This is a genomic window from Streptomyces sp. NPDC006476 (genome assembly GCF_040612015.1).
Lineage (GTDB): Bacteria > Actinomycetota > Actinomycetes > Streptomycetales > Streptomycetaceae > Streptomyces > Streptomyces griseorubiginosus_B.
Genome location: NZ_JBEXPK010000011.1, coordinates 114,620 through 222,448 on the forward strand (window position 1 = coordinate 114,620; position 107,829 = coordinate 222,448).

The following is a 107,829-nucleotide window of genomic DNA, read 5'->3' on the forward strand; positions in this document are numbered from 1 at the left end:
GGACCCCCTCGCCTACGGCCGTACCGCCCGGCGCCCGCTGCCCGCCCCGATCCTCGGCCACTCCGACTATCAGGCCGACCCCGCCTTCGCCGAGGAACGCGCACGTCTCCTGGCCCGGCTCGGCCCACGGCTCCCCGCCCCGAGGGAACGGGAAGAGCGGCGAAACGACACCGCCGCGGAACCTCCCGCCCGCGCGGAGACCACAGCTGCGACCGCACCCGCACCGGCCCCGCACGTCTACATCGCGGCCGTACCCCCACGCACCGCACGGGCCAGCGCCCCCGGACTGCGACAGGCGGCGGCCCTGGCGCTGGTGTCGGCGGTGGCCTTCCTCGTGGCGTGGGCCTGCACCCGCGGGGCCGTCGCGGGGTTCGAGCGGCACGGCGCGCTGGTGCCGTCCGACACCGCTCAGGTCGTCGCCGCCGTCGGCGCCACGGGCCTGGGCATCGGCTCGGCGATCGCCTCCGTGCTCAAGGCGATCGCCCTGCTCACCCGCGCACGGCCAGAGCCCGCCCGCGCACGGCCAGAGCCCGCCCGCGCCCGCCCCGCGGCGCCCCGTGCCCCCGGCGCCGAGGAACCGTCCGCAGCGGATCTCGACGCCGTGGCGGACACCGGCGGGATCGTCTAGGACCGGTCCGGGAGGTCCTCCGGGAAGAGCAGCGTCAGGTCGTCCGTCGACGGCTCCGCGACCTGGGCGACCCGGCCCGCGTGCCGTTCGACCATGGCCTCGAAGGTCTGCCGGGCGGTGCGGCCGTTGCCGAACGCCGCGCCCTTGGGGATCTCGGTGAAGTACCGCAGCAGCGCCTCGGCGGTACCGTCCGCCAGCCGGTACTCGTGCTCCTCGGCCTGCTGCTCCACGATCCGCAGCAGTTCCTCGGGGTTGTAGTCGCTGAAGGTGATGGTCCGCGAGAAACGGGAGGCCACACCCGGGTTGACCGACAGGAAGCGCTCCATCTCGGCCGTGTAGCCCGCGACGATCACCACGACCGCGTCCCGGTGGTCCTCCATCAGTTTCACCAGGGTGTCGATGGCCTCCTTGCCGAAGTCACGGCCGGAGTCCTCGGGGGACAGCGCATAGGCCTCGTCGATGAACAGCACACCGCCGCGGGCCCGGTCGAAGGCCTCCTGGGTGCGGATCGCGGTGGAGCCGATGTGCTCGCCGACCAGGTCGACGCGGGAGACCTCGACGAGATGGCCCTTCTCCAGGACACCGAGGGAGGCGAGGATCTCGCCGTACAGCCGGGCCACGGTGGTCTTGCCGGTGCCGGGGGAGCCGGTGAAGACCAGGTGCCGCTTGACCGAGGCCGCCTTCAGGCCCGCCTGCTGGCGCCGCCGCCCCACCTCGATCATGTCGGTGAGGGCGCGCACCTCGCGCTTGACGCTGTCCAGTCCGACCAGCGCGTCGAGCTCCCCGAGCACGGCCTTCGACGTGCGCACCGGCTGCTCCGGCTCGGCGGCGGCCACCAGGGGCTCCTGCTCGGTGATGCGCTGCCCGGGGATCGAGCCCAGCAGACCGGGGGACTGGCTCACGGTCTCCACGGCGGTCTCATGCGCCACGGGCGGTCGCAGCCCGCCGCCGCTCTCGTCGCTGGTGCAGTCCTCGACGACGGGCCCGCTGCCGGGTGCCGCGTCGGGGCCGGCTTCCGCGAACTCGTAGCCGCCGCGCGCGCACCGCTCCGTGCGGCACTTCCTGAGCGTCGTACGGCAGCCGTCGATCACATGGAAGCCGTAGCCGCCGCTGCCCGTCACCCGGCAGTTGAGGAAGCTGCCCCGGCCCCCTGCCGAGACGTAGAAGCCGGCCTCGGCGGGGGAGTCGACCGTGCAGCGCTCGATCGTGGGATCCGCGCCCTTGGTGACGATCACCCCGGTCTGGGTGGAGTCCACGGTGCAGTTGTTGAGCGTGCCGCCGCTGCCGTGGTCACGGAACCAGGCGCCGGTCGCCGCGTCCCGGATCCGGCAGTCGTCCAGCTGGGCCGTCGCCCCGTCGCTCACGGACACGGCCGTGTTGCGCACCTGGGAGAGGTCGCTGTCGACGACGTCCGCGCGCGAGCCGCGGTCCAGCACGAACAGCGCGTCCGGAACGTCGTGCACCCGGCAGGAGTCCAGCACCGCGGTGGCGCCGTCACTGACCCATACCGCCGGATAGTCGCCCGTGCTGTCGAAGATCTCGCACTGGTTGGCGTCCACGCGCGTGCCCGGGTCCCACACGGACAGTCCGTTGCGCCCGAACTGACGCACCGTCGTACGGGTCAGGGTGAGCACCGACCGGGAGCGCAGGTCGACCGCGTTCTCCGGGATGTCGTGGATCCGGCAGTCCTCCAGCGTGAGCACCGCGTCGGTGTCGAGCGTGACACCGTCCGTCGTGGTGCGGTGCACATCGCAGTCCGTCAGATGCGCGGTGGCGCGGGCGGTGACCTGGACGCCGCTGCCGCGCACCTCGTACACCTCGCAACCCACTGCCTCCAGGGCCGAGTTCTCCCCGGTCGCCGACAGGCCCGAGCCCGAGGCGTGATGGATGCGGCAGCGTTCCAGACGCGGGTGCGCCCCGCCGCGGACCGCGACACCGGACTGGCCGGCGGCCACCACCTCGCACTCCTCGAACACCCCGCTCCCGCCGTCGAGTACGGCGATGCCGACACCGGCGGGGTTGTCGACCGTGCAGCGGCGCACGGTCGGACGCGCGCCGCCGCGCACCTCGATGCCGGCCGCGGAGCGGGTGACGATCCGCACGTCCAGCAGCTCCGGGGTGCCCTCCTCGACCAACAGGGCGGGCGCGGCGGCGTCCTGGCCCTCCACGTGCAGGTCCTGGACCACCGCGGACGCGCGCACGGTCAGCGGCACCCCGTCCATGGGCGCGATCCGCACCGATCCGGGGGAGCCCTCGGGGCCGCGCAGGGTCACCGCCCGCTGCACCACGAGGTTCTCCCGGTAGGTGCCGGGAGCGACGGTGAGGACGTCACCGTCCGCCGCGGCCTCCAGGGCGGCGGCGAGCGACGCGTACTCACCCGTGCGGCGCCGCCACCGCGATGTGCCGGTGTGCGTCACCTGGACCGTGCCCTGTGCCATGGCGTTGCCGTGCCCCCACCTCGTCGTACGCGGGTTTGTGCTGCCGAAGAAGCTCGGCCGGTCCACCGTAGCGTGCGCACGGGTGGTGGGTTGACCAGAGCCGTCAGGCCGTCAGCTGCCGGTGCCGGTCCGGCCCCAGTCGGGACCCGCCTTGTCCCAGGCCTGGTCCCAACGGGCGTAACGGCGGCGGACCATGCGCCAGACGATCATCCGGCGCCCGCCCTCGACGGCTCCTGCGGTCAGCAGGGCGGCGCCGAACCCGGCCAGTACCGCATGGGTCGTGGCCGTCGCGGAGTCCAGTGGGCGGGCCACTATGCGGCCGTGCGCGTCGGTCCATATCCGGAAGTGGTCGCCGTGGTGCGGCGATGTGAGGGCCGCGAGGGCGGCGCCCTGCCGGGCGGTGCCGTCCGGGGCCGTCCAGTCGGCGAGCACGCGGCTGCGCAGGTCCCGGCCCGAGGTGGTCTCGGGGTCGGTGTCCAGCGGGGAGCGGTCCAGCTTGCGCACCACGGTGGCCGTCACCGGATGCCGGGCCGCCTGCTGGTCCTTCGCGACCCGCTGCAGGGCGTCCTGGGCGACACCGCCGACGAGCGAGCCGATCACGGGCGCGGCGACCAGGATCAGCAGCAGGGCGACCAGAGCCACCCACGCCTCGACCAGATCGCTCGTGCGGCGCAGCGGATTGTGCCGCCAACGCCAGAGTCCCCGGATTGCTCGCACCGTCCCGCACCCCCTTCCCGTCCGTGATAACTCCCGGCGGAGGCGTTCACCTTGAGTCCCGGTCAAAGAGAGAGGGAAATCACCTGCGACCGGGGCCTCTCAGGAACTTCTCACGAAGAACCCAACGCCCGGCCCCCCGGCAGGGGTTCCCGCGCCACCCCGTTGTCCGGATCTTTCTCCGTGAGCGGAAGAGCCCGGCCCTCACTCCAGGACCGTGACCGGGTCGCCGACCCGGATCGTGCCGCGGGAGAGGGGCACGAGGTTCTGCCCGAAGGCGAGCTTGCCGTCGATGTGGCGGTGGCGCCCGAGCGAACGCAGAGGCTCCCTGCCGCGTACAGCGGTGTCCTGGTCGGTGGTGGTCACCACGCAGCGCCCGCACAGCTTGGCGACCCGGAAGGCGAGGTCACCGACGGCGATGCGCCGCCAGCCGTCCTCGGCCCAGGCGGGGCTGCCCGACACGACCACGTTCGGCCGGAAACGGTTCATGGGCAACGGTCCCTCGGCCGGGTGGGTGCCTTGCGCGATGAGGGAGTTGAGGGCGTCGAGAGAGGCCTCCGAGGTGAGCAGCAGCGGAAAACCGTCGGCGAAGGTGACGGTCTCACCCGGCAGCGCGTACTCAGGATCCACAGGCCGACGCCTGGCCGGATCGTCCATGTGCACCAGACGCGTACCGGCGCCGAGGTACGCCGTGCACCACGCGTGCGCGGCCGGATCCTCGGCCGGGACGCCCTCGACCTTCTCGCCGAAGATCTCCACCGGGATCGTGCCGGCCGGGCGGGGGACCGGCACGGTCAGTGGATCCGTCCCGGGTGCGGAGACACGGATGCCGCCGCCGGGCAGGAGCTCGGCGGCGGCCAGTGCGAGGCGCGGCTGCTGACGCTGTGTGACGACCTTTCCCCCGTCGTCGACCAGGGTCCAGCGTCGGTCCCCGGCCAGCCCCCAGGGCTCCACGACGGCCTCCCGGACCGCGACGGCCCGGAACGCCTTGACCGGATGGACGTGGATCGACTGCAGCAGCGTGTTCCCCATGCGCCCATCGTGCCAGGCCGCGCGGGCGGCCCGGCAGGAAGGCTCAGTAGCCCCGGTACTGCTGCTGGTTGTTGTACGGGTCCTGGTACGGGGCCGCGGCGGGCCGCGGAGCGGCAGGACGCATCGCCTCGTATCCGGCGCCGCCCGTCATCGGACGCATCGGCTGCGGCTGCTGCTGAGGGCCGGGATAGCCCCTCGGAGCCGTGGCCTGCTGCGGGATGTACGCGGCGGGCGCCTGCTGCAGCGGAGACGGCTGCTGCGCCTGCGGGTAGCCGTAGGAGGGCTGGGAGGGGCCCGCCGGAAGGGCGGGCAGGGCCGACGGCAGCGCGGGCAGGCTGCTGCCGGGCATGTCGTAGGCGGCGGGGACCCGGATCGGCGCGATCTGCGGGGTGCCCCGCTCGGCGACGAGCTTGTCGTAGATCGGGGTGTCCGGGAAGGCGGAGTAGTAGCCACCGCCGTAAGTGGAGCGGGGGGAGGTCATGGCACATAAGTTAAGCCCACGATGTGCTGGTTGGGGAGACCGATAAGAAGGTTGTTTTCCGTGTCCGCAGTGACGCGGGAGCCCCAATGTGAGCGAACGCGGCAAAATGGGACGGCGAACAGGGTTCTGATCCGGTAAAGCCCATGTTCCGGGAGGGTTACCGGCGGGTCGGTCCGATGTCGCGCGGTGCTCCTCATGGGACTTCGCCGTCCTGGGGAATAGGTTGTGCGAAAGGCGGATCGAACGGCCGTCGGAACCGTACTGGCGCGGTGACACGTGATGGGGGCGGACATGTCGATGTCGAAAGGCTCGAACACACCGGTGCCGCAGACGGCGCTGCGGGTGGAACTGGGCTGGCGCTCCGGCCCGGGCGTGCCCGACGCGGACTCCTCGGCGCTGCTGCTCGTGGGAGGCAAGGTCCGCTCCGACGGCGACTTCGTCTTCTACAACCAGCCCGTGCACTCCTCCGGCGCGGTCCGGCACGAGGGCAAGCGGGACGCCGGCGGCCGCATCACCGACACCCTTCTCGTGGACCTCGCGCGCGTGGAGCCCGCGATCGAGACCATCGTGCTCGCCGCCTCCGCGGACGGTGGCACCTTCGGGCAGGTCCCGGGCCTGTACATCGAGGTCCGCGACGCGGCGCGGGACACGGTGGCCGCCCGCTTCGACAGCGACGGCGCCACCGTCGAAACCGCTTTCGTGCTCGGCGAGTTCTATCGCCGCAACGGCGCGTGGAAGTTCCGCGCGGTCGGCCAGGGCTACAGCAGCGGCCTCGAAGGACTCGCGACGGACTTCGGTATCACGGTGGACGAACCCCAGCACGCGGCCCCCGCGCCCGCACCCCTGGTGACCGTGCAGCCGCCCGTCGCCCCGCCCGAGACGATGCCGCCCCCGTCCGGTCCGCCCGTCCCCCTGGCGCCCCCGGTCGGGCCCCCGGCTGTCGTACAGCCTCCGCCCCCGCCCACCGCACCGGTCCGGCTGTCCAAGGTCACGCTGACCAAGGCGGCGCCCGCCGTCTCCCTCGCCAAGCAGGGCGGCACCTCAGGCGCGATGCGGGTGAACCTCAACTGGGAGGTGCGCAAGCAGTTCTCCGGCTGGGGCAGCAAGCGGGGCCGCGCGGTCGCCATGCACGCCGACCTCGACCTGGACCTGTGCGCCCTCTACGAACTCACCGACGGCAGCAAGGGAGTCGTCCAGGCGCTGGGCAACGCCTTCGGCTCGCTGCACCGTCCGCCGTACATCCACCTCGACGGCGACGACCGCACCGGTGCCGTCGAGAGCGGTGAGAACCTCACCGTCAACCTCGACCACAGGCAGGACTTCCGGCGGATCCTCGTCTTCGTGACCATCTACGAGGGCGCGCGCTCCTTCGCCGACCTGCACGCCACGGTCACCCTCCAGCCGCAGTTCGGCGCACCGATCGACTTCTCGCTGGACGAGTGCACGGTCCCCTCCACCGTCTGCGCCCTCGCCCTGATCACCAACACCGGAAGCGACCTGGTCGTCCAGCGTGAGGCCCGCTACCTGGTGCCCGAGCGCGGTGTCAGCCCGCAGCGGACCATCGACCATGCGTACGGCTGGGGCATGAACTGGACCCCGGGCCGCAAGTAGCGGTTCAGCATGATCTAGCGCGGAACCGCGGGCGTTCACGTCCGGGAGGAAGCGCTTGTTGACGCTGCTCTGACCCGCGTGGGTGCTCGGGTCTGCGCTGTTGACCTCAGCTGGGACGTTTCTGGTTGTCGATGTACTCCTTGATGACGGCGAGCGGGGCGTCCCCGCACGAGGCGGCGAGGTAGGACGGCGACCAGAAGTGCTCACCCCACAGGTACTTACGGATATGGGCTGGGAACTCCTGCCGCAGGCGCCGGGCGGAGACACCCTTGAGGGAGCCTACGAGTCGGGAGACGGCGACCTTGGGCGGGTAGTGCACGAGCAGGTGCACGTGATTGCGTTCGCCGTTGAACTCCCGCAGCTGTGCGCCGAAGTCGGTGCACGTCGCGCATGACCTCAAAGTGTGCGTGGAGGGTGTGGACGACGCTGCGGCCCCTGCGGATATCGGGATGTGGCTCCCGGCGTGGTGACAAAGAGCATTGCTACGACCACGCCTGTGAAGATCGTGACGCCGCCAACCGGGTGTCCAAGGGGGCGTTCGAGCACGGCGTGCCGCGTGAGTACGAGCTGCGCAGGCACACCTACGCCGAACTCAAAGCCCGTGGGCCGGGAGCGCAGGCCGCGCAACACGTCATCAAGAAGGTGCGCGACGCGTACACCACACTCCAGGCCAACCTCCGTGCCGGGAACCTCGGAAAGGACGGATCCCAGCGTCGCCACAGGGCCAAGTCCAAGCCGGTCACCTTCCGGCCCCAGGCCGCGCAGCCGTATGACGACCGGTGTTTGAGCTGGCAGTACGACCAGTGGAAGTGTCCATCTGGACCGTGGGCGGCCGGGTCAAGAACGTCTCCTTCGTGCCACAGCGCGCTGAAGATGCTGCAGGTGCACCGGCAGGGCGAATCCGATCTGATCGAGCGCGACGGCGTGTTCTACCTCGTCGCCACCTGTGAGGTGCCCGAGGCCGAGCAGTACGAGCCCGATGGCTTCATCGGCGTGGACCTCGGGATCGAGAACATCGCCACCGCCTCCACCGGCTACCTCGCCGCCGGTCGAGGGGCTCAACCGGTACCGCAGGCGACAGCTCGCCCTGCGGGCCAAGCTCCAGAAGAAGCGCACCAAGAGCGCCAGGCGGCGGCTCAACGCCCGTGCGCGTGGCGGGCCGGGGTGCCCGTGGTCTTCGTCGATCCCGCGTACACGTCGCAGATGTGCGCCGAGTGCGGCCACGTCGACAAACGAAACCGTGTCGACCAGGGGCTTTTCATCTGCCGGGAGTGCGGGGTCGTTGCCCACGCCGACCGGAATGCTTCCCACAACATCGCCACCCGTGGCGAGAGCGTGTGGAATGCGGGGCGTGAGTCACGCGCCCGCGCCACCCCATAGGGGTGTCTGGACGGAGGAGTCCACCCCAGCAGCCAGTTGGGCACTACCTCCAAGCCCGGCCCTTCAGGGCCAGGTCAGGTTGACCCCTTGTCGGGCAGCGCGTCCGGGCGGGTGTAGGTGCGGCCCTTCCAGGCCGCGCCGCGGCCCCGGTAGTGCTGCACCGCCGAGTCGACCGTCATCAGGAGGTAGAGGAACGCGGTGAACGGCAGGAGGGGGGCGAGCCAGGACGGCTGGTCGTAGTAGCGGAGCATCGGAAGGTACGTGCCCGTCATCACCAGCCATGCCAGGCCCCCCACGACGGCCGCCGTGGCGTCCCCCGTCACCAGGCCCGCGATCAGGGACAGCGGCGGCACCAGATACACCAGGAGCAGTCCGAGGACCGTGCCGAGCAGCAGCAGCGGGTTGTGCCGCAGTTGCGCGTAGGCGCTGCGGGAGACCATGCGCCACAGGTCGTGCAGGCGTGGGTAGGGGCGCACGCTGTCGACCTTCTCGGCCAGCCCCAGCCAGATGTGCCCGCCGCCGCCCTTGACGGCACGCGCCAGCGCCACGTCGTCGATGACGGCGTGCCGGATGACGTCCGGGACGCGCGCCCGCTCGGCGGTCTCGGCGCGCAGCAGGACGCAGCCGCCCGCCGCGGCCGCCGTCCGCGCCCCCTTCCTGCCGATCCGGCGGAACGGGTAGAGCTGCGCGAAGAAGTAGACGAACGCCGGCACCACGAGCCGCTCCCACGGGCTCTCCACCCGCAGCCGGGCCATCTGCGAGACCATGTCGAAGCCGCCGGCGCGGGCCGCCGCGACCAACTCCCGCAGACTGTCCGGCCCGTGGGCGATGTCCGCGTCGGTCAGCAGGAGATACTCCGGCCCACGCGCGCGTGCCAGCCCGATCCCGTGCCGTACCGCCCAGAGCTTGCCCGTCCAGCCGGCCGGTGGTTCACCGGGGGAGTCGACGGAGAGGGGCAACCCGCCGTGCTCGCGCGCGAGTTCGCGGGCCAGCTCCCCGGTGCCGTCGGAGCTGCCGTCGTCGACGAGGAAGACCTCGGCCCGCCCCGGATAGTCCTGCGCCAGCAGCGAGGGCAGACTCGAGGGCAGTACGGCGGCCTCGTCGCGCGCGGGGACGACGACGCACACCGACGGCCAGTCGCCGGGGTCGTCCCGGCGTGGCAGTCTGACGTCCGTGCGCCAGAAGTAGCCCTGGCAGAGCAGCAGCCACAGCCAGGCGGCGAGGGAGACGGCGGCGGTCCACGCGATGGCGCTCACCCGCGCAGTCTGCCCCACACCACCGGCCGCCAGGGGCCCATCGTCTATCGTGGCCGGGTGAAGATCGCGCTCATGGACTCCGGAATCGGTCTGCTGGCGGCCACCGCCGCGGTACGGCGTCTGCGCCCCGACGCCGATCTCGTGCTCTCGCTCGACCCCGACGGCATGCCCTGGGGGCCCCGCACGCCCGAGGACCTGACCGAGCGTGCCCTGGCGGTTGCCGAGGCCGCCGCGGCGCACCGGCCCGAGGCGCTGATCGTCGGCTGCAACACCGCCACCGTCCACGCGCTGCCGTCCCTGCGCGCCCGGCTGGAGCCGGAGCTGCCCGTCATCGGCACCGTCCCGGCGATCAAGCCCGCCGCGGCCGGCGGCGGCCCGCTCGCGATCTGGGCGACCCCGGCCACCACCGGCAGCCCCTACCAGCGCAACCTGATCGCCGAGTTCGCCGACGGGGTGACCGTCACCGAGGTGCCCTGCCACGGGCTCGCCGAGGCCGTGGAGCACGCCGATGAGGCGGCCATCGATGCCGCCGTCGGCGCGGCCGCCGCCCTGACCCCCGAGGACGTGACGACCGTCGTCCTCGGCTGCACCCACTACGAACTCGTCGGCGAGCGGATCCGGGCCGCCGTCCAGAGGTCCGGAAACCCGCCCCTCGTCCTGCACGGGTCGGCGGGCGCCGTGGCCGCCCAGGCGCTGCGCCGCCTCGGCGCCCAGCCCCTGCCCGACGGCCCGGCCACCGGCACCCTGACGGTGCTGCTCAGCGGGCGGGAGGGCGCCCTGCCGACCGCCGCCCTCTCCTATGAAGAAGGCCGCATCCTGCAGGCGGTCAGCCCCGCACGGTGACCTCCGGTCACCGTGCGAACGCCCTCGGTGGACTGTGGCCCCGTCGGCGGAGTCACTCTCCGCGACGCGCTACCAGCGCAGCGAAACCTGAGTAACCTCAAGGGTATGAGGGACCACCCCCACAGCGAGAGCGCCCACCCCGACGTCTGGACCGGACGCGCCACCAACCGGGTCCAGTGGCTGCTGGCGCTCGGCGGCGCGGCCTGCATGGCGCTCGGCGTCGAGCTCGCCGTCGACTCCGCCTGGAACTCCGGCATCGCCCCGCTGGTGATGTCCGTGGTGGGCTGCATCGCCGCCGGGCTGCTGGTCATGTTCGGCACCCTCGCCTTCGTGCACGTGGACCTCAAGCTCGACAAGGATTCCCTGGAGGTGCGCTGCGGTCACATCGGCCTGCCGCGCCGCCGCATCCCCCTCGACCATGTGGCCGGCGCCGAGTTCGCCCCGCACGTCACCCCGCGCCAGTGGGGCGGCTGGGGCTACCGCTGGCGGCCGGAGAAGGGCACCGCGGTCGTCGTACGGCGCGGTGAGGGTGTGGTGCTGCGCCTGTGGGACGGCCACACGTTCACCATCACCGTCGACAACGCCGAGACGGCGGTACGCGTCATCCGCGACCGCCTCCGCCCGAGCACACCCGGCACGAGCCTCTGAACCAAGGGCCGGCCGCTCGGATCAGGCCGGCCGCGAGCTGCCGTTCCCCGCGAGAGAGCCGAGCGGCGGCCGCCGGTCCCGGGACGTCGGCGTGGTCAGGATGACAGCCCTCAGGGACCGCCCGGCGTCAGTCGGTCGTCCCGTGGTCGTACGTCCGTCTCCTGCCGCGGTGAGGCGTCGGCCAGCGGGCGGGCGGTGGCCAGGCCCGCCAGCAGGCCCGCGCCCGCCGACACGGCGGTGAAGCTCAGTGCGTTGCCGATGGCGGCGATGGCCGCGAGCGCCGTCAGGGCCGCGGCGGCGGTGAGCACGACGGGCGTCGGGCGCGGAGAGCGCCACAGCGTGTACAGCACCCAGCCGAACGCCGCCGCCAGCAGCACCACCCCGACCACTCCCTGTTCCGCCGCCTGCTGCAGCAGCGCCGAGTGCGGCTTGCCGTCCGGGACCAGCGTGCGGGTGGCGGTCGAGCTCAGCTCACCGAAGCGGCCCGGACCCACGCCTACAGCGGCGTTGCGGCGCACCAGACGCAGGGCGTCCCGCCACAGCTGCACGCGGTGCTCGCTGAGTCCGCCGGCCAGGGACGCGGTAAGCCCGGAGGGCAGCCGGTTCGCGGCGATGGCCCAGGTCGCCCCGCCCGTCACGACCGCCGCCCCGGCGAGGCCCGCCAGCCCCGGACCGCGGCGGGTCATCCGGCCCGCCGCGAGCGAGCACAGCAGTACGGCGACACAGGCCACGAATCCACTGGTCGAGCCGAGCGCCGCGGCGGTCACCGTGATCCCGGCCGCCAGCGCGCCGAGCGCGTACCGCAGCCCGGGCGGCTCGGCGGACCAGGCGGCACAGCACGCACCGCCGGCACAGAGGGTCAGCAGGGCGGCGGTGGCTCCCGCGTGCCCCAGCGGCCCGCCGATCTGCGGCCCCGGCGCGAGCCGCGGCACGGCGAGGGCCAGCCCGAGCCCCGCCAGCGCTCCCGCGCACGGCGCGGCGACCGGCAGCAACGCCCCGCAGATGCGGCCCGCGGAATAGCCGGCGGCCACGGCCAGCACCGCGAGCAGCACGCCCTCGGGGCGCCCCTCGTGCACCGTCGCCGTGATCAGCGACCAGACGGCACAGGCGCCGAGCACCACGACCCCCGTCGCGTCCGAAACGTTTCGTCTGTCGCCGTCCTCCCCAGGACCGACCAAAGACGTCCTCCCCGCTGAACCCACCCCGCCCCCCGGAACCCGACCGAAGCCCCCCGACCTCGTACGACCCAGGCCGTCGAGGCCGTGACCGGCCGGACGACTGTGGCTGGGCTCACCGTAACGGCTGATGGACGTTTTGTGGATGAGTTGGGACGGGTTGTGCAGGAACGATGCAGCGGCTGCCCCGCTCAGCGCCCTGAGCCGTCATCCGGACCGCGCTGTCCCGGCCAAGGTCACCCGCCGTACACTCCCGGAGTGACAGTCACCGCAACCTCCGTGGACGAGTCGGACCAGCTGCGGCCGCAGCCCGCGCCCGCCTCGCGCACGGCGCGCCTCGTACGCCTCGTCCCGGCCTTCGTCGCCGCGCTCTGCGGAGTGCTCCTCTACGTCAGCTTCCCGCCGCGCACCCTGTGGTGGCTGGCCCTGCCCGCCTTCGCCGGCTTCGGCTGGGTCCTGCGCGGCCGCGGCTGGAAGGCGGGCCTCGGCCTCGGCTACCTCTTCGGCCTCGGCTTCCTGCTGCCGCTGCTGGTGTGGACCGGCGTGGAGGTCGGCCCGGTGCCGTGGATCGCCCTCGCCGCGATCGAGGCGATCTTCGTCGCGCTGGTCGGCGCGGGCGTCACGCTTGTGTCGCGGCTGCCCGCGTGGCCGCTGTGGGCGGCCGCGGTGTGGATCGCGGGAGAGGCGGCACGCGCGCGTGTGCCCTTCCACGGCTTCCCCTGGGGCAAGATCGCCTTCGGCCAGGCCGACGGCGTCTTCCTGCCGCTGGCCGCGGTGGGCGGCACCCCCGTGCTGGGCTTCGGGGTCGTCCTGTGCGGCTTCGGGCTGTACGACATCGTGCGTCTGGTCGTCGAGGGGCGACGGACGCGGGAGGTACGGCGATCGGCGGCGGCGGTGGCCCTGCTGAGCGTGGCCGTCCCGGTGGTGGGCGCGGTGGCCGCCCGAGGGCTGGTCAGCGACAAGGCCGAGAACGGTTACGCCACCGTCGCGCTCATCCAGGGCAACGTCCCCCGCTCCGGTCTGGAGTTCAACGAGCAGCGCCGGGCCGTGCTCGACTACCACGCGCGTGAGACGCTGCGACTGGCCGCCGACGTCAAGGCCGGTAAGACCCCCAGGCCCGACTTCGTGCTGTGGCCGGAGAACTCCTCCGACGTCGACCCCTTCGCCAACGCCGACGCCTACACCGTGATCGACAACGCGGCCAAGGCGATCGGCGTGCCCATCTCGGTGGGCGGTGTCGTCGAGCGCGGCGGCAAGCTGTGGAACGAGCAGATCCTGTGGGACCCGAAGAAGGGTCCGACCGACACCTACGACAAGCGGCAGATCCAGCCCTTCGGCGAGTACCTGCCGCTGCGCGGCCTCATCGGCGCCATCAACAGCAACTGGACCTCGATGGTCCGCCAGGACTTCAGCCGGGGCACCAAGCCGGGCGTGTTCACCATGGACCAGGCCAAGGTCGGCCTGGTCACCTGCTACGAGGCCGCCTTCGACTGGGCCGTGCGCTCCGAGGTCACCGACGGCGCGCAGCTGATCTCCGTGCCCAGTAACAACGCCACCTTCGACCGCAGCGAGATGACCTACCAGCAGCTCGCCATGTCCCGCGTGCGCGCCGTCGAACACAGCCGGACCGTCACCGTGCCGGTCACCAGCGGCGTCAGCGCGGTCATCATGCCGGACGGGAAGATCACCCAGAAGACCGGCATGTTCGTCCCGGCCTACCTGGTCCAGAAGGTGCCCCTGCGCTCCTCGGAGACACCGGCCACCAAGCTGGGCATCCTGCCGGAGATCGCCCTGGTGCTGGTCGCCGCGGGCGGCCTCGGCTGGGCGATCGGCGCCGGGCTGCGCGGCCGGCGGGCCGGGGGAGTGTCCTCGGCCAGCTAGGGTCGGGATCATGGCTACCCCCGACTTCATCCGAGATCTGCGGTCCACCATCGGCCATCGGCTGCTGTGGCTGCCCGGTGTCAGCGCCGTCGTCCTCGACGACGAGGGCAGAGTCCTGCTCAACCGCCGCTCCGACAACGGCAAGTGGTCGCTGATCGGCGGCATCCCGGAGCCGGGGGAGCAGCCCGCGGCCTGCGCGGTGCGCGAGGTCCACGAGGAGACGGGGGTGCACTGCGTCGTCGAGCGGGTGCTCGTCGTCCAGGCGCTGAAGGCCACCACGTACGACAACGGGGACGTCTGCCAGTACATGGACATCGCGGTGCGCTGCCGGGCCGTCGGCGGCGAGGCCCGGGTCAACGACGACGAGTCGTTGGAGGTCGGCTGGTTCGAGGTGGACGCCCTCCCACAGCTGAACGAGTTCGCCCTGCACCGGATCAAGCAGGCCCTGGCGGACGCACCCACATGGTTCGACCCCACCACTTCGGGCTGAAGTATGGGGCCTGACCATATGTGGTCGGGCGACCCCGCTGCCTAGGGTCGTGCCATGACCCCGCTCAACGCCGCATCCGCCCCCCACACCCCCTCCCTGGATCTCGGCGGCCGCACCGCCCTGGTCACCGGCGCCGCCGGTGGCATCGGCGGTGCCTGCGTGCTGCGGCTCGCCGCCGCCGGGGCCAAGGTGAGGGCGGTCGACCGGGACGCGGCGGGCCTGGAGATGCTGGCCGAGCGGGCAGCGGGCCTGGCGGGCACGGTCGAACCGCACGTCCTGGACCTCACCGACCTCGACGCCGCCGAACTCGCCGCCGCGGGCACCGACGTCCTCGTCAACAACGCCGGACTGCAGTTGGTCCGCCCCATCGAGGAGTTCCCGCCCGACGTCTTCCACACCGTGCTCACCGTGATGCTGGAAGCGCCCTTCCGGCTCATCCGCGGCGCCCTGCCGCACATGTACGGGCAGGGATGGGGCCGTATCGTCAACATCTCCTCGGTGCACGGGCTGCGCGCCTCCGCCTTCAAGTCGGCCTATGTGGCCGCCAAACACGGCCTGGAGGGCCTGTCGAAGACCGCCGCTCTGGAAGGCGCGGCCCACGGTGTCACCTCGAACTGTGTGAACCCCGGCTATGTGCGCACCCCCCTGGTCGAACGGCAGCTCGCCGACCAGGCGGAGGCGCACGGCATCCCCGAGGAGCGGGTGCTCACGGAGGTGCTGCTGCAGGACAGCGCGGTCAAGCGGCTCGTCGAACCGGAGGAGGTCGCCGAGGCCGTGGCGTATCTGTGCGGTCCGCAGGCGTCCTTCGTCACCGGCACCTCGCTCGTCCTCGACGGCGGCTGGACCGCGCACTGAGCAGGCCGTAGCCGTGCACGGGCGAGTTGTCCACAGGGCTGACGGGGCGAGCACCGGATGGGGAATCCTGTGACCATGGCCCGCGATCACGTGCGGTCCGCCGAGCGCGCCGACGGCGCGGCGCCGGCGGGCGCGCCCACCGAGACGCCGTTCCTGGAGTTGCTGGCCAGGGGCGCGCCCGTCGACGCCTATGAGCAGCCGGTGCTGCTGGCGCGCGCGGAGGGCTGCCCCGACGCGACCGTCGTCGCGCTGGAGCACGCCAAGCTGCTCGCGCTGCGGGTGCGGGCGGAGCTGGAGGGACGGCGCCGCCGCGAGGCGGAGCTGTCGGCGCTGTTCGAGACCGCCCACGACCTCGCGGGCCTGCGCGACCTGGACTCCGTCCTGCGGGCGATCGTGCAGCGCGCCCGCTCACTGCTCGGCACGGACGTCGCCTACCTCAGCCTGAACGACCCCACGCGCGGCGACACCTACATGCGGGTCACGGAGGGCTCGGTCGCCGCCCGATTCCAGCAGCTGCGGCTCGGGATGGGGGAGGGGCTGGGCGGGCTGGTCGCCCAGACGGCCCGCCCCTATGTCACCGACGACTACTTCAAGGACGACCGCTTCCAGCACACCCACGCCATCGACGCCGGCGTACGTGACGAGGGGCTGGTCGCCATCCTCGGTGTCCCGCTGATGCTGGGCCACCACGTCATCGGCGTCCTCTTCGCCGCCGACCGGCGGGCCCGGGTCTTCGAGCGGGAGCAGATCGCCCTGCTCGGCTCCTTCGCCGCCCTCGCCGCGGCCGCCATCGACACCGCCAACCTCCTCACCGAGACCCGCTCGGCCCTCGCCGGACTGGAGCGGGCCAACGAGATCATCCGGGACCGCAGCGGTGTCATCGAGCGCGCCTCCGACGTCCACGACCGGCTCACCGAACTCGTCCTGCGCGGCGGCGGGGTGCACGACGTGGCCGCGGCCGTCTCCCAGGTCCTCGACGGCACCGTCGAGTTCACCGAGGCCGCCGACACACCCCCGGGCCCCCTGGAGACCTCCCGGGCCGAAGGCCACGCCGTACGCCACAAGGACGACTGGATCGCGGCCGTGGCAGCCGGCGGCGAACTCCTCGGAGCGCTCGTCCTGCGCGGCCACCCCGGGCTCGACCCCGTCGACCAACTCACCCTGGAACGCGCGGCGATGGTCACCTCGCTGCTTCTTCTGGCCAGACGCTCCGCCGCCGACGCCGAGCAACGTGTCCGCGGCGAGCTGCTGGACGATCTCCTCGACGCCCGCGACCGCGACCCACGGCTGCTGCGCGAGCGCGCCGCACGCCTGCACGCCGACCTCGACGCCACCCACGTCGTCCTCGCCGCCCGCCTCGACGGCCCCGCCGCCGACGCCGAGCAGGAGGCGGACGCCCGCCGGCGTCTGTGGTCCGCCGCCTCCCACCTCGCCGCCACCCGGCACGGCCTGGCCGCCGCCCGCGACGGCGGCACCGTCCTGCTGCTGCCGCTCCGGACCGGCGACACCGCCACCGCCCTGGCCCGCCGGATCGCCCGCCACCTGGGCACCGCCGTCCATGAGGCGGTCACCGTCGGCGCCTCCGCGCCCGTCCGCGACCTCGCCGCCCGTCCCGACGCGGTGGCCGCCGCCTACAAGGAGGGCCGACGCTGCCTGGAGGCCCTGCGGCTGCTCGGTCGCGCCGGTGACGGGGCCGCCGCCCAGGACTTCGGGTTCCTCGGCCTCCTGCTCGCCGGGGACCGGGACATCGCCGGCTTCGTCGACCGCACCATCGGCCAGGTCGTCACCTACGACGAACGCCGCGGCACCGATCTCGTGCGCACCCTCGACGCCTACTTCACCTGCGGCATGAGCCCGGCCCGCACCAAGGACGAACTCCACGTCCACGTCAACACCGTCGCCCAGCGCCTGGAGCGCGTCGGCCGTCTCCTGGGTGACGACTGGCAGAGCCCCGCCCGCGCCCTGGAGATCCAACTCGCCCTGCGCCTGCACCGGTTGTCGGCGGCGGAGCAGCGCTGAACCCCCGTACGCGGGCGCGTACGGGGGCCGGTCGCGGCAGGGTCACACGGTCCGGGCGTCCGCCGCGGGGGTCCTCGCCGACTCGTCGGCGGCCGAGGAGTCGACGTCGGCGAGATCCCGTCGGCGCGTCTCCTTCGCGAGCCCCACGGCGACGACCGTGAGGACGGCCGCGGCGATGACGTACAGGGCGATCGGGGTCGAGCTGTCGTAGTCGGACAGCAGCGCGGTGGCGATCAGCGGGGCCGGGGCGCCGGCGGCGACCGAGGCGAACTGGGCGCCGATCGAGGCACCGGAGTAGCGCATGCGGGTGGCGAACATCTCGGAGAAGAAGGCGGCCTGGGGCGCGTACATCGCGCCGTGCAGGACCAGGCCCACGGTGACGGCGACGATCAGGTTGCCGAAGCCGCCGGTGTCGATCAGGGAGAAGAAGGGGAACATCCACAGCCCGACGCCGACCGCGCCCAGCAGATACACGGGCCGCCGTCCGACCCGGTCCGACAGCGCGCCCCAGGCCGGGATGACCGCGAAGTGCACGGCGGAGGCGATCAGTACGGCGTTCAGGGCGGTCTGCTTGGAGACGCCTGCCGCGGTGGTGGCGTACACGAGGATGAAGGCGGTGATGACGTAGTAGCTGATGTTCTCCGCCATGCGCGCGCCCATCGCCACCAGCACGTCGCGCCAGTGGTGGCGCAGCACGGACACCAGCGGCAGCTTCTCGGTGGCGCCGTCGCCGACCGCCTTGCGGGCCTCGGCCTGCGCCAACGCCTGTTGGAAGACCGGTGATTCGTCGACAGACAGCCGAATCCACAAACCGACGATCACCAGTACGCCGGAGAGCAGGAACGGGATCCGCCAGCCCCAGGAGCCGAAGGCGGCGTCGGACAGCAGCGCCGTCAGCAGGGAGAGCACGCCGGTCGCGAGCAACTGCCCGGCGGGCGCCCCGGTCTGCGGCCACGAGGCCCAGAACCCGCGCCGCCGTGCGTCCCCGTGCTCCGACACCAGCAGCACCGCCCCGCCCCACTCACCGCCGAGCGCGAAGCCCTGCACGAGCCGCAGGGTGGTCAGCAGCACGGGCGCCGCGGCTCCGACCGTCGCGTGCGTGGGCAGCAGCCCGATCGCGAAGGTCGCCCCGCCCATCATCAGCAGGCTGAGCACCAGGAGCTTCTTGCGGCCGATCCGGTCGCCGTAGTGCCCGAAGACCAGAGCACCGAGGGGACGGGCGGCGAACCCGACGGCGTACGTCAGGAACGACAGCAGCGTGCCGACCAGGGGGTCGGAGTCCGGGAAGAACAGCTTGTTGAAGACGAGCGCGGCGGCGGAACCGTACAGGAAGAAGTCGTACCACTCGATGGTGGTGCCGATGAGGCTGGCGGCGACGATGCGCTTGAGGTTGGCGGGGGTCGGTGGAGCGGATGCTGCGGAGGCCATGTGCGCCACTTCCTCGTGTGCGGTGGGGACGGGTACGTGTCGGCACACGCTAGGAAGACGCAGGTCAGGCGCACATGTGGTGGGGCTACATAGTTTGGGGCCCACCTATCCGCGCAGCCGCTATGTCTGCCGGTGCGAGGGACTTGTCGTGGTACACCGTGTGGCCGTTTCCGGTGCGCCTGCGAAGACCAGGGCCCGGGCCAGGGTGACGGCCCGGGATTTCACGGGGCGCGAGGCGGGAACGGGCGGCCGGAGCATGGTCCCGGGCACACGGCGCCGACGGGCGGCCCGGCGTGCCGGGACCAACCAGAAGGAGACCTGCGATGGCGAGGGTGCTTTTGCAGCAGAAGGTGGGCGTCGTGTTCAGCCGTGGCCCGGTCTTTCGATGAGAAACCCTCGCCAACCGGCCGTGGTCGCTTGCCGGATGCTCGTCAGCCTGCTGCTCGACGACGAATGGATCCAGCCGGTCTCGGCCGATCTGATCTACGACAGCATGGACCCCTACGCCGTCTGCATGGCCTTCCACGTGGCCGGTGACTCGCTGGTGTGCTGGGTGTTCGCCCGGGACCTGCTGATCGGCGGCCGGTCCCGCTTCACGGGGGAGGGGGACATCCGTGTGTGGCCCTCGACGCGCGGCGCGGTGGATGAGGTCTGCGTCCAACTGCGGCCGGGCGGGGAAGCGGAGCGGGTCGTCCTCGTCGCGTCGGCGCGGGCCGTGGAGGCGTTCCTGCACCGGACCCTGCAAGCGGTGCCCGCGGGCACGGAGACAGGCCGCCTCGACCTGGACGACCTCGCCGACCAGCTCCTGAACCGGCCGGGCAGGCCGCACGGGTAGCCCCGGCGGTCCTGACGTCCGTCCGGATCAGCGCGGTCGGGCCGGTGTCATGGGCGCAGGAGGGTGTTGAGCCGGGCGGCCTGACGGGTCAGGTGGTCGCGTTCGGCGAGGTTGGGTGCCTTCCGCGCCGCCTCGGCGTACAGCCGGGCCGCGGTCGCCAGGTCGCCGTCGCGTTCGTGGAGGTGGGCCGCCACCGCCGTGTGGCGGGGCAGCGAGGAGTCCAGCTCCGCGAGCGCGGCCAGACCCGCGCGCGGTCCGTCCGCCTCACCGACGGCGACCGCGCGGTTGAGACGGGCGACGGGGCTGTCGGTCAGGCGTACGAGCTCGTCGTACCACTCGACGATCTGCACCCAGTCGGTCTCCTCGGCGCGGGCCGCGTCCGCGTGCAGGGCCGCCACGGCGGCCTGCGCCTGGAACTCGCCGAGCCGGTCGCGGGCGAGGGCGGCCTGCAGGATCTCGACGCCCTCCGCGATCATCCCGGTGTCCCACCGGCCGCGGTCCTGCTCGGCGAGCGGTACCAGGCTGCCGTCGGGCGCCGTGCGGGCGGCGCGGCGGGCGTGGTGCAGCAGCATCAGGGCGAGCAGCCCCGCCACCTCGGGATGGTCGATGGCGGCCGCGAGCTGCCGGGTGAGCCGGATCGCCTCGGCGGCGAGGTCGACGTCTCCGGAGTAGCCCTCGTTGAAGACCAGGTAGAGGACGCGCAGCACGGTGGCGACATCGCCGGGCTGCTCGAAGCGCACCCCGGAGACGGTGCGCTTGGCCCGGCTGATGCGCTGCGCCATGGTCGCCTCGGGCACCAGATAGGCCTGGGCGATCTGCCGGGTGGTGAGCCCGCCTACGGCGCGCAGGGTGAGCGCGACGGCGGTCGAGGGCGTGAGGGACGGGTGGGCGCACAGGAAGTAGAGCTGGAGCGTGTCGTCGACCGCGGCCGCGGGCCCCGGCGGCGGCTGTTCCTCCAGACGGTCCTCACGCCGTCGGCGCGCGCTGTCCGCCCGGGCCTGGTCGAGGAACTTCCGCCAGGCCACGGTGACCAGCCAGCCCTTCGCGTCCCGCGGCGGGTCGTCCGGCCACACACGGACCGCTTCGAGCAGCGCCTCCTGCACGGCGTCCTCGGCCGCCGCGAAGTCGGCTCCGCGGCGGACGAGGATCGTGAGGACCTTCGGCGTGAGGCTCCGCAGCAGGGCCTCGTCCATGGGCGAGCTCACTCCTGCGCGGGGGCCGTGCTGGTGCAGTGCTCGGCGAAGTCCGTGACGTTGGCGTGCGGGTTCATGAACGGGCGCACCTCCAGCCACTCGTGGATCGGCCTGCCGCCCGCCCCGGGAGCGGCCGACAGCTCCGCGGCCAGCTCGACGGCGCGCTCATGGCTGTCCACGTCGATGATCATCCAGCCGGCGATGAGGTCCTTGGTCTCGGCGAACGGGCCGTCGGTGACCGGCGGGCGCCCCTCACCGCCGTACCGGACCCAGCTCCCCTCGGGGGTGAGCGCCTGGCTGTCGACGAACTCGCCGGACTTCTCCAGCCGGGCCGCGAAGTCGTTCATGTACCGCACGTGCGCCGAGATCTCCTCCGGCGTCCACTGGTCCATCGGCACGTCGTTCACCGGAGCCGGGGCGCCGCGGTAGTGCTTCAGCAGCAGGTACTTGGCCATGGTGTTCTCCTCGGTGCTGGTGCGACCCCTCGTGGCCGCGTTCACCCCTGGGACGGAGCCGGTCGGGCGTTCTCGACATCGCCGCGAGGGATGGTTCGCGCCCGGATCTCGCCGAGCCACTCCGTGCCCAGCCGGCGCCCGTCGGGGAGCTGGTCGTCCCGCTCCCAGCGCCATGTCGTGATCATCGCCAGGACGAGGAGCCGGCAGGCGCGCAGCAGCTCGTGATCGACCCCCGGGTAGTGGTCTCCGACGTCCTCGGGCGCATGGGCGAGGTCGAATTCGACGGGGCCACGGCAGCAGGTCTCGAGGTCGATGAACCGGGGGCCGCTCGCCGTGGTGAGCAGGTTGCCCGGGTGCGGCTCGCCGTGCAGCAGCTGATCGGGGCCGCCGCGCTCGCCGATCACTTCTCTCAGGTTCCGCAAGGTGTCGCCGAGCAGTGCCCGGTCCGCGTCGGTGAGCGCCGGAGTGCGGTCGCGGCTCGCCACCAGGTGTTGGGCCTGTGCGACCCGGTCCGTGAAGTGGGCTACGGGGACGTCGAGTTGGCGCATGCCGGCGTGCAGGCGCCGGAGCGCGTGGGCGTAGTCGGCCGGTGCGATCCGTCGTGGTCCCGCGGGTTCGTAGTAGGTCCACAGCGTGATGACGAAGCCGTCCTGTTGGTGGACGCGCGGCTTCACGCGAGGATCGAGTACGGCTACGGGGCATCCGGCCTCGGCGAGTCGCTGGGCGAGGTCGACCTCGAAGTGCGCGACCTGATCCGCCGCCGGTGCCACCCGGGCCAGGACGTCGCAGGGCAGCAGTCGCAGGGTGAGCTTGTTGGAGTCGTGCAGCACGATCGCGTCGTCGACGCTCAGGCCCAGGGACGAGGCGGTCGCCGTGGCCGCCGCCACGGCGCGCGGGAGCACGGACGGCTGCATCGTCGCCTTGCCTCTCTCCCGTGAGTGCCGCAACTCTCGCACCCTACCAAGGCGCACTCCGCGACCGCGGTCACGGAGTGCGCCTCAGCAGCGGTTCGTCATTCGGTAGGAGCGGTCCGGATGGCGGCGATGTCGAATTGCAGACGCACTTTCTCGCTCACCATGGCACCGCCCTCGGCGAGTTTGGCGTCGTAGGTCAGACCCCATTCGGAGCGATTGATGGTGGTGGTGCCGTCGAATCCGACCCGTTCATAGCCGAACGGGTCGGTCACATGGCCTATGTAGGTGAGTTCCAGCACCACGGGACGCGTCACCTTCTTGATGGTGAGGTCGCCGGTCATGCGGTAGACATCGTTGCCGTCGACCTCGACGGCGGTGCTCCGAAAGCTCATCCGGGGGTAGTTGCGGGCGTCCAGGAAGTCGCGGCCGACCAGGTGCGCGTCGCGTTGCTCCACGCCGGTGTCGACGCTGGCGGTGGACAGCACGATCTCCGCCTGCGAGCGGGCGGGGTCGTGGCCGTCGAAGAAGAGCCTGCTGCGGTACTCGGTGAAGGCTCCGCGCACGGTGGTGACCATGGCGTGCCGGACGGAGAAACCGATCCGGCTGTGCGCCGGATCGATCATCCATTCGCCGGTCAGGGAGGCCAGTGTGGGGGCGGCGGCACCGGCGGTGGGGGAGAACGCCGGCGGCCGGGTGGTGGGGGACGGTGAAGCTGCGGGGGGAGCCGGGCGGCGCAGGGACGCAGCGCGGGTGAACAAGTTCATGATTCACGTAGTTACTTCATGAAAGATATCGCCGCAAGCCTGCTTCACGTCCCGTGGTGGCCCGAACACAACCCACACACGTTCACCACGGAATCGGTTCGCGGTGATAATGCCGGATACGACGATAGGCGATAATGCCGGATTCGCCGATATCCGTCAGGGCTCGCGGTGTTCGTGCGCCGCACGCTCCAATTCCTCCGCCTCCGCCTCCGCCAGCCGTGCCTCCGCCTCCACGTCGATGGACCGGGTCAGCCACCAGTAAAGGGCGCCCGCCACCGGCAACCCGATGAACAGCGAGATGTCCGCACCGCCGAGCGCGTCCGCCACCGGGCCGGTGTAGAGGGTCCCCACGGCGAAGAACGGCACCATGACGCCGAAGCCCACCAGATAGGAGATGATGCCCTGCCAGCCCCAACGGCCATAGATTCCACGCGGGTTGAAGATCTCGGCGATGGCGTAGTGCCCGCGGCGGACGACGTAGTAGTCCATCAGGTTGACCGCGGTCCACGGGATGAACAGATAGAGCACCAGCAGCAGGAAGTTGTTGAAGTTCTCCAGGAAGTTGGAGGTCGCGGCCAGCGCGCCGACCAGGGAGAGTGCCGCGGTCAGTCCGATGGTCACCAGCCGTACGCTCAGCGTCGGGCGCACCCGTTTGATCGAGTCGACGGCGCTGATCAAGGTGAGTGAGCCGCCGTACATGTTCAGCGCGGTGACGGAGACCAGCCCCAGCACGGCGAAGAGCAGCACGATCGCGCCGAAGCCGGTGAAGACCTTGTCGCCCGCCGCGTTGATCGACTTGATCGTGTCGAAGTCCTTGCCGGCCCAGGCGGCGAGCAGCGCGCCGAGCACCATCAGCCAGATGCCGCCGAGAGCGGAACCGAAGTACGTCCAGTAGAAGGTCTTGCGGACGGTGACGTCCGGCGGGAGATAGCGGGAGTAGTCCGAGACGTAGATCGCCCAGCTGATCTGGTAGCCGGCGACCACGCCGAACTGGGCCAGGAACGGCGTCCACTTGAAGGCGCCGAGGTCGAAGGAGCCGGCAGGGTAGTGCAGGGTGACCAGGACGCCGACGGTGAAGATCCCGAAGACGACCAGGAAGGTGTAGGTCAGGAACTGCTCGGCCTTGTGGATGACGTCGTAGCCCACCAGCGCGATCACCAGGGCGACCACGGTGACCACGACCACCCACAGCTTGACCCCGCCGTGCACGGTGGTGTGCATGGCCTCGCCGGCGAGGATGGTGTTGAAGACGTTGAAGCCCGCGTACTGGATGTAGGCGAACAGCCACACCAGCAGGGCGCCGATGTAGCCGAACTGGGGCCGCGACTGGATCATCTGCGGCAGACCCAGCTGGGGGCCCTGGGCCGAGTGGAAGGCCATGAAGAAGGTGCCCAGGACGGTGCCGGTCACGATCGCGATCAGCGACCAGATGAGGTTGCCGCCCTCGGTGATGCTGATCAGGCCCACGGCGAGGGTGGCGATCTGGGCGTTCGACATGAACCACAGCGGGCCCAGGTGCCACAGCTTGCCGTGGCGCTCGTCGAGCGGAACGTAGTCGATGGAGCGGATCTCCAGCCCCGACACCCGCGGTTCCGATGTTGTGGTCACGGCACCTCCAGAGTGTTCCATCCACCCCTGTGGCCGGATTCTTTCCCTGGAATCGTCTGGTCAAAGGTGGCATTGCCGACCCTTGACCAGACAATCCCTCCTGGTCAGACCGCCGGGCTCGGGAAGGTGGGGTACTCCACCCCGGAGACGTGCTGGACGACCCGGATGACCTGGCAGGAGTAGCCGAACTCGTTGTCGTACCAGAGGTAGAGGATGGCGTTGTCACCCTCCACCTTGGTGGCACCCGCGTCGATGATCGAGGCGTGCCGCGAGCCGATGAAGTCGCTGGAGACCGCGTCGGGGGCGGTGGTGAAGTCGATCTGGCGCCTGAGCGGCGAGGTCAGCGACACCTTGCGCAGGTGGTCGAGGACCTCCTCGCGGTCGGTCTCGCGGGCGAGTTGGAGGTTGAGGATCGCGATCGAGACGTCCGGCACCGGAACCCGGATCGAGCTGCCCGTGATCCGCGCCTTCAGATCCGGCAGCGCCTTGGCGACGGCTGAGGCGGCACCGGTCTCGGTGATGACCATGTTCAGCGGCGCCGAGCGGCCACGGCGGTCGGCCTTGTGGTAGTTGTCCAGCAGGTTCTGGTCGTTGGTGAACGAGTGCACGGTCTCCACGTGGCCGCGCAGCACGCCGTACTCGTCGTCCATCGCCTTCAGCGGCGGCACGATCGCGTTGGTGGTGCAGGAGGCGCAGGACAGGATCTGCTCGTCGGGCTTGATCGTGTCGTGGTTGACGCCGTGCACGATGTTCGGGACGTCGCCCTTGCCCGGCGCGGTCAGCACGACCTTGTCGATGCCGGGACGAAGGTGCTGGGACAGGCCCTCGCGGTCGCGCCACTTGCCGGTGTTGTCGATCAGGATCGCGTTGTTGATGCCGTACGCCGTGTAGTCGATCTCGGAGGGGTCGCCTGCGTAGATCACCTTGATCGCGTTGCCGTTGGCGAAGATCGTGCTCGACGCCTCGTCCACGGTGATCGTGCCCTGGAACTGGCCGTGGATGGAGTCCCGGCGCAGCAGCGAGGCCCGCTTGACGAGATCCTCGGGGGCCCGCTCGCCGCCGCCGCGCACGACGATCGCGCGCAGCCTCAGGCCGTTGCCGGAGCCGGCCTTCTCGATCAGCAGGCGGGCCACGAGCCGGCCGATGCGGCCGAAGCCGTAGAGGACGACGTCGCGTCCGACGCCGCCCTCGATCTTGTCGGCGCCGGTGGCCCCGGCGACGGCCTCGGCGGTGAACGCCTCCACCGTCAGGCCCCGGTCGTCGTCCTTGTAGGTCGCGGCCAGCATGCCGATGTCGATCTGCGAGGGGCCGAGGTCGAGCGTCGTCAGCGCCTGCAGGAAGGGCAGGGTCTCGGTGACCGAGAGCTCCTCGCCGGCAATCTGCCGGGCGAAGCGGTGGGTCTTGAGGATGCTCACCACCGACTTGTTCACCAGGGAGCGGCTGTGCAGCAGGACGGTGACGTCCCGCTCGCGGTGCAGCTTCCCGATGATCGGGATCATCGACTCCGCGATCTCCTCGCGGGTCTTCCAGTTGGTGAACGAGTCGTCGTTGACAGTCACAGATTCATCTTTCGAGCTAGGCAGCGCTCATATGTTAAACCCCTCATGTTTCGATACTTCGAACGGGGGTGCCAGGCGGTGAACGAGGAGTGAATCGAGACGATTCGGCTCCCCGTCCGTACCTCACGGTCATGGGGCCTGCCCGCCCCGCCGACCGCCACCGGAACCGATCGAGGGACACCACCACCATGAACGCAACCGCAGCCATCGGCGTGACCGGCCTGGGGGTCATGGGCCGCAACCTGGCGCGCAACTTCGCCCGCCGCGGGTACACCGTCGCCGTCCACAACCGCACGGCCGGCCGCACGCGCGCGCTGATGGAGGTGTACGGCGACGAGGGCTCCTTCGTCCCCGCCGAGACAGCCGAGGAGTTCGTCGCCGCCCTCGAACGCCCCCGCCGTCTGATGATCATGGTGCAGGCGGGCGCCGCCACCGACGCGGTCATCGCGGAGTTCGCCCCGCTCCTGGAGCCCGGCGACATGATCATCGACGGCGGCAACGCCCACTTCGCCGACACCCGCCGCCGCGAGGCCGCCCTGCGCGAGCGCGGCCTGCACTTCGTCGGCGCCGGCGTCTCCGGAGGCGAGGAGGGCGCCCTGGAGGGGCCGTCCGTCATGGTCGGCGGCTCGGCGGAGTCGTACGACGTGCTCGGCCCGATGTTCGAGACCATCAGCGCCAAGGTCGACGGCGAGCCGTGCGCCGCCCACATCGGCAGCGACGGCGCCGGACACTTCGTCAAGATGGTCCACAACGGCATCGAGTACGCCGACATGCAGCTCATCGCCGAGGCGTACGACCTGCTGCGCCAGGTCGCCGGATACACCCCGGCCGAGATCGCGGACGTCTTCCGCCGCTGGAACGCCGGCCGGCTGGGCTCCTACCTGGTCGAGATCACCGCCGAGGTCCTCGCCCACACCGACCCGGAGACCGGCGCCCCCTTCGTCGACGTCGTGGCCGACGCCGCCGGACAGAAGGGCACCGGCCGCTGGACCGTGCAGACCGCCCTCGACCTCGCCTCCCCGGTCACCGCCATCGCCCAGGCCACCTTCGCCCGCGCCGCCTCCGGCCAGAGCGAACTGCGCGCCGCCTACGCGGGCCTGCCCGGCGGCACCCGGCCCCACCTCAGCCGCACCGAGGCCGAACGCTTCGCCTCCCAGGTCGAGCACGCCCTGTACGCGTCCAAGGTCATCGCCTACGACCAGGGCCTGAAGATGATCCAGGACGCGGCCGCCGAGTACGGCTGGAAGATCGACCTCGGCACCGTCGCAAGGATCTGGCGCGGCGGCTGCATCATCCGCGCCTCCTTCCTCGACCGCATCCGCACCGCCTACGCCGCCGACCGCGAACTGGTCAGCCTGCTGGGCGAGATGGAGTTCGCCATGGAGATCACCGACGCGCAGGTGCCCTGGCGGGAGACCGTCGCCTCCGCCGCCCGCCGCGGCATCCCCGTCCCGGCGTTCTCCGCCGCGCTCGCCCACTACGACACCCTGCGCGCCGACCGCCTGCCCGCCGCCCTCCTGCAGGGCCAGCGCGACTACTTCGGCGCCCACACCTACCGGCGCACCGACCGCCCCGGCGCCTTCCACACCCACTGGGCCGCCCCGAACCGCCCGGAGACCCCCGCCTGACCCACACCGGGCGTGGCCCTCGGGCCGAACCGGTCGGTCTCGAGGGCCTGATCCACATCAAGCGCGGACTCGGCACGGCCGCCTGGCGCTCGTCGCCCTGGCGGCCCTGACCGCCCCGCCGCCCACACCACCGACAAGGTGCCTGCCACCGCACGACCAAGAAGGACCGGACCGACCCGGCGACCGGACGCGTGTGGAACGGGTCGGGATTCACAGCCGGGGCGCGACCCCGAACCGCGGGCCGAGAGCCGGCTCGTCGCCGCCCGCCAGCTCCGTCACCCGGCGGTGCACCTGCGTCAGATCGTCCAGCAGATAGCGTGTCTCGTCCTTGGGCAGCCGCGCGGTGCGGGCGATCTCCTCCAGGTGGACGGGCATGCCGCCGTGCCGCCGCTGGGCCGCGACGAGGGCCTGGAAGACCTGCTCGTGACGGTCGCTGTTGTCGATCATCGGATTGCTTCCTGTGGGGGTTCGTCCGGCCCTACGGGTAACCACCCCGCCCAAGGTCATCACACGCCGGTCACTTGATCCTTGACGCCCCCACGCACCCGACCTAGCCTCCCCTGGTCACGTCTGGACACGTCTGGACAGGTAGGTCGACCATGGCAGACCCCTCGGATTTCCCCGACAACAAATCCACGGCCGGCCGCCTCCAGGTGGAGACGCACGGCCTCGACGTCATCGGCGACGCCGAACGCAAGGGCACCCCGCGCACCCTGTTCTGGCCCTGGTTCGGCGCCAACGTCTCGATTCTGGGCCTGAGTTACGGCGCCTTCGCGCTCGGCTTCGGAATCTCCTTCTGGCAGGCGCTGATCGCCGGCGTGATCGGCATCGTCTTCTCCTTCCTGCTGTGCGGCTTCATCGCCGTCGCAGGAAAACGCGGCTCCGCACCGACGATGGTGCTCGGCCGGGCCGCCTACGGGGTGCGCGGCAACCGGCTGCCCTCGGTCATCTCCTGGGTGCTCACCGTCGGCTGGGAGACCGTGCTGTGCGCGCTCGCCACCATGGCCACCGCCACCGTCTTCGGGCGGCTCGGCTGGGGCGGCGGCACCGGGACCAAGGTGGTCGCCCTGGTCCTCGTCGGCGCACTGACCGTGGTCGGCGGAGTGATGGGCTTCGACCTGATCATGCGACTGCAGACCCTGATCACCGTCGTCACCGGTGCGCTCACCGTCGTCTACATCGGGCTGGTCGCCGACCACATCCACTGGAACACCGTCAGCGCGATCCCGGCGGGTTCCGCCCAGGAGTTCATCGGCGCGCTGGTGTTCATGATGACCGGCTTCGGACTGGGCTGGGTCAACGCGGCCGCCGACTACTCCCGCTATCTGCCACGCCGTTCCTCCAGCCGGGGCGTGATCGGCTGGACCACCTTCGGGGCCTCCCTGGCACCCCTGCTCCTGCTGGTCTTCGGCCTGCTGCTGGCCGGCTCGTCCACCAAGCTGAACACGGCCGTCGCCGCCGACCCCATCGGCGCGCTCACCACCATCCTGCCCACCTGGTTCCTGGTCCCCTTCGCCGTGGTCGCCGTGCTCGGACTGGTCGGCGGCGCTGTCCTCGACATCTACTCCTCCGGCCTCGCCCTGCTCTCGGCGGGCATCCGGATCCCCCGCTATCTGGCCGCCTTCGTCGACGGCGTCCTGATGATCGCGGGCTCCGTCTACATCGTCTTCTTCGCCGACGACTTCCTCGGCCAGTTCATGGGCTTCCTCACCACGCTGGGTGTCCCCATCGCCGCCTGGTGCGGCATCATGCTCGCCGACCTGCTGCTGCGCCGGCGCGACTACGACGAGGGCGACCTCTACCGGCCCTCGGGCCGCTACGGCGACGTACAACCCGTTCCGCTGCTGCTGACCGTCATCGCCACGGCCCTCGGCTGGGGCCTGGTCACCAACGCGGCTGCGAGCTGGCTCACCTGGCAGGGCTATCTGCTCGACCCCTTCGGCCTCGGCGGCAAGTCCGGCGCCTGGGCCTACGCCAACCTCGGCGTCCTCGCCGCGCTCGCCCTCGGCTTCCTCGGCACACTCGCCCTCGGCCGCGCCCGCGTCCACGCCCAGGAGGCACTGGCGCCGAGCCCCACGGACGCGGGGGCCGCCGTATGAGCGGCGGCCTGCTCGCCGTCATCGACATGCAACGCGTCTTCGCCGAACCGGACAGCCCCTGGGCCGCGCCGCGCTACGCCGAGGCCGCGGCGGGCGTACGACGCCTGCTGCCGGCCTTCGGCGACCGGGTCACCTTCACCCGCTTCCTGGCCCCCGCGAAACCCGAGGGCGCCTGGCGGTCCTACTACGACCGCTGGCCGTTCGCGCTCCAGCCGCCGGATGCCCAACTCTGGTCCCTGACCGAGGACTTCGCCCCCCACTCCCGCCACACCCTGGACGCCACGACCTTCGGCAAGTGGGGCCCGGACCTCGCCCGCCACCTAGGTTCGGCGGGCCGCCTCGTTCTGACCGGCGTCAGCACCGACTGCTGCGTCCTGTCCACCGCCCTCGCCGCCGCCGACGCGGGGGTCGAGGTCGTGGTGGTCACGGACGCGTGCGCGGGAGCGGACGACGCGGCACACGCGCGGGCACTGCAACTCATGGAGTCCTACGGCCCGTTGATCCGCCTGACCACGGTCACCGAACTGCTCGCGGAGGCGGGGTGAGCCGCATGCCGTGACCACGCCCCGGCGTACGTGGAGTGGTTCCTCGAGGCGTTCGGCGCGCGCCGGGACTGCGACGCGTCCGTACTGCCGTTGTCCCAGCGGGACTTGGACGACTTCGGGAGGCCTACGAGCAGGGCACGCTGCTGTGCGGCACCAGCGCCGGCGCCAACTGCTGGGCTGAGGCCTCCCACACCGACTCCTTCGGTCCCCTCACCCACCTCCGGGACGGGCTGGGGCTGCTGTCCGGCTCGGTCTGCCCTCACTACGACGGCGAACCGGGCCGGCGCCCCTCCTTCCGGGCGGCCGTGGCGGACGGCTCGCTGCCGGGCGGATGGACGCTGGACGACGGGGCCGGGCGCTGTTCCTGGACGGCGAGCCGGCGGAAACGGTGTCGGTGGCGCCCGGTGCTCATCTGTACCGGGTGGAGCAGGACGGACGCGGGGGCGTTCATGAGCGGGTCGTCGGCGGGGGTTCGCTGGTGTGAGGGGCTCGGCCCGATTCCGGCGGGGCCTGCTCGGCGATCACATTCCGCCGACTTCCGAGGCCGTCGAGCGCTGGTGGCCGGCCCGTGGATTCTCCCGGTGGCAGGGGAATGGGCTGCTCCGGATCGGGTACGCGACCCGGAGCCGTGCCCGGAGGCGATCTTGTTCCGGGCGTGCCGTACGACCGTCGCTACCAGGGGATCTGCCATGGAGACACCTGCCCACGAGAACAACCCCACACCGGCACGGCAGGCGCTCGACGCGCTGGCCGTGAACACCGACGACACGGTGGCGCTGGACACGCTGGCCGGCAGCGAGGTCCTCGTCCCGGTACCGGACGACGCGAACCAGGACGACGCCACCGACCCCTCGGCCGTTGCGCTGCCCGTCCTGGAGCAGCCGGACGGCGACCCGGTGGTACCCGTGTTCACCTCGGAGGTGGAGATGGCCGAGTTGCTGCCCTTCGTCTCCCGCTACCGCCTGGTCCCGCTGGGCGCCCTCGCCTCCCAGTGGCCGGCCGACGAACTGTCCCTGACGATCGACGCGGGCTCCGAGCACCCGCTGACCCTCACCTCGGAAGGCGTGCGCACCCTGCTCGCGCGACCCTGAGCCCTGAGCCGCGAACGCTCCCGTGCTCGCATGTGGCCGGAGTTTTCGCCCGGCCCTGAGCCGGTGCCGGGGAAGCTTGCGTGCTTGCGTGCGGCCGGAGTTTTCGCCTGGCCCTGAGATCCGAGCCGCAAGCACTCGCGCGGCCGGAGCGTGAACGGCACCGACCCCGTTCAGCCCCGGACGCGTGCGGCAGCCGGGGCCGACGATACGGCTGGTGCGGTGTCGTAGGACGTACGGCGACGGGCCGCGGATGATGGCGGATCGTGGCATGTAACGGCGGCGTGCCGACGGACCGGGACCGCTTCGGTCGGTCTCCTCGTGCGCTGACGAAACTGATCGCCGGTCGCCGCGCGGGCCACAATGTCCGCATGGGATGGATCTCCGGCGTGGCCGGCGGGCTGCTGCTGGCGGTCCTGGTCGGCAGCGTCCTGCGCACCCTCGTGGTGCCGCGCGGCCTGTACTCGATGCTGGTGTACCGGCTGTGGTGGCTGCTGCGCCGCCTGCTGCGGCTCGCCGCGCCCGGCGGGGGATACGACGCCATAGACCGCGCCCAGACCTGGCTCGCGCCCCTGATGCTGATCGGCATGCTCACCACCTGGCTGGGCGGCGCGCTGCTCGCCTTCGGCCTGCTGCTGCACGCCCTGTCCGGGCTGTCCTGGGGCAGTTCCTTCCGTGAGGCCGGCTCCAGCCTGCTCACCCTCGGTTTCGCCAGCGGCGACCGGCTGCGGCTGTCCGCGCTCGACTTCGTCGCGGCGGCCACCGGACCCGTCCTGATCGCCCTGCAGATCGCCTACCTGCCCACGCTGTACGCCGCCTACAACCGCCGCGAGCTGGAAGTGACCCTGCTGCAGTCACGGGCCGGCGAGCCCGCCTGGGGTCCGGAGATCCTGGCCCGGCAGTGGCTGGTCGACACCGAGACCGCGCTGCCGGAGCTGTACCGGGCGTGGGAACGGCTGGCCTCCGACATCGGCGAGAGCCACTCCGCGTACCCGGTGCTGATGGCGTTCCGCTCGCCCCGCCCGTACCGGCACTGGCTGGTCGGCCTGGTCGCCGTGATGGACGCGGCGGCCGTCCAGCTCGCGCTCACCCCGCGCACCGCCCCGCCGGCCGCCCGCCTGGTGCTGCGCGCCGGTTTCACCGCCCTGCGCGACATGGCCCGCGCCCAGCGCCTCCCCTTCGACCCCGACCCCGCCCCGGACGCCCACATCCGGCTGACCTATGTGGAGTTCGAGGCCGCGGCGGCCATGCTGGAGGCGGCGGGTTTCCGCGCCGAACGCCCCACCGAGGAGGCCTGGCCGCACTTCCACGGCTGGCGCGTCAACTACGAGGCCATCGCCTACGAGCTGTGCCGCCGCTGCGACGCCGTACCCGCGCTGTGGACCGGGCCGCGCGACTTCGACTCGACGCCCGTTCCGCCGCGCCGTCCCGCGGACCGCAGGCCCGGCGAGGGGCGGCCCGAGCTGCCTCCGGCCGGCTGAGCCGGGTGACGGTGTCAGAAGGCGACCGCGGTGGCGAGGCAGAGGAGGCCGAGAACGAACACGGCGGCGAGCAGACCGATCACGGTCGTGCCCCGGCGGTGGCGGCGGCCGACAGCGGGAAGGTGACGCCTGTCAGTTCCTCGGAGACGGTCCACAGCCGGCGGGCGGTCGACGGGTCGCTGGCCGCCGCCGAGCGGCCCACCAGGGTGGGGGCACCGCGCATCTCGCCGAGACCGTCCGGTCCGACGTAGCTCGCACCGGGCAGGTCCTGGACGGCGGCGTAGAGCGTGGGCAGGGCGCCGGCCTTGTTGTCCTGGGCGACGAAGCGGTTGCCGACCCGCATGAAGAGCCGCCGCAGGGCGCTGCCGTCGTGGCTCTGGAGGTTGGTGGCGGCCCAGCCCGGGTGCGCGGCCGTGGCACGTACGGCCGAACCGCTCTCGGTCAGGCGGCGCTGGAGTTCCAGGGTGAACAGCAGGTTGGCCAGCTTGGACTGGCTGTAGGCCTTCATCGGGGCGTACTCGCCGGTGAGGTTGAGGTTGTCGAAGTGGATACGGGGGCTGCCCGGCATCCGGTGGGCGCCGGAGGAGACGGTCACCACCCGGTCGGTGATGTGCGGCAGCAGCAGGTTCGTCAGGGCGAAGTGGCCCAGATGGTTGGTGCCGAACTGCGTCTCGAAGCCGTCCTTCGTGGCGGATTCGGGGATGTTCATGACGCCGGCGTTGTTGACGAGCAGGTCCAGGTCGCCCTGCCAGCCCGCGGCGAATTCGCGCACGGAGGCGAGATCGGCGAGGTCGAGCCGGCGGACCTCCACGCTGCCGTGTACGCCGGCCGCCGCGGCCGCTCCGCGCTGGGGGTCTCGTACTGCGAGCACCACGTGCGCGCCCGCGCCGGCGAGCGCCTCGACGGTGGCGATGCCCAGCCCGCTGTTGGCGCCGGTGACGACGGCGGTGCGGCCGGTCTGGTCGGGGATGTCGGTGACGTTCCACTTGCTGGATGCAGTAGTCATGTCAACGAATGTAGGCGTTGCCAACAATGCTGTCAATGCCAACAATAGTGACGCCGCCAACAATGCTGTCGCCGCCAACAAAGCTGACCATGACAACAATGTAGGCGGAATAAACATGACCGGTACACTGACGCCCATGCACACCCGCACACGCAGCTACCACCACGGAGACCTGCGCGCCGCGCTGCTGACCCGCGCCGAGGAGACGTTGAGGGAGAAGGGGCCCACCGCCCTGTCGCTCCGGGAACTCGCCCGCGACCTGGGCGTCAGCCACGCGGCGCCCAGCCGCCACTTCAAGGACAAGCAGGCACTGCTGGACGCCCTGGCCCAGACCGGCTTCGAGCGGCTGCACGAGACGCTGGAGGCGTCACAGGAGGGTGTGGGGGAGGCGTTCGCGGAGCGCCTCGACGGGATGTTCCGGGCGTACATCGGATTTGCCCTGGACAACCCCGCGCTCCTGGAGCTGATGTACGCACTCAAGCACGCCCCCGAGGCCTCCGCGGAGCTGGTCGAGGCGACCCGGCGCTGGTCGGAACTCCTCGAGCGGGTGATCGACGAAGGGCAGCGCCGCGGTGAGGTCCGCAAGGGGGAACTGGAGCGCGTGGGCGTGCCGATCTTCGCGGCCCTGCACGGCTACGCCGAGCTCGCGGCCACCGGACATCTGCCCCCGGAGGTCCACGAGCACGGCCTGGACGAGGTGATCGCCTTCACCCTGCGCGGCTGCGCCCCGGACGGGGCGTGAGCGGGGCGGGTCTCAGCCCAACATGCGCTGAAGAGCCGCCCGTTGCAGCGGCAGAACCTCGGCGTGCAGGTCGCGGCCCTTGCGGGTGAGGGTGACATACACGCCGCGCCGGTCCTCGACGCACACGGAGCGCTCCAGCAGGCCGTCCTTCTCCAGCCGGGCGATGAGCCGGGACAGCGCGCTCTGGCTGAGATGGACCCGGCCGACCAGGTTCTGCACCCGGCACTGGTCACCCTCCCGGGGTGCCTCGGACGCGAGGAGGTCGAGCACCTCGAAATCGCTCGCGCCCAGGCCGTGCGGGTGCAGCACCCGGTCGATCTCGCACATCGTGCGCGCGTGCACGGACAGGATGTCCCGCCACTTCTCCTCGAGCCCGGCCCCGGCCGTCTTTACTGCCATACCCGCACGGTAACACCGAATGAGCCATTCGTTGAGTGTGCAACCAATGCGGGTGCATGCAGCGCGGCCTTCGTCAGGCGGCCGGGTCCTCGAGCAGCCCGATCAGATTGCCGTCCGTGTCCTTGAGCGAGGCGATCAGCCGGCCGTTGCCGACGTCCCGGACGTCCTGCACGATCTCCGCACCGGCCTCCACCAGCGCGGCCAGCCGGCCACGGATGTCGGTCACGTGCCAGTACGGCACCGGCCCGGTCAGGCCCTGAGCGTGACCGTTGGGGTCCAGGCCGACGTCCTGCCCGGCGTCCTTGAAACCGACGTAGTACGGCTCGTCCGCGTACGGCTCCACCTCCAGCAGGGCGCTGAAGAGGGCCTTCGCCCGGTTGATGTCCTTGACGGGGTAGATGATGGTCTTCAGGCCGGCAGTCATGACGGACTCCTCCCTGTCCGGTGGTCCGACGGGTTTCCGTCGGTGGTTTCACGCTAGGGCGGGGGAGCGGGATGTGGCTTCTCGGATCCTGACCGGTTGCGCCGAGCGTGCTCAGCGCTCCGCCACCAGCAGCCGGTAACCGACGTCGACACTGTCCCGCGCGAGCAGATCCGCATGCCGGGCGTGCCAGCGGCCCGAGGACAGATCGGCGGCTAGCCGCGCCAGCCCGGGCGCCAGCACGTCCTCCCCGGTCTGGGCGAGCAGGGAGATACCGGCCCGTACCCGCGGATCCAGGTAGGCGTGCGGACGACGCCAGAAGGCGGCGCCGAAACCGTCCGTGCAGTCGTACGGGACCGGCACGGGCTCCAGGCGCGCCCCGCCCAGCCAGGCGGTCAGCCGGTCGACGGGAAGGGCCCGGGCGTCGTCGAAGACGGCGACCTCGGGAAGGTACTCGCGCACCAGCCAGAACCGCTCGCGGAAGACCTCCTGGTCCCAGGTCAGCACCACGATCCGACGCCGGGCGACCCGACACAGCTCGGCGACCCCGGCCGCCGGATCACTCCAGTGGTGGACGGTCAGCAACGCCATCACCGTGTCGGCGGCACCGTCCCGCAACGGCAGACGCTCGGCGACCGCGCGCACCGCCGGGGCGGAACCGGGCGGGCGCTGGCCGACCATCACCCGGCTCGGCTCCACCGCGAGCACCGTGCACGCCGGCTCGTAGGAACCGGTACCGGCCCCCACGTTGACCACGTCCGTGGCGTCCCCGAGCGCGGCGTGGATCCGCGCGGCGATCCGCGGATCCGGCCGCCGGGTCAGGCCGTACGTCGTACCGAGCGAGTCGTAGAGGGCCATGGCCCTCAGTATGCGAAGCGACCGGCACACCGAGGGCCCGTTGGCGACGTTACGTCGAGTCCCGCTTCACCAGCTCCGTCGGCAGGATCACCGCCGCCGCGTCCTCACCCCCGATCTGCGCCAGCAGCACCCGCACCATCTCGGCGCTGATGCGGTCGTAGGGCTGACGGATCGTGGTCAGGGCAGGGGTGGCCTCTGTCGCCGCGCTGGAGTCGTCGAAGCCGCCCACGGCGACGTCCTCGGGCACCCGGCGGCCCGCCCGGCGCAGCGCCGCGAGCGCGCCCTGCGCCATCAGGTCCGAGGCCACGAACACGGCGTCCATGTCCGGGGCCTGCGCCAGCAGCCGCTCGGTGCCCGCGTCACCGCTGGCCCGGCTGTAGTCCCCGGAGACGACGAGCCGCTCGTCGATCTCGATGCCCGCCTCCGTCAACACCTCCCGGTAACCGGCGAGACGGTCCACGCCACCGGGCAGATCCAGCGGACCGGTGACCATGCCGATGCGCCGACGCCCCAGGGACAGCAGATGGCGCACCATGTCCCGGGCCCCGTCCCGGTCGTCCGCCGCCACGTAACTCACCTTCGACCCCGGCCCCATGGGCTTGCCGCACTGCACCAGCGGCACCCCCGCCTTGCGCAGCTCCTCCGCGACCGGGTCCCCGGAGTGACTGGAGACCAGCAGCACCCCGTCCACATGCCCGGCGGTGATGTACCGCGTGATACGCCGCCGTTCGTCCTTGGTGCCCGCCAGCATCAGCAGCAACGGGATGTCGTGCGCGGCCAGCGCCTGCGTGCAACCACTCAGCAGGACATTGAAGTTGGGATCCTCGAAGAACCGCTCCTGGGGCTCCGTCAGCAGAAACCCGACCGAGTCCGAACGCCCGGTGATCAGCGACCGGCCGGCTGGTCCGAGTACGGCGACACCGGCGCCTCGTACACCGAGTCCGGTGGCCACAGCGGCGGTTACCGCCTGTCCCACTACTCGTCCTCCGCCTACAAGGTGGAGACTTACCAGTACCTGTCGGGGCTGACCAACGGCAGTTACACGCTGACCGCCTGGGTCCGCTCCAGCGGTGGGCACACCCAGGCGGGCCAGCCGGCGTGGATGAACGCGGTCGCAGCCATCGTGGAGGCGGTCCCCGACCACAAGGGGCTGGGCGTCTTCTACTGGGAGGCCACCTGGACCGCGGTCACCGGCAACGGCTGGGACCCGGCCGACCCCACCTCCGGCAACGGCTGGGAGAACCAGGCGCTGTTCGACTACAACGACAGGGCCACATCGGCCATGAGCTGGTTCAGCCACCGCTGAGCCGACGAGCCGAGGGCCCGGTCGCAGGGGAGCGGCCGGGCCCTCACCCCTCACGCCCGGTACCTGCGCGGGAGGTACTCACCGTGCTCCTCCTCGTCCTCCTCGTCGAGCTCGTCCGTGTACCCGAAGCGCTCACACAGCAGCCGCCCCACCAGGGCACCGCCGTACACGACGAAGCCGACGCCGACCAGCCAGGACTCCACGACCAGGATGGTGCCCATGGGGCCGTAGCTGACCGCGTTGGTGACCAGCAGGGGAGTGAACACGAGGTAGGAGAACCAGCGCAGACCCACCAGGCCCGCCATGGTGGCGAGGGCGCCGGGCAGCAGATGGCGCCACTGCACCTGGCGGTGGAGCAGGAAGTGCGGCCCCCACCAGAAGAACAGCACGCCGATGGCCAGGCTGAGCACGATGCGCGGCGGTCCCTGCAGGACGTTCCGGGTCTGCACCTGCGCGTACACGTACATCATCAGGACGACCAGCCACACCACCTGCTGCCAGAGCCGGTGCCAGGGGCCGGCGTACGGCTTCCAGATCCGTTCGTAGCCGCTCTGCACGCTGGAGGCGAAGGACAGGCCGAACAGGGCCAGCAGCGCGATGCTCCAGGCGCTGGTGGTGCTGATCACCCGCTTGGGCGGGCCGAAGACGCTGGTCAGCGCGTGGGCGGAGCGGCCGGACAGGTCCATGCCGTCCACCAGCCACAGCGCGAACCCGCCGTGTCCCAGCGGGTCCGCCGCCGCGACCACGATCAGCAGCGGCGCGAGCGTGACCAGGGCCAGGGTCGCGAACCCCATGGCCCGGTGCAGCAACTCCAGCTCCTTGCCCCGCCTGTGCAGTTCGGCAAGCCCCAGCCGATGCCACCAGGCGGCCGACCGTGACATGGGGACCACCCCTTCTGGATTCCGGTACGCCTTCACGCGCATGGTCCGGTGGGGACACTGGGGGCGATGTCCAGAGTGGCCCCGAAACCCCGAAGGTAAACCTGATCGGGTGACGCGGTACCCGGTGTGCCGTCGTCCGCATGGCAGCGTGAACCGTCCGACCTCGTCGAGGAGCTTTCCATGGAGCGTGCCACCGAACTCGTCCCGCTGCGGTACGTCGCCATCGGCGGCCGGGGCCCCGAGGACGTCGTCGCCGACGCCCGCGGCCGGGTGCTGACCGGAGTGGAGGACGGCCGCATCCTGCGCGTCGACGGTCTCACCGGGCCGGGGCCGGCCCGTGTGGAGGTGCTCGCCGAGACCGGGGGCCGCCCCCTCGGCCTCGAACTCCTTCCCGACGACGTCCTGTTGGTGTGCGACGCCGAGCTGGGGCTGCTGCGGGTCGATCTGCGCGAGGGCATCGTCCGGATCCTCGCCGACTCGGTGGCGGGGGAGCGGCTGCGGTTCTGCAGCAACGTGGTGGCCCTGTCCGACGGCAGCGTCTGCTTCACCGTCTCCAGCCGCCGCTATCCCCTGGACCAGTGGATCGGCGACATCGTCGAACACACCGGCACCGGCCGGCTGCTGCGCCTGGCGCCCGGCAGTGAGCGCCCCGAAGTGCTGATGGAGGGGCTGCAGTTCGCCAACGGTCTGGCGCTGAGCGCCGACGAGTCCTTCCTGGTCGTGGCCGAGACCGGCGCCCGCCGCCTCACCCGCTACTGGCTCACCGGGCCGCGGGCCGGACACGGTGAGCCCTTCACTGAGAACCTGCCCGGCATGCCCGACAACATCTGGCGCGCCGCCCCCGACGGACCCATCTGGGTCTCCCTGGCCGGCCCGCGGGTCCCCCCGCTCGACCTGCTGCACCGCGCCGCCCCGGCCGTGCGCGGCGCCGCTGCCCGCGTCGCCGTCCACGCCCCCTACCGCCCCACCGGCACCGTCGGCGTCCTCGCGGTCGACGACCGGGGCGGGATCGTCCATCACCTCGCCCGCCGCCGCTCCGGCTACCGCTTCGTCACCAGCGTCTGCGAGGCCGCCGGTCACCTGATCCTGGGCAGCCTGTGGGAGCGGGGCCTCGCGGTCTGCGAGCGACCGGCCCCGAAATGACCTCGGCGCGGCCCGGGCGCTACCCTGTAGCCCGGCCGCGACCCCTCGCGGCGCGGCGGTGGGGCCCGCCGTACCCCAACCGCGGCTGTGGTGCCGCCAACGGTCCCTACTTGCGAAGGAGCGGCGCCCGCACGCCCGGGCCCCGGCGAGTAGGAGACGTACGACATGACTGCCCCGGAAGCCGAGAGCCTGCGCGCCCGCCCCCGTACCCCGCGACCGCCCGCCTGGCGTACCCAGGCGCCCGTCGTCGCGGTGGTCGCGCTCGGCGGCGCGATCGGCGCCACCGGACGGTACGCGCTCTCCCTGTGGTGGCCGACCGGGCCCGGCGGCTTCCCCTGGGCGACCTTCTGGACCAACGTCGTCGGCTGCGCCGTGATCGGCGTGTTCATGGTCGTCATCACCGACGTGTGGGCCGCCCACCGCCTGGTGCGCCCCTTCTTCGGCACCGGCGTGCTCGGCGGCTTCACCACCTTCTCGACCTATGCCGTCGACATCCAGAAACTGGTCGACGCCGGCCATCCCCGCAGCGGGCTGGCCTACCTCGCCGCGACCCTGCTCGCGGCCCTTTCGGCGGTGTGGCTCGCGGTGGCCGCGGCCCGCCGCGTCCTGAAGTGGAGGCAGCCATGACGAGGCTGACCGGCAGCGCCCTGCGCGTGACCGTCTTCATCGGCGAGAACGACACCTGGCACCACAAGCCCCTCTACTCCGAGATCGTGCACCGCGCCCACGCGGCCGGCCTCGCCGGCGCCAGCGTCTTCCGCGGCATCGAGGGCTTCGGCGCCTCCTCGCTGATCCACACCTCGCGGCTGCTGTCGATGAGCGAGGACCTGCCGGTCGCGATCGTCGTCGTGGACACCGAGGAGCGGGTCCGGGCCTTCCTTCCGCAGCTCGACGAACTCGTCGACGAGGGTCTGGTGATCCTCGACGACTGCGAGGTCATCCGGTACGTCGGCCGCACGGACGAACCAGGCAAAACAGTCACGAAGGGTAAGAAGTCGTTGTGAACTGGCTGTTGGTCGTCGCGGGCGCCGTGATCGGCGCTCCGCTGCGGTATCTGACCGACCGGGCGGTCCAGTCGCGGCACGACTCCGTCTTCCCCTGGGGCACCTTCCTGGTGAACGTCTCCGGCTGCTTGATCCTGGGCCTGCTGACCGGTGCGGTGGCCGAGGGGGTCACCGGAAGTCATCTGCAGCTGCTGCTCGGAACGGGCCTGTGCGGGGCCCTGACGACGTACTCGACCTTCTCGTACGAGACCCTGCGCCTGTCCGAGACCGGTGCGGGGCTCTACGCTGCCGCCAACGTCGTCGGGAGTGTGGCGGCGGGCCTCGGCGCGGCATTTGTCGGGGTGGCGCTCGCCCGGGCCCTGTGGGCCGGGTGACGTGACCCCGCGCGCGTAGTAAGACTGTCTACAGCACTGTCGACCAACCTTCTCAGAACTGGATTCCATGAGCGTCATCAACGTCGGTCAGGCCGCCGTCCTCGGAGTCGTCGAAGGGCTGACCGAGTTCCTTCCCGTCTCCTCCACCGGACATCTGAAGATCGCCGAGGGGCTCATGAGCATCCCCGTCGACGATGACGCCGTCGTCGGCTTCTCGGCCGTCATCCAGGTCGGCGCGATCGCGGCCGTGCTCCTGTACTTCTTCAAGGACATCGTGCGGATCTGCGCCGCCTGGGGCCGCGGGCTGGTCCACAAGGAGGAGCGTTACCACCACGACTACAAGTTCGCCTGGTGGGTCATCTACGCGACCATCCCGATCGTGATCGTGGGCCTGGCCGCCAAGCCGCTCATCGAGGGTCCGCTCGCCTCTCTGTGGGTGGTCGCCGCCTCGCTGATCGTCGGCAGTGGTGTGATGTGGGCGGCGGACCAGATGGGCCGGCACAAGCGCGGTGAGGACGACACCACCTTCAAGGACGCGATGCTGGTCGGCGGCTCGCAGATCCTCGCCCTGCTCTTCCCCGGCTTCTCCCGCTCCGGCGCCACCATGTCCACGGCCCTGATCCTGGACCTGGACCGGGTGGCCGCCACCCGGCTCTCCTTCTTCCTCGGCATCCCCGCCCTGACCGGCGCCGGCCTGTACGAGCTCAAGGACGCCCTCGGCACGGGCGTGGGCGCGGCCCCCCTCGCCGTCGGCACGGGCGTCTCCTTCGTCGTCGCCTACGCCTCCATCGCCTGGCTGCTGAAGTATGTCGCCAAGCACTCCTTCAACGCCTTCGTCATCTACCGGATCATCGTCGGCGTGCTGCTGCTCGGACTGCTGGCCACCGGCGGGCTGAGCAGCTGACCGCGGCGGGGCGCGGGGCCGTATTCAGACCCCGCGCCCCGTGAATCTCTCTTTTCGCAGCCCTTGACATCGCCCGTACGTCGCCCGGAGGATCGCACCCGTGAACCTGTCAGACAGCAAGACAGCCAGTCAGGGTCCGCGGCGCGTCAGCGCCATGGAAGCGGTCCTCGGGCATCTGCGTGCCGCCATCGAGAACGGCGACTACGCGGTGGGGGACAAGCTGCCCTCCGAGGCCGAGCTGTGCCGCACCCTCGAGGTCAGCCGGCCCGTGCTGCGCGAGGCCCTCAGGGCGCTGCAGACGATGGGCCTGACCGTCTCCAAGACCGGCAAGGGCACCTTCGTCGTCGCCAGCACCGTCGAGGACCCCACCTTCGGCGACTACGCGGCCAGCGACCTGCTGGAGGTGCGCCGCCACGTGGAGATCCCGGTGGCGGGCTACGCGGCCCAGCGCCGCACGCCCGAGGACCTGGACCACCTGGCGCACCTGCTGGAGCGCATGGAGCGGGAGACCGACACCACCTCGTGGGTCGCCCTCGACACGCTGTTCCACCTCGCCGTCGCCCAGGCCGCCCAGAACCCGGTCTTCCGCCGGGTCATCGAGGAGATCCGCGACGCACTGGCGCGTCAGTCGGCCTTCCTCAACGAACTGGGCGGACGCCGCGAGCAGTCCAACCGCGAGCACCGGGCGATCGTCGAGGCGCTGATGGACGGTTCCGAACTCGACGCGGTGGACGCCATGGCGCACCACCTCGACCGCGTCGAGACGACCCTCACCGACATCGTGCGCCCCGCGCGCACGGACCCATCCACGGAAGGCGGACCCGAGGCGTGAGCGAGCAGTCCCTGCACGAGGGCGTGCAGAAACGTTCTGGCCATGTCGACGCCGGAGACGCGGGCTACAGCAAGTCCCTGAAGTCCCGGCACGTCAACATGATCGCCATCGGCGGCGCCATCGGCACCGGCCTCTTTCTCGGCGCGGGCGGCCGGCTGGCCGACGCCGGACCCTCCCTGTTCATCGCCTACGCGGTCTGCGGCGTCTTCGCCTTCCTCGTCGTCCGCGCCCTCGGCGAACTCGTCCTGTACCGGCCCTCCTCTGGCGCCTTCGTCTCCTACGCCCGAGAGTTCCTCGGCGAGAAGGGCGCCTACACCGCGGGCTGGATGTACTTCCTCAACTGGGCGACCACCGGCATCGCCGACATCACCGCCGTGGCCACCTACACCCACTACTGGGGCATGTTCTCCGACATCCCCCAATGGTTGATCGCATTGATCGCCCTCGCCGTCGTGCTGACCGTCAACCTGATCTCGGTCAAGATCTTCGGTGAGCTGGAGTTCTGGTTCGCGATCGTCAAGGTCAGCGCCCTCGTGGTCTTCATGTGTATCGGCATCTACCTGCTGGTCACCCAGCACCCGGTCGACGGCGCGCACCCCGGCCCGGCCCTGATCACCGACAACGGCGGTGTCTTCCCCAACGGCCTGCTGCCCATGCTGCTGATCATCCAGGGCGTCGTCTTCGCCTACGCCTCCGTCGAGCTGGTCGGCGTCGCCGCCGGTGAGACCGAGAACCCCGAGAAGATCATGCCCAAGGCGATCAACTCGATCATGTGGCGCGTCGGCCTGTTCTACGTCGGCTCGGTCGTCCTGCTGTCGATGCTGCTGCCCTGGAACAAGTACAGCGCCGCCGAGAGCCCCTTCGTGACCGTGCTCTCCAACATCGGCATCCCCGCGGCCGGCGGCGTGATGAACCTCGTCGTCCTCACGGCGGCGATGTCCTCGCTCAACTCCGGCCTGTACTCCACCGGCCGCATCCTGCGCTCCATGGCCATGTCCGGCTCCGCGCCGAAGTTCACCCGCGTGATGAGCCGCAGCCAGGTCCCGTACGGCGGCATCCTGCTCACCAGCGGTATCTGTGTCCTGGGTGTCGGCCTCAACTTCGTCGTCCCGGCGGACGCCTTCGAGATCGTCCTGAACTTCGCGGCGATCGGCATCCTCTCCACCTGGGGCATGATCATGGTCTGTCACCTGCTCTTCTGGCGGAAGACCCAGAGCGGCGAACTGACCCGCCCCGGCTACCGGCTGCCGGGCTCCCCCTGGACCGAACTCGTGACGCTGGCCTTCCTCGCCTCCGTCCTGGTCCTCATGTACGCCGACGGAGGCGCCGGCCGCACCACCGTGCTGTGCCTACCGCTGATCGTCGGAGCCCTGGTCGGCGGATGGTTCGCCATCCGCCGCCGCGTCGGACGCACCACCACCCAGAACACATCGACCGGAGCCGGCGCGTGACCCACGCGCCGCTCCCTGACAAGAGGCAGTGATGTTCAGCAGTTCCGTCGCGGACGCACCCCAGATCCGCGAGCCCCTCCACGCCCCCGTCGCCCACCTGATCCGCGGCGGGGTCGTCGAGGGCATCCACTACGGTTCCGTCGTCGTCCTCGACACCGACGGGAAGGTCGCCTTCCAACTCGGCGACATCGAGGCCGCCTTCTACCCCCGCTCGGCCCTCAAGCCCGTGCAGGCCGTCGCCATGGTCCGGGCCGGACTGCCGCTCGACGGTGAACTGCTCTCCCTCACGGCGGCCAGCCACTCCGGCGAGGAACGCCACCTCGCCGGGACCCGGCGGATCCTCGAACTCGCCGGGCTGACCGAGGACGATCTGCGCAACGTCCCGGACATGCCGTTCGGCCCGGCCGTACGGGACGCATGGGTCCGGGAGGGGCGTGCGCCCTCCCGGCTCGCCCAGAACTGCTCCGGCAAGCACGCGGCGATGCTCTACACGTGCGTGCTCAACGACTGGCCCCTCGAGGGGTACCTCGACCCGTCGCACCCCTTGCAGCAGGCGATCGCCGAGATCGTCGAGGACCTCACCGGGCAGCGGATCGCGCGGGTGACGGTCGACGGCTGCGGGGCGCCTCTCTTCTCCGTCTCGCTGCACGGGCTCGCGCGGGCCGCCGCGCGGATCACCACGGCCGCCGCCGGCACGCCGGAGGCTCAGGTGGCCGACGCGATGCGTTCTCATCCCGAGATGGCTTCGGGTGCCGGGCGGGACGTCGCCGCGTTGATGGCGGCCGTGCCGGGGCTGCTCGCCAAGGACGGGTTCGAGGGAGTTCAGGTCGCCGCGCTGCCGGACGGGCGGGCCGTCGCCGTGAAGATCGCGGACGGGGCGAACCGGGCGCGGGTTCCTGTGGCCGCGGCGGCGTTGGCGTGGGCCGGCGTCGATCCCGACCTGCTTGTCGAATTCCAGGGGGAGGAGCTTCTTGGAGGCGGGCGGGCGGTGGGGTGTGTGCGGCCCGTTCGTTCGCTGGAGCCGGTTGTCGTGTCCGCTTGCGCCTAGGGCTCTGCCGGATACGCAGGTGCGCGACTGCGGGCCGGATGGGGCTGGTCGCGCCCACGCGGCGGTAGCCGCATATCAATGACGTCCCGCGCCCCTACGGGGGCGCTTCACTTCCGTACCTCAGAAAGAGGACCCTGACCCTCATGACCACCGCCGTCACCCGCAGCGAACACGATCTGCTCGGCGACCGTGATGTTCCCGCCGATGCCTACTGGGGTGTTCACACCCTCCGGGCCACCGAGAACTTTCCCATCACCGGGACTCCGATCTCCGCCTATCCGCATCTGATCGACGCGCTGGCCGCCGTCAAGGAAGCCGCGGCACTCGCCAACGAGGAACTCGGGTTGCTGGCGCCGGAGAAGGCCGCCGCCATCGTGGCGGCGTGCCGGGAGATTCGGGACGGCAGGCTGCACGATCAGTTCGTCGTCGACGTGATCCAGGGGGGTGCGGGGACCTCGACCAACATGAACGCCAACGAGGTCGTCGCCAACCGGGCGTTGGAGCTGCTGGGGCACGAAAAGGGGCAGTACCGGTTCCTGCACCCCAACGAGGACGTCAACCTGGGCCAGTCGACCAATGACGTCTACCCGACCGCCGTCAAGATAGCGACGGTGTTCGCGGTACGTGGACTGCTCAAGGCGATGGCCGTACTGCAGGACTCGTTCGCCCGTAAGGCCGTCGAGTTCCGCGATGTGCTCAAGATGGGCCGTACACAGTTGCAGGACGCGGTGCCGATGACGCTCGGTCAAGAGTTCTCCGCGTATGCCGTCATGATTGACGAGGACCGCCACCGTCTTGACGAGGCGGTCCAGTTGATCCATGAGATCAACCTCGGGGCCACCGCCATCGGTACCGGGCTCAATGCTTCCGCCGGGTACGCGGAGGCGGCCCGCCGTCATCTCGCGGCGATCACGGGGCTGCAACTGGTCACCGCCGCCAACCTGGTCGAGGCGACCCAGGACTGCGGGGCGTTCGTCCAGATGTCCGGCGTGCTCAAGCGGATCGCCGTCAAGCTGTCGAAGAGCTGCAACGACCTGCGCCTGCTGTCGTCCGGGCCGCGCGCCGGGCTCGGCGAGATCAACCTGCCGCCGGTGCAGGCGGGGTCGAGCATCATGCCGGGCAAGGTCAACCCGGTGATCCCCGAGGTCGTCAACCAGGTCGCCTTCGAGGTGATCGGCAACGACGTCACCATCACCATGGCCGCCGAGGCCGGTCAGCTCCAGCTGAACGCCTTCGAGCCGGTCATCCTGCACTCCCTGTCGGAGTCCGTCACGCATCTGCAGAGCGCCTGCCTCACCCTCGCCGAGCGGTGCGTGGACGGCATCACCGCCAACACCGAGGCGCTGCGGGCGACCGTGGAGAACTCCATCGGCCTGGTGACCGCCCTGAACCCGCACATCGGGTACACGGCCGCCACCGACATCGCCAAGGAAGCCCTCGTCACCGGGCGGGGAGTGGCCGAACTCGTCCTGGAGAAGGGTCTGTTGCCCGCCGAGACGCTCGCCGACCTGCTGCGGCCCGAGGTCGTCGCCGGCAGCGGCTCACTCCTGGTCTGACCAGCAGCTCCTGACCTGCGGCGACGCGCCGGGACCGTGCGGAGGCACAATAGTGATCATGACAACGACGTCGTCCTTCGCCTTCCAGCCGGTCCTGGAGCGCATCGCCGAGGAGATCGAACGCACGCCGGGCCGCGGCCGGCCCGCCGACTACATCCCGGCGCTCGCCGCCTGCGACCCGCGCCGCTTCGGCATGGCCGTCGCGGAGCTGGACGGGACGGTGTACGGCGTGGGGGACTGGCGCGAGCCGTTCTCCACACAGTCCATCACCAAGGTCTACACCCTCGCTCTCGACCTGGCCCGCGAGGGCGACGAACTGTGGGAGCACGTGGGTCGCGAGCCCTCCGGCAACCCTTTCAACTCCCTGGTCCAGCTGGAGTACGAGAACGGCATCCCGCGCAATCCCTTCATCAACGCGGGCGCGCTCGTCGTCACCGACCGCCTGCAGAGCCGTACTGGGGACGCGGCCGGCGAACTGCTCGGTTTCCTGCGTTCCGAGAGCGGCAACCCGGCCCTCGACTTCGACAAGGACGTAGCCGCTTCCGAGGCCGCGCACGGCGACCGCAACGCCGCGCTCGCCCACTTCATGGCGTCCTACGGCAACATCGACAACCCGGTACCGGTCCTGCTCGACCAGTACTTCCGGCAGTGCTCGATCACCGCCTCCTGCGCCGACCTCGCGCTGGCCACCACCTTCCTGGCCCGCCACGGCGTCCGCGCCGACGGCACCCGGCTGCTCACCCGCAGCCAGGCCAAGCAGGTCAACGCCGTAATGCTGACCTGCGGGACGTACGACGCGGCCGGCGACTTCGCCTACCGCGTCGGTCTGCCCGGCAAGAGCGGTGTCGGCGGCGGCATCATCGCGGTCGTGCCAGGCCGGTGCACGCTGTGCGTGTGGAGCCCGGGCCTCGATTCGCGCGGCAACTCCGTGGCCGGCGTCGCCGCCCTCGACCGCTTCACCACCCTGACCGGCCTGTCGGTGTTCTGACCGCGCCCCTGAAGTCCCCGGTCACCCCAGGAACTCGGTCAGCAACGGCGCCAGCACGGACGCGCGCCCCATCAGCCGCGCATGTGTGGTGTCCGGGAGGACGGCCAGGCGCGCCCGGGGAATGAGGCGCTGCATCTCAGCCGCGTGCTCGACCCGTACGAAGTCCGTGTCACCGACGACCAGAAGCGTGGGCGCGTCCAGGGCTCGCAGGTCGACGGCGGTCCAGGGCAGCGGGGCGTGCGCCGCCTTCGTGACCTTGGCGAGGAAGTCCTGGAAGTGCTCGGGATGCGGTGCCACGGCCGCGTACGCGTCGGCCATCTTCTGGAAGTCCGCCTGACCGGGCAGACGGGGAGAGGTGTAGTCGGGGGTGCGGACGTCGTCGTGGTAGCCGTCCTGGCGGTACGGCGTGGCGGCCAGCACCAGCCGGCCCACCCGCTCGGGATGGCGCACCGCGACCTCGAGCGCGGTCATGCCGCCGAGGCTGAAGCCGAGGAAGTCGGCCTGCTCAATGCCGAGTTCGTCCAGCAGGTCCACCACGTCCGCGGCGAGGTTCGCCACCGTCATCGCGCGCTCGGTGTCGGCCGTGTGGCCGTGTCCCTGGAGTTCGGGTGCCACGACACGACGGCCGTCGGCCAGGGCCGGTAGCACGGCCGCGAAGGACAGGTCCACGGTGAGCGCTCCGCCGTGCAGCAGCACCAGCGGCCGTCCGTCGTCGGCGCCGTGGGTCTCGTAGTACATCTCCAGGCCGTCGACCTTGGCGTAGGCGGAGCTGGCGGGCATCGTGATCACGTCCGTCCGGTGGGTGTCGGGTACCAGGAAGACCTGCCGTACGCGGCGAACTCATCGGTCTGAGGGCGCAATCACACGCCGGTCACACGCAGGTCCCCGGACCGCAGGCGGCACGTCAAGTTCCGGCCACACTGCGTTGACACGCTGAACGAGTGTTGGCCATGGCTTTCCCCGTCGATCTTCGCCGCTGTCAGGTCCTGGGCCTGGCCGGCACCGCCTTCCTCGCGCTGGGCGGTGAGACGGCCGGTGCCCTTCCCGTCCAGGAACTGCTGGCCCCCGCCAACGTCCGCGCGGCGCTGGGGCTGGTCGGTGTCTACTTCGGTGTCGTCATCCTCATAGCGGCCTGGGTGCTGCTCGGCCGGCTGGTGCGCAGCCACGAGCCGCCCAGCCCGCGCTCACTGCTGCTGGTGCTCGCCACCTGGTCGGCACCGCTGCTGATCGCGCCACCCCTGTTCAGCAGGGACGTCTACAGCTATCTCGCCCAGGGCGCCATGGTCGACGCCCACATCGACGTGTATTCCAACGGGCCCGCCCAGCTCGGCGGCCCGCTCGCGGACGAGGTCGCGCCGCTGTGGCAGCACACCGGAGCGCCGTACGGCCCGGTGTTCCTCGCCGTCGCCTCCCACCTGTCCGACCTGACCCGGGGCCAGCTCCCCGCCGGTCTCGTCGGGATGCGGCTGGTGGCGCTGCTCGGGGTCGCGCTCATGGCGGCGGCGCTGCCCCGGCTCGCGCGGCACAGCGGCGCGGATCCGGCCGCCGCACTCTGGCTCGGCGCCCTCAACCCGCTGGTCCTGCTCCATCTGGTCGCCGGCGCCCACAACGACGCGATCATGCTCGGGCTGCTCGGCGTCGGCCTGGTGGCGGCGCTGGGACGGTGGCCGATCCTGGGGGCCGTACTCGTGACGCTCGCCGCGCTGGTGAAGGCGCCCGCGGCGCTCGGGCTCGCCGCGGTGGTGGTCCTGCAGGTGCGCGCGGGGCGACGCCCGGCGAAGGCCGTGCTGACGACCGGTGTCGCCGCCGCGGGCACCACGGTCGCGGCCACGGCCGTCGCCGGAACGGGGTACGGCTGGATAGGTGCCCTCGACACCCCGGTCTCCGCGCACAACTGGGCGCTGACCAGCCTTCTCGGCCGCGCCACCGGTGCCCTGCTGGAACACCTCGGCAGTGACCTCGCGCCGCTCGCCCTGCCCGCCTGGCACGTCCTCGGTCTCGCCGTCACCGTGCTGGTGATAGCGGCCATATGGTGGCGGCTGCGTCCCCGCCCGGTCTACGCGCTGGGCCTGAGTCTCGCCACGGTCGCCGCCTTCGGCCCGGCCATCCGACCGTGGTACGCCCTGTGGGGCCTGTTCCTGATAGCCGCCGCGGCGCCCACCACCTCGGTGCGGCACCGGGTGGCGGCCGTCACGGGCGTGCTGGCGCTGGCCACGCTGCCCAGCGGCGGTCCGGCGGACACCGGGCAACTGGTGCTGGCGGTCTCCGGGGGCGTGCTGGCCGTGGTGGTCCTCTGGCAGGCCCATCAGGTGGCCCAGGCACCCGTGTTGGGACACACCGCATGACCCCGCCCCGCACCGACCGCGGCCGGCTGGTGCTGGTCCTCGCCGTCGCCGCAGCCGTCACGGCCTTCACTGCGACCGTGCCCCTGTTGCGCGACTGGTTCGACCTGCGCGTCTACTACGGCGCCGTCAACACCTGGATCCACGACGGTGGACGGCTCTACGACTACCAGGTCCCCGGGACGACCTACGGCTTCACCTATCCACCGTTCGCCGCCGTCGCCATGCTGCCGATGTCCCTCATCGGCCTGCACACGGCGATCGCCCTCGCCCTGCTGCTCAACCTGGCGGCGCTCGCGCTGATCGTGCACCTGCTGACCGAGGGGGCGTGGCGGCGCTACGGCTGGTACGGCTGCGCCCTGGGCGCCTGTGTGCTCGCGCTGTTCGAGCCCCTGCGCGACACCTTCAGCTTCGGGCAGGTCAACCTGCTGCTGTTGGCCCTCGTCCTCGTCGACGCCTGGCTGCTGCGCACCGGGCGGGACCGCTGGGCGGGCGTCGGGATCGGGCTGGCGGCCGCGATCAAACTGACCCCGGCCGTCTTCATCGGTCTGCTCCTGCTGGCCCGCCGCTGGCGTGCCGCCGCCCTCGCCACCGCCGTGACCTGCGCGGCCACCGGCCTCGCCGCCCTGGTGGCCCCGAACGCCTCGCGCTACTACTGGACCGACGCCCTGTGGGACACCAACCGGGTGGGCCGTCTCGACTACGTCTCCAACCAGTCCCTGCAGGGCATCCTCGCCCGCCTCGGGGTGACCGACCGCCCCGTCTGGGCGGCGGCGGTGCTGCTGGTCCTCGGCGTCTGGGCGCTCCGCACCCGCCGCGCCCTCACCTCAGACGACTGGCCGACGGCGTTCGCCCTCACCGGCCTGACCGCGTGTCTGGTCAGCCCGATCACCTGGGTGCACCACCTGGTGTGGCTGCTGCCGTCCTTCGCCGTCCTGGTCCGCGCCGGGCACCCGCGGGTCGCGGGCGCCCTGTACGCGGTGCTGTGCACCAGCGTGGTGTGGCTGTGGTTCCACGACGCGTCCGGCATCGACGGGTTCCTCGGCAGCAACACCTACGCCTGGATCACCCTCGGCCTGCTGTTGTGGCTGCCGGTCGGTCAACTCCCGTCCACGGGCTCACCTTTGACCCGCAGCACCAAGGCCACCGCTCCCGCGCCGAGCGCCGCAGCACCGGAGATGGCCCCGGTCTCCGCCCACCCCCGCCCGCGTTCCACGGGAGAGGCGACGGGAACCGGGACGGGCGCCGGGCGCGGCTTGACCCGCAGCCCGTCCAGCGACCCGACCGGCGCCACCCGCCCGGCCGCCCCGAACCCCCAGTCGAGCAGCGCCCGCGCCTCGTCGTAGACGGTGAACCCGCCGCCCGTCTGCGGGTTCATCACCGTCACGACCAGCGTGCGCCAGCCCCGGCGGGCCGCGGCGACCAGAGTGTTGCCGGCATGCGTCGTGTATCCGTTCTTGATGCCGATCAGTCCCGGATAGCGCGCCACGCCGTCGGCGCCGCTCAGCAGCCGATTGGTGTTCCGGATCCCGTACGACGATCCGTCCCCGGCGGGGAAGAGTGCCTGGGCCGTGCCGCAGTACCGCGCGAAGTCCGCGTTGCGCAGTCCGGCCCGGCCGAACACCGCCAGGTCGTACGCCGACGACACCTGCCCCGGTGTGTCGTAGCCGTCCGGCGAGCGCACCTGGGTGTCCAGCGCACCCAGGGCGCGCGCCTTGGCCTGCATCCGCTGGGCGGTCACCTGCCAGCCGCCGTTGAGCGCGGCCAGGACGTGCACGGCGTCGTTGCCGGAGTTCAGGAAGACCCCGCGCCACAGGTCGGCGACCTCGTAGGTGCGCCCCGGGGCGACACCGACCATGCTGCTGCCCGGCCCGATGCCCGCCAGTTCCTCCTCGCTCACCGTGTGCCGGACGCCCGCCGGCAGAGTCGGCAGCACGGTGAGGGCGAACAGGGTCTTCAGCGTGCTGGCGGGGGGCAGTCCGCGATGCGCGTCGTGGGCGGCCAGCACCTCGCCGCTGCCCGCGTCGGCCACCAGCCACGACAGCGCGGACACGTCCGGAAGGCGGGGTACCCCGCGCGGGGCCCGGACCAGTGTGCCGGACCGGTAGAGGAGCGACGGCTGCGGCATCGCCGCCCGGGTCCCGCCGTTCGGCGTGGGCTGCGCGCCGACGGCCACCGCGACGGGGCCGAACGCCAGGACACTCGCCGCGCAGAGCGCGCAGGCCGTGACGCCGGCCCGGGAAGAGAATCCGATGGTCATACTTATCAACGTAGGAATCGATCGTCCGGACGCGCCGATGACCGGGCCGGACGGGGGGCGCCAGCACCCGTATGCCGCAGCGTGTATCCGTCGGCGGCTCGGCCTCGCGGCCGTCACGGGTCACTCGGCAGGCAGTGTCGGCTGGACGCGCCGCAGGAAGGTGGCGTTGTCGGGGGTGGCCCGCAGGTGCTCCAGGAGGGTCTCCAGGCCGCCCTGGCCGTCGCGGGTCTGCAGGGCGCGCCGCAGGCCACGGACGGTGGTCAACTCGGCCGGGGAGAGCAGGAGTTCCTCGCGGCGGGTGCCCGAGGGGGTGATGTCGACGGCCGGGAAGACACGGCGCGAGGCGAGTTCGCGGCTGAGGCGGAGCTCCATGTTGCCGGTGCTCTTGAGCTCCTCGAAGAAGTAGTCGTCGGCCCGCGAGCCGGTCTCCACCAGGGCGGTGGCCAGGATCGTGAGCGAGCCGCCCTCCTCGGCCAGCCGTGCGGCGCCGAAGAACCGCTTCGGTCCGAGCAGCGCGCCCGCGTCCACACCGCCGCTGAGGGTGCGGCCGCCCGAGGAGGCCGCGTTGTTGTGCGCCCGGCACAGCCGGGTCAGGGAGTCGAGCAGGATGACGACGTCCTCGCCCGCCTCCACCAGCCGCTTGGCCCGCTCGATGACGAGCTCGGCGAGGGCGATGTGCTGCTTGGCCGCCCGGTCGAAGGTGGAGGCGTACACCTCGCCGCGCACCGAGCGGCGCATCTCGGTGACCTCCTCGGGGCGTTCGTCGAGGAGTACCACCATCAGGCGGCATTCAGGGTGGTTGCCGGCGACGGCGGCCGCGAGCTGCTGGAGCAGCACGGTCTTGCCGGTCTTGGGCGGTGCCACGATCAGCCCGCGCTGGCCCTTGCCGACGGGTGCGAGCAGGTCGGTGATCCGGCCCGTGAGCCCGGACGCCGGGTGTTCCAGGCGCAGGCGCTGGTTGGGGTGGAGCGGGGTGAGGTCACGGAAGTGACGGCGGCCGCGCAGGTCGTCGGGTGTGCGCCCGTTGACCCGTACGACCTCGGTCAGGGCGCGCCGGCCGTCCCGTACGCCTTCGACGAGGTCGCCCTTGCGCAGGCCGTGACGGCGGATCAGCGCGGGGGAGACGGGCAGGTCGGAGGGCGAGGCGAGGAGGGTCTCGGCGCGCAGGTGCCCCTTGCCGCCCGCGTCGATGTCGAGGACACCGGTGACGATCTGGGCCTGGGGCTCCTGCTGGACTGGGGGGTGTTCGAGAGTGGTGGTCATGGTGGGAGTCCTTTCGAGGACGGATGGCATGAGACATGCGGAAGGAAGGGGGGAAGCCGCGACGGGAAGGCGGACAGCGCCTTCGGCGGCGGGAACAGCGCCTCGGGTACGGCACGGCTGTACCGGTCACGAGGTGGTGCTGGAGAGCCGGTGCGCCGGCCGGGAGACGGCGGGCGGAGCGGCGAACTGAGAGGGAACCGGCACCGGCGCCCACGACATGGGGCGAACTCAGGTGCTAGCAGGAAAGTACCACAGGGGGTGCGGCCGTAAACCGGTCACAGGTCAGCGGGAGGCGAGCAGACCGTACAGGAGCGGAATCCGCGGCTCCGGCAGGCGCCACCAGCCGGACGCCGTACGGACCATCTGCGGCCAGCGTGGCCAGGGAAGTTCCTCGCTCTCCCTGAGGCGCCGGATGGTCAGTCCTGCCTCCACCAACGCGTTCATGACTTCGCTTATTCCGTGCATCCACTCGTAACTGTCCGTGGCGCCCTCGACCGCCGGACCGTCGGTGTAGGTGTGTGTCGCGTCCCGGTGCACCGCGCCCCTGCCGCCCAGGTAGTCGTGGCGCAGCAGCAGCTCGGGGCCCTCGCCGGGGGCGGGCTTGGGGCCCAGCGAGTTGAGCAGTGGGTGGAACTCCACGATGTACACATGGCCGCCGGGGCGCAGGAGTCGGGCGACGACCTCGGCCCACCGCTGCAGGTCCGGGAGGTAGCACAGGGCGCCCTTGCCGGTGTATACGACGTCGAACTGCCGTCCGTCCAGCGCCTGTCGGGCGTCGTACACATTGGCCTGCACGTAGTCCACGGGCACGCCCGCCCGCGCCGCGACGTCCCGTGCGGCGGCCACCGACGCCGCGGAGAAGTCGAGGCCGACGGCGCGGGCGCCGCGCTGGGCGAAGGCGATCGTCTCGGTGCCGAGATGGCACTGGAGGTGCAGTACGTCGCGGCCGGACAGTTCGCCGAGATCGTCCCACTCGAAGGAGGCGAACCAGCGCGCCGGGTCGAGGTCCTGGTCGAGGCCGTAGAACCGGCTGGCGAGGTGGACGGGGGTGCGGGCGTCCCAGTTGGCCTGGTTGACCCGCATGAACCGCGCGTGCTCGTCGGTGGTCACACCGACATCCAACCGCAGCCCGGTCCCGGGTGGCGGCCGACGCCCGCATACCAGCCATAGGAACGCCCGATTGACCACCACCGCACTTCGGCGGGTCGGCGTGGGAAACGGCAGAGCGGGAGGCCGGGACCCGGTGCCCCGGCCTCTTCGTGCGCGGACGGGTCAGGCGTTGGGGTCGAAGGGGATGCCGGCGGGCATGGAGTGGGCCAGGGCGTACTGGAAGTCGCCGTCCTTGATCTTGATCGTGGCGGCGCCGAAGTCGGCGCTCAGCAGCTTGTCGCGGAAGCCGGCCGGATAGCCGTTCCAGCCGACAAGGCGGGGATAGAACCAGCCGCCGGTGGCGTTCTCCGGCGGTTCGTCGTTGGCGTTGGCGAAGCGGAAGCAGTGCGTGGAGACGCCGTCCTTGTGGTAGACGACCTTCGGGTGGGTGCCGTCGAAGCGCACCGCCGAGCGGGCCGCCACCTGATAGCCGCTGTGCTGCGACACCGACACGTACTGCACCTGGTTGTCGCTGATCCACACCACGACGTGCTCCCAGTCGTGCCGGTGACCGATGGCCGCGGGACCGAGCGTCGCCTGGTCCTTCTCGAAGTAGCTGGCGTACACCACCGCGCACCAGCCGTTGTCGCACTTCTCGCGTGAGTAGGTGTTCGCGTTGGCCAGTTGGGCGTAGTCGTGGCAGTGGCCGTTGACGTCGCCGCCGAGCTTGAGGCCCGGGTTGATGGTGCCGTCGGCGCTGATGGCGGCGGTGGCGTAGCAGCCGTCCTTGTCGTAGTCGTAGGCCGGGGAGAAGCTCTGTTCCAGGCCGTCGGCGTTCTGCGGCAGCAACTGCAGGACGTCGGCCTGGGCGCTGGTCGGGATCGCGAGGAGCAGTGTCAGGGCGCCGAGGGCGCTGAGGAGGACCTTGGTGGGGGACACAGGTCCAGACCATGGCAGTCTGGCGTGTGCGCGTCAAGGCTTGAGGAAAGTCGTAAAGTTGAACTTCGACTGCGGGAGGTCGGCCTGGCATGAGGTGGACGGGCGCGCGCTACACGGACAAGCCGACGGTCGAGGTGCGGACCTGGATCGCCGCCCCGCCCGAGCGGGTGTGGCAGCTGGTGCGTGACATCGGGCTGATGCCGGGCATGAGCGACGAACTCCAGTCGGTGGAGTGGCTCGACGGCGCCGAGGAGCCCGCGGTCGGCGCCCGGTTCCTCGGCCGCAACCGGCACGAGGCGTTCGGCGAGTGGACCACCACCTCGTACGTCATCGAGTGCGAACCGTGCCGCGTCCTCGCCTGGGCGGTGCAGAACCCCGACCGTCCGTCGGCGGTCTGGCGCTTCCGTCTGCACCCCGGCGACGGCGGCACCGAGCTGTCGCAGTGGATGCAGATGGGCCCAGGCCGCTCCGGATTGTCCGCGGCGATCGACCGCATGCCGGAGAAGGAACAGAAGATCGTGTTCGTACGGCTGCGGGAGCTGGAGCGTGCCATGACCACCACCCTGGGTCACCTCAAGTACCGTGCGGAGAACGGCTGATGCGCACCGCGACCACGATCGAGGCCTCCGGCGGTCAACACTGGTCGGAGCAGGCCGACTTCGTCGTGGAGGTGGAGAAACTCGGCCTGGACGTCTGCTGGGTGGCCGAGGCCTGGGGCTCCGACGCACCCTCCGCGCTCGGCTACTACGCCGCCCTGACCGACCGGATGCTGCTGGGCTCCGGTGTCCTGCAGGTCGGCACCCGCACCCCGGTGGCCGTCGCCCAGACCGCGATCACCCTGGCCAACCTCTCCGGCGGACGCTTCCTGCTCGGGCTCGGCGTCTCCGGCCCGCAGGTGATCGAGGGACTGCACGGGGTGCCCTTCGCCCGTCCGACGGCCCGTATGCGGGAGACCGTCGAGATCGTGCGCCGGGTCTTCGACGGCGGCAAACTGTCGTACCAGGGAAGCCAGTTCAGCATCCCGCTGCCCGGCGGCGAGGCCGTCCCCATGCGCCTGTCGACCCGGCCCGAACACCCCGTCCCCGTCTATCTCGCCGCCCTGTCGCCCGCCATGCTGCGGCTGACGGGTGAGATCGCCGACGGCTGGCTCGGCACCAGCTTCGTGCCCGAGGGCGCGGCCGGGGCGTACTTCGCCCACCTCGACGAAGGACTGGCCCGTGCCGGGCGCACCCGCGCCGACCTCGACGTCTGCCAGGGCGCCGAGGTCGCCTTCGCACCCGACGAGGACGCCCTCGGCGCGCTGACCGCCGGCCGGAAGAAGGAACTCGCCTTCAGCCTCGGCGGCATGGGCTCCGCCTCGACCAACTTCTACAACGCCGCCTACAGCCGCCAGGGCTGGGCGGAGGTGGCCGCCGAGGTGCGGGAGCGCTGGCAGGCGGGCGACCGGGACGGCGCGGCCGGCCTCGTCACCGACGAGATGGTGCTCGCCACGACCCTCATCGGCACCGAGCCGATGGTGCGCCGACGGCTGCGCGTGTGGCGGGACGCGGGCGTGACCACCGTACGGTTGTATCCGGCCGGGACGACTCTGCACGAGCGGCTGGCGACGCTGGGGCGGGCGATCGAGCTGGTACAGGAGGTCGACGGCGCGTCGTGAGCGGGCCGAGGAATCCGTCCGGCAGGGTGTCGATTCGCTCCGCCCCCGTTCGTCGGTGGGGTGCAGGTAGCTCTGACGACCGGGAGGAATCATGAAGTACATGCTGCTCGTCTGCGGCGACGACACCGCCGACGCCTCGGGCATGGCACCCGTCGAACCCTGGGTGGAGGAACTCGGCGACCGCGGTGCCCGGCTGCACGGCCACCGGCTCGCCCTGCCGGCCGAGGCGGTCACCGTCCGGGTGCGCGGCGGCGAGGTGCTGCGCACGGACGGCCCGTTCGCGGAGACCAAGGAGTACGTCGCCGGCTACGACATCCTCGAGTGCGACAGCCTGGAGGAGGCCGTCGAGGCGGCGGCCCGGCACCCGGTGGCCACCATCGGGGCCATGGAGGTACGGCCCTTCTGGCCCATGTGGGACGAGGAGGACCCCGAGACCGCGATCCGCGCCCTCGACACCCGCCTCACCGAGGCCCACCGTGACCGGGACATCGACGGGGTGCTGGCCTGTTACGCCCCGGACGCCGATGTCTTCCACCTCACCGGCGGGCATGAGCGGCTGGGCCTCGACGCCCACCGCAAGGCCCTGCAAGAGGTGTTCACGTCCGGGCCCGTGACCCGCGAGGTGCTGGAGTTCCGCGTCCACGTGGACGAGAGCATCGGCTTCGCCCACTCCCTCGTACGGCTGACGGGCACCCGCGCAGACGGCACCCCCTTCTCCGACACCCTGCGCGTGATCACCGGCTACCGTGACCTCGGACTGCGCCGGCTGATCACCCACGAGCAGGCCGTGTCCCTGAGGGAGGCGTGATGAAGTACGCCCTATTGTTCTCCTCGCCCGTCCGGGAGGAGGAACAGAGCCCGGCCGAGCACGCCGACGACCCGCGGTTCGCCGCCTACTTCGCCGAGGTGCGGGCGGGCCGGATCACCGGCGGGGCGCGGCTGCGGCCGCCCGCCGACGCCACCACCGTGCGCGTGCGGGGCGACGAGATCCTGCTCAGCGACGGCCCCTTCGCGGAGACCAAGGAGTACCTCGCGGGCATCGCGTTCATCGACGTGGCGGACCTGGACGAGGCCGTCGCCCTCGCCGCGAAGCATCCTGCGGCCGCCGACGGCGGCTCGGTCGAGGTTCGGCCGGTCTGGGAGTGAGCTCCACGGACGAGATCGAGGAGGCCGTCGCCGCCGCCTTCCGGGAGGACTGGGGCCAGGTCGTCGCCACCCTGATCCGGGTGACCGGCGACTGGGACCTCGCCGAGGAGTGCGCGCAGGACGCCTTCGCCCAGGCCCTCGACCGGTGGCGGCGCGACGGTGTCCCGCGCCGCCCCGGCGCCTGGCTGACGACGACCGCCCGCAACCGCGCTCTCGACGTGCTGCGCCGGGAGGCGGTGGGGGCCGCGAAACTGAGGGAGGCGGCCGTGCTGGCGCGCGACGAGACGTCGTACGACGACGGGGACGACAGCGGTGTGCAGGACGACCGGCTGCGGCTGATCTTCACCTGCTGCCATCCCGCCCTGCCCATCGAGGCCCGGGTCGCGCTCACCCTGCGCACCCTCGCCGGGCTGACCACACCGGAGATCGCCCGCGCCTTCCTCGTCCCCGAGGCGACGATGGCGCAGCGACTGGTGCGCGCCAAACGCAAGATCCGCAACGCCGGGATCCCCTACCGGGTACCGCCCGCGCACCTGCTGCCGGAGCGCACGACGGGCGTGCTCGGCGTGCTGTACCTGCTGTTCAACGAGGGGTACGCCGCCTCGTCCGGCGCCGATCTGGTCCGCAGGGACCTGTGCGCCGAGGCCGTCCGCCTCGCCCGTCTGCTGGCCCGGCTCATGCCCGACGAGCCCGAGGCGCTCGGCCTGCTCGCCCTCCTGCTGCTGCACGACGCCCGCCGGCACACGCGCGTGGACGCCTCCGGCGAACTGATCACCCTCGAGGACCAGGACCGCACCGCCTGGGACCGAGCCGAGATCGACGAGGGCACCGCCCTGCTGGAGACGGCCCTGCGCCGCGGCCGTCCCGGCGCCTACCAGATCCAGGCCGCCATCGCAGCCTGCCACACCACCGCCGCCACGGCCGAGGACACCGACTGGGCGGACATCGCCGGACTCTACGGCGAACTGGTCCGCTTCGTGCCCTCCGCCGTCGTCCGCCTCAACCGCGCAGTGGCCGTCGGCATGTCCGAGGGCCCCGACGCCGGACTCGCCCTCGTCGCCGAACTGGAACGCGAGGGCGATCTGGCCGGCTACCACCTCCTGCCCGCGACCCGCGCGGACCTGCTGCGGCGCAGCGGCCGCCGCACCGAGGCGGCCGAGGCGTACGCCCAAGCACTGGAGCTGGCGGAGAACGAGGCCGAGCGGAGATTTCTGCGAAGGCGGCTCGCGGAGTGTCGATCGGCGTAGCGGCCGTTCGTCGGTGGGGTGAAAACCGCCCCACGGCCCGGGAGGCCCCGATGAACACTCGCCGCACACTCCACAAGATTCTGACAGCGTTCCTCCGCGCAGTCGGCAGCCCCGGCACCCCCGACGTCTGGCTGGCCGGCCCGCGGCTGGGAGGCTGACCGTGGGCCGCCGCCGGTACGCCCTCGCCCTGCTCTGCGTCGCCGGGTTCATGGTGATCCTGGACGCGCAGATCGTTCTGCTCGCCCTGCCGTCCGTGACGGCCGGCCTCGGTCTGTCCGCGGACGGTGCCCAGTGGGTGATGAGCGCCTATCTGCTGACCTTCGGCGGGCTGCTGCTCCTCGGCGGCCGCACCGCCGACCTGCTGGGCCGCCGCCGGGTCTTCATGACCGGCACCCTGCTGTTCGGACTGTCCTCCCTGCTGTGCGGACTGGCCTGGACGGGCGGAGTGCTGGTCGCAGCCCGCGCCGTACAGGGCGTTTCGGCCGCCGTCATGGCGCCGAGCGCGCTGTCCCTGCTGGTGAGCACCTTCGCGGAGGGGCCCGAACGCAACAGGGCGCTCGCCGTCTGGTCCGGCAGCGGAGGCTTCGGCGCCACCGCCGCCCTCCTGATCGGCGGCCCCCTCACCGACGCCCTCGGCTGGCAGTGGGTGTTCTTCCTCAACGTGCCCGTCGCCCTGGCGCTGCTCGCCCTGACCCCGGTCCTGCTGAGCGAGAGCCGCTCGGCGGAACGCGCCCGCTCCTACGACCCGGCCGGCGCCCTCACCGCCACCGCGGCGCTCGTCGCCTGCGTGTACGCCGTCGTCCAGGCGCCGACGGCGGGTTGGCTCTCGATGCGCACGAGCGGACTGCTGGCCGCCGCCGTCGTCCTCGCCGCCCTCTTCGTCCGCGCGGAGGCCGGGTCCCGGGCGCCGCTCGTGCCGCTGTCCCTGCTGCGCGCCCGCACCGTCAGCGGCGGCAACCTGGTGGTGTTCCTGCTCGGCGCGAGCGCCTTCGGGATGTCGTACACGCTGTCCCAGTACGGCCAGGGCATCCTCGGCTACTCGCCGCTGCTGTTCGGTCTGTGCAACGTCGTGATGCCCCTCGGTGCGGTGGCCGGCTCCTACGCCGGGCAGGCCCTGGTCACCCGCGTCGGTGCCCGCCCGGTCGCGGTCGGAGGGCTGGCGCTGGTCGGCACGGGAAGCCTGCTGCTGTCCCGGATCCCGGTCGACGGCGGCTTCGTCCGCGATCTGCTGCCGGGGCTGCTGCTGTTCGGTCCGGGGCTCGGCGCCTGCGCGGTGGCCGGTTCGATCGCCGCCCTCACCGGTGTCGGGGAGCGGGAGTCGGGGGTGGCCTCCGGCATCAACACCGCGGCGTTCCAGATCGGTGGGGCCTTCGGTGTCGCGGTGGTCACCTCCGTCGCCCTGTCCCACACGAGCGGACCCGGACCCGCAGGCCTGACGGCGGGCTACCGCGCCGGGTTCACGGCCTGTGCGCTGCTGGCGACGACGGGCCTGGCCTGCGCCGCCGCCCTTCTCGGCGCATCCCGTCGCCGGGGGTCCGTCCGGGCCGTGGCCGTCACACGCCGTCGAGTGCGTTCGTGATCGCCTCGACTCCGCCGTCGACCGTGATCTCGGCGCCGTTGACGTACGACGCCTCGTCGGACAGCGGGTAGACGGCCAGCGGGGTCAACTCGTCGACCGTGCCGCCGCGCCCCTGGGGGTCGTCGCGACACGGGCACGGACGAACACCGGGTTCGCTGACGTCATCAGGGGGGTCTTGATGCAGCCGGGGTGGACGACGTTGGTCCGGATGCCGCGCGGCGCCGGTTCCAGCGCCGCAGAAGACGCTCACCCCCGGCACGTCCTGCACCGGTGTCTCGTCCTCACCGTGGCGTCAGGTCAGGAGGCGGTGGCGGACCGCGTCTCCGCCTCCTTCGCGATCTCCTCGAACCGGGCGCCCATCGCCGCCGCCAGCGCCTGGGCGCCCGACAACGGCCGCACCATCACGGTGAGTTCGTCGATCAGGCCGTTGTCGTCCAGGTGGATGAAGTCGCAGCCCGTCAGCTCCCGGTCGCCCACGCGCGCGCCGAAGACCAGAGCGTGGTCGCGGCCGTCGCTTCCGCCGCTGAGCTCGCGCTCGTAGCGGAAGTCCTCGAAGACCTGGGAGACCGCGCGCAGGATCGCCGCGGTGATCGCCTTGCCCGGGTACGGCTTGAACACCACCGGGCTGGTGAACACGACGTCCTCCGCCAGCAGCGCCTCGACGGCATCGAGATCGCCGGCCTCGACCGCCTCGCGGAACGCGCGCATCGGATCACCTCATAGTCAATTAGTTGAGTAGGTGAGGATGAGGGTAATCAGCTGCCGCGACCCTGTCCACTAGGCTGACGTGGGTGTTCAGCCCTGAAGGCCCCAGCCTGCGAGAACTCGCCGTCCAGGCCCTGTCCTCCGTGGAGCGGGGATACGACCTGCTCGCTCCGAAGTTCGACCACACCCCCTTCCGGACGCCCGACTCCGTCCTGGAGGCCGTCGCCTCGGCGCTGGCGCGGACGGGTCCCTTCGACGACGGACTCGACCTGTGCTGCGGCACGGGCGCGGGCATCGACGTGCTGGCGCGGGTGTGTCGGCGCAGTGTCACCGGGGTCGACTTCAGCGCGGGGATGCTGGCGGTGGCGCGGGAGCGGGTCCGGCCGGCCGGTTCGCGGGTGGCCTGGGTGCGTGCGGACGCCCGCGCGCTGCCGTTCCGGTCCGCCTTCGACCTCGTGGTCAGCTTCGGGGCGTTCGGGCACTTCCTGCCGCAGGAGGTGCCGGGGCTGTTCGCCGAGGTCCACTCGGTGCTGCGGCCGGGCGGGTGTTTCGCGTTCCCCGTCCTGGCCCCACCCCGGCCCTCGTCGCCCGCGTACTGGATGCTGCTGGGTTTCGACGCGGTGATGCGGGTGCGCAACGCCGTGTGGCGTCCGCCGTTCGTCATGTACTACCGGGCCTTCCGACTGTCGGATGTACGGCGGGAGTTGGAGCGAGCCGGATTCGTCGTCGAGTTGCAGGCGCTGGAGGAGTTCGGGCGGCGGAGCGACGGCAGTCCGCGGGTGCGGATGGTCGTGGCCCGGCGTCCGCTGTCCTCGCTCAGCCCGCGGCCGGAAGCATGAACTCGTAGACCAAGGCGTCCTGTTGGGCGTCCACCAGCAGGTCCGTGATCTCCAGTGGCCGCGCGTACTGGTCGTGCACGCGCCGTGTCACCCGGACCGAGGGCGTGTCCGGGAGCGGGGTGATGGCGTCCCGGTGGTGCAGGGTCAGGCCGGCCTTGCGCATCCACTCATAGGCGCGGTGCAGCTGCGCCGAGGATGCGCCGTCGGCGCGGTCACGGTAGCGGGCCAGTTCCTCGACCTCCGCCAGGGCGACCGCGGAGAACGACGTCACCGCCGTACGCCGTCCGCGGCCGTCGGCGCCCGTGGACTCGTAGCGGTGCATCAGGGTCGGGTGGTGCGGGGCGAGGCCGAGGGCCTCGGCGTGCTCGGGCGGGGGCGCCTCCCAGGTGACCGTGGCCCGGTCCACGGCGCGCGGGTCCGCGGCCCGGGCGCCGACCGGGAAGGCGGGCGTGGAGGGTGTCTCCACCGGCAGGCCCGGCAGTGTGGCGTGGCTGCCGCGCCGGTCGGTGCAGACCAGTCCGTCGCGGCGCAGCACCTCCAGTGCCTGCCGGACCGTCTCCCTGCTGACCTCGAAATGTGCGGCCAACCGCCGTTCGCTCGGCAGCCGTTCGCCGGGCGGAATCGTGCCGTCGCGCAACTCGCCGAGCAGTCGCGTCGCTACACGCCAGTACAGCGGCTGCTGATCGGTGACCGGATGGTCGGTGCGGGCCATGCCGCGCCTCCTGTTGGTGACATGCCGTAGCCGTGCGGGCTCATTGCGCCACCAGATCTAGCATTGGTCTAAACCAGCAGGGAAGGGTGGGCGGCCGGTTCGGCCGAAACCGGCCCGCCCGCACCGGCGTTCACAGAGCGCTGTACAGGGCCTCGATCAGCGCCATCTTCCGTGGGTCGTTGGCGATCTGAGGCCCCATCCGGTTCATCACATAGCCGAGCGACACCCCCGCCTCCGGGTCCGCGAGTCCGCACGAGCCGCCGAACCCGTCGTGTCCGAAAGCACGCGGGTTGGGGCCGTAGGAGCCGTTGTCACCGCTCAGCCACAGGCCGAGCCCGATCTCCGTCTCGGCATCGAGGCCGGCCCCCAGCACCAGGTCGCGGCAGCCGCCCTGCCCCTCACGCACCCGCTCGGCCGCCTCCGGGGACAGGACGCGACGGCCGCCGTACGTCCCCCTGCCCGCGAAGATCCCGTACAGCGCGGCGACCGCCCGCGCCGTGCCGTGCCCGTTCGCGGCCGGGATCTCGGCGGCCCGCCATGCGGGCGAGTTGGCCTCGTCCGCACCCACCACCGGATTGGCCAGCGCCGCCAGTGCCGCGGGCGTCAACTGGCTGAAGATCGCGGCCTGTTCGCTGCTCGACGCGACCGGCGGATGCACCAGCTCGGCCGCCCTGCCCGCCTCCTGCTCCGGCAGCCCGATGGTGAAGTCGATCCCGAGCGGGCCGGTCACCTCGCGGGCGAGGAAGGCGCTGGGCAGCTGCCCCGAGACCCGCCGGACCACCTCGCCGACCAGGAAGCCGTACGTGAACGCGTGGTAGCCGGACGCGGTCCCCGGTTGCCACCAGGGTTCCGTCGCCGCGAGCCGCCCGGTCGTGAACTCCCAGTCGTAGAGCTGCTCGACCGAGTGCGGCTCACGCAGCCCCGACAGTCCGGCCCGGTGGGAGAGCAGATGCCGTACGAGCACCTCCTCCTTGCCGGCCGCGGCGAACTCGGGCCAGTATTTGGCCACGGGCGCGTCGAGGTCGAGCAGGCCCCGGTCGGCGAGGACGTGCGCGCACAGTGCCGTCGGGCCCTTGGTGGTCGACCACACGTTGACCAGGGTGTCCCGCTCCCAGGGCCGGGTGCGGTCCGCGTCCGCCCAGCCGCCCCACAGGTCGACCACGACCTCGCCGCCGACGCTCACCGCGACCGCGGCGCCCAGTTCGCCCCGTTCCCGGAAGTTCTCCTCGAACGCCGTCCGCACCGCCGCGAACCGCTCGTCGCAGTAACCGACCACACCTGGCTCATGCTCCGCCATGGGGCCCTCCGTCGTCCGCCGGAACCCCGGGCCGCACCGTCGCGACCCGGGGTTCCTGAACGTACCGACTGGTCGGACTGGAGGGAAGGTCAGAGAAGGAACAGCTTGTCCTCCGGTTCCCGGTGACCGTCCGTGTCGTGCCAGTAGTCCCGGGTCTCGACCGCGAGGCCGTCGGCGTCGAACCGTACGAACACGCAGCCCGCGAGGGTGGACGGCACCCCGTCCTCCTCGCTCAGCACCCGGAACTCGGCGACCGCGATCCCGTCCTGGCCGACCACGGGCGGCGAGAACCGTACGTCCGTCACCCGCTCCCGCTCGAACGACCAGCTCAGATAGGCGGCGAGCTCGGCCCGCCCCCGGTGCGGCTCACGGAAGGGCATCGAGCGGTGGACGCAGTCCCCGGCGTACAGGTCGAGGAGCGCGTCCACGTCGTGCGCGGCCCAGCCGCGCTCCCAGACCCGTACGAACCGCTCGGCGGCCTCACGCGTGTCCACGGCCGACTCCCTCAGGCATACGACCGCAGCCAGCGCAGCTTCGTCGCCTCTTGGTAAGGCCCGCCGCCCTCGTGGTCGTTGAAGTCGTACACCTCGATCGTCCTGTCCTCATGGGCCCAGGCGTTGAAGGCCGCGAAGACGGTCGAGGGCGGGCAGGTCTGGTCCTCCAGGGCCGCCGAGAACAGCGCCGGCGCGCGGCCGCGGGCGGCGAAGTGGACTCCGTCGAAGTAGGACAGGGTGCGCAGGGCGTCCTCGGAGCGGCCGCGGTGCGTCTTGAGGAACAGGCCGATCTCCCGGTAGGGGTGACGGTCCGTCAGAGTCGCGGCACGCGGGTAGTCGCACAGGAACGGCACGTCCGGCGCCGCCGCCACCAGGTCGGGGACCAGACCGGCGACGGCGATGGTGATGCCGCCTCCCTGGCTCGCGCCGACCGCGACCGTGCGGGAGGCGTCGGTCAGCGGGTGGGAGCGGGCCGCCTCGACGGCACGGACGGCGTCGGTGAACACCCGGCGGTAGTAGTAGTTCTCCGGCGCGTCGATACCGCGGGTCATGAAGCCCGGGTAGGCGGGCGCGCCGCCCACCGGGTCCGCGGTGCCACCCCCACCGCCCCAGGCGCTGCCCTGTCCGCGGGTGTCCATCACGAAGTGCGCCCGGCCGGTGGACGCCCACAGCAGATGCTCGTGCGGCAGGCCGCGTCCGCCGCCGTACCCGACGAACTCCACCACCAGCGGCAGGGGTTCGGACGCCCCGGCGGGCAGCGTCAGCCAGCCCTTCACCGGGTGCCCGCCGAATCCGGCGAACGTCACGTCGTACACCTCGACCGTCGTCAGCCCGGTGTCGACCGGCTCGAAGCGGGCGTCCAGGTCGTGCTCGCGGGCCTCCTGCAGGGTCTTGGACCAGAACGCGTCGAAGTCCTCGGGCTCGACGGACGCGCTGCGGTACTCACGGAGTTCGTCGAGGGGGAGGTCGAACAGGGCCATGTAGGACCGCCTTCGCATAGGGACCGTGCGGATGATCAACACCGTACGTGTGCGATCGGACGACTGGCCAGATCTTTCCCGGACCGCGCCCGCGCGATCACCTCCGCACGGCGGCCGTCAGGGGCCGCCCGCCTGGCGGCGGGTCCACTGCGGCTCCGTGCGGGCCCATTCCCTCTCCCACTCGGTCAGCCGGCGGCCGATGGCCACGCGCCGGACGACTGCATTGCCGAGGAGGATCACCGCGACCGCGCCGCCCGCGCCACAGACGCCCATGGTGACGGTGTGCTGCCAGATCTGCGTCCGGCCCGGCGGCGGACCCACCGGCCGGTTGCGGGCGTCGAACCATACGTCCACCGTCTCTCCGTGCCGCGTCCCCGCGGGAACGCGCGCCTCGGTGGTGTGCGGCCCGGTGACGGGGTCCGTCCAGCGCACGTTCACCCGGAACGAGTGCTCCCGACCGCCCTGCACCGCGGGCGCCCGCTCGGGCGTCGCGCCGACGACCACCACACGCGTCCGATGCCGGTCCGCGCGCTCCGCCGCGGCGGCGGCCCCGGCCTGGTCGTGCGCCCACCAGCCCGTGACGGCCCCCGCGAGCGGCGCGCCGACGAACAGCAGGAGCGCGACGACCAGCGTCGTCCACGCCTCCACCACGTCCGACCGGCGCCGCAGCGGATTGCGCCGCCAGCGCCAGCCGCGCACCCGGGTCCGCATGTCGACCTCCTCGCCGTCACCGAAACCGGAGGGGCCATGTGTTCAGCCGCACCTGCTTGGTCCGTATTGTCCCCCCGGACCGTGTACGCGCGCGAGTGCCCATGAACATCGGGTACCCAGCGCCTCGAAGATCGCTCACCGTGAACGGCCGGTGACGGCCCCGGTGCCCGGCCGTCAGCCGAAGCGTTCGATGCGGATCCGGTCCACGGGCTGGCCGGCCTCGACCAGCAGCCGCGAGGCGTGCTCGGCGAAGGCGTTCGATCCGCACACATAGGCCTCCCACCCACCATCGGGCGGCTCGGCCAGGAGCGGCGCCACATGTGCGGCGGCCATACGTCCCACCGCCACGCCCCGGGGTGCGCGGCGCGTGAACACGGGCGTCGTCTCGGCGCCCAACTCCCGTGCGTAGATGAGCTCCTCGGGGCTGCGCGCGGACACCAGCAGGCGCAGCGGCACGTCGAGGCCACGCGCCCGGTGGTGCCGGACCATCGACATCAGCGGTACGACCCCGGAGCCCGCGCCGATGAGCAGGGCGGGCCGGTCGCCCGGCCAGGCGAAGAACCCGCTCACCGGACCGCGCACCTCCACCTCGTCGCCCGGCTCGGCCACCGTGTGGAACCAGCCGGAGACCTCGCCGCCCTCCACGTGATCCAGGGTCAGCTCGATGTGCCCGGCGTCGTCCGGCGCGGAGGCGATCGAGTAGTGGCGCTGGGCCACATAACCGTCCTCGGCGGTCAGCCGCAGCATCAGGTGCTGGCCCGGAAGGTGCCCAGGCCAGGCGGGCACCGCGAACCGGAACGTGGAGACGTATGGCGTCTCACGGCGGACCTCGGTCAGGGTGGCCGTCTGCCAGACCACGGCGGCCTGGCCACTCACGGCGATACGGCCGGGCACGGCGAAGCGCGTCGGGGGAGTGAAGGCGGGAGAAGGGGCCGTTGTCGTGGAAGGGGTCGCTGCGGTCATCTGCTCAGTCACCGTTGCCGGGGAAGGGGTCGCTGCGGTCCTCTGCTCAGTCACCGGAGTACCGCTGCTCCTCCCACGGGTTGCCGCGCTCGTGGTAGCCGTTCCGCTCCCAGAAACCGGGCTCGTCGTGGTCGAGAAGCCGGATGCCCGCGATCCACTTGGCGCTCTTCCAGAAGTACAGATGCGGCACCAGCAGCCGCGCCGGCCCGCCGTGCTCGGGGGCGAGCGGCTCGCCCTCGTACGTGAACGCGATCCAGGCCCGTCCGCCGGTCAGGTCCGCGAGCGGCAGGTTCGCGGTGTACCCGGTGTGCGAGTAGGCGACGGCATGGGTGGCGGACGCCTGGGGCCGCACCACGTCGAGGAAGGCGTCCAGTGACACGCCCCCGAACCGGACCCCGAACTTCGACCAGCTCGTCACACAGTGGATGTCGCCCTCGTAGGCCGACGCCGGCAGCGCCTGCGCCGCGTCCCAGTCCCAGGTGCACGGCCGCTCGACCAGCCCGTCGACGCGGAAGGTCCAGTCGGCCGGCGCCAGCTCGGGGGTGACCTCCGCGGACAGGACGGGCCAGTCGTCGCCCGTGTCGTACTGGCCGGGCGGGAGGCCCGGACGGTGGGCGCGGGGGCGCCCGGTGAAACCTCGGGTGACGTTCATACGGATCCAGCGGGACGGAAGTGATGACCTACCGGGTCAACCGTACGTGCCACCCGGATCCGCCCCGGCCCCGGGCCGCCCGTCGATCATTAAAGACGTATGAACACTCCCCGGCCTCGGGAATAGCGCCCTCCGCCCGCGCCTTGCCGCCTGATGCCGGAACCGGTGTCCCGCACACCCGGTGACCACGCGGCAGCGAAGGAGAGTGGAACATGCCCAAGGCGTACGTCTACACGCGCTTCGGCGGACCGGAGACCGAGGCCCTCGTCGACCTGGACCGGCCCAGCCCGGGGCCTGGGCAGGTGCTGGTCGCGGTGCGTGCCGCGGGTGTGAACCCCGTCGACTGGAAGCTGCGCACCGGCTACCGGCGCCTCGGGGAGAGCGGTGAGCCGGTGTTTCCGGTGGTGCTGGGCAACGAGGCCTCCGGTGTCGTCGTCGAGACCGGTGCCGACGTGACCGGGTTCACCGCCGGGGACGAGGTCTTCGGCAACACCGCGACCGGCGGCTATGCCGAGTACACGCTGCTGCCCGCCGCCATCACGGCGCACAAGCCGGCCGGCCTCTCCTTCCGGGACGCGGCCACCCTCCCCGTCGCGGCCGCGACCGCGTACGACGGCGTCCACCAGCTGGGCCTGCCCGCCGGCGCGACCGTCCTGATCACCGGCGCGGGCGGAGGGGTCGGCAGCGCGGCCGTGCAGATCGCCCGGGCCCTCGGCCTGCGGGTGGTGGGCGTCGCGAGCGAGGCGAAGAAGGACTTCGTGGAGGCGCTGGGCGCGGTGTACGTCCCCTCGGGACCGGACCTGGCGGCGCGGGTGCGCGCGGCGGCGCCCGACGGCGTGCACGGTGTCTACGACCTGGTCGGCGAAGAGGTGCTCACCGAGGCGGCGACACTGCTCGACGACCGTGGAAAGCTGATCACCGCCGCCGCCCCACCCGCAACCGTCGAGGAACTCGGCGGGGCCCGGGTCGCCCGAGCCCGCGACGCGGCGGTCCTGGCCGCGGTCGCCCAGCTGGTGATCGACGGCGACCTGGACCCGCACGTGACCGGCACCTACCCGCTGGAGCGGGCCGGCGAGGCACTGCGCGAGGTCGAGGACGGCCACGCGCGCGGCAAGATCGTGATCGAGGTCGCCGCGTGAGCCACGTCCTGGACAACCCCGCCCTCGCCTCCCTGACCGGCCCGCACGCCCACTTCGCCGAGTGGCACGGGCGGGTGGTGCGCTACCCGGTCGACGTGACCCCCTGGCTGGCGCTGCCCGACCAGCCCGACGCCGGTGACTGGGCCGACCTCGCGGCCCTCGCGGGCCCCGGCGCCGAGGTGCCGCTGCTCGGTTTCAGCGGCGCGGTGCCGGCCGGCTGGGAGGTCACCTTCCACATCGAGGGCGTGCAACTGGTCGACGACGGTCTCGAGGCCGCGCCCGAGCCGGAGGCCGTCCGGCTCGGTCCCGCCGACGTCCCCCAGATGCTCGACCTGGTCGAACGCACCCGGCCCGGCCCCTTCCTGCCCCGCACCATCGAGATGGGCACCTACCTGGGCATACGGCGGGACGGCGCGCTGATAGCGATGGCGGGGGAGCGGCTGCACCCGCCGGGCTGGACCGAGATCAGCGCGGTCTGCACCGACCCCGCCTTCCGCGGCGAGGGCCTCGCGACCCGGCTGATCCGCGCCGTCGCCCACGGCATACGGGAACGCGGCGAGACCCCGTTCCTGCACACCGGCGCAGGCAACACGAACGCCATCCGCCTCTACGAGTCCCTCGGCTTCCGACTGCGGCGCACCACCACGTTCGGCGCGGCCCGCATACCGGAACACCTCGCGGACGAACAGGCGGTGACGGTCGCTTAGGGTACGCCGGGATCAGGGCCGGGAGTTGACGCCGTCCGCCCGTCCCCAGGTGTTGTAGCGCACCAGATAGGAGGCGAACCGCTCCAGGTCCTCCTCCGGCCAGCCCTTCAGCCGCTCGCGGAAGGCCGCCCGGCGGCTGTCGGTGACCTGGGCGAGGATCTCGCGGCCGGCGTCGGTCAGCTGCAGGACCTGGACGCGATGGTCGTCGGCGTCCGGCCGCCGCTCGATCAGCCGCGCCCGCTCCAGCGCGGCCACCTGGCGGCTGACCGTCGACTTGTCCAGGGCGTAGTGGGCGGCCAGATCGGTGGCCCGGCAACCGCCGCTCTCCTCCAGATGCCCCAGCAGCGTGTACGACACCAGGGACAGCTCGGGGTGCATCCGTCCCGCCGACGCCCGGGCGCGGCGGGCGAAGGCCGTCATCTCCCGCTGAATCGTCTCCACGGCCTCATCAGCGTTCACGGCTCCTCCTCACTACGCCCCTCATCTAGTTGTATAATACAACTTGATGGAGGGTTGTATGAGTCAACCAGCAGGAGGTCGAGGAGACCGAGGAGACCGTCGGCGTCTGACGGTTGGGGTAGTGTTTCCGTTCGGCCGCGGAACGTCCCGGCCGCCGGAGAACGAGGAGGTGAGACCCATTACCGCTGTATCAGCCCGGGTGCTCTCTCCTCTGGTCGAAGCGGATCGCCGCCGGTAGGCGACCGCGAGAGCGCCCTTCGCCCCACCGAAAGGCTCTCGGCTTCCATGCCCTCATCTCCCTCGTCGCCCTCGTCGCCCTCGTCGTCCTCGTCGGTCGAATCCGTCGCCGCCGTCCTGCGCTCGGCGGGCTGCGTCTTCGCCGAGGACGAGGCCCGGTTGATCCTGTCCCAGGCCCGCACACCGCGGGAACTCACCGTCCTGGTCGACCGCCGCGTGGCCGGTCTGCCCCTCGAACTCGTCCTGGGCTGGGCGGAGTTCCGCGGCCTGCGCATCCTCGTCGAACCCGGCGTCTTCGTACCCCGCCGCCGTACCGAGTTCCTCGTCGAGCAGGCTCTTGCCCAGGCCCCCGAGGCGTCCGTCGTGGTGGACCTGTGCTGCGGCACGGGCGCCGTCGGCACCGCTCTGGCCACCGCGCTCGGCGACGCCGAACTGCACGCCGCCGACATCGACCCGGCCGCGGTGCGCTGCGCCCGCCGCAATGTCGCCGGCGTGGGCGGACGCGTGCACGCGGGCGATCTGTTCGCCGCGCTGCCGCCCGGTCTGCGGGGCCGCGTCGACATCCTCGCGGCCAATGTGCCGTACGTCCCCACCGACGAGGTGGGTCTGCTGCCCGCCGAGGCCCGCGATCACGAACCGCTGGTCGCCCTCGACGGCGGCACGGACGGACTCGACGTCCTGCGCCGGGTCGCGGCCCAGGCGCCGCACTGGCTGGCACCGGGCGGTTGCCTGCTGATCGAGACGAGCGAGGCACAGGCACCCACGGCCGTCGAGGCGTTCACCCGGGCCGGACTGACGACCCGTCTGGCGGTCTCGGAGGAGTGGTACGCCCATGTGGTGATCGGCACCAGGCGCTGAGCGCTCCGCCGGGATCGCCGCGATGTGCCGTCGGTCGTCCGCGGCGTCGTCAGGGCGCTACGGAACCGCAGCGGACTTCACCAGGACCGCTTGGACGGGCCGACGTCACGTCGGCACGGGCGCGCCGCAGCGGGGTCGCGGCGGTTCGTTCCTCAGGTCGTCGCCCCGTTGCCCGGCGGGCTGGACGACGGGGTCGGCATCCGCCAGTCGCGGGGGCCGTGGCCGCCGAAGCCGCCGCGCCAGCCGCCCGGGTTCCTGTCGCCGGGGCCCTCGTCGCCGGGTCCGTTGTCGCCGGGTCCCTTGTCGACGAAGGTCCCGGACAGGACGCGGGTGGCGGTGCGGGTGCCGTTGTCAGCGCGGGTGCCGACCAGGACGGCGGTCTCGCCCTTTTTGATGCCGTCGGTTCCGGAACCCTTGGTGCCGTCGTGCAGGACCGTGGTGTCCGAGTTCAAGGTCCATGTCCAGGAGGCGCCGTCCTCGCTCTTGACGGTGACCTTGTCGCCGGAGATCTTCTCGACGGTGCCGCGCTGCCAGACCCGTACCACCCACTTGCCGGTGTCCTGGTCCTTCACCGTGGCCTCGCCGTGCACGCCCATGCCGCCGAAGCCGAACCACCGGCCGCCGTGCCGGCCCTCGGGCCCGTTCGGGGACGGCGACGCGGAGCCGGACGCGGACGGCGTGGCGCCGCCGCTCGAGCCACCGGAGGCCGTCGCGTAGGCGACGGTGCCGCCGAGGGCCAGGACGGCGACCGTGGCCGCCGCGATCACCGCGCGGGACCGGGCGGAGCGCCGCCGCCAGACCCTGTCCCAGGCCTCGCCCGACGCGGGCTCGGCCCCGCCCGGGCCCGTCATCACTTCCCAGTCCGGTGTCGTCTCGCCATGCCGGTCCGGCGATCCTCCGGCAGTGGGTTCCTGATCCGTCACGGCTCGCTCCCATCGGCCAAGGCACCGGGCATCCGTATGCCACACCTACCTTTGATTGTGCGATGGGCACGATAAGGGTCAGGTAATCAGTACCTGTGAGAACGGGTGTACGGGTCAGTGCGGCTGCTGGACCCGGGCGATGAGCAGGGCCACGTCGTCGGAGTTGTCCGGCTGGTGCAGGGTGCTCAGCAGCAGGTCGCAGACCTCCTCCAGCGGGCGGTCGGGGCCGTCGAGCAGGGCCAGGAGCGCGTTCAGGCGTTCGTCGAGGGGGTGCTGGCGGGTCTCGACGAGGCCGTCGGTGTAGAACACCAGCCGGTCGCCGGGCTCCAGGTCGACCGTGGTGGTGGAGAACGCGACCCCGCCGACGCCCAGCGGCGCCCCGGTGGGCAGTTCCAGCAGCTCCGGGGGGTGCCCCGCACGCAGCCGGGCCGGAGGCAGGTGCCCGGCGTTGGCGATGCGGCACTGCCGCAGCTCGCGGTCGTGGACGGCGTACACGCAGGTGGCGATGGAGTGGTCCAAGCCCTCGGTGATCCGGTCGAGGTGCTCCAGGAGCCGGGCCGGGTCGAGGTCGAGGGAGGCGAGGGTGTTGGTCGCGGTGCGCAGCCGGCCCATGGTGGCCGCCGCGTTGATGCCGCTGCCCATCACGTCGCCGACGACGAGCGCGGTCTTGCCGTCCTCCAGCGGGATCACGTCGAACCAGTCGCCGCCGACCTCGCTGGTGGCGCCCGCGGGCTGGTAGCGGGAGGCGACCTCCAGGCCACCGATGACCGGCGGATGGCTGGGCAGCAGGCTGCGCTGCAGGGTGAGGGCGGTGTCACGGGCGTTCTGGTACCAGCGGGCGTTGTCGATCTGCACCGCCGCCCGCGCCGCGAGTTCGCGGGCGAGCAGCAGGTCGTCCTCGCTGAACGGCACGGGATTGCGGGTGCGCTCCAGCTCCAGGGCGCCCAGCACCTCGCCGCGCGCGATCAGCGGTACCGCCAGATAGGAGTGCACGCCCATCTCGGCCAACTGCCCGGCCGCCTCTTCGGAGCGGGCGATGCGGGGCAGGTCGGCGGCCTCGACCTCGGTGACCATGACTGGCCGGGCCGTGCGCACGCACTCGGTGACCAGGAGGTGGGGGCCGTACCGGGCCACCTTTTCCGGCCGATCGGCGGCCGCCGGCACCCGAGGGGCGTCGTCGGCCCGCACGGCCAGGGCCCGTATGTCGGCCGGCTCCGTGGGACCCAGCGTGCTGCGTCTGCCCTGGACCACCGCCTCGAGCAGGTCCACCGCCGCCCAGTCGGCCAGCTCCGGCACCGCGACCTCCGCCAACTCGCAGGCGGTACGGTCCAGTTCCAGCGTGGTGCCGATCCGGGTGGAGGCGTCCGCGATGAGTGTCAGCCGCCGCCGAGCGGCCTCCGCCTCCACCCGCGCCCGGTGCTCCTCGGTGGTGTCGAGGATCGACCCGGCCACTCCCAGTACATGCCCGAACGCGTCCTCCAGCCGGTACAGCGAGATCGACCAGGCGCGCTCCTCGTCCGGATCGGCCGGCGTGCGCCCGACGGTCCGCTGGTCGACGAGCGGCCGCCCGGTCTTCAGCACCCGGCGCGCCGCCGCCTCCAGCGCCTCTACCTCCAGATTGGGCACGACCTCGGCGATACGGCGGCCGATGTGATCCTCCGCGGGCACCCCGTTCAGTCGCTCCAGGGCCGGGTTGACGGAGACGTACCGCAGCTCGGTGTCCAGGACGGCCAGTCCGATGGGGGACTGCGCGATCATCCGCGTGGACAGTGCCACGTCCCGCTCCAGCTGCCGTACCGTCGACCGGTCTGCGCACAGGCCCAGCGCGTAGACGTCGCCCCGGTCGTCCAGCAGCCGCATGTTGCGGAACTCCACCAGGCGGGTGCTGCCGTCCTTGCGCCGGACGGGGAAGGCGCCGGCCCAGCTCTGGCCGGTCACCATCACGTCGGCGAACAGCTTCACGACCAGGTCGAGGTGCTGCTCGTGCACCATGATCCGGGCCGCGTACTGGCCGAGGGCCTCCTTCGCCGGGTAGCCGAACAGCTCCTCGGCCTGCGGGCTCCACAGCACGACCCGTCCCTGGGCGTCCAGGACCACCGAGGCCACGCCCAGGACGTCGAGCAGACCGCTCGGGCGCACCGACTCGTCGCCGTCGGTCACCGGAAACCCAGGTGCACTCATCCCACGCACCGCCTTCGTTCCTTGACGCGGCACGCCGTTTCCCCCGTGCCGACTCCCCTGTTCTACCGCGCTCAACCGTCGCTGTGACGCCTGTGTCGCCCACCTCCACCATCCCTCAACACAGGCGGCGGCGTCCTCGAAGTGGTGACGACAGTACCGGCCACGGACCGTCGCCGAAGCGACGGCCCCCGTTACCAATCTGGTCTGTACATGACCATCTGGCGCGGCCAGACTGTCCGCCGAGCAGGCCCGCCCCCACCCTCACCGAGGAGCCCTCGCATGCCTCTGCGCGCCCGGCGACGTCGTCACGCGGCCCTGACCGCGGCCCTCGCCCTCGCCACCGCCGCCCTGCTGTCCGCCGCCCCGCCCGCCTCCGCCGCCGACACCTGGACCGAGGTCGGCTCCGACCGTGCCGACCCGCTGACCGAGAGCCAGGGCCTCACCTCCGTCGAGGTCCCGGCGGGCAGCCCCAACCGCTACACCGGCATCGGCACCATCCCGGTCAGCGTCTCGAGCCGCGGCTGGAACCACGTCGGCGACCCCGACGCCTCCTACAACGGCTACTACGTCGAGCCCTACCAGGCCGACTCCGGCACCGCGAAGATGTACCGCGTCCAGGCACCCGGCGGCGGCTGGTCCGAGTACGTCCACACGCTGAGCCCCGGGGAGGCGCTGAACAACTCCTGGGACGCGATCTCGCCCGACGGCCAGTGGATGCTGTCGGGGGAGTACGGCACCATGACCCGCTTCCTGGTCTTCCCGACGCCCGGCGTCAACGCGAGCACCGCGCCCTCGGCGAATCTCCCGCAGGTCGCCACTGTCAACCTCGACCACGCCGTCCGTGACGTGCAGGGCTGCGACTTCTCCGGACCCACGACGGTGCTGTGCTCCTCCGACGACCCCGCGGGCACGCTGTTCGGCATCACCAAGCCGCTGCTCCAGGTCGACCTGTCCGCCGCGCCGAACGGCACCTCGGACGTCTCCGGCCATGTCACCGCCCTGCGTCAGCTGCCCCTGCGCAGCGGCTGCTCGGGCACCTTCGAGGCGGAGGGCATCGACTACGACCGCCGGGACGGCACCCTGCGCGTGATCGTCGTCTCGCCGGGCTTCTGTGTGCTGACGGACAGCAAGACCTACCGCTTCCACAAGAGCTGAGCCGCTCGCTGGTACGGCCCGGACAGTGGTGCTTTTCTGGGGATGTGACGCGGTTCGCCGGGAACCCGCCGGACCGCGTCACCGCCCATGAGAGGAGCGATCACGATGGACCGTGAGCGACTGCACGAGGAGCCGGTCTCCCTCGAGATCAGCGGATGCAGCAAGGAGGACGCACGGATCGTCTTCGACACGCTGTGCGCGTGCTTCGAGTCCGACCGGGGCGCCGACGAGGTGCCGCAGCAGCTGCACGAGACGCGGCCGATGGTGTGGCTCGGCACGTTCGAGGTGACGGACGCGCACGAGTGTCCGCTGCCGACGCGTCTGTCGTCCTCGGTCGAGTTGGACGCGCAGGGGGGTTACTGGGCGATCGAGCGGCTGCGGAGCACGTTGGAGCCGTTGTTCACGGTGCGGGATCTCTCGTCGGCCTCCGGGGACCAGGAGCGGGAGCTGCATGTGACGTTGGAGAGTCGCTGAGCTTTGGCCCCCCTCCTCCTTTGTGCAACTAGTTGCACAAACGCGGTGCGGTCCTCTACAACTGAGGGACCACACCGCGACGGAGGGGCGCCATGAGCCGTTACCCGCATCTGCTGAACCCGCTCGACCTGGGCTTCACCACGCTGCCCAACCGCGTCCTCATGGGCTCCATGCACGTCGGCCTGGAGGAGGCCGAGCGCGGTTTCGAGCGGATGGCGGAGTTCTACGCCGCCCGGGCCCGCGGTGGCGTGGGCCTGATCGTCACCGGCGGGATCGCGCCCAACGAGGCCGGACGGCCGTACGGGGGCGGGGCCAAGCTCACCACCGAAGCGGAGGTCGAGCAGCATGCGGTGATCACCGAGGCCGTGCACCGCGAGGGCGGCCGGATCGCGATGCAGATCCTGCACTGCGGGCGGTACGCCCACCACCAGGACCTGGTCGCGCCGAGCCCGCTGCAGGCGCCGATCAGCCCCTTCGTGCCCCGGGAGCTGACCGACGCCGAGGTCGAGCAGACCATCGAGGACTACGCCCGCGCCGCCCGGCTGGCCCGGCGGGCCGGGTACGACGGCGTCGAGATCATGGGCTCCGAGGGCTACCTCATCAACGAGTTCATCGCTGCCCAGACCAACCACCGCACCGACCGCTGGGGCGGCTCCTACGACAACCGCATGCGTTTCCCGGTCGAGATCGTCCGACGGGTGCGCGAGGCCGTCGGCGAGGACTTCATCATCGTCTACCGGCTGTCCATGCTGGACCTGGTCCCAGGCGGCTCCACGCTGGACGAGGTGATCACGCTCGCCCAGGCCGTCGAGGCGGCCGGTGCGACGATCATCAACACCGGCATCGGCTGGCACGAGGCCCGTATCCCCACCATCGCCACCTCCGTGCCGCGCGGCGCCTACACCTGGGTCACCCGGCGGATCATGGGCCGGGTGTCGATCCCGCTCGTCACCACGAACCGCATCAACACCCCGGAACTCGCCCAGGAGTTGCTCGCCGAAGGTTACGCGGACATGGTGTCGATGGCCCGCCCGATGCTCGCCGACCCGGACTTCGTCGCCAAGGCCGCGGCCGGGACGCCCGAGGCCATCAACACCTGCATCGGCTGCAACCAGGCCTGTCTCGACCACACCTTCAGCGGGAAGATCACCTCCTGCCTGGTCAACCCGCGCGCCTGCCACGAGACCGAGCTGGTGCTCTCGCCGACCCGTCTGACGAAGCGCGTCGCCGTCGTCGGGGCCGGTCCCGCCGGGCTCGCCTGCGCGGTGTCCGCGGCCGAACGCGGCCACACCGTCACGCTGTTCGACGCGGCGAGCGAGATCGGCGGTCAGCTGAACGTGGCCCGCAAGGTCCCCGGCAAGCAGGAGTTCGACGAGACCCTGCGCTACTTCCGCCACCAGCTCGACGCCCACGGTGTGGACGTACGCCTGAACACCCCTGTCGATGCGGCTGACTTGGCGGACTACGACGAGGTGGTCGTCGCCACCGGCGTCACCCCGCGCACCCCGGACATCCCGGGCGTCGACCACCCGAGCGTCGTCGGCTACCTCGACGTCCTGCGCGGCGAGGCGCCCGTCGGCGAGCGCGTCGCCGTCCTCGGCGCCGGCGGCATCGGCTTCGACGTCGCCGAGTTCCTCACCGACGGCGGCGACGCGGCGAGCGAGGACCCGGAGACGTACTTCCGGCAGTGGGGCGTCGACATGGACTACCAGGCGCCCGGCGGGCTCGCCGCACCGAAGCGCACCGCCCCGCCGCGGACCGTGCACCTGCTCCAGCGCAAGACGTCGAAGGTCGGCGCGGGCCTGGGCAAGACCACCGGCTGGATCCACCGCACCGAGCTCAAGCACCGCGGCGTCACCATGGTCCCGGGCGTGCGCTACGACCGCATCGACGACGCCGGACTGCACATCACCGTCGGTGAGGAGTCCACCGTCCTGCCCGTCGACACCGTCGTGCTGTGCACCGGCCAGGAGCCGCGCCGCGACCTGTACGAGGAGCTGGTCGCCGCCGGGCGTGACGCGCACCTGATCGGGGGTGCGGACGTGGCCGCGGAGCTGGACGCCAAGCGGGCGATCCTGCAGGGCACCGAGGTCGCGGCCGCCCTGTAGAGCGTCCCTAGGATGTGCCCATGTCCCTCCCGCACGCGATCCTCACCGCCCTGCTCGAGAAGCCGTCCTCGGGGCTGGAGCTGACCCGCCGCTTCGACCGGTCGATCGGCTACTTCTGGTCGGCGACGCATCAGCAGATCTACCGCGAGCTGGGGAAGCTGGAGGCCGAGGGTCACATCCGGGCGCTGCCCACCGAGCAGCCGGCCCGCGGGCAGAAGAAGAGCTACGAGGTCCTGCCCGCGGGCCGCGCCGAACTGGCCCGCTGGACCGCCGCCTCCCAGGACCCCAGGCCCCACCGCGACACGCTGCTGCTGCGGCTGCGCGCGTCGGCGGTGGTGGGGACGGAGGGCATCGAGGCCGATCTGCGCCGCCATCTCGACCTGCACCGGCGGCAGTTGGCGGAGTACGAGGAGATCGAGAAGCGCGACTTCCCGCCCGGCCGGGACACGTCCGAGGACAGGCTGCGCCACCTGGTCCTGCGGGCGGGCATCGAACTGGAGACCTTCTGGACCCGGTGGCTCACCGATGCGCTGGAGGAGTTCGGCGAACTGCGGGACTCCGGCCCGGCGTGAGCCCGTTCGCCGTCAGAGGCGGTACGGCTTCGAGCGGCGGCGCAGGAACCAGCCGGACGCGATGACGCCCGCCCCGACCAGCGCGCCGCCCACGCCCAGGGTGACCGGGCCGTAGTCCTGCACGGCACCTCCGAGACCGCCCATGACACCGCGGGACGGCGTGGAGGTGGCGGAGATGGTCGGCGACGAGGGGGCCGCGACGATGATGGACTGCGTGCCCGCGGTGGTGTTGTTGAAGGAGCACATCACGATGACGGTGTAGGTGCCGGGGCGCACGCCCTGCCACGCCGCCGACTGCTGGCTGGTCGTCCCGGCGAGCGCCACCTGGCGCCCCTGGGCGAAGTTCGACTGGCCGCTGTTGAGCAGCGAGGCCGTGCCCCACATGCCGCTGCTGCTGGTCTGGTTGCACACGGTGGTCGTCACCGAGACGGTCGAACCGCTGGTGCTCACCGAGATGCCCGTCCCCACCGCCGAGGCGGACGGGGCGGCCAGGGCCAGGGGCAGCGCGGCGACGGCTGCCACCGCCAGGCCGGAGCGGATCGGAAGCTGGGAATTGCGCATCAGGACTGCCCTCCGGCGGCACGGTCGGCGGTACATCCCTGGTGCCGCCGAGGGTCGGGGAACACCCGTGCTGCCTCAGCGGCAGCCAATGCGCCCCCGGTCCGCCGCGCATGCGGACGGCCCCCGCTCAGGTGATGGATTCCTTCGTCCGGCCCATCAGCCGGTCGTCACGGAACGCTCGGCCGAGAATCCGCCCCAGCTGCCGTCGGGCAGCCGTGCCCGGATCCGCACCCGATGGCTCACCCCCGCCTGCCGGCCCACGTAGAAGGAGTACGACGCCCGTTCGCGCGGCGCGTTCGCGCCGTACACGAGCGAGGTCGCCGTCCGCCCGTCCAGCAGGATCTGGTACTCGCCGACCACGCCGTCCGTGCGCGGCGGGATCCAGGACAGGTCCAGGAAGTACGCCCCGTCGGCACGGTGACCGGTCACGCTGAAGCCGGTGGGCGCGGTACCGCGGCCGTCCTCGCTGCCGGGCGTGGTGAGACGGACGGCGGGCCCGGGCGGGGAGAGGTTGTCGGCCGCGTCGCGGGCACGGACGGTGAAGACGTACCGGGTGCCCGGCCGCAGTCCGGTGACCACAGTCGCCGTCTGGTTTCCGCCGACACTGTGGATCTTCGCGGACCCCTGGTAGACGTCGTACGACAGCACGGCCGTGTCGTCCCTCGACGCGGACCAGGCCAGCTGCACCTCCCGGCCGCCGACCGCCCGGCCGCTGGTCCGGCCCGGGCGGCTCGGCGGGGTGTCGTCGGCCGGGACGGCGGCGGGAGTCGTCGCGCGTACCTCCCCGCTGGGCGGCCCGAGGCGGCCCTGTGTGTCGCGTACCCGCACGGTGAAGACGTACATGGTGGACGGCCTGAGCCTGGTGACGTCCACCATGTGCTCGGAAGCGGGCACCTCCGCGGCCTTTGTGGTGCCGCGATACACCTCGTAGACGCGGACCCGGGGCTGGGCGGACACCGCGTCCCACATCACGTGCACACTGCTGGAGCTGCCCGCCGCCGCGGTGACACCCCCGGGAGCGCCCGGCGCCCGCCCTTCGTCCCCGTCGCCGCCCCAGCCGCAGGAGCAGACCAGGACCAGGCCCGCGATCGGCGCGAGGAGTCGGCGTGGGAGTACGGCGGCACGTGGCACGGCTGCGCCTCCCGGCGGACAGACTGCAATGGTCCGTACCAATATGACGCTGTTGTTGCAGGTACATCAAGAGGGCGTCGTAGCGGCACGGGGTGGTGACATGGGCCCGTGGCCGTTACGTATGCTGAAGGTCCTCGCGGCTGAACTCTCCTTGGGGGACGGTCAGTTCATGCCGGTGGCGCGGACCGCTGTCGTCGCTGATCCCGCGCCGGACACGGGCGGCCGGGCGGCCGGAGCCGACGCGGGCTCAGCTGCCCGGCCCCTGCCCGGACTTCGGGGCGTGCGCCGTACGGCCCCTCAGCGGTAGCCGCACGATCAAAAGGGCAACACATTGGGCTGAGTGTTCGTCAGTGTTCCCCAGGAGAGGGTTCCTCATCGTGCGCGTCCCGTCGCTGACGCTGGCCGTGGCCTGCGCCGCCCTGCTCGCCCCGGCCGCGCTGCCCGCGGCCCGGCACGGCATCGCCGAGGAGCCCGTCGCCTGGCATGAGGGTGATGTCGGGGCCGCCGACCTGCTGGCCAAGGTGCGCGACTGCACCCAGATCTCACGTGGCCGCTACCGCAGCGACGAGGGCGCCCCGGCCACCGTCCCGGTCTGCGCCACGCGGGACGCCGTCTTCTGGAAGGCCGACCTGGACATCGACTGCGACGGCCGGCCCGGCCCGCGCTGCAACCGCCGTACCGACCCGCTGTTCTCCGCCGCCACCGCCTTCCAGCAGTCCGACGGCCGCCATCTGAGCGCGGAGAGCCTGCCGTACATCGTCGTGCCGGCCGTGAGCCGTATCTGGAACCACGGGGATCACGGGGTGCGCGGCGGTTCGGTCGCCGCCGTCGTCTACCGCAACCGGGTGCAGTACGCGGTCGTCGGCGACATCGGCTCCCGCGGGATCATCGGCGAGGCCTCCTACGCCACCGCCCGCGGCCTCGGCATCAGCCCCGATCCGCGCGGCGGCGGCGCGGCCTCCGGTGTCACCTACATCGTCTTCAAGGACTCGCAGGTCAAGCCGATCGAGGACCACGCCGCCGCCGTCGCCACCGGACAGCGGCTGGCGCGGCTGTTCGTACGGGGCAAGGGACCGGGCGTCAGACCGCCGACCAGCCGTCGTCCACCGGCAGCACCACGCCGTTGATGTTGCTCGCCGCGTCCGAGGCGAGGAACACGATGGCGGCGGCCTGCTCCTCGGGCTGGGCGATACGGCCGAGGTTGACGAAGTGCGGGCCGAGCGCGGCCGGGCCGTGCGCGGCCTGGTCGGCGTCCACCGCGATGTTGGTCGCGGTGCCGCCCGGGGCGATGGCGTTCGCGCGGATGCCCTGCTTGCGGTACATCACCGCGAGTGACTTGGTGAGCCCCACCACCCCGTGCTTCGAGGCGGTGTAGGCCGCGCCTGCCGCGCTGCCGCGCAGGCCCGCCTCCGAGGCCGTGTTGACGACCGAGCCACGGCCCGCCGCCAGCATGTGCGGCAGCACCGCCCGCGTCAGCAGGAACGGCGCGGTCAGGTTGATCCGGATCACCCGCTCCCACTCGGCGTCGCTCACGTCCGCGAGCGCCGACATACGGTCCATGATCCCGGCGTTGTTCACCAGGACGTCCACCCCGCCGAACCGCTCCACCGCCGTCTCGGTCACCCGGTCGACCACGGCCTGCTCGCTCAGGTCGCCCACGACGGCGACCGCGGTGCCGCCCGCCTGCTCGATGTCCTTGACGGTGGCGTGCGCGCCCTCCTCGTCGAGGTCCGCGACCAGGACCCGGGATCCCTCCGCCGCGAAGGCCAGGGCGGTGGCGCGCCCGATGCCCGAGCCCGCTCCGGTGACGATGACGCTTCTGCCGTCGAGTCCGCTGGCCATGGTGGAGCTCCTGTCGTTGTGCGAGGCGGGTCGCCCGGTGGGGCAGGGCCCACCATACGACTTAATGTCTGCGAGTGACATAAAATCGTGGTGGAGAATTCCGGAGGACCGATCACGGAGCCGGAGGAACACATGACCGCAGTCCGCGGACGCACGGGACGACCGCCGCTCACCGAGGAGCGCAAGGCGGAGATCCGGCTGGAGATCGCCCGGGCCGCGGTGGACCTGTTCGTCACCCAGGGCGTCGCGGCCACCACCGGCGAGCAGATCGCCCAGGCCGTGGGCGTGTCCGCACGGACCGTGTGGCGCTACTTCCCCAGCAAGGAGGCCTGCGTACGGCCCCTGTTCACGGCCGGCATCGACATGCTCGCCGCCCGTCTGCGGGAATGGCGGCCCGGACAGCCGCTGGAGGAGATCTTCGCGCCCGAGTACACGACGGGCCTCCAGCTCGTCGCGGGCCCCGACCGGGCCACGGTGGGGGCGCTGGTACGACTGACACGAACCGAGCCGGGGCTACGGGCCGTGTGGCTGCAGACGTACGACGAGGCCGAGCCGGCGTTCGCCGGTGCCCTCGCCGAGCGCGCCGGGCTGCCGGCCGGTGATCTGCGGCCGGTCATCCAGGCGGCGATGTTCAACGCGGCGCTGCGGGCGGCGGTCGAACACTACGCCTGGCACACCGCGGAGACGGAGCCCGACCTCGCGACGGCGGAGGCCGAGCTCCTGGCCACCTTGCGCACTTCCCTCAAGGTGGCGGCGGGCGGCCTCGGTTGAGTCCCTACTGGGTCAGGCGCAGGCGCATCCGCACGTAGTCGGCGCCCCCGGGCCCGGGCCGGTGATGCCCGTCCGGCCGCCACCCGTGCCGCACGTAGAAGCCCTGGGCCCGGCTGTTGCGCGCCCAGGCCTCCAGCACGCCGGTCGTCAGTGACGCGTCACGCAGCAACCGCACGAACTCGGCGTGCAGCCGGCTGCCGACGCCCTGGCCCCAGGAGCCCGGACGGACGTGGATCTGGTAGAGCTGGCCCACGGTCGCCGCGTCCACATCGGGTTCGTAGGGAGGTCCCGCCATCAGGACCCCCGCGAGCTCGCCCGCCTGTTCGGCGCAGACCACACTCATGTCGTCGGCCCGCACGGCCCGCAGCCAGCCTTCCCGCCGACGGGCGTACGCCTCAGGGGAGTCGAGCTCCGCGGTCGGCACTCCGCCCGCTGCGTAGTAGGCGGTACGGGCCTGGGTGTGCAGCTCGGTGATCGCCTCCACGTCGTCGACGTTCGCGGTCCGTAAGAGCGTCTGAGTACTGGTCATGATCGGTTGTCGTTCAGGCCTTTCGGTAGGTGTACGCCTCCGCTGCCGCCGCCTCGACCGCTGCGAGGTCGGCTCCGGCCGCCGCCGTGACGACCGCCGCCACCGCGCCCTCCACGAACGGCGCGTCCACCAGACGGGTGTTCGCGGGGAGTTCGTCGCCCTCGGCGAGCAGCGCCTTCACCGTGAGCACGGCACTGCCGAGATCGGTGAGCACGGCCACCCCGGCGCCCCGGTCCACGGACGCGGCCGCCGCGGCGATCAGCTCCGCGCTCGTGCCGAGTCCGCCGCCCTCGGTGCCGCCCGCGGGGGCGACGGGCACCGACGTCCCGCCGCCCGCCAGCCCCTTCGCCAACTCGGCGACGGACGCGGCCACTTCCGCGCTGTGCGACACCAGCACGATCCCGACCGTCTTGTCGTCACTCACCGGCCGCCTCCGCGAGCCCCGCGATCAGCAGCGCCGACGAGGTGGCGCCGGGGTCCTGGTGGCCGACGCTGCGCTCGCCCAGATAGCTGGCTCGGCCCTTGCGGGCCTGCAGCGGCGTCGTCGCCAGCGCACCCTGCTCGGCCGCCGTCCGGGCCGCCGGGAAGCCGTCGCCGAGCGCGTCCACGGCCGGCACCAACGCGTCGATCATGGTCTTGTCGCCCGGCGCGGCACCTCCGAGCGCCATCACCGCGTCCACCCCGGCCCGCAGCGCCTCGGCCAGCTGCCCCTCGTCGACCTCGGCGGCATCGCCCAGCGCCTTGCCGGTGCGGCGCAGCAGCGTGCCGTACAGCGGCCCCGAGGCACCGCCGACGGTCGAGATCAGCTGCCGTCCCGAGAGCGTCAGGACCGCACCGGGGGTCTGGGGCGCCTCCTTCTCCAACGCCGCGATGACGGCTTTGAAACCGCGCTGCAGATTGCTGCCGTGGTCGGCGTCCCCGATGGGCGAGTCGAGGGCCGTGAGCCGCTCCGCCTCGCGGTCGACGGACGCGGCGGTCGCCGTCATCCAACGGCGGAAGAACTCGGCGTCGAGCACTGGATCTCCTTGCGTGGTAGGTACGTTGACACCCCGGCCCGCGGTGCTACATCCCCCAGCGCAGCCCCGGCGTCTTCACCGGCGCGTCCCAGAGGCGGAGCAGTTCCTCGTCGACCTGGCACAGGGTGACCGAGGCCCCTGCCATGTCGAGGGAGGTCACGTAGTTGCCGACCAGGGTGCGGGCGACGGCCACACCGCGCTGGGTGAGCACGCGCTGGACCTCGGCGTTGAACCCGTACAGCTCCAGCAGCGGGGTCGCGCCCATGCCGTTGACCAGGACGAGGACCGGATTGCGCGGGGTCATGTCGTCCAGGATCGCGCCCACCGCGAACTCGGCGATCTCGCCGGACGTCATCATCGCGCGCCGCTCCCGGCCGGGCTCGCCGTGGATGCCGATGCCCAACTCCAGCTCGCCGGGCGGCAGATCGAAGGTGGGGCTGCCCTTGGCGGGGGTGGTGCAGGCGCTGAGGGCGACGCCGAAGCTGCGGGAGTTCTCGTTGACCTGGCGGCCGATCGCCTCCACCCGCTCCAGCGGCTGGCCCTCGTCCGCCGCGGCGCCCGCGATCTTCTCCACGAACAGCGTCGCGCCGGTACCACGCCGGCCGGCCGTGTAGAGGCTGTCGGTGACCGCCACGTCGTCGTTGACCAGTACCTTGGCGACCTGGATGCCGTCGTCCTCGGCGAGCTCGGCCGCCATGTCGAAGTTCAGGACGTCACCGGTGTAGTTCTTCACGATGAACAGGACGCCGGGGCCACTGTTCACGGCCGCCGCGGCCCGCGCCATCTGGTCCGGCACCGGGGAGGTGAACACCTCGCCCGGGCAGGCGGCCGACAGCATGCCGGGGCCCACGAAACCGCCGTGCAGCGGCTCGTGCCCCGAGCCGCCGCCGGAGATCAGGGCGACCTTTCCGGCCACGGGGGCGTCGCGTCGTACGATCACCCGGTTCTCCACGTCGACCGTCAGCTCGGGATGTGCCGCCGCCATGCCCCGCAACGCGTCGGCTACCACGGTTTCCGGAACGTTGATCAACATCTTCATGGGTTCCTCCTGGTGAGACGCGCGTCCGGCTCCTGGGCCCGTACTGCTGCCACTCTCGGAAGTATCCGCGCTCGGAGGGCGAAGGTCACGTGGACGGCGGGATCCCGCTGCGTCCCGGGGGCCCGGGCGGCCGTCTCAGTGCGGCGCGAGCTGGTCCCACTCCCTGCCCCAGGACTCGACCCGTCGCCGGTCCAGCAGGCACCGCCCGACGGCCCCGGCCCCGAGGGCCAGCCCGGTCACGCCGAGGGCGGCACCGGCTCCGAAGAGGGCGGCCTCGGCGAGCGACTCGGTCGGCCCCGGCGGTTCGGTGGTCAGGTCACCCCGGGGGTTCGTCCAGACGACGACATGAGACCCGGCGGTACGGCCCGCGTCCACCAGCGTCTTCCCGGTCCGTGCGGGGCCGCCGACGGGCGTCCAGCGGACCGTCACCACGGCCCGGCGGTAGGTCTCCGACGCCTGGGGCGCGTCCGTGAGCAGGACGGCCGGTACGGGGGCGCGCTCGGCGCGCTGGTGGGCGAGGACGTCGGCGGCGGACCGGGCCGCCATGAACCCGGCGAAGGTGCCGCCCACCGCGACGATCAGCCATACGGCCAGCACCAGCCAGGCCTCCAGAACGTCGTCGTGCCGCCGCAGCGGGTTGGCCCGCCACCGCCACAGCCACCTGCTGGTCCGCCCGCGTGCGCGCATCGGTCGCACCTCCCTCTCGTCACCACCAGCACCGTGGCAGCCGGGGAGTGCGGTGTGGGATGGGCCGACCAGGGGCGGGTGCGGGGCCGACCGGGACCAGGGGCGGGAAGGGGGTGGGCCGATCGGGCCCTTTCGCGGACCGGCGGTCACGGACCGTCGGTGGTGGTACCGCCTCCGGGCTCGGCGTCCTGCTCGGCGAGTGCCTTGATCGCCCGCAGACGGCCTTCCCACTGCTCCGCCAGGGTGTCCAGCCAACGGGTGGCGTGCCGCAGCGGCTGGAGGTCCGCGGCGTAACGGACCTCGCGCCCGGTCCGTCGCCCACGCACCAGTCCCGCGCGCTCCAGGACGGCCAGATGCTTGGCCACCGCCTGCCGCGTGACTGGAAGGGGCACGGCGAGGGACGTGGAGGTCGCGTCGCCGTCGCGGACGAGTGCGGCGATGATCCGGCGGCGGACGGGATCGGCCAGCGCCAGCAGGACGTCCTCGGGCGCGTGCTCGCCGCCGTTCGCTCCGGTCATGCCGCGGGCTGCTCGCACTGCTCACGCAGCTGGTCGAGCTTGCCGGGCCAGTTCCGGCTGTTGGCGCGGTGGCGATCGGCGGCCTCGTCGACGGGCAGGCCGAGCCGGGTGAATCCGCTCTCGGCCATGGTGAGCCGGGTGCCTCCCACACTCTCCTCCCAGGCGAGCGTGAAGGTGACGAGGGTGGCGTTGGCATCGGTCGGTTCCTCGCCCGCGGCGCCATGGGACCAGCGCCAGGAGAAGGTGTGCGGCGGATCGACCGTCTGGATGCGGGCCGGGATGGTGCCGTGGACGCCATGATCGAAGAGCAGGAGGCCGTCGGGGCGCAGCTCGACCTTGACCGGGTCGCCGTTGCCGAACCAGCGGCCCAGGAAGGCGGGTTCGGTGAGGACCGTCCAGACCCGTTCCACGGGCGCGTTGATCAGGATGTCGCGTTCGATGACGTCGGGAAGCATCGCAACCTCGTCTCGTGTGAATGCGCTACCACTAGGTTGCACGTCGAGCGCGGGATGTGCAACCGCTTGGTTGCGTACTTGGGGAGACCGGAGATGGCGAAGGAATCCCGCGCAGGGGCGGCAGCAGGTCGTCCCGGCCCCGCAACCAGGGCCGACCGGCCCAAGTGCGGACATGGCGTCCCGGAGACCATGGGGTAGAGGGCCATCCGTGCGTCGTACGCGTTCGTCCGCGTACGGGCGGCCGATCCGACGAGAGGGAGTGACGAGCCATGGCGGACAACGCACCTACCCAGGCCGTCGAGGCGCATGCGCCGGGTGATCTCGGGCGTCGGCTCGTCGCACGGCGTACGGAACTCGCACTGAGCCGCGAGCAGGCCGCCGACCGGGCCGGCATGGCCCCGGGCTATCTGCGCTACGTCGAGGAGCACCCCGGCGCCGCCCCCGGACCGGGCGTCCTGCTGCGGCTCGCGGAGGCCCTGGAGACCACCGTGCGGGACCTCACGGGCGGGGACACCGAGCTGCCGCCGGGCCCGGGGCGCGCGGTGCGCGAACCGGACTTCGTCGAGCTGAGCGCCACGGAGTGCCGGGCCCTGCTCGATACGCACGGAGTGGGACGGGTCGCGGTGCCCACCGCCTCCGGGCCCCTGGTCGTGCCGGTCAACTACAGCGTCGTCGACGGCGCGATCGTCTTCCGCACCGCACCGGGCACCACGCCCGCACGGGCCTCCGGCCACCGGGTCGCCTTCGAGGTCGACCGCATCGACGACGCCTGCAGCAGCGGCTGGAGCGTGCTGGTGCGGGGGTACGCCGAGATCGTGACGGATCCCGCCGAGGCGGGCCGCCTCGCCGAGCTGGCCCACAGCACGCCCTGGGCGGGCGGACGGCGCGAACAGTGGGTGCGCGTCGATCCCCTCGCCGTCACCGGGCGCCGCATCACGGTGTGAGCCGGGACGTTCTGCGCGCAGACGGGGACCGAAGGTCCCTCACTCCGGGGGCTCGCCCGGCGCAGGATGGACGGAACGCTCCAGCGATGTACCCAGGTGAGAAACGGGCTGGCCCATGTATCCGAACGACGGTTTCCGCGAACTCGAACGGCCGGAGTGCCTGCGTCTGCTGGCGAAGGTGCCCGTCGGGCGCATCGTCCACACCCGGCAGGCCCTGCCCGCCGTACTCCCCGTCAACTTCACCCTGGACGGCGACGGCGCGGTGCTGCTGCGCACCTCGGCGGCCTCCGAGCTGGCCCGCGCGGTCGACGGGGTGGTCGTCGCCTTCGAGGTCGACGAGGTCGACGCGGCCACCCAGTCGGGTTGGAGCGTGGTCGTCACCGGCCCGGCGATGGTGGTGACGGACCCCGCGGAGCACGAGCGCCTGACCAGGACCGGCCCGCGATCCTGGGTGCCCTCGCCCCAGGAGGTCTTCGTGCGCATCGAGCCGGAACTCGTCACCGGCCGCGAACTGGTCGGCGGACGCAGTCTGTACGGGGTGCAGCCGGCTCCCTGAACACCCCGGGCTGCTGTCGCGTGTCAGGCCGTGTGGTCCGGCAGCCAGAGGTCGGGACCGAAGACCTCGTATCGGATGCGCCGTGCCGGGGAACCGGCGCCGAGCAGCTGGGCACGGGCGTCGCGCATGAAGGCCACCGGATGCCGGTCAGAGCTTGAGCGTGAACCAGGTGGTCTTGCCCTCGTCGGTGGGCCGTACCCCCCAGTCGTCGGCGAGCGCCCGGACCAGCAGCAGGCCCCGTCCGGACTCCTCGTCGTCGGCGGCCAGCCGGGGCTGGGGGAGGTGCGGGCTGTGGTCGCTGACCTCGACGGTGAGGTCGGTGTCGGTGCGGCGCAGGTGCAGGCCGATGGGGCCGACGGCGTGCTGGACCGCGTTGGTGAGGGTCTCCGACAGCAGCAGGACCGCGTCGTCCGTGGCCGTGGCACAGTCCCAGGCCTCGAGCGCCTTGTGCAGGAAGGCGCGCGCTTCGGGCACCGACGACGGTATGGCGGGCAGGTCGGCGCTGATGGACGCCAGCGGGGCGGCGGGCAGTTGTGCCAGCAGCAGGGTGACGTCGTCGTTGTGGCTGTCCGCGTCGGGCAGGAGGCTCGCCAGCACCCGGTCGGCCACGGCCTCCAGACCGGGGGCCTCGGCGAAGGACCGGCCCAGAACGGTGGTGAGTTCCTCGATCCGGCCCTCGATGTCGCTGCCCGGGGTCTCGATCAGTCCGTCGGTGTAGAGGACGAGGGTCGCGCCGGGCGGGATGGCCGTGCAGGACTGCTGGTAAAGGACGCCGCCGACGCCGAGCGGCGCGTTGACGGGCGAGTCGAGGTTGCTGACGCCCTCGCCGGGCAGGGCGACCAGGGTGGGCAGGTGGCCGGCCGAGCACACGGTCACCGTCCCGGCGTCCGGGGCGATCACCAGATAGCAGCACGTGACCAGTTGGTCGGGGACGTCGAGGTCGGTCACACAGGTGTCCAGGGCCTGCATCAGCTGGCGCGGCTGCATCCCGGTCTTGGCGAGGGCGTGGGCGGCCGAGCGCAACTGGCCCATCACGGCGGCCGCTTCCAGGCCGCGGCCCATCACGTCGCCCATGAGCACGCCGACCCGGTCGGCGCCCAGCGGGATCAGGTCGAACCAGTCGCCGCCCACACCGGCGCCCTGGGTGGCGGGCCGGTAGCGGCTCGCCGTGGCCAGGCCCGGGATGGCCGACGGGGCGCCCATCAGGCTGCGCTGCAGGGTCAGGGCGATGTGCCGCTGCTGCTCGTAGAGCGCGGTGAGTTCGGCCTCCGCGCGCTTGCGGTCGCTGATGTCCCGCACGATGGCGCAGGCGCCCACGACCGTGCCGTCGGTGTCGCGGGTGGGCCAGAGCGTGACGTCGACGTCCAGCAGGTCGCCGGTGTTGGTCAACCGCAGCGTCTCGAAGTGCTCGACCTTCTCCCCGTGCCGCAGCCGCTTCAGCAACGCGCTGACCTCCTCCCGCAGTTCCGGCGGGGCGAGCAGCGAGACGTGCCGGCCGATGGCCTCCTCGGCGGTGTAGCCGTACAGGCTCTGAGCGGCGGCGTTCCAGTAGGTGATGTATCCGTCGAGGGTCTTGGCGAGGATGGCGTCCTGCGAGGACTCGACGAGCGCGGCCAGTTCGTTGATGCGTGCCTCGGCGGCCTTGCGGTCGCTGACGTCCCGCACGGCGGCCGACACCAGGAGTCCGTCGGTCGTCTCCAGCGGGCTGAGGCTGATCTCGACGGGGAACTCGGTGCCGTCCTTGCGCAGTCCGTGCAGGTCCAGGCCGGCGCCCATCGGGCGGACCTGGCGGTTGGCGGTGTAGCCGTGGCGGTGCCTGGTGTGCTGGTCGTGGAAGCGGTGCGGCATCAGCAACTCGACGGGGCGGCCGAGCAGTTCCTCGCGCCGGTAGCCGAAGAGCGCCTCGGTCTGGGCGTTGACCAGCCGGATGGTCCCGGTGTCGTCGACGATCACCATGGCGTCCGGGGCCGCCTCCAGAAGCCCCCTGAACCGCTCCTCGGCGGCCCCCGTCCCGCTCTCCCGGAGCTCCGCACCGCACCGGCAGCCGTCCCACTCGGTCACCCCGGCGGCAGTGGTCGTCCCGACTCCTGCGAACTCACTCATGCCAACCCCCAGTCCACCGCGCGGTGGGTCGGGCCATCCCAGCGCACCCACCCCGGCCCCGCCACCGGATGTCCCCTACTGTCCGTGCACCGACCGAACCTGTCCGTCACCGCTTTTCGAAAGGGCGGACACCGCCGCATACCGCCCGAACCTGCTGTGCGGGCAAGCCGCCTGGCGGGGCCGTACGGGGGCCGGTCGGGGCGTTGGCGGGGGCTGGTCGGCCCCGTGCGGGGTGCGGGTCGGCGGTCGACGCTGGGGGGCGTAGCGCGGATCCGGATGAGGGAGGGTTGTCATGAACGGTCGTGGTCCGGTCGTGGTGGGAGTGGACGGTACGGCGGCGGGTCTGGCCGCCGTCGAGGCCGCGGCGTGGGAGGCCGACCGGCGCGGTACGGCGCTTCGGCTGGCGCACGCGCTGACGTGGGTCTCGCCGGACGTGCCGACCGGTGTGGCGCCCTGGGACCCGGACGGAACCGGCGCCCGGGACCGGGTCAACCGGGCCTTCTCGGACGCCGAGGGCCGGGCCCGCCGGGTCGCGCCCCATCTCGTGATCACGCGCGAGGTCCTGGTCGGCGCGCCGGACGTCGTTCTCGGGTCCGAGTCGCGCGCCGCCTGCCTCGCCGTCGTGGGCGCCCGCCGGAGCGTCGGAGCACGCGGCCGTCCGCGCGACTCGGTCGCCGGCCGGCTGACCGCCCGGGCCGGCTGCCCGGTGCTGGTCGTCGGCGACAGGCACACGCGGACCGGTCCCGTCGTCCTGGCGGCGGACGAGTCGCCCAGGGCCCGGGAAGCCGCCGAGTTCGCCTTCGCCGAGGCCTCCGGGCGAGGCGCCGACCTGGTGGTGCTGCACGCGAGGCGCAGCGGTCGTACGACGGGCGACGCGCTGTCCGCACTGCGCGAGAAGTATCCGCACGTCACCGTGCGCACCCCTGCGGTCCGCGGCCGTCATCACCGTGCCCTGGTCGAGGCGAGCGTGGACGCCCAGCTCGTCGTGGTCGGCGTGCGGCGCGGCGGTACGACGGCCGTACTGCCGGGATCCGAAGGCCGGTCCATCCTGCGCGACGCGCACTGCCCTGTCGCCCTCGTGCCCGCCGCCGGCCGGTGATCGACGCGAGGGACCGCTCGACCCTCCCCTCCGCCGCGATGGAGTGAGACCGTTTAGGTGGGTCCCTTTAGGTGGGTCCGTCCCATTGCGCCCGTAAGGGGGTGTGACCGATGCGGAAGCTCCGCCGGGGAATGGTCCTGGGATGGCGCTGGCGCCGCAACCCCCTGCGTCGGCCGAGTGACGTGGTCGAGGCGTGGATCGTGCTGGTCGCCTGGACGGTCGCGATCGTGGGGGCGGTCGTCGCGGGGGTGATCGGCTCGCAGATCGCGCATCGAGCGGTGGCACACGACCGCGCGGGACGCCTGCCCGTGTCCGCCGTGCTGGTGAAGGCGGTACCCGGCGGCCGGGACCTGGTCACCGGGTTCAAGTACGACCGGGTCCGGGCCACGGTCCGCTGGACCGACGCAAAGGGAATCACGCACACGGGCGTGACGGACGTGAAGACCACCGTGAAACCGGGCAGCGCGCTGACCGCCTGGACGGACGGCCGGGGCCGGCTGGTGGCCGCGCCCATGAACACCGCCGAGGCGACGACCCGCGTGGTCCTGGCCGGCACCGGAGCCGCCGTGACCGCCGGGCTGACGGCGCTGGGCGCCGGGTGCCTGGTGCGGCTGCGGGTGCAGCGGCGGGCCACCGAGCGGTGGGGTGCCGAGTGGGAGCGCGTCGGCCGCCGGTGGGGACACACCACCGGCTGAACGTCACGGGATCGCTTCCCGATGCGCGGTCGTTTTCCGATGTCGCTCCTCGGTACGGGGTCGCTTCCGGAACGGGCCCGCTTTCCGTACGGGCGGGACCGATGGCCCCTGACCGCCCCGGGCGCCCGGGCCGACGATGACACCGTCAGACCGCACCCACGGGAGGAGCAGTGTCATGACCGCCCAGCACGTGGCCGTCGGAGTCGACGGATCACTCATCGCCGTACGAGCGCTCGACCTGGCCGCCGAGGAGGCGGTCCGGCGTGATGCGACCCTGCGTGTGGTGTACGCCGTGTCGGACCGCGACGAAGCCGCGCCGATCCTCGCCGCGGCCGCCGAACGAATCCGCGACCGTCACCCCCATCTGCCCTTCGAGACCGAGGCCGCCGAGGACGACCCGGCCCGCGCCCTGGCCCGGGAGAGCGCCGACGCGGCCCTCACCGTCGTCGGCACCCGGGGTCTCGGCACGGTCGGCGGCACTCTGTTCGGTTCCGTCAGCCTGCGGCTGGCCGCGCACACGCACGGGCCGCTGATGATCGTGCGCGGCGACCACCCCTGCGGCGACGACCGCGAGGTGCTGCTCGGGCTCGAGAGCGACGCCGACGCGGAAGCGGCCGCCCACGCCTTCGAGGAGGCGGAGCGCCGGGCGGTGCGGCTGCGTGTCCTGCACACCCCGGCGCACCGGCACACCACCCCCGAACTGCCCTCGCTGATCCCCGCGACGAGCCCCGGTCAGCGGCGCCAAGCCCAGGAGGAACGGGCGGAGGAGGCCGTGTCGCGGTTCGGTATCGCCCGGCTGCGGCAGGCACACCCGGCGGTCGCCGTCGACACCGGGACGGTGCGCACCGGAGCGGCCCACGCGCTGCTGGAGGCCACCCGTGAGTACGCGGTCGTCGTCATCGGCCGCCACCGGCACCTCGGCCCCGTGGCGCACACCCTGCTGCACCGCTCGCACTGCCCGGTGGTGCTGGTCCCAGCCACCGATTGACCGTATCTCCTAGGCCGGATGGGCCGGTCGGCCCTGTCGGGTACCTGTCGGGCGGGAGAGGGTGAGGAGGTGCGGACCGGCATGCACCTCCGATCCGAATCCGATCCGGAAGGGAACCCCCTGATGTCCGTCGACACGCAGCAGGCGTCCGCTCGGCTCACCGACGACGAGCTGAGGACGCTGGACGCCCACTGGCGCGCCGCGAACTACCTGTCCGTCGGCCAGATCTATCTGATGGCCAATCCGCTGCTGACCGAGCCGCTGCGCCCCGAGCACGTCAAGCCGCGGCTGCTGGGCCACTGGGGCACCTCCCCGGGCCTGAACCTGGTGCATACGCACCTCAACCGCGTCATCAAGGCCCGTGACCTGAACGCCCTGTGCATCTGGGGCCCCGGCCACGGCGGACCCGCCGTACTGGCCAACGCCTGGCTGGAGGGCTCGTACTCCGAGACCTATCCGGACGTCTCCCGGGACGCCCAGGGCATGGGGCGGCTGTTCAAGCAGTTCTCGTTCCCGGGCGGGGTGCCCAGCCATGTCGCACCCGAGACGCCCGGCTCCATCCACGAGGGCGGCGAGCTCGGCTACTCGCTGTCCCACGCCTACGGCGCCGCGCTCGACAACCCAGACCTGGTCGTCGCCTGCGTCATCGGCGACGGTGAGGCGGAGACCGGTCCGCTGGCCGCCTCCTGGCACTCCGACAAGTTCCTCGACCCGGTCCACGACGGGGCCGTCCTGCCGATCCTGCACCTCAACGGCTACAAGATCGCCAACCCGGCGGTGCTGGCCCGCATCCCCGAGGCGGAACTCGACGAACTGCTGCGCGGCTACGGCCACGACCCGATCCACGTCACCGGCGACGAGCCGGCCGCCGTGCACCGGGCGATGGCCGAGGCCATGGACACCGCGCTGGACCGCATCGCCGCCTTCCGGCGCGCCGCCCGCGAGGACGGCGCGACCGAGCGCCCCCGCTGGCCGATGATCGTCCTGCGCACCCCGAAGGGCTGGACCGGCCCGGCCGAGGTCGACGGGCTGCCCGTGGAGGGCACCTGGCGTGCCCACCAGGTCCCGATGGCCGCCGTACGCGACAACCCGGACCACCTGCGGCAGTTGGAGGAGTGGCTGCGCTCCTACCGACCGGAGGAACTCTTCGACGAGCACGGCGCGCCCCGCCCGGACGTCCTGGCCTGCGTCCCCGACGGCACCCGCCGCCTGGGGGCCACCCCGCACGCCAACGGCGGACTGCTCTTGCGTGAACTCCCGCTGCCCGAGCTGGAGAAGTACGCCGTATCCGTCGACAAGCCGGGCGCGAGCATGCACGAACCCACCCGGGTGCTGGGCGAGTTGCTCGAAGACGTGATGCGATCCACCGCCGAACGCCGGGACTTCCGTCTCGTCGGCCCGGACGAGACCGCCTCCAACCGGCTCCAGGCCGTCTACGAGGCCAGCGGCAAGGCCTGGCAGGCCGGGACCCTCCCGGTGGACGAACACCTCGACCGGCACGGCCGGGTGATGGAGATCCTCTCCGAACACACCTGCCAGGGCTGGCTGGAGGGCTATCTGCTGACCGGCCGGCACGGGCTGTTCTCCTGCTACGAGGCGTTCGTGCACATCGTCGACTCCATGGTCAACCAGCACATCAAGTGGCTGCGCACCACCCGCCGGCTGCCCTGGCGCGCCCCCATCGCCTCCCTCAACTACCTGCTGACCTCGCACGTGTGGCGCCAGGACCACAACGGCTTCTCCCATCAGGACCCCGGCTTCGTCGACCACATCCTCAACAAGAGCCCCGAGGTCGTCCGGGTCTACCTGCCGCCGGACGCCAACACCCTGCTCTCCGTGGCGGATCACGCGCTGCGCAGCAAGGACTACGTCAACGTGATCGTGGCCGGCAAGCAGCCCTGCTTCGACTGGCTGAGCATGGAGCAGGCCCGCGCCCACTGCGCGCGCGGCGCAGGGATCTGGGACTGGGCCGGCACCGAGAACGGCACCCGGGAGCCGGACGTGGTGCTCGCCTGCGCCGGTGACGTACCGACCCAGGAGGTGCTGGCCGCCGCCCAGTTGCTGCGCCGGCATCTGCCGGAGCTGGCGGTGCGCGTGGTCAACGTCGTCGACATCGCGCGACTGCTGCCCACCGAGGAACACCCCCACGGGATGAGCGACTTCGAGTACGACGGCCTGTTCACCGCCGACAAGCCCGTCATCTTCGCCTACCACGGCTACCCCTGGCTGATCCACCGGCTCGCCTACCGCCGCACCGGGCACCGCAATCTGCATGTGCGCGGCTACAAGGAGATCGGCACCACGACCACCCCGTTCGACATGGTGGTCCGCAACGACCTCGACCGCTACCGCCTGGTCATGGACGTCATCGACCGCGTGCCCGGCCTGGCGGTGCGCGCCGCGACGGTACGGCAGCGCATGGAGGACGCCCGGCTGCGCCACCATGACTGGATCCGCGCCCACGGCACCGACCTGCCGGAGGTCGCGGACTGGGCCTGGGACGGCTGAGCCGGAACGACGCGAGCCAGGTGCCCCGCCCGGCGGGGGAGGCGCACCTGGCTCAACTTGGCTATGTCGGAGGTGAGTTCACCTCTATGGGGCCGCAAGCATGGGTAGCGTGAGCACGTGGTAGTCCGCACCGGCCTGACGGTGGGGCAGCGCCGCCTGGTAGGCCGGGCTGTCGTACCAGGCCCGTGCGTCCTCGGCGGTCGGGAAGCGGTGGATGGGCACACCGTCGAACGCCGTACCCTCCAGCGTTTCGATCACCCCGTACCCGACGACCGGTGTCGCCTCGTGACCGGCCCGGCCGCCCGGGCCGAGCCGGCGTGGAGAGCAAGCTCGGTCGGTCCGTCACGCGTTCGCGCAGCATGACGACGTAGGCGCTCATCAGCCGGCCTTGGTGACCAGTTCGATCACGGCGTCGGCCGCGGGGGCCGAGGAGGCCGGGTTCTGTCCGGTGATCAGCAGACCGTCCGTCAGGACATAGGGCTGCCAGTCGTCGGTCTTGGAGTACAGGCCGCCGAGCTTGGTGAGTTCGTCCTCGACCAGGAAGGGGACGACGTCGGTGAGCTGGACGGCCTCCTCCTCGGAGTTGGTGAATCCGGTGACCTTCTTGCCCGCCACCAGCGGGGTGCCGTCCTCGTTGACGGTGTGCCGCAGCACGCCGGGCGCGTGGCACACCAGTCCCACGGGCTTGCCGGAGCGGAGGGTGGTCTCGATCAGACGGGCGGAGACGGTGTCCTCGGCCAGGTCCCACAGCGGTCCGTGCCCGCCGGGGTAGAAGACGGTGTCGAAGTCGCCCGCCGAGACGGAGTCGAGGCGCACGGTGTGCGCCAGTGCCGCGGTCGCCTCCGCATCGGCCTCGAAGCGCCGGGTGTCGTCGGTCTGGAAGCCGGGCTCGTTGCTCTTGGGGTCCAGCGGCGGCTGTCCGCCCTTCGGCGAGGCAAGGGTGATGTCCCAGCCGGCCTCCTTGAAGCGGTAGTAGGGCGCCGCCAGCTCCTCCAGCCAGAACCCGGTCTTGACGCCGGTGTTCCCCAGCTCGTCGTGCGAGGTGAGAACGATCAGAACCTTCATGACATACTCCTTGGGTGAGTAGACTAGTCTACTATTTAGGTTCGAGAGGGGACCCATGACCGGACCGGTCATGGAAGTGCGGGCTTCTACAGGTGCAGAAGCCCGCGAGTCACCGCCGTGACGGTGTCGAGCGGGGCCAGGCTGCGGTGGATCTTGGCCATGACGCTGGCGCCGAGCCACATGTCGTACAGGGCCTGTGCGACCTCGCGGGCCTCGCCGTCGACCGAGAGGGAGCCGTCCGCCAGGCCTTCGGTGATGGTCCGCTCGATGCGGTCGACGACGGCGCTCGTTCCTTCCTTCAGGGCCAGGCGCATCGCCTCGGACAGGTCCGCCACCTCGGCGCCGAGTTTCACTGCCAGGCACTTGCCCTGGCACTCGTCGAGGCTCTGCGTCTCCCGCCACTGCTGCCAGTAGGCCATCAGCCGTTCGGCCGCCGACTGGCCGGAGCGGGCGAGGACACGGTCCATGTCCGTGAGGTAGTCCGCGAAATAGCTCTTCAGGATCGCTTCGCCGAAGGCGTCCTTCGAGGCGAAGTAGTGATAGAAGGAGCCCTTCGGTACGCCGGCCTCCGCGAGCACCTCATTGATGCCGACGGCCGAATAGCCCTTGTGGGCCATGATCCGTTGGGCGGTGTCGAGGATGACCCGACGGGTGTCTTTGGTACGCGTGGTGACCGGCATGTGGTGAACCGTAACACCTGAGTAGACCAGTCGTCTAGTACGTCCTCAGAGCGCGTCGGCGGCCGTCAGGCGGATGCCGGTGACAAGGTCGGGGCGGATGCGGACCGCGTAGTCCATGGTCTGCTTCACCCACGGGCGCAGCAGGGACTGGTAGCGGGCCAGCTCGTCGGGGTCCGTGACCAGATGGGCATAGCCGGTGACCACCACGCTCCAGCCCAGATGCGTGGCAGGGTCGATGACGTCCGCCTCGTAGGCGACGACGACTCCCGGGTCCCCGGCGTGCCGGGTTTGCCGGGTCAGGGCGGCTCCCTCATGCGTGCGGATGACGATGTCGCCGTCCACCAGGATGTGGTTGACGGGCCGGATCGTGGGCAGCGCGTGCTGGGTGAAGACGATCCTCCCGAAGGAGACGCCGCCCAGCAGGCGCATGGCTTCGGCGCTGTCGAGCTCGACGCTCTGACGGGGGCCGGCCGGGGCCGCCTCGGCGTGGTCAAGGGTCATGGCGGGTTTCCGTACGTCCTGGTGGGCCTGGTGGGCTATGGGTGCGATCGGATCATTCGAACCGAGTCCGGGCCGGGCCGCTAGGGCCGGTCGGCCCTCACACGGTGCCCGCCGGACCCTTCGCCGCGATGGCGCCGAGGCCGGTGACGGCGCCGATGCCGTCGTCGACACGGAGAGCGTTGACGACACCGACGACTCCGTCCACCTGCCAGGTCGCCCACACCGCGGACCCGATGTCGGCGCCGTCGGCCACCCGTCCCGCGAGGGTGACCATGCCGTCCCGGACGAGTACTCCGACCGCTCCCGGCGGCAGACCGAGCATGCCGACGACGACCTCCTCGATCACCTCACGGCGGATCGTGTCGTCCGGACGCAGGAAGATCCGCAGCAGGTCACGACGGGTGGCGATGCCGATCAGCCGGTCCTCCTCGTCCACCACGGGCAGCCGGTCGACGCCGTGCCGCTCCATCACCCGGGCGGCGTCCGGCACGGGCTGTTCGGGGTGTGCGGTGATCGCCGGGCTCGACATCAGTTCTCCGGCTGTGCCGGCCCGTACCGTGGTCCGCGCGCGCACGAGGTCGGTGCCGGAGACCACGCCGACCACCTTGTCATCGTGGTCGACGACCGGCAGCCCGCTGATGCGGTGCCGGTCCAACAGCCTGATCAGTTCCTTGAACGGTGTCGCCCGTCGGGCGTGGACGACCTCACTGGTCATCACCTCACCGATGGTGCGTGGTCCCACGGCACCCACCTCCTCGCCCCCGTGGGGAGGGCCCCTCGCCGAGCGGCGAGGGGCCCTGGTCGTCCTAGTCCTGCCGCCGGTCCTGCCGGCCCTCGATGGGGCCGCCGCGCCACGGGGGCGGTGCGGCCGTCCTGCGCGCCGCGTTCCCGCGGTGTGTGAGGCGCTCCACCTGGGTGCGCAGCCGGCCCTGGATCCGGTCGGCGAGTTCGTGCGCGCTCGCCTCGCGAGCGTGCACGACCACCACATCGCTTCCCACCCGGATCTCCCCGCCCGCGGACCACGGCCGTTCGTCGTGGTGTGCGCCGGCCCGGGAGATCCGCACCTCGCCGTCGACGGCCGGCAGCCCCGGCCGTTCGAGGGCGGCGCGCACCTTGGCCCGGACGTAGGCGAGGGCCTCCTCGTCCACTTCGCCCTCGGCGCGCACCCGCAACGAAGGGACGGCGTTGTCGGCCCCGGTGTTCCTGGGAGTCATGTGCTCCACTCCTTTGATCCTTGTCGACGCTTCCAGCCTGCCGCCGGTGCCGAACCCGTCCCAGGGGCCGCCCGGCCCCCGACGCGGCCCGGGGGTCCCTCTCCGGTCCGGTGCGCGACGCGTCGGCATCGGGCCGCCGACCCGGGGAACGGGCCAATCAGGGCCGACCGGCCCTGGCCCTTGGGCCCGGAGGGGCGTTGGATCACGGACAGGAACCCTTCCCCGACGCGGGACACACGACGAGGAGCGTCTGATGGCGGACAGCCAGCGGCCCGGCCCCGAAGGACCGATCCGGGTCTTCCTGCTGGACGACCACGAGGTGGTACGGCGTGGAGTGCACGACCTGCTGAACGACGAGCCGGACATCCGCGTCGTTGGCGAGGCGGCCACCGCCGAGTTGGCCCTGGTGCGCGTCCCCGCCCTGCGTCCCCAGGTCGCCGTCCTCGACGTACGTCTGCCGGACGGCGACGGGGTGAGCGTGTGCCGGGAGCTGCGCTCGCGGATGCCGGAGCTGGCCTGTCTGATGCTGACCTCGTTCGACGACGAGGAGGCGCTGCTGGACTCGATCATGGCCGGTGCGGCCGGCTATGTGCTCAAGCAGATCCAGGGCTCGGACCTGGTGTCGGCGGTGCGCACCGTGGCCTCCGGCCAGTCGCTGCTGGACGCCAGTGCCACGACGCGCCTCATGGCCCGGCTGCGCCAGGGCCGGCAGCCGGAGGAAGAAGAACCGGAGGCGCTGCCCGGTCTGACCGACCGGGAACGGGAGATCCTCGCCCTCATCGGCGAAGGCCTGACCAACCGTCAGATCGGCCAGCGTGTGTTCCTCGCGGAGAAGACGGTGAAGAACCACATCTCCCGGCTGCTGGCCAAACTCGGCGTGGAGCGTCGCATCCAGGCCGCGGTGATCGCCACCCAGGCCCAGGACCGGATCAGGCAGCAGGAGCACTGACCGGTACGCGTCGCGGACCCTTCGGCGTAATTACAGGTGGGTCCGGCTCGCCCCGGTGCCGTCCCGGTCGGCGAGATCGGCCTGGGCCAGCAGCAGGCGGGCCAGGCGACGGGCCTCCCCGGCGGTCAGCGCCGCCCAGGTGCCCGGTTCGCCACCGCTGACCGTGCCGACGTCCAGGGCGACCCGGGTGATGGGCCGGTCCGCCGGGGCGAGCGTCAGGCGGCGCACCGCAATCCGGCGGCCGCACGCGGTCACGAGAGGCGGGTCCCCCGCTGTGCGCGAAGGGTCTCGTCCTGTCGTCGTCATCGGTCTCACGCCCTTCCTCGGCGGCTGAAGCACCCATACCCGGCGGGGTATACACGTCAGCGTCCGCCGAACCGGGATTGTTCCCAGCCCGGTTGGGCCGGTCGTCCCCCGGCTCGCCCCCGCCCGGCCCAAGCCGCGCCGCCCCCGCGGACGGGAGGCTGACAGCGAGACACAGCGAGGACATCGACGTGGGAGGGCGACGGGCATGAGCGTGCGCGTGGGGGGAACGCGCGGAGAGCGCCGCAGGCACCCCCTGGCCGCCCGGTTGCCGCGCGCCTGAGTCATGGCCGACGGACGCCGTGAAAGGGGCAGCCTGCCCTGATCCCGTACCCCGCCTCGTACTGGACCGTTACCGTGGCACATGACGGCATGTGGCCGACCGGTCGAGGGAATGTGGAGGACCACGGGTGGCAGGCTCGGAACACACCGGGGAAGCCCGTGTGCGGCTGCCGCAACTAAGGCTCGACGAGCTGCTGGAGGAGCTGCAGGCACGCCTCGACACGGCCCGCGGCACCCGCGACCGTGTTCACAGCCTGCTGGAGGCGGTGCTCTCGGTCGGCCGGGAACTGGACCTGGAGCAGGCGCTGCACAGCATCGTGGAGGCCGCGGCCGCGCTGGTGGACGCCGAATACGCGGCCCTCGGCGTCATCGGCCCCGATGGCAGGCGGCTGTCGGCCTTCCACACGGTCGGCGTCACCACCGAGCAGATCACCCAGATCGGTCCCTACCCCGAGGGCCACGGCATCCTCGGCGAACTCATCAAGCACCCGGAGCCCCTGCGCCTGTCGAAGATCTCCCAGCATCCGGCCTCGTACGGCTTCCCGCCGCACCACCCGCCCATGAACACCTTCGTCGGCGTCCCGATCCGGGTGCGCGACCAGGTCTTCGGCAATCTGTACCTCACGGAGAAGCGGGGCGGGGGGCAGTTCGACGAGGAGGACGAGTCGGTCCTGTCCACCCTCGCCGTCGCCGCCGGTGTCGCCATCGACAACGCCCGCCTGTACGAGGAGACCCGGCTGCGCGAGCGCTGGCTGCGGGCCAACGCGGAGATCACCCACAGTCTGATGTCGGACGGTGAGGGCCCGGAGGTCCTCGGCCTGATCGCCGAGCGGGCCGGTGAGATCACCGGGTCGGCCCTGGCGGCGGTCGGTCTGCCCATGGAGGGCATCGACTCCCTCACCGTGGAGATCGCCGTCGGTCTGGAGGCCGACGCCCACCGGGGTCTCGTGCTGCCCATGGACCGGAGCCTGATGGGCCTGGCCTTCTCCGGCGCCGCCCCGGTGACCAGCGAGGACGCGTCACAGGACGAGCGGATCTCCCTGGAACCTCCCCGCTTCAAGGGGCTGGGCCCCGCCGTGGCCGTACCCATCGGAACCGGCGCCGAGGGCCCACGGGGTGTGCTCCTGCTGGCCCGTCAGATCGGCCAGCCGGTGTTCTCCGAGACGGAGATCGAGCCCCTGCGCGCCTTCGCCGCCCAGGCCGCCATCGCGATGGAGCTGGCCGAACACCGCCGCGACGCCGAGCAGATCGCGGTGCTCCAGGACCGCGACCGCATCGCCCGCGACCTGCACGACCTGGCGATCCAGCGGCTGTTCGCCACGGGCATGACCCTGCAGAGCGCCGGCCGCTTCATCGAGCACCCGGAGGCAGCGGAACGCGTCGTGCGCGCCGTGGACGACCTGGACGAGACCATCAAGATCATCAGGTCGACGATCTTCGGCCTGCGGGCCCGTGAGGGCGGCGCCGGTGCCGGGCTGCGCGCCCGCACCGTCCGGGTGGTCGGCGAGGCCGCGCCCGTGCTGGGGTTCGCCCCCAGCGTCCGGATGGAGGGCCTGGTCGACACCGACGTGCCGCGGGAGATCGCCGATCATCTGGTCGCCGTCCTCTCCGAGGCACTGACCAACACCGCGCGGCACTCCGGCGCCGACCACGCCGACGTCGTCCTGCAGACCGACGGGCGCGAGGTGCGGCTCACCGTGTCGGACAACGGCGTGGGCATTCCGGACGAGGGCCGTCGCAGCGGGCTGAAGAACATGGCCGAGCGCGCCGAGCAGTTCGGCGGACGTCTGGAGCTCAACCGTCCCGAGGGCGGCGGCGCCGAACTGGTGTGGCGGGTTCCGCTGCGAGCCTGACTCCCCGTGTCCGGTCCGCCGTGGGCCGGGCCCAGTGGCCGTCCGTTGTGACCGGGCGGCCCATCCCCCGTCCTGCCTCCCCGACGACCCTGGATGCAGGACCGCCTGCCGGGCGACCGGCCTCGCCGCCCGGGTCCTTCGGCCTCTGAGGGAGGGCGACATGCTCCTCGGTGTGGTGGACGGCTGCACGTTCCACATGGACGCCGAGCAGTACGAGGCGCTGGGTCGCCCCTTCTTCGTACCGGACCTCGAACCGTCCATCCGGGCGGCTTCTCCTTCACAGCCGGAGCCGTCCCCTGGCTCGGTTCGTCCTGCGGCACCTGCCGCTATTGCGTCTCCGGCTGGGAGACCCTGTGCGAGTCCCAGGCCAACTCCGGCTGCTCCGCGGACGGTTGCTACGCCCAGTACGCCGCGGCGAACGCGGGACGGTCGACCTCGGACCCGACAAGCTGGGCCTGGCCCATCGCCTGGGCGCCGACCAGCTGGTCAACGCGCGCACCCACGACCCGGTCGAGGAGATCAAGAAGGCCGGCGGCGCGGACGTGGCCGTCGTGCTGGCCGCCGCGCCCAAGGCGTTCGAGCAGGCCTTCCGCTCGCTCAACCGCGGCGGACGGCTGGTCATGGTCGCGCTGCCCGCGGACAATGCTGCCATCAACGTCCCGATCTTCGAGACCGTCCTCGGCGGGATCTCCGTCATCGGCTCGATCGTCGGCACGCGGCAGGACCTGGCCGAGGTGTTCGCGCTGCACGCCGCGGGGCGCACCCAGGTCATCGCCGAGCCACGGCGCCTCGACCAGGTGAACGACTCCTTCGACGAGGTACTCGGCGGACGAGCCGAGGCGCGTCTCGTCTTCGAGTTCTGAGGCCCGGGCAACCCCCGGACCCGGTAGAGAGGCAGCAGATCATGGCAAACGTCACCGTAGCTGCCATACGGGAGCGGGCACCCGGCGAACGCCGGGTGGCCCTCGTCCCCGAGGCCGTCACCCTTCTGCACCGCGCCGGGATCGACGTCCTGGTCGAGGCCGGCGCCGGTTCCGGTGCCTGGTTCGCCGACGCCGACTACACCGACGTCGGCGCGACCGTCGTACCGTCGGACGAGCTGTACCTGCGCGCGGACGTCGTGCTGTGCGTCGGGCCGCCCGACCAGGAGACCGCCCGCGCCCTGCGTGCCGGACAGACCCTGATCGGCCTGCTGGAGCCGCTCCGGCAGCCCGCCCTGGTGCAGGACCTGTACCGGCGCGGGGTGCACACGGTCAGCCTCGACCTGCTGCCGCGTACCCTCAGCCGCGCCCAGTCCATGGACGCGCTGACCTCCCAGGCGAACGTCGCCGGCTACAAGGCGGCCCTGCTCGCCGCCGACTCCTACGACCGCTTCTTCCCGATGCTGACCACCGCCGCGGGCACCATGCGCCCGGCGCAGGTCCTCGTCCTCGGCGCCGGAGTGGCCGGACTGCAGGCCATCGCCACGGCCCGCCGCCTCGGCGCCGTCGTCTCGGCGTACGACGTACGCCCCGAGTCGCGAGGGGAGGTGGAGTCGTTGGGCGCCCGCTTCCTCGACGTCCAGAGTCCGCAGGGAGACGCCGGGCAGGGTGGCTACGCAAGGGAGTTGACGCCGGAGGAGCAGGAGGCTCAGCGTGCGGCGCTGGACGCGCACATCGCCCGCTCCGACGTCGTCATCACCACCGCCCAGGTACCTGGCCGCCGACCGCCGCTGCTGGTGAGCGCGGCCGTCCTGGAACGGATGCAGTCCGGCGCGGTCATGGTCGACCTCGGAGCGAGCGACCTCGGCGGCAACGTCGAGGGCTCCGAGCCCGACAAGACGCAGGTCCTGGACAACGGTGTCACCGTCATCGGCGCCGGACGGCTGCCGTCCGCGATGGCCACCGCCGCGTCCACCGCATACGCCCGCAACCTCGTCGCCCTCCTGCGCCACCTGGTGCGGGACGGCGAACTCGTCCTCGACCCGGCGGACGAGATCACAGGCGCCCTGATGGGAGGCGGCCAGTCATGAACGACCTCGATCTGCTCACCGCGATCACCGTGTTCGTGCTCAGCGTCCTCGTCGGCGTCGAGGTCATCAGCAAGGTGCCCGCGACCCTGCACACCCCGCTGATGTCCGGCTCCAACGCGGTGCACGGCATCGTCGTCATCGGCGCCATGCTGATCGCCGCCGAGTCGCACACCTGGCTCGGCTACGTCCTGGCCTTCGTGGCGATGGTGTTCGGAGCGATGAACGTCGTCGGCGGCTACGTCGTCACCGACCGGATGCTGGAGATGTTCAAGGCCAGGCCGGCCGCCGAGAAGGCGGCCGGTAACGAGAAGGCGGAGGTGTGACCGTCATGGACACCGTCTCCAACGCCGTCCACTACATCTTCCTGGCCACGGCCGTGTGCTTCGTGCTCGGCCTGCACCTGATGAACCACCCGCGCACCGCGCGCCGGGGCAACACCATCTCCGCGAGCGCGATGTCGGTCGCGATAGCCGCCACCGTGTGGCTGGTGATCCACCAGAGCACCATCACCACCACCGGCTGGCTGGTCCTGGTCTCCGGCGGTCTGGTCGGCGCGGCCCTGGGGCTGTACGCGGCCCGCGAGGTCAAGATGACCGCCATGCCCCAACTGGTCAGCCTCTTCAACGCCGTCGGCGGCGGGGCAGCCGCGCTCATCGCCGTAAACGACCTGCTCCAGGCCGACCACCCGGCCGGGCTCGGCGCACGCGTCTCCCTCCCGGGCGCCCTGGACATCGTCATCGGCGCCGTCACCTTCTCCGGCTCGCTGATCGCGGCCGGCAAGCTGCAAGGCGTCGTCTCCGGGGCGCCGGTCGTCTTCCCCGGGGCCCGGCTGCTGAACGTGCTGCTGCCGGCCTCCTTCGTGGCCGGCACGGTCTGGCTGGTGCTGTCACCGGACTCCCGCACCGCGCTGTACGGGCTGGTGGCCGTGGCGCTGCTGTTCGGCGTGACCATGGTGCTGCCCATCGGCGGAGCCGACATGCCGGTCGTCATCGCCCTGCTGAACGCCTTCACCGGATCCGCGGTCGCGATGGCCGGCTTCGTCCTCAACGAGACCGCGCTGATCATCGCGGGCATGCTCGTCAGCTCCTCGGGCGGCATCCTGACCAAGCTGATGGCCGACGCCATGAACCGCTCCATCGCCAACATCGTCGTAGGCGGCTTCGGCACCGGCGACGGCGTCCCGGCGGTGACGGCGGGCGGGGCGGCCCAGGTGCGGCCCGTCTCCGCGGACGACGTGGCGATCCAGCTGGCCTACGCCGGCAAGGTCATCTTCGTCCCGGGCTACGGCCTCGCCGCCGCCCAGGCCCAGCACGAACTCGGCGACCTGGCCAAGCTGCTGGCCGACCACGGTATCGACGTCAGCTACGCCGTCCACCCGGTCGCGGGCCGCATGCCCGGGCACATGAACGTGCTGCTGGCCGAGGCGAACGTGCCTTACACCCAGCTGAAGGAGATGGACGACGTCAACCCCGAGTTTCCGCAGGCCGACGTCGCCCTCGTGATCGGCGCCAACGACGTCACCAACCCGATCGCCCGCCGCCCCGGCAACGCGATCTCGGGCATGCCGATCCTCGACGTCGACAAGGCCAAGAGCGTGGTCGTCATCAAGCGCTCCATGGGCCGCGGCTACGCGGGCATCGACAACGAGCTCTACACCGACCCCAAGACCGGCATGTTCTTCACCGACGCGAAGAAGGGACTGGCCGAACTGAAGGCGGCCGTGGGGGAGTTCGTCAGCTGACGCCGACACGTGAGGTCCGAGGCCTCACCGGGCGGCCCTTCTAACCTCGATCTTTCGTGAGGGGCCGTCAGCTTACTGACGGCCCCTCTTCGGTTTTGTTGTGCGGGTGTTTTCGGTGTCCGGGCAGGGCGGGGGCCCG

General features: G+C 71.9%; 106 protein-coding genes and 7 pseudogenes (1 of these 113 running past the window's edge). 58 read left to right on the forward strand and 55 right to left on the reverse strand.

The window, feature by feature from the left end; genetic code table 11:
• Positions 1-628: the end of a hypothetical protein gene (locus tag ABZZ74_RS14730; protein WP_356764909.1), read on the forward strand. It extends 2,051 nt beyond the left edge of the window; only the last 628 of its 2,679 coding nucleotides appear in the window; its start codon lies off the left edge, out of view; it ends in the stop codon at positions 626-628.
• Here the strand turns inward: ABZZ74_RS14730 and ABZZ74_RS14735 are convergent.
• From ABZZ74_RS14735 to ABZZ74_RS14750, 4 genes are all read right to left on the reverse strand, one after another.
• Positions 625-3,066, reverse strand: a complete 2,442-nt coding sequence (locus ABZZ74_RS14735; RefSeq protein WP_356764702.1) for a right-handed parallel beta-helix repeat-containing protein — start codon at positions 3,064-3,066, stop codon at positions 625-627. The two genes, ABZZ74_RS14730 and ABZZ74_RS14735, sit on opposite strands and share 4 nt — an antisense overlap.
• A gap of 111 nt (positions 3,067-3,177) precedes the next feature.
• A complete protein-coding gene (locus ABZZ74_RS14740) occupies positions 3,178-3,783 on the reverse strand; it encodes a hypothetical protein (protein ID WP_356764704.1) in 606 nt (201 codons plus the stop codon).
• A gap of 201 nt (positions 3,784-3,984) precedes the next feature.
• Positions 3,985-4,812 (reverse strand): MOSC N-terminal beta barrel domain-containing protein, encoded by an 828-nt coding sequence (locus ABZZ74_RS14745; protein ID WP_356764706.1) that lies wholly within the window; start codon positions 4,810-4,812, stop codon positions 3,985-3,987.
• 43 nt (positions 4,813-4,855) lie between these two features.
• On the reverse strand, positions 4,856-5,293 hold the full coding sequence (locus tag ABZZ74_RS14750; RefSeq protein ID WP_356764708.1) for a DUF6643 family protein: 438 nt from the start codon (positions 5,291-5,293) through the stop codon (positions 4,856-4,858).
• 297 nt (positions 5,294-5,590) lie between these two features.
• On the opposite strand from ABZZ74_RS14750, the gene ABZZ74_RS14755 reads away from it, so the two are divergent.
• Complete coding sequence (locus ABZZ74_RS14755) at positions 5,591-6,904, forward strand: TerD family protein (RefSeq protein ID WP_356764911.1); 1,314 nt, start codon at positions 5,591-5,593, stop codon at positions 6,902-6,904.
• Positions 6,905-7,010: 106 nt separating this feature from the next.
• Here ABZZ74_RS14755 and tnpA read toward each other — a convergent pair.
• Positions 7,011-7,377, reverse strand: a pseudogene (gene tnpA / locus ABZZ74_RS14760) (IS200/IS605 family transposase).
• A 34-nt stretch (positions 7,378-7,411) separates the two neighbouring features.
• Between tnpA and ABZZ74_RS14765 the strand changes: the two are divergent.
• A pseudogene (locus ABZZ74_RS14765) lies at positions 7,412-8,284 on the forward strand (transposase); the annotation flags it as partial.
• A gap of 74 nt (positions 8,285-8,358) precedes the next feature.
• Here ABZZ74_RS14765 and ABZZ74_RS14770 read toward each other — a convergent pair.
• On the reverse strand, positions 8,359-9,540 hold the full coding sequence (locus ABZZ74_RS14770) for a glycosyltransferase (protein WP_356764710.1): 1,182 nt from the start codon (positions 9,538-9,540) through the stop codon (positions 8,359-8,361).
• A gap of 57 nt (positions 9,541-9,597) precedes the next feature.
• On the opposite strand from ABZZ74_RS14770, the gene ABZZ74_RS14775 reads away from it, so the two are divergent.
• Positions 9,598-10,383 carry an aspartate/glutamate racemase family protein gene (locus ABZZ74_RS14775; protein ID WP_356764712.1) on the forward strand — a complete coding sequence of 262 codons (786 nt, stop codon included), beginning with the start codon at positions 9,598-9,600 and terminating at the stop codon, positions 10,381-10,383.
• Positions 10,384-10,488: 105 nt separating this feature from the next.
• Positions 10,489-11,031 (forward strand): hypothetical protein, encoded by a 543-nt coding sequence (locus ABZZ74_RS14780; RefSeq protein WP_356764714.1) that lies wholly within the window; start codon positions 10,489-10,491, stop codon positions 11,029-11,031.
• A 110-nt stretch (positions 11,032-11,141) separates the two neighbouring features.
• On the opposite strand, the gene ABZZ74_RS14785 is transcribed toward ABZZ74_RS14780, so the two are convergent.
• Positions 11,142-12,152 (reverse strand): O-antigen ligase family protein, encoded by a 1,011-nt coding sequence (locus tag ABZZ74_RS14785; protein WP_356764913.1) that lies wholly within the window; start codon positions 12,150-12,152, stop codon positions 11,142-11,144.
• A gap of 312 nt (positions 12,153-12,464) precedes the next feature.
• Between ABZZ74_RS14785 and lnt the strand changes: the two genes are divergently transcribed.
• The 4 genes from lnt to ABZZ74_RS14805 all read left to right on the forward strand — a co-directional run bounded on the left by lnt (position 12,465) and on the right by ABZZ74_RS14805 (position 17,451).
• Positions 12,465-14,087: an apolipoprotein N-acyltransferase gene (gene lnt, locus ABZZ74_RS14790; protein WP_356764716.1), complete on the forward strand. Its 1,623-nt coding sequence runs from the start codon at positions 12,465-12,467 to the stop codon at positions 14,085-14,087.
• Between the two features lie 10 nt (positions 14,088-14,097).
• Positions 14,098-14,577: an NUDIX domain-containing protein gene (locus tag ABZZ74_RS14795; RefSeq protein WP_356764718.1), complete on the forward strand. Its 480-nt coding sequence runs from the start codon at positions 14,098-14,100 to the stop codon at positions 14,575-14,577.
• Between the two features lie 54 nt (positions 14,578-14,631).
• Positions 14,632-15,432 (forward strand): 3-hydroxybutyrate dehydrogenase, encoded by an 801-nt coding sequence (locus ABZZ74_RS14800; RefSeq protein ID WP_356764720.1) that lies wholly within the window; start codon positions 14,632-14,634, stop codon positions 15,430-15,432.
• Between the two features lie 75 nt (positions 15,433-15,507).
• A complete protein-coding gene (locus ABZZ74_RS14805) occupies positions 15,508-17,451 on the forward strand; it encodes a GAF domain-containing protein (RefSeq protein WP_356764722.1) in 1,944 nt (647 codons plus the stop codon).
• A 42-nt stretch (positions 17,452-17,493) separates the two neighbouring features.
• Here the strand turns inward: ABZZ74_RS14805 and ABZZ74_RS14810 are convergent, their stop codons facing one another.
• The gene (locus tag ABZZ74_RS14810) at positions 17,494-18,879 is read right to left on the reverse strand and encodes an MFS transporter (RefSeq protein WP_356764724.1); all 1,386 of its coding nucleotides are present in this window, start codon (positions 18,877-18,879) and stop codon (positions 17,494-17,496) included.
• 424 nt (positions 18,880-19,303) lie between these two features.
• Between ABZZ74_RS14810 and ABZZ74_RS14815 the strand changes: the two genes are divergently transcribed.
• A complete protein-coding gene (locus ABZZ74_RS14815; RefSeq protein ID WP_356764726.1) occupies positions 19,304-19,714 on the forward strand; it encodes an SsgA family sporulation/cell division regulator in 411 nt (136 codons plus the stop codon).
• 47 nt (positions 19,715-19,761) lie between these two features.
• Here ABZZ74_RS14815 and ABZZ74_RS14820 read toward each other — a convergent pair whose 3' ends face one another.
• The 6 genes from ABZZ74_RS14820 to ABZZ74_RS14845 form a co-directional block, all read right to left on the reverse strand.
• Complete coding sequence (locus ABZZ74_RS14820; protein WP_356764728.1) at positions 19,762-20,907, reverse strand: DUF6596 domain-containing protein; 1,146 nt, start codon at positions 20,905-20,907, stop codon at positions 19,762-19,764.
• A gap of 8 nt (positions 20,908-20,915) precedes the next feature.
• A complete protein-coding gene (locus tag ABZZ74_RS14825) occupies positions 20,916-21,362 on the reverse strand; it encodes a YciI family protein (RefSeq protein ID WP_356764730.1) in 447 nt (148 codons plus the stop codon).
• Positions 21,363-21,403: 41 nt separating this feature from the next.
• The gene (locus tag ABZZ74_RS14830; protein WP_356764732.1) at positions 21,404-22,276 is read right to left on the reverse strand and encodes an aminoglycoside phosphotransferase family protein; all 873 of its coding nucleotides are present in this window, start codon (positions 22,274-22,276) and stop codon (positions 21,404-21,406) included.
• A gap of 98 nt (positions 22,277-22,374) precedes the next feature.
• Positions 22,375-23,040, reverse strand: a complete 666-nt coding sequence (locus tag ABZZ74_RS14835) for a YceI family protein (protein ID WP_356764734.1) — start codon at positions 23,038-23,040, stop codon at positions 22,375-22,377.
• Positions 23,041-23,196: 156 nt separating this feature from the next.
• Positions 23,197-24,648: a cytosine permease gene (locus tag ABZZ74_RS14840; protein ID WP_356764736.1), complete on the reverse strand. Its 1,452-nt coding sequence runs from the start codon at positions 24,646-24,648 to the stop codon at positions 23,197-23,199.
• Positions 24,649-24,752: 104 nt separating this feature from the next.
• The gene (locus tag ABZZ74_RS14845; protein ID WP_356764738.1) at positions 24,753-26,207 is read right to left on the reverse strand and encodes a glyceraldehyde-3-phosphate dehydrogenase; all 1,455 of its coding nucleotides are present in this window, start codon (positions 26,205-26,207) and stop codon (positions 24,753-24,755) included.
• 188 nt (positions 26,208-26,395) lie between these two features.
• Between ABZZ74_RS14845 and gndA the strand changes: the two genes are divergently transcribed.
• Positions 26,396-27,835 (forward strand): NADP-dependent phosphogluconate dehydrogenase, encoded by a 1,440-nt coding sequence (gndA, locus tag ABZZ74_RS14850; RefSeq protein ID WP_356764740.1) that lies wholly within the window; start codon positions 26,396-26,398, stop codon positions 27,833-27,835.
• 210 nt (positions 27,836-28,045) lie between these two features.
• Here gndA and ABZZ74_RS14855 read toward each other — a convergent pair whose 3' ends face one another.
• Positions 28,046-28,282 carry a hypothetical protein gene (locus ABZZ74_RS14855; RefSeq protein WP_356764742.1) on the reverse strand — a complete coding sequence of 79 codons (237 nt, stop codon included), beginning with the start codon at positions 28,280-28,282 and terminating at the stop codon, positions 28,046-28,048.
• 152 nt (positions 28,283-28,434) lie between these two features.
• Between ABZZ74_RS14855 and ABZZ74_RS14860 the strand changes: the two genes are divergently transcribed.
• The 5 genes and pseudogenes from ABZZ74_RS14860 (at position 28,435) to ABZZ74_RS14880 (ending at position 33,048) form a co-directional block, all read left to right on the forward strand.
• Entirely contained in the window at positions 28,435-29,934 is a 1,500-nt protein-coding gene (locus ABZZ74_RS14860) for a cytosine permease (RefSeq protein ID WP_356764744.1), read from the forward strand.
• Positions 29,931-30,479 carry an isochorismatase family protein gene (locus tag ABZZ74_RS14865; RefSeq protein WP_356764746.1) on the forward strand — a complete coding sequence of 183 codons (549 nt, stop codon included), beginning with the start codon at positions 29,931-29,933 and terminating at the stop codon, positions 30,477-30,479. The genes ABZZ74_RS14860 and ABZZ74_RS14865 overlap by 4 nt, the downstream gene beginning before the upstream one ends.
• Before the next feature lie 18 nt (positions 30,480-30,497).
• Positions 30,498-30,963 (forward strand): annotated as a pseudogene (locus ABZZ74_RS14870) (Type 1 glutamine amidotransferase-like domain-containing protein); the annotation flags it as partial.
• Between the two features lie 205 nt (positions 30,964-31,168).
• Entirely contained in the window at positions 31,169-31,570 is a 402-nt protein-coding gene (locus ABZZ74_RS14875; protein ID WP_356764748.1) for an SseB family protein, read from the forward strand.
• Between the two features lie 368 nt (positions 31,571-31,938).
• On the forward strand, positions 31,939-33,048 hold the full coding sequence (locus ABZZ74_RS14880) for a hypothetical protein (RefSeq protein WP_356764750.1): 1,110 nt from the start codon (positions 31,939-31,941) through the stop codon (positions 33,046-33,048).
• Positions 33,049-33,127: 79 nt separating this feature from the next.
• On the opposite strand, the gene ABZZ74_RS14885 is transcribed toward ABZZ74_RS14880, so the two are convergent.
• Entirely contained in the window at positions 33,128-34,054 is a 927-nt protein-coding gene (locus tag ABZZ74_RS14885; protein WP_356764752.1) for an oxidoreductase, read from the reverse strand.
• Positions 34,055-34,190: 136 nt separating this feature from the next.
• Between ABZZ74_RS14885 and ABZZ74_RS14890 the strand changes: the two genes are divergently transcribed.
• Complete coding sequence (locus ABZZ74_RS14890) at positions 34,191-34,796, forward strand: TetR/AcrR family transcriptional regulator (RefSeq protein WP_356764754.1); 606 nt, start codon at positions 34,191-34,193, stop codon at positions 34,794-34,796.
• Between the two features lie 12 nt (positions 34,797-34,808).
• On the opposite strand, the gene ABZZ74_RS14895 is transcribed toward ABZZ74_RS14890, so the two are convergent.
• The 4 genes from ABZZ74_RS14895 to ABZZ74_RS14910 form a co-directional block, all read right to left on the reverse strand.
• Positions 34,809-35,195 (reverse strand): MarR family transcriptional regulator, encoded by a 387-nt coding sequence (locus ABZZ74_RS14895; protein ID WP_356764756.1) that lies wholly within the window; start codon positions 35,193-35,195, stop codon positions 34,809-34,811.
• A 73-nt stretch (positions 35,196-35,268) separates the two neighbouring features.
• Positions 35,269-35,619, reverse strand: coding sequence for a VOC family protein (locus ABZZ74_RS14900; protein ID WP_356764758.1), 351 nt, complete (start codon positions 35,617-35,619; stop codon positions 35,269-35,271).
• 111 nt (positions 35,620-35,730) lie between these two features.
• Positions 35,731-36,474, reverse strand: a complete 744-nt coding sequence (locus ABZZ74_RS14905; RefSeq protein WP_356764760.1) for a methyltransferase domain-containing protein — start codon at positions 36,472-36,474, stop codon at positions 35,731-35,733.
• A 49-nt stretch (positions 36,475-36,523) separates the two neighbouring features.
• Positions 36,524-37,426, reverse strand: coding sequence for a substrate-binding domain-containing protein (locus tag ABZZ74_RS14910; protein ID WP_356764915.1), 903 nt, complete (start codon positions 37,424-37,426; stop codon positions 36,524-36,526).
• 126 nt (positions 37,427-37,552) lie between these two features.
• Here ABZZ74_RS14910 and ABZZ74_RS14915 point away from each other — a divergent pair.
• Positions 37,553-37,780: pseudogene (locus tag ABZZ74_RS14915) on the forward strand (glycosyl hydrolase 53 family protein); the annotation flags it as partial.
• A 50-nt stretch (positions 37,781-37,830) separates the two neighbouring features.
• Here the strand turns inward: ABZZ74_RS14915 and ABZZ74_RS14920 are convergent.
• A complete protein-coding gene (locus tag ABZZ74_RS14920) occupies positions 37,831-38,661 on the reverse strand; it encodes a ribonuclease BN (RefSeq protein ID WP_356764762.1) in 831 nt (276 codons plus the stop codon).
• A 180-nt stretch (positions 38,662-38,841) separates the two neighbouring features.
• On the opposite strand from ABZZ74_RS14920, the gene ABZZ74_RS14925 reads away from it, so the two are divergent.
• The 10 genes from ABZZ74_RS14925 to ABZZ74_RS14970 all read left to right on the forward strand — a co-directional run bounded on the left by ABZZ74_RS14925 (position 38,842) and on the right by ABZZ74_RS14970 (position 47,961).
• Positions 38,842-39,804, forward strand: a complete 963-nt coding sequence (locus ABZZ74_RS14925; protein WP_356764764.1) for an SMP-30/gluconolactonase/LRE family protein — start codon at positions 38,842-38,844, stop codon at positions 39,802-39,804.
• A 165-nt stretch (positions 39,805-39,969) separates the two neighbouring features.
• Positions 39,970-40,431, forward strand: coding sequence for a CrcB family protein (locus ABZZ74_RS14930; RefSeq protein WP_356764766.1), 462 nt, complete (start codon positions 39,970-39,972; stop codon positions 40,429-40,431).
• Positions 40,428-40,808 (forward strand): DUF190 domain-containing protein, encoded by a 381-nt coding sequence (locus ABZZ74_RS14935; RefSeq protein ID WP_356764768.1) that lies wholly within the window; start codon positions 40,428-40,430, stop codon positions 40,806-40,808. The genes ABZZ74_RS14930 and ABZZ74_RS14935 overlap by 4 nt, the downstream gene beginning before the upstream one ends.
• On the forward strand, positions 40,805-41,182 hold the full coding sequence (gene crcB / locus ABZZ74_RS14940; protein ID WP_356764770.1) for a fluoride efflux transporter CrcB: 378 nt from the start codon (positions 40,805-40,807) through the stop codon (positions 41,180-41,182). The genes ABZZ74_RS14935 and crcB overlap by 4 nt, the downstream gene beginning before the upstream one ends.
• A 67-nt stretch (positions 41,183-41,249) precedes the next feature.
• Entirely contained in the window at positions 41,250-42,086 is an 837-nt protein-coding gene (locus ABZZ74_RS14945) for an undecaprenyl-diphosphate phosphatase (protein ID WP_356764772.1), read from the forward strand.
• A 154-nt stretch (positions 42,087-42,240) separates the two neighbouring features.
• Positions 42,241-42,918, forward strand: coding sequence for a FadR/GntR family transcriptional regulator (locus ABZZ74_RS14950; RefSeq protein WP_356764917.1), 678 nt, complete (start codon positions 42,241-42,243; stop codon positions 42,916-42,918).
• Positions 42,915-44,369 carry an amino acid permease gene (locus ABZZ74_RS14955; protein ID WP_356764774.1) on the forward strand — a complete coding sequence of 485 codons (1,455 nt, stop codon included), beginning with the start codon at positions 42,915-42,917 and terminating at the stop codon, positions 44,367-44,369. Before ABZZ74_RS14950 ends, ABZZ74_RS14955 begins: the two co-directional genes overlap by 4 nt.
• 31 nt (positions 44,370-44,400) lie before the next feature.
• The gene (locus ABZZ74_RS14960) at positions 44,401-45,417 is read left to right on the forward strand and encodes an asparaginase (protein WP_356764776.1); all 1,017 of its coding nucleotides are present in this window, start codon (positions 44,401-44,403) and stop codon (positions 45,415-45,417) included.
• A gap of 143 nt (positions 45,418-45,560) precedes the next feature.
• A complete protein-coding gene (aspA, locus tag ABZZ74_RS14965) occupies positions 45,561-46,973 on the forward strand; it encodes an aspartate ammonia-lyase (RefSeq protein WP_356764778.1) in 1,413 nt (470 codons plus the stop codon).
• A gap of 58 nt (positions 46,974-47,031) precedes the next feature.
• Complete coding sequence (locus ABZZ74_RS14970) at positions 47,032-47,961, forward strand: glutaminase (protein ID WP_356764780.1); 930 nt, start codon at positions 47,032-47,034, stop codon at positions 47,959-47,961.
• Between the two features lie 21 nt (positions 47,962-47,982).
• On the opposite strand, the gene ABZZ74_RS14975 is transcribed toward ABZZ74_RS14970, so the two are convergent.
• Positions 47,983-48,741: an alpha/beta hydrolase gene (locus tag ABZZ74_RS14975; protein ID WP_356764782.1), complete on the reverse strand. Its 759-nt coding sequence runs from the start codon at positions 48,739-48,741 to the stop codon at positions 47,983-47,985.
• Between the two features lie 170 nt (positions 48,742-48,911).
• Between ABZZ74_RS14975 and mptB the strand changes: the two genes are divergently transcribed.
• Positions 48,912-50,306, forward strand: coding sequence for a polyprenol phosphomannose-dependent alpha 1,6 mannosyltransferase MptB (gene mptB, locus ABZZ74_RS14980; protein ID WP_356764784.1), 1,395 nt, complete (start codon positions 48,912-48,914; stop codon positions 50,304-50,306).
• Positions 50,303-51,649, forward strand: a complete 1,347-nt coding sequence (locus tag ABZZ74_RS14985) for a glycosyltransferase 87 family protein (protein WP_356764787.1) — start codon at positions 50,303-50,305, stop codon at positions 51,647-51,649. The genes mptB and ABZZ74_RS14985 overlap by 4 nt, the downstream gene beginning before the upstream one ends.
• An 80-nt stretch (positions 51,650-51,729) precedes the next feature.
• On the opposite strand, the pseudogene ABZZ74_RS14990 reads toward ABZZ74_RS14985, so the two are convergent.
• The 4 genes and pseudogenes from ABZZ74_RS14990 to ABZZ74_RS15005 form a co-directional block, all read right to left on the reverse strand.
• Positions 51,730-52,563 (reverse strand): annotated as a pseudogene (locus ABZZ74_RS14990) (serine hydrolase); the annotation flags it as partial.
• A gap of 120 nt (positions 52,564-52,683) precedes the next feature.
• Positions 52,684-53,826 (reverse strand): transcription termination factor Rho, encoded by a 1,143-nt coding sequence (rho, locus tag ABZZ74_RS14995; protein WP_356764789.1) that lies wholly within the window; start codon positions 53,824-53,826, stop codon positions 52,684-52,686.
• A 282-nt stretch (positions 53,827-54,108) separates the two neighbouring features.
• Entirely contained in the window at positions 54,109-54,936 is an 828-nt protein-coding gene (locus ABZZ74_RS15000; protein ID WP_356764791.1) for a methyltransferase, read from the reverse strand.
• Positions 54,937-55,098: 162 nt separating this feature from the next.
• Positions 55,099-55,854, reverse strand: coding sequence for an NPP1 family protein (locus ABZZ74_RS15005; protein WP_356764793.1), 756 nt, complete (start codon positions 55,852-55,854; stop codon positions 55,099-55,101).
• 89 nt (positions 55,855-55,943) lie between these two features.
• Between ABZZ74_RS15005 and ABZZ74_RS15010 the strand changes: the two genes are divergently transcribed.
• From ABZZ74_RS15010 to ABZZ74_RS15035, 6 genes are all read left to right on the forward strand, one after another.
• Complete coding sequence (locus ABZZ74_RS15010; RefSeq protein WP_356764795.1) at positions 55,944-56,453, forward strand: SRPBCC family protein; 510 nt, start codon at positions 55,944-55,946, stop codon at positions 56,451-56,453.
• A complete protein-coding gene (locus ABZZ74_RS15015) occupies positions 56,453-57,511 on the forward strand; it encodes an LLM class flavin-dependent oxidoreductase (RefSeq protein ID WP_356764797.1) in 1,059 nt (352 codons plus the stop codon). Before ABZZ74_RS15010 ends, ABZZ74_RS15015 begins: the two co-directional genes overlap by 1 nt.
• A gap of 91 nt (positions 57,512-57,602) precedes the next feature.
• Entirely contained in the window at positions 57,603-58,319 is a 717-nt protein-coding gene (locus ABZZ74_RS15020) for a YciI family protein (RefSeq protein WP_356764799.1), read from the forward strand.
• Positions 58,319-58,657 carry a YciI family protein gene (locus tag ABZZ74_RS15025; protein WP_356764801.1) on the forward strand — a complete coding sequence of 113 codons (339 nt, stop codon included), beginning with the start codon at positions 58,319-58,321 and terminating at the stop codon, positions 58,655-58,657. The genes ABZZ74_RS15020 and ABZZ74_RS15025 overlap by 1 nt, the downstream gene beginning before the upstream one ends.
• The gene (locus ABZZ74_RS15030; RefSeq protein WP_356764803.1) at positions 58,654-59,904 is read left to right on the forward strand and encodes an RNA polymerase sigma factor; all 1,251 of its coding nucleotides are present in this window, start codon (positions 58,654-58,656) and stop codon (positions 59,902-59,904) included. Before ABZZ74_RS15025 ends, ABZZ74_RS15030 begins: the two co-directional genes overlap by 4 nt.
• 160 nt (positions 59,905-60,064) lie before the next feature.
• Positions 60,065-61,483: an MFS transporter gene (locus ABZZ74_RS15035; protein ID WP_356764805.1), complete on the forward strand. Its 1,419-nt coding sequence runs from the start codon at positions 60,065-60,067 to the stop codon at positions 61,481-61,483.
• A gap of 297 nt (positions 61,484-61,780) precedes the next feature.
• Here ABZZ74_RS15035 and ABZZ74_RS15040 read toward each other — a convergent pair whose 3' ends face one another.
• Positions 61,781-62,191: a nuclear transport factor 2 family protein gene (locus ABZZ74_RS15040; RefSeq protein WP_356764807.1), complete on the reverse strand. Its 411-nt coding sequence runs from the start codon at positions 62,189-62,191 to the stop codon at positions 61,781-61,783.
• An 83-nt stretch (positions 62,192-62,274) separates the two neighbouring features.
• On the opposite strand from ABZZ74_RS15040, the gene ABZZ74_RS15045 reads away from it, so the two are divergent.
• On the forward strand, positions 62,275-63,027 hold the full coding sequence (locus tag ABZZ74_RS15045) for a class I SAM-dependent methyltransferase (RefSeq protein ID WP_356764809.1): 753 nt from the start codon (positions 62,275-62,277) through the stop codon (positions 63,025-63,027).
• Here ABZZ74_RS15045 and ABZZ74_RS15050 read toward each other — a convergent pair.
• The 7 genes from ABZZ74_RS15050 to ABZZ74_RS15080 all read right to left on the reverse strand — a co-directional run bounded on the left by ABZZ74_RS15050 (position 63,005) and on the right by ABZZ74_RS15080 (position 68,836).
• Entirely contained in the window at positions 63,005-63,739 is a 735-nt protein-coding gene (locus ABZZ74_RS15050) for a winged helix-turn-helix domain-containing protein (RefSeq protein WP_356764811.1), read from the reverse strand. The genes ABZZ74_RS15045 and ABZZ74_RS15050 overlap by 23 nt on opposite strands.
• Before the next feature lie 130 nt (positions 63,740-63,869).
• A complete protein-coding gene (locus ABZZ74_RS15055; protein ID WP_356764813.1) occupies positions 63,870-65,036 on the reverse strand; it encodes a serine hydrolase domain-containing protein in 1,167 nt (388 codons plus the stop codon).
• Between the two features lie 89 nt (positions 65,037-65,125).
• Complete coding sequence (locus ABZZ74_RS15060) at positions 65,126-65,530, reverse strand: nuclear transport factor 2 family protein (RefSeq protein WP_356764815.1); 405 nt, start codon at positions 65,528-65,530, stop codon at positions 65,126-65,128.
• A gap of 11 nt (positions 65,531-65,541) precedes the next feature.
• On the reverse strand, positions 65,542-66,510 hold the full coding sequence (locus ABZZ74_RS15065) for an acetylxylan esterase (protein WP_356764817.1): 969 nt from the start codon (positions 66,508-66,510) through the stop codon (positions 65,542-65,544).
• 117 nt (positions 66,511-66,627) lie between these two features.
• On the reverse strand, positions 66,628-67,221 hold the full coding sequence (locus ABZZ74_RS15070) for a hypothetical protein (RefSeq protein WP_356764819.1): 594 nt from the start codon (positions 67,219-67,221) through the stop codon (positions 66,628-66,630).
• A 174-nt stretch (positions 67,222-67,395) separates the two neighbouring features.
• Positions 67,396-68,184 (reverse strand): ferredoxin reductase, encoded by a 789-nt coding sequence (locus ABZZ74_RS15075; protein ID WP_356764821.1) that lies wholly within the window; start codon positions 68,182-68,184, stop codon positions 67,396-67,398.
• Between the two features lie 46 nt (positions 68,185-68,230).
• Positions 68,231-68,836 carry a sulfite oxidase-like oxidoreductase gene (locus ABZZ74_RS15080; RefSeq protein WP_356764823.1) on the reverse strand — a complete coding sequence of 202 codons (606 nt, stop codon included), beginning with the start codon at positions 68,834-68,836 and terminating at the stop codon, positions 68,231-68,233.
• A 212-nt stretch (positions 68,837-69,048) separates the two neighbouring features.
• Between ABZZ74_RS15080 and ABZZ74_RS15085 the strand changes: the two genes are divergently transcribed.
• Complete coding sequence (locus ABZZ74_RS15085; RefSeq protein WP_356764824.1) at positions 69,049-69,975, forward strand: NADP-dependent oxidoreductase; 927 nt, start codon at positions 69,049-69,051, stop codon at positions 69,973-69,975.
• On the forward strand, positions 69,972-70,682 hold the full coding sequence (locus ABZZ74_RS15090; protein WP_356764826.1) for a GNAT family N-acetyltransferase: 711 nt from the start codon (positions 69,972-69,974) through the stop codon (positions 70,680-70,682). Before ABZZ74_RS15085 ends, ABZZ74_RS15090 begins: the two co-directional genes overlap by 4 nt.
• Before the next feature lie 12 nt (positions 70,683-70,694).
• Here ABZZ74_RS15090 and ABZZ74_RS15095 read toward each other — a convergent pair whose 3' ends face one another.
• Positions 70,695-71,141 carry a MarR family winged helix-turn-helix transcriptional regulator gene (locus tag ABZZ74_RS15095; protein ID WP_356764828.1) on the reverse strand — a complete coding sequence of 149 codons (447 nt, stop codon included), beginning with the start codon at positions 71,139-71,141 and terminating at the stop codon, positions 70,695-70,697.
• Between the two features lie 285 nt (positions 71,142-71,426).
• On the opposite strand from ABZZ74_RS15095, the gene ABZZ74_RS15100 reads away from it, so the two are divergent.
• The gene (locus ABZZ74_RS15100) at positions 71,427-72,236 is read left to right on the forward strand and encodes a putative protein N(5)-glutamine methyltransferase (RefSeq protein WP_356764830.1); all 810 of its coding nucleotides are present in this window, start codon (positions 71,427-71,429) and stop codon (positions 72,234-72,236) included.
• Between the two features lie 152 nt (positions 72,237-72,388).
• Here the strand turns inward: ABZZ74_RS15100 and ABZZ74_RS15105 are convergent, their stop codons facing one another.
• Together ABZZ74_RS15105 and ABZZ74_RS15110 are read right to left on the reverse strand one after the other, a co-directional pair.
• Positions 72,389-73,159 carry a hypothetical protein gene (locus tag ABZZ74_RS15105; protein WP_356764832.1) on the reverse strand — a complete coding sequence of 257 codons (771 nt, stop codon included), beginning with the start codon at positions 73,157-73,159 and terminating at the stop codon, positions 72,389-72,391.
• A 114-nt stretch (positions 73,160-73,273) separates the two neighbouring features.
• Complete coding sequence (locus tag ABZZ74_RS15110; protein ID WP_356764834.1) at positions 73,274-75,340, reverse strand: SpoIIE family protein phosphatase; 2,067 nt, start codon at positions 75,338-75,340, stop codon at positions 73,274-73,276.
• A gap of 279 nt (positions 75,341-75,619) precedes the next feature.
• On the opposite strand from ABZZ74_RS15110, the gene ABZZ74_RS15115 reads away from it, so the two are divergent.
• The 4 genes from ABZZ74_RS15115 (at position 75,620) to ABZZ74_RS15130 (ending at position 79,649) form a co-directional block, all read left to right on the forward strand.
• Entirely contained in the window at positions 75,620-76,495 is an 876-nt protein-coding gene (locus tag ABZZ74_RS15115) for a hypothetical protein (RefSeq protein WP_356764836.1), read from the forward strand.
• Positions 76,496-76,600: 105 nt separating this feature from the next.
• Complete coding sequence (locus ABZZ74_RS15120; protein WP_356764838.1) at positions 76,601-76,969, forward strand: hypothetical protein; 369 nt, start codon at positions 76,601-76,603, stop codon at positions 76,967-76,969.
• 92 nt (positions 76,970-77,061) lie between these two features.
• Complete coding sequence (locus tag ABZZ74_RS15125; protein WP_356764840.1) at positions 77,062-79,077, forward strand: NADPH-dependent 2,4-dienoyl-CoA reductase; 2,016 nt, start codon at positions 77,062-77,064, stop codon at positions 79,075-79,077.
• 20 nt (positions 79,078-79,097) lie between these two features.
• Positions 79,098-79,649 (forward strand): PadR family transcriptional regulator, encoded by a 552-nt coding sequence (locus ABZZ74_RS15130; protein ID WP_356764842.1) that lies wholly within the window; start codon positions 79,098-79,100, stop codon positions 79,647-79,649.
• Between the two features lie 12 nt (positions 79,650-79,661).
• Here the strand turns inward: ABZZ74_RS15130 and ABZZ74_RS15135 are convergent, their stop codons facing one another.
• Together ABZZ74_RS15135 and ABZZ74_RS15140 are read right to left on the reverse strand one after the other, a co-directional pair.
• The gene (locus ABZZ74_RS15135) at positions 79,662-80,210 is read right to left on the reverse strand and encodes a hypothetical protein (RefSeq protein WP_356764844.1); all 549 of its coding nucleotides are present in this window, start codon (positions 80,208-80,210) and stop codon (positions 79,662-79,664) included.
• A 156-nt stretch (positions 80,211-80,366) separates the two neighbouring features.
• Positions 80,367-81,341 (reverse strand): fibronectin type III domain-containing protein, encoded by a 975-nt coding sequence (locus tag ABZZ74_RS15140; protein ID WP_356764846.1) that lies wholly within the window; start codon positions 81,339-81,341, stop codon positions 80,367-80,369.
• Between the two features lie 377 nt (positions 81,342-81,718).
• On the opposite strand from ABZZ74_RS15140, the gene ABZZ74_RS15145 reads away from it, so the two are divergent.
• Positions 81,719-82,468, forward strand: coding sequence for a glycoside hydrolase family 75 protein (locus ABZZ74_RS15145; RefSeq protein WP_356764848.1), 750 nt, complete (start codon positions 81,719-81,721; stop codon positions 82,466-82,468).
• Here ABZZ74_RS15145 and ABZZ74_RS15150 read toward each other — a convergent pair.
• Positions 82,422-83,183 (reverse strand): glucose 1-dehydrogenase, encoded by a 762-nt coding sequence (locus tag ABZZ74_RS15150; protein WP_356764850.1) that lies wholly within the window; start codon positions 83,181-83,183, stop codon positions 82,422-82,424. The two genes, ABZZ74_RS15145 and ABZZ74_RS15150, sit on opposite strands and share 47 nt — an antisense overlap.
• 132 nt (positions 83,184-83,315) lie before the next feature.
• Between ABZZ74_RS15150 and ABZZ74_RS15155 the strand changes: the two genes are divergently transcribed.
• Positions 83,316-83,954 carry a TetR/AcrR family transcriptional regulator gene (locus ABZZ74_RS15155; RefSeq protein WP_356764852.1) on the forward strand — a complete coding sequence of 213 codons (639 nt, stop codon included), beginning with the start codon at positions 83,316-83,318 and terminating at the stop codon, positions 83,952-83,954.
• 4 nt (positions 83,955-83,958) lie between these two features.
• On the opposite strand, the gene ABZZ74_RS15160 is transcribed toward ABZZ74_RS15155, so the two are convergent.
• The 7 genes from ABZZ74_RS15160 to ABZZ74_RS15190 form a co-directional block, all read right to left on the reverse strand.
• On the reverse strand, positions 83,959-84,483 hold the full coding sequence (locus ABZZ74_RS15160; RefSeq protein WP_356764854.1) for a GNAT family N-acetyltransferase: 525 nt from the start codon (positions 84,481-84,483) through the stop codon (positions 83,959-83,961).
• A gap of 13 nt (positions 84,484-84,496) precedes the next feature.
• The gene (locus tag ABZZ74_RS15165) at positions 84,497-84,907 is read right to left on the reverse strand and encodes a PTS fructose transporter subunit IIA (RefSeq protein WP_356764856.1); all 411 of its coding nucleotides are present in this window, start codon (positions 84,905-84,907) and stop codon (positions 84,497-84,499) included.
• Positions 84,900-85,499, reverse strand: a complete 600-nt coding sequence (gene dhaL, locus ABZZ74_RS15170) for a dihydroxyacetone kinase subunit DhaL (RefSeq protein WP_356764858.1) — start codon at positions 85,497-85,499, stop codon at positions 84,900-84,902. The genes ABZZ74_RS15165 and dhaL overlap by 8 nt, the downstream gene beginning before the upstream one ends.
• Before the next feature lie 46 nt (positions 85,500-85,545).
• A complete protein-coding gene (dhaK, locus tag ABZZ74_RS15175; RefSeq protein WP_356764860.1) occupies positions 85,546-86,538 on the reverse strand; it encodes a dihydroxyacetone kinase subunit DhaK in 993 nt (330 codons plus the stop codon).
• Between the two features lie 135 nt (positions 86,539-86,673).
• The gene (locus ABZZ74_RS15180) at positions 86,674-87,225 is read right to left on the reverse strand and encodes a hypothetical protein (RefSeq protein ID WP_356764862.1); all 552 of its coding nucleotides are present in this window, start codon (positions 87,223-87,225) and stop codon (positions 86,674-86,676) included.
• 146 nt (positions 87,226-87,371) lie between these two features.
• On the reverse strand, positions 87,372-87,743 hold the full coding sequence (locus ABZZ74_RS15185) for a metalloregulator ArsR/SmtB family transcription factor (RefSeq protein ID WP_356764864.1): 372 nt from the start codon (positions 87,741-87,743) through the stop codon (positions 87,372-87,374).
• Complete coding sequence (locus tag ABZZ74_RS15190) at positions 87,740-88,198, reverse strand: SRPBCC domain-containing protein (RefSeq protein WP_356764866.1); 459 nt, start codon at positions 88,196-88,198, stop codon at positions 87,740-87,742. Before ABZZ74_RS15190 ends, ABZZ74_RS15185 begins: the two co-directional genes overlap by 4 nt.
• 269 nt (positions 88,199-88,467) lie before the next feature.
• Between ABZZ74_RS15190 and ABZZ74_RS15195 the strand changes: the two genes are divergently transcribed.
• Both ABZZ74_RS15195 and ABZZ74_RS15200 read left to right on the forward strand, forming a co-directional pair.
• Positions 88,468-89,142 carry a pyridoxamine 5'-phosphate oxidase family protein gene (locus ABZZ74_RS15195; protein WP_356764868.1) on the forward strand — a complete coding sequence of 225 codons (675 nt, stop codon included), beginning with the start codon at positions 88,468-88,470 and terminating at the stop codon, positions 89,140-89,142.
• Positions 89,143-89,257: 115 nt separating this feature from the next.
• A complete protein-coding gene (locus ABZZ74_RS15200; protein ID WP_356764870.1) occupies positions 89,258-89,698 on the forward strand; it encodes a pyridoxamine 5'-phosphate oxidase family protein in 441 nt (146 codons plus the stop codon).
• 147 nt (positions 89,699-89,845) lie between these two features.
• On the opposite strand, the gene ABZZ74_RS15205 is transcribed toward ABZZ74_RS15200, so the two are convergent.
• Positions 89,846-91,801, reverse strand: coding sequence for a PAS domain S-box protein (locus ABZZ74_RS15205; protein ID WP_356764872.1), 1,956 nt, complete (start codon positions 91,799-91,801; stop codon positions 89,846-89,848).
• A 292-nt stretch (positions 91,802-92,093) separates the two neighbouring features.
• On the opposite strand from ABZZ74_RS15205, the gene ABZZ74_RS15210 reads away from it, so the two are divergent.
• The 4 genes from ABZZ74_RS15210 to ABZZ74_RS15225 all read left to right on the forward strand — a co-directional run bounded on the left by ABZZ74_RS15210 (position 92,094) and on the right by ABZZ74_RS15225 (position 97,091).
• Positions 92,094-92,900, forward strand: a complete 807-nt coding sequence (locus ABZZ74_RS15210) for a universal stress protein (RefSeq protein ID WP_356764874.1) — start codon at positions 92,094-92,096, stop codon at positions 92,898-92,900.
• Positions 92,901-93,010: 110 nt separating this feature from the next.
• Positions 93,011-93,595 (forward strand): hypothetical protein, encoded by a 585-nt coding sequence (locus tag ABZZ74_RS15215; protein WP_356764876.1) that lies wholly within the window; start codon positions 93,011-93,013, stop codon positions 93,593-93,595.
• Positions 93,596-93,770: 175 nt separating this feature from the next.
• Positions 93,771-94,583: a universal stress protein gene (locus ABZZ74_RS15220; RefSeq protein ID WP_356764878.1), complete on the forward strand. Its 813-nt coding sequence runs from the start codon at positions 93,771-93,773 to the stop codon at positions 94,581-94,583.
• Between the two features lie 123 nt (positions 94,584-94,706).
• Entirely contained in the window at positions 94,707-97,091 is a 2,385-nt protein-coding gene (locus tag ABZZ74_RS15225; protein ID WP_356764880.1) for a phosphoketolase family protein, read from the forward strand.
• An 84-nt stretch (positions 97,092-97,175) separates the two neighbouring features.
• Here the strand turns inward: ABZZ74_RS15225 and ABZZ74_RS15230 are convergent.
• From ABZZ74_RS15230 to ABZZ74_RS15255, 6 genes and pseudogenes are all read right to left on the reverse strand, one after another.
• Positions 97,176-97,370 (reverse strand): annotated as a pseudogene (locus tag ABZZ74_RS15230) (DUF1330 domain-containing protein); the annotation flags it as partial.
• Positions 97,371-97,469: 99 nt separating this feature from the next.
• Positions 97,470-98,156 carry a type 1 glutamine amidotransferase domain-containing protein gene (locus tag ABZZ74_RS15235; protein WP_356764882.1) on the reverse strand — a complete coding sequence of 229 codons (687 nt, stop codon included), beginning with the start codon at positions 98,154-98,156 and terminating at the stop codon, positions 97,470-97,472.
• Positions 98,157-98,242: 86 nt separating this feature from the next.
• Positions 98,243-98,836 (reverse strand): TetR/AcrR family transcriptional regulator, encoded by a 594-nt coding sequence (locus tag ABZZ74_RS15240; RefSeq protein ID WP_356764884.1) that lies wholly within the window; start codon positions 98,834-98,836, stop codon positions 98,243-98,245.
• Positions 98,837-98,881: 45 nt separating this feature from the next.
• Positions 98,882-99,337: a pyridoxamine 5'-phosphate oxidase family protein gene (locus ABZZ74_RS15245; protein ID WP_356764886.1), complete on the reverse strand. Its 456-nt coding sequence runs from the start codon at positions 99,335-99,337 to the stop codon at positions 98,882-98,884.
• 97 nt (positions 99,338-99,434) lie between these two features.
• Positions 99,435-100,079 (reverse strand): CBS domain-containing protein, encoded by a 645-nt coding sequence (locus ABZZ74_RS15250; protein WP_356764888.1) that lies wholly within the window; start codon positions 100,077-100,079, stop codon positions 99,435-99,437.
• 64 nt (positions 100,080-100,143) lie between these two features.
• Positions 100,144-100,551 carry a hypothetical protein gene (locus ABZZ74_RS15255; protein WP_356764890.1) on the reverse strand — a complete coding sequence of 136 codons (408 nt, stop codon included), beginning with the start codon at positions 100,549-100,551 and terminating at the stop codon, positions 100,144-100,146.
• Positions 100,552-100,804: 253 nt separating this feature from the next.
• On the opposite strand from ABZZ74_RS15255, the gene ABZZ74_RS15260 reads away from it, so the two are divergent.
• The gene (locus tag ABZZ74_RS15260; RefSeq protein ID WP_356764892.1) at positions 100,805-101,500 is read left to right on the forward strand and encodes a response regulator transcription factor; all 696 of its coding nucleotides are present in this window, start codon (positions 100,805-100,807) and stop codon (positions 101,498-101,500) included.
• A gap of 30 nt (positions 101,501-101,530) precedes the next feature.
• On the opposite strand, the gene ABZZ74_RS15265 is transcribed toward ABZZ74_RS15260, so the two are convergent.
• Positions 101,531-101,755 carry a hypothetical protein gene (locus ABZZ74_RS15265; protein WP_356764894.1) on the reverse strand — a complete coding sequence of 75 codons (225 nt, stop codon included), beginning with the start codon at positions 101,753-101,755 and terminating at the stop codon, positions 101,531-101,533.
• Positions 101,756-102,213: 458 nt separating this feature from the next.
• Here ABZZ74_RS15265 and ABZZ74_RS15270 point away from each other — a divergent pair, with 458 nt between their 5' ends.
• The 5 genes and pseudogenes from ABZZ74_RS15270 to ABZZ74_RS15290 all read left to right on the forward strand — a co-directional run bounded on the left by ABZZ74_RS15270 (position 102,214) and on the right by ABZZ74_RS15290 (position 107,690).
• Positions 102,214-103,938, forward strand: a complete 1,725-nt coding sequence (locus tag ABZZ74_RS15270; RefSeq protein WP_356764896.1) for a GAF domain-containing protein — start codon at positions 102,214-102,216, stop codon at positions 103,936-103,938.
• A 288-nt stretch (positions 103,939-104,226) separates the two neighbouring features.
• Positions 104,227-104,801, forward strand: a pseudogene (locus ABZZ74_RS15275) (zinc-binding dehydrogenase); the annotation flags it as partial.
• Positions 104,802-104,842: 41 nt separating this feature from the next.
• Positions 104,843-105,949 (forward strand): NAD(P) transhydrogenase subunit alpha, encoded by a 1,107-nt coding sequence (locus ABZZ74_RS15280; protein WP_356764898.1) that lies wholly within the window; start codon positions 104,843-104,845, stop codon positions 105,947-105,949.
• Positions 105,946-106,272: an NAD(P) transhydrogenase subunit alpha gene (locus ABZZ74_RS15285; RefSeq protein ID WP_356764900.1), complete on the forward strand. Its 327-nt coding sequence runs from the start codon at positions 105,946-105,948 to the stop codon at positions 106,270-106,272. The genes ABZZ74_RS15280 and ABZZ74_RS15285 overlap by 4 nt, the downstream gene beginning before the upstream one ends.
• 5 nt (positions 106,273-106,277) lie before the next feature.
• The gene (locus ABZZ74_RS15290) at positions 106,278-107,690 is read left to right on the forward strand and encodes an NAD(P)(+) transhydrogenase (Re/Si-specific) subunit beta (protein WP_356764902.1); all 1,413 of its coding nucleotides are present in this window, start codon (positions 106,278-106,280) and stop codon (positions 107,688-107,690) included.
• The last annotated feature ends 139 nt before the right edge of the window (positions 107,691-107,829 follow it).

Excerpts from the sequence above, each read along its gene's own strand:
- ABZZ74_RS14735 (WP_356764702.1), bottom strand. The coding sequence starts at position 3,066 with ATGGCACAGGGCACGGTCCAGGTGACGCACACCGGCACATCGCGGTGG.
- ABZZ74_RS14745 (WP_356764706.1), bottom strand. The coding sequence starts at position 4,812 with ATGGGGAACACGCTGCTGCAGTCGATCCACGTCCATCCGGTCAAGGCG.
- ABZZ74_RS14750 (WP_356764708.1), bottom strand. The coding sequence starts at position 5,293 with ATGACCTCCCCCCGCTCCACTTACGGCGGTGGCTACTACTCCGCCTTC.
- ABZZ74_RS14755 (WP_356764911.1), top strand. The coding sequence starts at position 5,591 with ATGTCGAAAGGCTCGAACACACCGGTGCCGCAGACGGCGCTGCGGGTG.
- ABZZ74_RS14780 (WP_356764714.1), top strand. The coding sequence starts at position 10,489 with ATGAGGGACCACCCCCACAGCGAGAGCGCCCACCCCGACGTCTGGACC.
- ABZZ74_RS14795 (WP_356764718.1), top strand. The coding sequence starts at position 14,098 with ATGGCTACCCCCGACTTCATCCGAGATCTGCGGTCCACCATCGGCCAT.
- ABZZ74_RS14800 (WP_356764720.1), top strand. The coding sequence starts at position 14,632 with ATGACCCCGCTCAACGCCGCATCCGCCCCCCACACCCCCTCCCTGGAT.
- ABZZ74_RS14805 (WP_356764722.1), top strand. The coding sequence starts at position 15,508 with ATGGCCCGCGATCACGTGCGGTCCGCCGAGCGCGCCGACGGCGCGGCG.
- ABZZ74_RS14810 (WP_356764724.1), bottom strand. The coding sequence starts at position 18,879 with ATGGCCTCCGCAGCATCCGCTCCACCGACCCCCGCCAACCTCAAGCGC.
- ABZZ74_RS14815 (WP_356764726.1), top strand. The coding sequence starts at position 19,304 with ATGCTCGTCAGCCTGCTGCTCGACGACGAATGGATCCAGCCGGTCTCG.
- ABZZ74_RS14820 (WP_356764728.1), bottom strand. The coding sequence starts at position 20,907 with ATGGACGAGGCCCTGCTGCGGAGCCTCACGCCGAAGGTCCTCACGATC.
- ABZZ74_RS14825 (WP_356764730.1), bottom strand. The coding sequence starts at position 21,362 with ATGGCCAAGTACCTGCTGCTGAAGCACTACCGCGGCGCCCCGGCTCCG.
- ABZZ74_RS14830 (WP_356764732.1), bottom strand. The coding sequence starts at position 22,276 with ATGCAGCCGTCCGTGCTCCCGCGCGCCGTGGCGGCGGCCACGGCGACC.
- ABZZ74_RS14835 (WP_356764734.1), bottom strand. The coding sequence starts at position 23,040 with ATGAACTTGTTCACCCGCGCTGCGTCCCTGCGCCGCCCGGCTCCCCCC.
- gndA (WP_356764740.1), top strand. The coding sequence starts at position 26,396 with ATGAACGCAACCGCAGCCATCGGCGTGACCGGCCTGGGGGTCATGGGC.
- ABZZ74_RS14855 (WP_356764742.1), bottom strand. The coding sequence starts at position 28,282 with ATGATCGACAACAGCGACCGTCACGAGCAGGTCTTCCAGGCCCTCGTC.
- ABZZ74_RS14860 (WP_356764744.1), top strand. The coding sequence starts at position 28,435 with ATGGCAGACCCCTCGGATTTCCCCGACAACAAATCCACGGCCGGCCGC.
- ABZZ74_RS14865 (WP_356764746.1), top strand. The coding sequence starts at position 29,931 with ATGAGCGGCGGCCTGCTCGCCGTCATCGACATGCAACGCGTCTTCGCC.
- ABZZ74_RS14875 (WP_356764748.1), top strand. The coding sequence starts at position 31,169 with ATGGAGACACCTGCCCACGAGAACAACCCCACACCGGCACGGCAGGCG.
- ABZZ74_RS14880 (WP_356764750.1), top strand. The coding sequence starts at position 31,939 with ATGGGATGGATCTCCGGCGTGGCCGGCGGGCTGCTGCTGGCGGTCCTG.
- ABZZ74_RS14885 (WP_356764752.1), bottom strand. The coding sequence starts at position 34,054 with ATGACTACTGCATCCAGCAAGTGGAACGTCACCGACATCCCCGACCAG.
- ABZZ74_RS14890 (WP_356764754.1), top strand. The coding sequence starts at position 34,191 with ATGCACACCCGCACACGCAGCTACCACCACGGAGACCTGCGCGCCGCG.
- ABZZ74_RS14895 (WP_356764756.1), bottom strand. The coding sequence starts at position 35,195 with ATGGCAGTAAAGACGGCCGGGGCCGGGCTCGAGGAGAAGTGGCGGGAC.
- ABZZ74_RS14900 (WP_356764758.1), bottom strand. The coding sequence starts at position 35,619 with ATGACTGCCGGCCTGAAGACCATCATCTACCCCGTCAAGGACATCAAC.
- ABZZ74_RS14905 (WP_356764760.1), bottom strand. The coding sequence starts at position 36,474 with ATGGCCCTCTACGACTCGCTCGGTACGACGTACGGCCTGACCCGGCGG.
- ABZZ74_RS14920 (WP_356764762.1), bottom strand. The coding sequence starts at position 38,661 with ATGTCACGGTCGGCCGCCTGGTGGCATCGGCTGGGGCTTGCCGAACTG.
- ABZZ74_RS14925 (WP_356764764.1), top strand. The coding sequence starts at position 38,842 with ATGGAGCGTGCCACCGAACTCGTCCCGCTGCGGTACGTCGCCATCGGC.
- ABZZ74_RS14930 (WP_356764766.1), top strand. The coding sequence starts at position 39,970 with ATGACTGCCCCGGAAGCCGAGAGCCTGCGCGCCCGCCCCCGTACCCCG.
- ABZZ74_RS14935 (WP_356764768.1), top strand. The coding sequence starts at position 40,428 with ATGACGAGGCTGACCGGCAGCGCCCTGCGCGTGACCGTCTTCATCGGC.
- ABZZ74_RS14945 (WP_356764772.1), top strand. The coding sequence starts at position 41,250 with ATGAGCGTCATCAACGTCGGTCAGGCCGCCGTCCTCGGAGTCGTCGAA.
- ABZZ74_RS14950 (WP_356764917.1), top strand. The coding sequence starts at position 42,241 with ATGGAAGCGGTCCTCGGGCATCTGCGTGCCGCCATCGAGAACGGCGAC.
- ABZZ74_RS14960 (WP_356764776.1), top strand. The coding sequence starts at position 44,401 with ATGTTCAGCAGTTCCGTCGCGGACGCACCCCAGATCCGCGAGCCCCTC.
- aspA (WP_356764778.1), top strand. The coding sequence starts at position 45,561 with ATGACCACCGCCGTCACCCGCAGCGAACACGATCTGCTCGGCGACCGT.
- ABZZ74_RS14970 (WP_356764780.1), top strand. The coding sequence starts at position 47,032 with ATGACAACGACGTCGTCCTTCGCCTTCCAGCCGGTCCTGGAGCGCATC.
- ABZZ74_RS14975 (WP_356764782.1), bottom strand. The coding sequence starts at position 48,741 with ATGCCCGCCAGCTCCGCCTACGCCAAGGTCGACGGCCTGGAGATGTAC.
- mptB (WP_356764784.1), top strand. The coding sequence starts at position 48,912 with ATGGCTTTCCCCGTCGATCTTCGCCGCTGTCAGGTCCTGGGCCTGGCC.
- ABZZ74_RS14985 (WP_356764787.1), top strand. The coding sequence starts at position 50,303 with ATGACCCCGCCCCGCACCGACCGCGGCCGGCTGGTGCTGGTCCTCGCC.
- rho (WP_356764789.1), bottom strand. The coding sequence starts at position 53,826 with ATGACCACCACTCTCGAACACCCCCCAGTCCAGCAGGAGCCCCAGGCC.
- ABZZ74_RS15010 (WP_356764795.1), top strand. The coding sequence starts at position 55,944 with ATGAGGTGGACGGGCGCGCGCTACACGGACAAGCCGACGGTCGAGGTG.
- ABZZ74_RS15015 (WP_356764797.1), top strand. The coding sequence starts at position 56,453 with ATGCGCACCGCGACCACGATCGAGGCCTCCGGCGGTCAACACTGGTCG.
- ABZZ74_RS15020 (WP_356764799.1), top strand. The coding sequence starts at position 57,603 with ATGAAGTACATGCTGCTCGTCTGCGGCGACGACACCGCCGACGCCTCG.
- ABZZ74_RS15025 (WP_356764801.1), top strand. The coding sequence starts at position 58,319 with ATGAAGTACGCCCTATTGTTCTCCTCGCCCGTCCGGGAGGAGGAACAG.
- ABZZ74_RS15040 (WP_356764807.1), bottom strand. The coding sequence starts at position 62,191 with ATGCGCGCGTTCCGCGAGGCGGTCGAGGCCGGCGATCTCGATGCCGTC.
- ABZZ74_RS15050 (WP_356764811.1), bottom strand. The coding sequence starts at position 63,739 with ATGGCCCGCACCGACCATCCGGTCACCGATCAGCAGCCGCTGTACTGG.
- ABZZ74_RS15055 (WP_356764813.1), bottom strand. The coding sequence starts at position 65,036 with ATGGCGGAGCATGAGCCAGGTGTGGTCGGTTACTGCGACGAGCGGTTC.
- ABZZ74_RS15065 (WP_356764817.1), bottom strand. The coding sequence starts at position 66,510 with ATGGCCCTGTTCGACCTCCCCCTCGACGAACTCCGTGAGTACCGCAGC.
- ABZZ74_RS15070 (WP_356764819.1), bottom strand. The coding sequence starts at position 67,221 with ATGCGGACCCGGGTGCGCGGCTGGCGCTGGCGGCGCAATCCGCTGCGG.
- ABZZ74_RS15075 (WP_356764821.1), bottom strand. The coding sequence starts at position 68,184 with ATGACCGCAGCGACCCCTTCCACGACAACGGCCCCTTCTCCCGCCTTC.
- ABZZ74_RS15080 (WP_356764823.1), bottom strand. The coding sequence starts at position 68,836 with ATGAACGTCACCCGAGGTTTCACCGGGCGCCCCCGCGCCCACCGTCCG.
- ABZZ74_RS15085 (WP_356764824.1), top strand. The coding sequence starts at position 69,049 with ATGCCCAAGGCGTACGTCTACACGCGCTTCGGCGGACCGGAGACCGAG.
- ABZZ74_RS15100 (WP_356764830.1), top strand. The coding sequence starts at position 71,427 with ATGCCCTCATCTCCCTCGTCGCCCTCGTCGCCCTCGTCGTCCTCGTCG.
- ABZZ74_RS15110 (WP_356764834.1), bottom strand. The coding sequence starts at position 75,340 with ATGAGTGCACCTGGGTTTCCGGTGACCGACGGCGACGAGTCGGTGCGC.
- ABZZ74_RS15115 (WP_356764836.1), top strand. The coding sequence starts at position 75,620 with ATGCCTCTGCGCGCCCGGCGACGTCGTCACGCGGCCCTGACCGCGGCC.
- ABZZ74_RS15120 (WP_356764838.1), top strand. The coding sequence starts at position 76,601 with ATGGACCGTGAGCGACTGCACGAGGAGCCGGTCTCCCTCGAGATCAGC.
- ABZZ74_RS15125 (WP_356764840.1), top strand. The coding sequence starts at position 77,062 with ATGAGCCGTTACCCGCATCTGCTGAACCCGCTCGACCTGGGCTTCACC.
- ABZZ74_RS15130 (WP_356764842.1), top strand. The coding sequence starts at position 79,098 with ATGTCCCTCCCGCACGCGATCCTCACCGCCCTGCTCGAGAAGCCGTCC.
- ABZZ74_RS15135 (WP_356764844.1), bottom strand. The coding sequence starts at position 80,210 with ATGCGCAATTCCCAGCTTCCGATCCGCTCCGGCCTGGCGGTGGCAGCC.
- ABZZ74_RS15150 (WP_356764850.1), bottom strand. The coding sequence starts at position 83,183 with ATGGCCAGCGGACTCGACGGCAGAAGCGTCATCGTCACCGGAGCGGGC.
- ABZZ74_RS15155 (WP_356764852.1), top strand. The coding sequence starts at position 83,316 with ATGACCGCAGTCCGCGGACGCACGGGACGACCGCCGCTCACCGAGGAG.
- ABZZ74_RS15160 (WP_356764854.1), bottom strand. The coding sequence starts at position 84,483 with ATGACCAGTACTCAGACGCTCTTACGGACCGCGAACGTCGACGACGTG.
- dhaK (WP_356764860.1), bottom strand. The coding sequence starts at position 86,538 with ATGAAGATGTTGATCAACGTTCCGGAAACCGTGGTAGCCGACGCGTTG.
- ABZZ74_RS15180 (WP_356764862.1), bottom strand. The coding sequence starts at position 87,225 with ATGCGCGCACGCGGGCGGACCAGCAGGTGGCTGTGGCGGTGGCGGGCC.
- ABZZ74_RS15185 (WP_356764864.1), bottom strand. The coding sequence starts at position 87,743 with ATGACCGGAGCGAACGGCGGCGAGCACGCGCCCGAGGACGTCCTGCTG.
- ABZZ74_RS15190 (WP_356764866.1), bottom strand. The coding sequence starts at position 88,198 with ATGCTTCCCGACGTCATCGAACGCGACATCCTGATCAACGCGCCCGTG.
- ABZZ74_RS15195 (WP_356764868.1), top strand. The coding sequence starts at position 88,468 with ATGGCGGACAACGCACCTACCCAGGCCGTCGAGGCGCATGCGCCGGGT.
- ABZZ74_RS15200 (WP_356764870.1), top strand. The coding sequence starts at position 89,258 with ATGTATCCGAACGACGGTTTCCGCGAACTCGAACGGCCGGAGTGCCTG.
- ABZZ74_RS15205 (WP_356764872.1), bottom strand. The coding sequence starts at position 91,801 with ATGAGTGAGTTCGCAGGAGTCGGGACGACCACTGCCGCCGGGGTGACC.
- ABZZ74_RS15210 (WP_356764874.1), top strand. The coding sequence starts at position 92,094 with ATGAACGGTCGTGGTCCGGTCGTGGTGGGAGTGGACGGTACGGCGGCG.
- ABZZ74_RS15215 (WP_356764876.1), top strand. The coding sequence starts at position 93,011 with ATGCGGAAGCTCCGCCGGGGAATGGTCCTGGGATGGCGCTGGCGCCGC.
- ABZZ74_RS15220 (WP_356764878.1), top strand. The coding sequence starts at position 93,771 with ATGACCGCCCAGCACGTGGCCGTCGGAGTCGACGGATCACTCATCGCC.
- ABZZ74_RS15225 (WP_356764880.1), top strand. The coding sequence starts at position 94,707 with ATGTCCGTCGACACGCAGCAGGCGTCCGCTCGGCTCACCGACGACGAG.
- ABZZ74_RS15235 (WP_356764882.1), bottom strand. The coding sequence starts at position 98,156 with ATGAAGGTTCTGATCGTTCTCACCTCGCACGACGAGCTGGGGAACACC.
- ABZZ74_RS15240 (WP_356764884.1), bottom strand. The coding sequence starts at position 98,836 with ATGCCGGTCACCACGCGTACCAAAGACACCCGTCGGGTCATCCTCGAC.
- ABZZ74_RS15245 (WP_356764886.1), bottom strand. The coding sequence starts at position 99,337 with ATGACCCTTGACCACGCCGAGGCGGCCCCGGCCGGCCCCCGTCAGAGC.
- ABZZ74_RS15255 (WP_356764890.1), bottom strand. The coding sequence starts at position 100,551 with ATGACTCCCAGGAACACCGGGGCCGACAACGCCGTCCCTTCGTTGCGG.
- ABZZ74_RS15260 (WP_356764892.1), top strand. The coding sequence starts at position 100,805 with ATGGCGGACAGCCAGCGGCCCGGCCCCGAAGGACCGATCCGGGTCTTC.
- ABZZ74_RS15280 (WP_356764898.1), top strand. The coding sequence starts at position 104,843 with ATGGCAAACGTCACCGTAGCTGCCATACGGGAGCGGGCACCCGGCGAA.
- ABZZ74_RS15285 (WP_356764900.1), top strand. The coding sequence starts at position 105,946 with ATGAACGACCTCGATCTGCTCACCGCGATCACCGTGTTCGTGCTCAGC.
- ABZZ74_RS15290 (WP_356764902.1), top strand. The coding sequence starts at position 106,278 with ATGGACACCGTCTCCAACGCCGTCCACTACATCTTCCTGGCCACGGCC.